A 104,082-nucleotide genomic window follows, 5' to 3' on the forward strand; every position below is an offset into this window, starting at 1 on the left:
TCTTCGCCGCGAGCACCTGCCCGGTCTCGGCGTCGGCGATCACGTACGAGGTGGCCTTGCTCTTCGGCGGCGCCTTGACTCCGTCGGGGGCGACGAGTCCACGGCTGCTCAGCGACTCGCCCCCGATCGGGGTGGCAGGAGCGGCGTGGGCGCCCCCGGTGAGAGCGACCGTCGTGAGGAGTGCCGCGGCAGGCACCAGTTTCGTCCACATGGCGGGTCTCAGAGTAGCTTCGAGTCATAGCCCATGTGGCGACACATCCCCCGAAGGTCACACCTCGATACAAGAGAGATGGTTATGTCGCGAAAGATCGCCGGATTCCTCATCGTTCTCGGCGTTTTCATGATCTTCGAGTGGATCAATCTTGGGTTTAACCTGGCAGACGGCCATGAGACCGGCTTCTATGTGGTGCACGGCATCCTGATCGTGGTCAACGTCGTGCTGGGGGTGGTGCTCGGCGTCATCGGGTGGAGGGGTCTCCGCAGAGCGCGCGGCGAGTGATCCGGTGCAGCTCGTCGGCCTCCTCGCGGGAGTCGCCGATGGAGGTGAACCCCAGCTTGCCGTGCTCGGGGATGGCTCCCAGGAGGTGGAAGACGTTGCCGGTGCGGCCGGCCGGGTCGAACCCGAGCCCGAGCCGCTCCGCCATCCGCACGACCTCGCCGGGAGTGCGTCCCCGCAGGCAGGCGGCGGCGCAGTTGTCGGTCGCGGTGTAGTACTTCGGCTGGTCGCCGACCATCAGCAGGCCGGTGTCCGGGTCGTAGGAGGCGCCGGTCGTCAGCAACGCGGCCCCGAAGGGGTGGGTGGTGCCGCCGATGCGCAGGTTGATCTCGCAGAGCAACGCGGCGTAACCCGCGTCGGTCTTCATCGCGAAGAAGTCCATCCCGAACAGCCCCACCACGCCCCGCTCCGCCAGGATCCGCGCGATCCGGTCGGCCGAGTCGCCGACCTCGGCCCGGTACTCGGGAGCCGCCGGAAACGTGCAGCCCTGGTAGACGTCGTTGTTGACGCCGCCGAGCACCTGGTCGTGCGTGGCGACCACGTCGTGGTGGCCTCCCGGCGTGATCCGGGCCAGCGCGCTCGGATAGTAGAGCGGCCGGTGCTCGATGAACTCCTCGACCACGCCGCCCCGCTCGGCGATCTTGGCGGTGAAGCTCTCCCAGGTCTCGCCCGCGGCCGAGAAGCTGGTGCCCTGCCGGTCGCTCTTGCTGACGATGGCGTTGCCCAGGCCCGAGTAGCCGTCGTTCAGCTTGACCATGACCCGGTCGCCGGGGAGCGACTCCAGGGCGTCCTCGATCGCGGCCACCGTGCGCACGTCGCCGAACCCTCTGGCCATCGGCACGCCGGCCTCCAGCCCGACCTCGCGTGAGCCGCTCTTGGAGCCGTAGTAGGCGAGCGACGTGGCCGGACCGTAGATGGGGACGTTGAGTGACGAGGCGAGCTCCTCCTCCAGGGTGCTGAGCACGAACGGCACGATCCAGGCGTCGCCGTCGATGGCCGCGCGCACCCGCTCGATCGCGTCGGGGCGGGAGAGCAGCGTTCTGGTCAGCGGCTGGGAGGTGGGGTCGTCGAGGCTGATCAACGTCAGCCGGGCGGCGGCGTCGGCCGGGTCGGGCAGGAAGCCGAAGTAGTAGTCGACGATGTCCGGATCGATGGGCGCGGAGGAGAGGTAGACCACCTTGACCCTGGGCTCGCGGAGCGTGAGCAGGAGGAAGAGGAGACGCTCCTCGTACCACCTGGCTCCGGTGATGCGGCGCAACTCGTCCTGCGGCAGAGAGAGCGAGGGCACGACCACCAGGGTCCCCTCGCTCGGCTCGAAGATGCTCAACTGTGCATACTTCTCCCCGAACGGGATTTTAGTGATCATAATGCGAGTGAAACACGCATTCTTCTCAGAAACAGCCATCGCCGCAGTGTGATGACCATGTCGGAAGGTGACAGGATTCGGAATCGTGGAGCACGTTTGGAAGTGGGCTCATCGGGTCACCTGCTAATGATCCCTTATGACTATTTCCTGATCAACTCTGTGCTCACTCAGCGTGACGGCCCATGGTTACGGGCATGCCGTCGGCTAACTTTTGGTGTAGTTGTCGGCGAAGCACCTCGCGAGAGCGATAAAGTCGAAGCATCGCCATCGGGCTCATGGCTCACCGCCAGCAGGGTCCAGGCTGCGGCGGCTCTCCCACACACTGGGGGCCGAGGCCCGCGACCCGTGTTGACGATCCCTGACACCGGATCCCAGGGATGAGGGTTCGATTTCATCGGCTGCTGCCCTGATCGGACAGCCGCCACAAGTGAGACCACCGACGGACAAAAAACGATATTTGTTGCTATGAGCCGCGTGACGGTGGGTAGAGGCCGTCGCACGGCACGTGACGGGACGGTGACTGATGCAGGGGCGTGAGCTGCGGGGGGAACTCGACGCGTTCCTGGCGGAGCACGAGCGGGAGCTGGTGGCGTTCCGGCGCGACCTGCACATGCATCCTGAGCTGGCCTTCGCCGAATATCGGACGACGCAGCGGATCGCCGAGCGGCTGACCGCCGCCGGTCTGGTGCCGTCCGTGCTGCCGAGAGGCAGTGGAGTCATCTGCGACGTGGGCAGCGGCGACGGCCCCACCATCGCGCTCCGCGCCGACATCGACGCGCTGGCCCTCGCGGACGAGAAGGACGTGTCCTACCGCTCGACCGCCCCCGGCGCCTGCCACGCGTGCGGGCACGACGTGCACACCGCCATCCTGCTCGGCACCTCGATCTTCCTCGCCCAGCAGGCCGCGGCCGGCCTGCTGCCCGGCCGGGTCCGGCTCATCTTCCAGCCCGCCGAGGAGCTGCCCGGCGGCGCGCTCGAGGTCATGGCCCACGGCGGCATCAGCGGCGTCGACCGCATCTTCGGCCTGCACTGCGACCCGCGCGTCGACGTCGGCCAGATCGGGCTCAAGGCCGGTCCCATCACCTCGGCCTGCGACAAGCTGGTCATCAGGGTGTCGGGCCCCGGCGGTCACACCGCGCGGCCGCACCTGACGGCCGACCTCGTCTTCGCCCTCGCCAAGATCCTCACCGAGCTGCCCGCCGCCCTGTCCCGCCGCGTCGACCCGCGCAGCTCGCTCAGCCTGGTCTGGGGCAAGGTCGTGGCCGGTTCGGCGGCCAACGCGATCCCCGACGACGGCGTGGCCGAGGGCACCGTCCGCTGCCTCGACGAGAACGCCTGGCACGCCGCGCCCGACCTCATCAAGGCCCTCCTCGACTCCGTCGCCGGCGCCTACGGCGTCGAGGCCACGATGGAATACACCCGGGGCGTGCCGCCGGTGGTCAACGACGAGATGAGCATCGAGATGCTGGCCGAGGCGGCCCAGCGCGCGCTGGGCACCGGGTCGGTCGTCGCCACCCAGCAGTCGCTGGGCGGCGAGGACTTCGCCTGGTACCTCGAGTCGATCCCCGGCGCCTTCGCCCGGCTCGGCACCCGGTCGCCGGGCGGGCTCACGCACGACATCCACCAGGGCACCTTCGACGTGGACGAGGACGCGATCGGCATGGGCGTCCGCCTCATGGCCGCCACCGCGCTCACCGCCCTGTGGGAGTCACGGCCGGTCACGGTCACCGAAGAGTCGGTCACCACTCCGGCCTGACGCCACCACCACTCGGGCCTGACGCCGGCACCACTCCGGGCCGGCGCCACGGCCACTCCGGGCTGAGCGCCGCCCTGGCCCGGACTCCGGGCCAGGGCGGCTCGCTGGTCAGGTCAGCTTGCCGACCGCCACGGGCAGAGTGAGTGACGAGCGCGACGGTGAGAGGGTGATCCTGGTCCCCTCCGGATAGCGCAGCGTGTAGTCGCGGTCCGTGGAGATGATCACCAGGCCCAGTTGGTGTCCCTTCTTGAACACGTAGTCCGTCGGCTGCAGGTCCCAGTCGAAGGAATACTCGCGGCCGGGGCGTACGGGCTCGGTCCGGTCCGCGCGGTTCCGGTTGCGGACGTCCAGCCAACCCCTGGTGACGATCTTGTACGGGGTCGTGGCGGTGCCCAGCCGGCGCAGCGCGGTGCAGCCCGTGTCACCCGGCACGCCCTCGCCGTAGCAGAGCGTCTCGCCGGTGGGGACGAGCGTGCCGTTCGCCCGGACGTCCGTGCCGTAGTCGACGAGCAGCGCCGTCAGGTACGGCGACGAGCCGTCCGCCATCGAGGCCCGGACCGACACCGTGGGCGTGCCCGAGATCCGGACGTCCGCCGGTAGTTCGGAGGTGACGTAGGCCAGACGGTTGGGGTCGGCGGCGGGGAAGGACTGCACCAGATCCTCGGCCGTGCGCGCCTTCTGGTCGGTGAAGGTCTCCTTGGCGCCGTGCGGACGGGGGAGCAGGCCGAGCTTCGCGCCCGCGGCCGGCCGCAGGCGGACCGGGGTGGCGCCGGGCACCGGCCAGGAACGGTACCGGCCCCACTCGCCGGGGCCGGTCTCGACGTCGGCCTGCGGCTCACGCATGATGCCGCTGTCGATCCCGTACAGCCAGTGGTCGAACCAGCCGTGCAGCTGGCGCAGCCACTCGACGGTACGGAGGCTGAAGGGGTTCATGTGGGTGCCCTGGTGCAGCCAGATCTTGCGCGGGACGTTCCGCTGGGAGATGGCGTACCACCACTGGGCGAACTGCTTGGTCTTGACGTTCCAGTCGTTGAGCCCGTGCACCAGGAAGACGCTGGCCTTCACCTTGCGCACGTCGTTGAGGTAGTTGCGGGAGTCCCAGAACGGGCTGTAGTCGCCGGTGATCCGGTCCTGGGCCGCCGTGAGGTGGTCGACGACCGGGCCGCACACCTGCTGGCCGTCGGCCCGGGTGAGCACGTACTTGGCCAGTACGTCGGCGTCCTCGCCCTGGAAGCCGCCCGGCGCGAGCACGCCGCCGTTGGCCCGGTAGTAGTCGTACCAGGAGGAGATCGCGGCGATCGGCACGATCGTCTCCAGGCCCTTGACGCCGGTCGCGGCGACCGCGTTGGGCAGGGTGCCGTTGTAGGAGACGCCGATCATCCCGACCTTGCCGGTCGACCAGGTGGCCGAGACCGGCTCGCCCTCGGGGGTGAAGCCCTTGGCGCGGCCGTTCAGCCAGTCGATGGCGGCCTTCGGGCCGGCGGTCTCGTTGCGGTCGCCGGTGGTGGGGCAGCCGGTGGCCCGGCCGCTGCCGAGGTTCTCCACCAGTGCGATCGCGTAGCCGCGCGGCACGAAGTAGTTGTCGTAGTAGCCGTCGAAGGGGCCGTCGAAGGGCTCGGCGGCGAGCTTGTCCGTGGGAGCCGAGCGCAGGTTGGGCAGCGGGTTGCCGTTCGCGTCGACGTCCACCGGGTGGTTGGCGACGTCGTTGCCGCCCGCGTAGTAGGGGCTGGCCTCCATGATCACGGGGACCTTGAGGCCCTGCTCGGTCTCCTTGGGGCGCAGGATGTCGACGGCGACCCGGTCGGGCCTGCCGTCGCTGTCGCTGTCGGTCCCCTCCACCTCGACGTAGACGGTCTGCTTGATCGCGTCGGCCCGGGAGAAGACCGGCTGGGTGGCGTTGTCCGCGACGCTGATCGACGGCGCGGCCGCTGTGGCGGGTGTCGTGGTCATGGCCAGTGCGAGGACCGCTACCAGCGGCACGGCCAGCACCTTACGAGGATGCATGAGAGCTCCAGAGGAAATTCCACCTTTGCTCGGAATCTCTGCCATGATCGACCGGACGGCAAGGGCCCCTCCAACGTCAAAGTTGGGCAAAGCTTCCGCATGTGTCGCGTGTCACGCGGCCATGGATTCAGGTCACGGACACGAGTGATGTCGATAACGGAGCGGTTTCGACCCTGTGTGCCGGTTTGGTCTGCCCTGGTCAAGCAACTATCTTCCGTGCAGGGTTGCCGTACATTTCTTCGCGCCCGCGATGAAGTTTGGCGGCGGGGAAGACGGAAGGAGTCGCCTTGCTCAGCAAGCGATTCGGCAGGATGGCCGTCGGCGCGATGGCCGGCACCATGCTCATGGCGGCCGCGGCCTGCGGCGGCAACACGGGGGCGGAGCCCACGACCAGTGCTCAGCCGAGCGGAGACGCCTCCAGCGAGGCGCCGAAGGGGGCTCTCAAGGTCGGCCTGGCCTTCGACATCGGCGGGCGCGGCGACAAGTCCTTCAACGACTCGGCCTACGCCGGCCTGGAGAAGGCCAAGACGGAGCTGGGCGCGGAGATCAAGGAGCTGAGCCCGGCGTCCGATGGCTCCAACCGCGGTGAGCTGCTCCGTCAGCTGGCCGACGCGGGCTACAACCCGATCATCGGCGTCGGCTTCGCCTACGGCGACGACATCAAGAAGACGGCCGAGGAATACCCGGAGATCCAGTTCGCGGTCGTCGACTCGGCCTCCAACGCCGCCAACGTGACCGGCCTGCTGTTCGCCGAGGAGCAGGGCTCCTACCTGGCGGGCGTCGCCGCCGCGACCAAGGCCGAGAGCGGCCACGTCGGCTTCGTCGGCGGCGTCGAGAACGACCTGATCAAGAAGTTCGAGGCGGGCTTCGTGGCCGGCGTCAAGTCGGTCAAGAGCGATGCCAAGATCGACGTGAAGTATCTCAGCCCTGACGGCGACTTCACCGGCTTCAAGGCCCCCGACAAGGGCAAGGTCGTGGCCGAGAAGATGTACCAGGACGGCGCGGAGGTCGTCTACCACGCCTCCGGCGACTCCGGCCTCGGCGTCTTCCAGGCGGCGGCCGCGGCCAAGAAGAAGGCCATCGGCGTCGACTCCGACCAGCGCCAGACCATCAAGGAGACCGACCTGCAGTCGGTCATCATGACCTCGATGCTCAAGCGCGTGGACGTCGGCGTGTTCGAGTACGTCAAGGCCTTCCAGGGCGGCGCCAAGGGCGGCAGCAACGTCATCTACGACCTCAAGGTCGACGGCGTGGGCCTGGCCACCACCGGTGGCGAGATCGACGACATCAAGGACAAGCTCGACGCAGCCAAGAAGGACATCGTCGACGGCAAGATCACGGTTCCGGCCAAGCCGTAACCAGGGCAGGACTTTCGACCGAAGGCCCGGAGACCACGGCTTCCGGGCCTTCTGTCTTATCCCGCCGGTCTAGGAGAGACCCCATGAGCTCGGACCCCCTCGCCGCGGCGCGACCCGCCGTGGAGCTGGCGGGCATCACCAAACGCTTCCCCGGCGTCGTCGCCAACCACGACGTCTGCCTCACCGTCGAACCCGGCACGGTGCACGCGATCGTCGGCGAGAACGGCGCGGGCAAGTCCACCCTGATGAAGATCCTCTACGGCATGCAGCAGCCGGACGAGGGCACCATCAAGGTCAACGGCCAGGAAGTCGCCTTCCGTACGCCGAGTGACGCCATCGCGGCCGGGATCGGCATGGTTCACCAGCACTTCATGCTGGCCGACAACTTCACCGTGCTGGAGAACATCGTCCTCGGCGCCGAGCCGTCGAAGGGCCTCGTGCTCGACTCGGGCCGGGCCCGCGAGCGTGTCAAGGAGCTGGCCGCCGGCCACGGCCTGCAGGTCGGCCCCGACCGACTGGTCGAGGACCTCGGCGTCGGCGACCGGCAGCGGGTGGAGATCCTCAAGGTCCTCTACCGCGGCGCCCGCATCCTGATCCTCGACGAGCCGACCGCGGTGCTCGTGCCGCAGGAGGTCGACGAGCTCTTCGAGACCCTCCGGGAGCTCAAGGCCGGTGGCCTCACCGTCATCTTCATCTCGCACAAGCTCGACGAGGTGCTGAGCATCGCCGACGCGATCACCGTGATCCGGCGCGGCACCACGGTCACCAGCGTCGATCCGCGCGAGGTCACCGCCCGGCAGCTGGCCGAGCTCATGGTCGGCAGCGAGCTGCCCACCCCGGAGACCCGCGAGTCGACGGTGACCGACACCGTGATGCTCAAGGTGTCCGGCCTGACCATCGAAGCCGACGGCCACCGGCCGATCCCGAAGGGCGCCTCGGTCTCCGCCTACGCCGACCGGCTCCGCGCTGAGGGCAAGCGGCTGCTGCTGGACGACGTGTCGTTCGAGATCCACCGGGGCGAGATCCTCGGCATCGCCGGGGTCGAGGGCAACGGCCAGTCCGAGCTGATCGAGGCGATCATGGGCATGCGCCCCGCCCACGGCGACATCGCGCTCGGCGGCGAGGACATCACGTCCTGGTCGACGCTGAAGCGCCGCGAGTCGGGCATCGGCTACATCCCCGAGGACCGTCACCGCCAGGGGCTGCTGCTGGAGGCGTCGCTCTGGGAGAACCGCGTGCTCGGCCACCAGACCAGGCCACCCGCGCGCAGCGGCATCTGGATCAACCGGCGCGCCTCCAAGGCCGACACCGAGCGCATCGTCAAGGACTACGACGTGCGCACACCGAGTGTCGACACCCTGGCCCTGGCCCTGTCGGGCGGCAACCAGCAGAAGCTGATCGTCGGCCGCGAGATGAGCAGCGAGCCGACGTTCCTCATCGCCGCCCACCCCACCCGGGGCGTCGACGTGGGCGCGCAGGCCGCCATCTGGGACCACCTGCGCAACGCCCGGGCCGCCGGCCTGGCCGTGCTGCTGATCTCGGCGGACCTCGACGAGCTGATCGGCCTGTCCGACACTCTGCACGTGATCTACAAGGGGCGGCTCGTCGCCCGGCTCGACCCTTCCGATGTCACGCCCGAGCGGCTTGGCGGCTACATGACCGGTGCCATCACCGGCACTGAGGAGACGTGATGCCCGCAGGGCTCTTCCGGGCGCTGCTGACCGTCGCAGGCGCCGTCGCCGCCATCGTGGTGGCCATCGCCATCTCCAGCGTGGCGATCCTGGCGGCGGGCGCCAGCCCGACGCAGGCGTTCGCCGCGTTCTTCGACTTCGGCGAGACCGAGCGCTCGGTGGTCAACGGCATCGCGACCATGCTCAATCGGTCGGTGCCGCTGTTCATCGCCGGCCTGGCGGTGGCCATCGGGTTCCGGATGAACCTCTTCAACATCGGCGTCGAGGGACAGTACAAGATCGCGGCCGTCTGCGCCGCCTACGTCGGCTCGCTGTTCGTGGCGCCCGCCCCGATCCAGATCCTGGTGATCATCGTGGTGGCCGCGGCAGTGGGCGGCCTGTACGCGCTCATCCCGGCCGTGATGAAGGTGACGCGGGGGGTGAACGAGGTCATCTCCACGATCATGCTCAACTTCATCGCGATCCAGCTGGCCGCTTTCCTCGTCCGTGGTCCCTTCACCGGCCAGCGGACCGAGGGCCAGCTCACCACCAACACGCCGCTGCTGCCCGAGTCGGCCTGGTTCCCCAACCTCAACGTGCTGTTCGAGCTGTTCGGGCTGCCCGCGCCCCGTGGCGGCGGGCTGTGGGGGTTCCTGGCGGTGGCGATCCTGCTGGGCATGGGCATCTGGGTGCTGCTGGAGCGCACCAGGTTCGGCTTCGACGTCAAGGCCAGCGGCCTCAACCCGTCGGCCGCGCTGGCCTCGGGCGTCAACCCGAAGAAGATGGTCATCTCGGCGATGGTGCTGTCCGGCGCGGTCGCGGGACTGATCGGGCTGCCCGAGATCCTCGGCGACAAGCACACCTTCGGCTCCAACTTCACTCCCGGCCTGGGCTTCCTGGGCATCGCGGTCGCGCTGCTGGGCCGCAACAAGCCCGCCGGCATCGCGGTCGCCGCCCTGCTCTTCGGCTTCCTCGACCGCGCGCAGGGGCCGCTGCAGTTCGCCAGCGTGCCCCCCTCGGTCATCATGATCATGCAAGGCGCGATCGTTCTCCTGGTGGTCATCGCCAACGAGATCACCAGCAGGATCGCGGTGCGGCACGAGGAACGGCGGGCCGCGCAGCAGCTCGGCAGGAACACTCCCGTTGAGGTGGCAGCATGACGACCGTCGCATCGACCAAGGTGCGCAAGTACCACCTGGCGCTCATCGGCGTCGCCCTGCTGATCCTGCTGATGTCGCTGGTGCGAATCGTGTCCGGGCAGAACGACATCACCTCCTCCGGCACGTTCGCCGCCGCGCTGATGCTGGCGGTGCCGATCGGCCTGGCCGGTCTCGGCGGCCTGTGGGCCGAACGGGCCGGCGTGGTCAACATCGGCCTCGAAGGCATGATGGTGCTCGGCACCTGGTTCGCCGGCTGGGCCGGCTACCAGTGGGGAGCCATGGCCGCGCTGCTGGCCGGGCTGATCGCGGGCGCGCTGGGCGGGCTGATCCACGCCGTCGCGACCGTGACGTTCGGCGTCGACCACATCATCAGCGGCGTCGCGATCAACCTGCTCGGCCCCGGCGTCACCCGTTTCCTGTCGGAGGTGTTCTACAAGGAGGGCTCCGCCGCCGGCGAGGCGGGCGCCGGCATCACCACCTCGCCCGCGCTGAAATCGGAGGCGCCGGAGGTCAGCCTGCCGCTGTTGTCCTCGGGGCCGGACTGGCTCGGCAGCCTGGAGCAAACCCACTGGTTCCTGCTCTCCGACCTCGCGGGCATCCTGCGCGGCCTCACCCACGACGTGAACATGCTGGTCATCCTGGCCGTGCTGCTGCTGCCGCTGACGTTCTTCGTGCTCTGGCACACGGCCTTCGGGCTACGGCTCCGCTCGGCCGGTGAGAACCCGTGGGCGGCCGAGTCGCTGGGCGTGAACGTTCCCCTGATCAAGTACGTCGCGGTCGTCATCTCCGGCGCCTTCGCCGGGCTGGGCGGCGTGTTCCTGGTCTTCGTCACCACGAAGTACGTCGAGGGGCAGACGGCGGGACGCGGGTTCATCGGCCTGGCAGCCATGATCTTCGGCAACTGGCGCCCTGGTGGGCTGGCGGCGGGCGCGGCGCTGTTCGGTTACGCCGACGGCCTGCAACTGCGCAGCTCGGGCGCCGTCACCTCGTTCCTGCTGTTCGGGGCGGTGCTGCTGGTGATCTACATCGGCGTCAAGCTGCGCGGAATGCTGTCCTCGGACCAGCCTGCCGAGGCCGTGACCAGGGGCGCGAGGGAATACACTCTCCTGGCCGCGGCCGCCGCCGGCTCGATCGTGCTGATCTGGCTCTGGCTGACCGTGGACAAGCTGCCGGACGAATTCGTCTACGTCACGCCACACGTGCTCACGCTGCTCGTGCTGCTGGTGGCTTCGCAGCGACTGCGGATGCCCAAGGCCGACGGCGTGCGCTATCGCAGGGGGGAACAACACTGATGAGCATCGACTGGGACGCCCTGCGGGTGGCGGCCGCCGAGGCCATGCACCACGCCTACGCCCCCTACTCCAAGTTCCCCGTCGGCGCCGCCGCCCTGGTGGACGACGGCCGGATCGTCACCGGCTGCAACGTCGAGAACGCCTCCTACGGGCTGGGCCTGTGCGCCGAGTGCGGCCTCGTCTCCGCGCTCCAGGCGTCCGGCGGCGGCCGGCTGGTGGCCTTCACCTGCGTCGACGGCCACGGCGAGCTGCTGATGCCGTGCGGGCGCTGCCGCCAGCTGCTCTTCGAGTTCGGCGGAGACGACCTGCTGGTCGAGACCGTCGACGGGCCCAGGCGGATGACCGAGATCCTGCCCTACGCGTTCGGCCCCGATGACCTGTCCAAGACCACCTGATGGACGTCATCGAGGTCATCGTCGCCAAGCGCGACGGTCACGAGCTGACGGCCGCCCAGATCGACTGGGTGATCGACGCCTACACGCGCGGCGAGGTCGCCGACGAGCAGATGTCCGCCCTGGCCATGGCGATCCTGCTCAACGGCATGAACCGGCGCGAGATTGCCGGCTGGACCCAGGCGATGATCCGCTCGGGCGAGCGCATGGACTGGTCCGCGCTCGACCGGCCCACGGCCGACAAGCACTCCACGGGCGGTGTCGGTGACAAGATCACGCTGCCGCTCGCGCCGCTGGTGGCCGCCTGCGGCGCGTACGTGCCGCAGTTGTCGGGTCGCGGCCTCGGCCACACCGGCGGCACGCTCGACAAGCTGGAGTCGATCCCCGGCTGGCGGGCCTCGCTGTCCAACGACGAGATGCTGGCGGTGCTCCGCTCGGCCGGCGCGGTCGTCTGCGCGGCCGGCTCGGGCCTCGCGCCCGCCGACAAGAAGCTGTACGCGCTGCGCGACGTGACCGGCACGGTCGAGTCGATCCCGCTGATCGCCTCGTCCATCATGTCGAAGAAGATCGCTGAGGGCACCGGCTCGCTGGTGCTCGACGTCAAGGTCGGCTCCGGGGCCTTCATGAAGACCGTGGAGCGGGCCCGCGAGCTGGCCGAGACCATGGTCGCGCTCGGCACCGACGCGGGCGTGCGCACGGTCGCGTTGCTCACCGCGATGGACCGGCCGCTCGGCCGGGCCGTGGGCAACGCCCTGGAGGTCGAGGAGTCGGTCGAGGTCCTGGCCGGCGGCGGCCCGTCCGACGTGGTCGACCTGACCGTACGGCTGGCGCGCGAGATGCTGGAGGCGGCCGGGATCTCCGGCAAGGACCCCGCCGACGCCCTCAGGGACGGCTCGGCCATGGACAGCTGGCGCCGCATGATCGGCGCCCAGGGCGGCGATCCCGACGCGGTCCTGCCCCGGGCGGCCGAGACCATGACGGTCGAGGCGCCGTCGTCCGGGGTGCTCGGCCGGCTCGACGCCTACGCCGTGGGCCTGGCGGCCTGGCGGCTGGGGGCGGGCCGTGCCCGCAAGGAGGACCCGGTCTCGTTCGGCGCGGGCATCACGTTGCACGCCAAGCCGGGTGACCTGGTGCGTGAGGGGCAGCCGCTGATGACGCTGCACGCCGACGAGACGGCCAGGTTCGAGCGTGCGCTGGCCGCGCTGGAGGGCGGCTACGAGGTCGGCCCGACCGGCCAGGAGCTCCTGCCCCTCGTCATCGACCGCGTCACCGCCTAGCCGGTCGAGAGCAAGGCACAGCTGAGGAAACAGGGCGCGGATGTCCGTCCTCCGGCTTCTGGGCTGTGCCGAGCGCCGCTTCGGGCTCTTGACGTCATCACCTGTTTGAAGTACCACTTTAGAGTGAGACTACAAAGAGTGCGGCTGATCGCCGCGCTCACCTCGTGGTGCGCTCCACGTACACCAGGAGCCCCACCTCCCCGACCTCAAGCCAAGTCTTCGAGGAGAATTTCGTGAGAGGCATCCGTAAGGCCGCGAGCGTGCTCGTGGCCGCCCTGGCGCTGGCACTTCCCGCCACTGCGACGGCCGGCGCGTCCGCACTCGAACAGAAGAGGTTCATCTGGCGTGGCCCCCTGTCGGCGGGTTACTGCACGATCGAGCCCGGCGCGACCTGGACGCTGTATTCCAACGGGACGGCGCGTCTGGACGCCACGGTCTCCAGTCTCGGCGACGAGGACGCCTGGCTGATGTGGGCGCACCTGAAGGACGGCGCCGGCGCCCTGCTGGGCGACATACGCGTGTACGGGAGCACCAGCACCAAGTTCGTCAAGAACCTGCACGATCGCCGGACCTATCGCTGGATCGCCAAGGGGCGATTCGACCCCGACTTGTTCGACCTGGTCAAGCGCATGTCGCTGAGCAAGCACTGCTGAGCCGGCCCGAACGGCTGAGCCGGCCGAACGGCGGGGCCGGAACACCGTCGCGGTCTCTAGAGGCGTGCGGGGGTGTCGCCGAACACCTCGGCGAGCACGGCGCGGTGCGTCGGCAGGGCCTCGTGGTGGCGGACGCGACCGGCGTCGGTGATGGAGACGAAGACGCCGCGCCGGTCGGAGTCGCAGACGTGGCGGACGACGAGACCGGCCTTCTCCAGCCGGGCCACCACGCGCGACAGGGCGCTCTGGCTCAGGTGCACCCCGTCGCAGAGCTCCTGCAGCCGTAGCTGCCGGTCGTGGCGGACGATGCGGTCGAGCACCTCGAACTCACTGGGGCCGAGCCCGTGCCGCTCGCCGAGCGCGCGTTCGAGCCCGCACATCGCCTTCGCATGCGTGGACAGGACGTACTGCCAGGTCCCGACCACAACCTCCTCGTCCATGGCCGGAGATTACCACCTCCCAAAAGTTCATGCAATGGCATCTAATGTGAATACATTAAATGCCGCTGCATGTAATTCCAGGTCTCGTATGGCACCGGTGAGCTCGACCGTGATCGCCGGAATGCGCGGGCCGCCGCACACCCGGAGTGGAAGCCCGCGGCACACGTTGATCTATCGCCGCTTCACCCGATCGCCCGCCGGGCATCAACCAGGCATGACTCCGACACCCGCCTCCAGGCCGGGCAGGGCGTGGCCGCTTCGCGTCGCCGTGCTGATCTGCTGCCTGACACAGGCCGCCTGCGGCGTACAGAACGGCGCTGCGCAGGTCACCGGTACGCCGGACACCGGCACGACGAGCTCGGCACCCGGCACCCCCGCGCCGCGGACGCCCGGGGAGACGGCCAGGGAGACGGCCGGACAGGTCCCCGCTCCCACGAGCACCGCGGCCGTGGAGGTCCCGCGTGACGGCCGCGAGCCCGCCCTGCTGACGGGAGTCCGCTACGGCCACCACGACACGTTCGACCGCGTCGTGATCGACTTCCGGGACGGGACCCCCGGCTACACCGCCCGCTGGGTGAACAAGGTGCTACAGGAGGGCTCGGGCGACCCCGTCGACCTCCATGGCCGCGCCTGCCTCCACCTCGTGCTGACCCCCGCCGACGCCCACACCGGGCAGGGCGTCCCCACCTGGACGGGCGGCCCGGTGCCGGCCTCCCTGACGACCATCAAGGACGTGGTCAAGACCGGTGACTTCGAGGGCCGGGTCGGCATCGCGCTGCTCGCCACCGAGCGCAGGCCGTTCCGGATCCGCGAATACACCGGCCCCGACCGCCTGGTCATCGACGTGGCACACTGACCGGGTGAGAAAGATCGAGGGGCCCACCCGGATTCCGGTGCCAGGCGGCAAGGTCATCGACGAGCACGTCGGCCGCGTCAACAGTGGCGACGAGGCGGTCTCCATCGCCCACATGGTCGCGCCGCCCGGCTGGGAGGAGCCCGCCCAGACGCCGTCGTTCACCGAATACACCGTCGTCCTGCGCGGCACGGTCATCGTCGAACACGCCGGCGGCGCCACCGAGGTCGGGGCCGGCCAGAGCCTGGTCACCGAGCCGGGCGAGAAGGTCCGTTACAGCGCGGGCCCGGAAGGCGCCGAGTACATCGCCGTCTGCCTCCCGGCCTTCACTCCCGAGACCGCCAACCGCGCGTAGCCCCGGGGCGGCGGCGGGCTCGTATCATGGCGAGATGAGCCCCACGATTGACCAGATTCGGCGGGCGCCGAAGGTGCTGCTGCACGACCACCTCGACGGCGGCCTCCGGGCCGGCACCATCGTGGACCTGGCACGGGAGACCGGCTACGGCGCGCTGCCCACCACCGACCCCGACAACCTCCGCACCTGGTTCGAGGAGGCGTCCGACTCCGGGTCGCTGGAGCGCTACCTGGAGACGTTCGAGCACACGGTCGGCGTGATGCAGACGCGGGAGAGCCTCGTGCGGGTCGCCGCCGAGTGCGCCGAGGACCTGGCCGCCGACGGCGTCGTCTACGCCGAGGTACGGTTCGCGCCCGAGCAGCACACCACGACCGGGCTCAGCCTCGACGAGGTGGTCGAGGCCGTGCTGGAGGGCTTCGCCAGGGGCTCCGAGGGGCGCGGCATCCGGGTCGGCACCCTGCTGACCGCGATGCGGCACAAGGCGCGCTCGATGGAGATCGCCGAGCTGGCCGTGCGCTACCGCGACGTCGGCGTGGTGGGCTTCGACATCGCCGGGGCCGAGGCCGGCTACCCTCCCACCCGGCACCTCGACGCGTTCGAGTACCTCCAGCGGGAGAACGCGCACTTCACGATCCACGCGGGCGAGGCGTTCGGGCTGCCGTCGATCTGGCAGGCCATCCAGTGGTGCGGGGCCGACCGGCTGGGCCACGGGGTGCGCATCATCGACGACATCTCCGTGGCCGACGACGGCTCCGCCAAGCTGGGCCGGCTGGCCGCCTACGTGCGTGACAAGCGCATCCCGCTGGAGATGTGCCCGACCTCCAACCTGCAGACCGGGGCCGCCTCCTCGATCGCCGACCACCCCATTGGGCTGCTGCGCCGCCTCTACTTCCGGGTCACGGTCAACACCGACAACCGGCTGATGAGCTCGACCGACCTGTCGCTGGAGTTCGCCAAGCTGGTCGAGGCGTTCGGCTACGGGTGGGACGACCTGCAGTGGTTCACGGTCAACGCGATGAAGTCGGCGTTCATCCCGTTCGACGAGCGGCTGGCGCTGATCAACGGGGTGATCAAGCCGGGGTTCGCGCAGATCAAGTGGCAGTCGTGAAGCAGATTTACCGGTCCCGGTTCGCCTTCGTCCTCGGCTGGGTGTGGGTGGCGTTCGTCGCGCTCAACACGGTCGACCTGATCCTCCGCTTCACCGGCAAGTCGTCGATGGTGGCGCTGGCCGTGCTCGGGGTGCTGACCACGATCGTCTACACGACCGCGCTGCGGCCCGCCACCGTGCTCGCCGAGGACGAGCTGGTCGTCCGCAACCCGCTGCGCACCACGTACGCGCCGTGGGCCTCGGTGACGGACGCGACCGTGTCGCACTCGATCAACGTGCACCTGGCCGACGACCGGACCCTGCGCCTGTGGACCCCGACCAGTTCGGCCAGAGAGCGGGCCAAGGCGCGGCGCCGGGTCGGGGCGCGGCCCCAGCGAGGCAGGTTCCCGACCGAGCCCACCCTGTCCAAGGGCGAGCAGGCCGCGGCCGAGGCGTTCGCCGGCAAGACCCACGCCGACTGGCTGGGCGAGCAGATCACCGAGCGCGCCGAGGCGGCCGGCCGGCGCGGAGAGCAGGCCACGCCGGTCCGGGAGAAATGGGCGATCGACTCGTTCGTGGTCCTCGCCGTGGCGCTCGCGCTGGTGATCGCCGCGCTCGTCGTGCCCTGACGTGCCCTGACGTGCCCTGACCTCGCGGCGGTGACCGCCGTCAGGCCGTCCGCCGGTTGATGAAGCGATCCATGCCCGCCTGGGCGATCCCGGCCTCCTCCACCTGCCTGGCCGCCTCCGTCTCGGCCGCGAAGGCCCGTTCGACCTCCTCCAGTGACGGCCGGAGCAGTTTCAGATGGACCGCGGTGGCCGTGCCGGGCAGCGTCCACCGGTGGACGAGCCCGATCGCGGTCGCCACAAGCGCGTCCGGCTCGACGATCTCGTCCAGGAGCCCGGCCGACAGCGCCTCGGCCGCGCTCAGCCGGGCCGAGTCGAGCACGAGCCGCAGTGCCCGGCCGCCCACCAGCCTGCGCAGCAGTTGGCTGGAGGCGTTGGAGACCGACAGCCCGATGTGGTTCTCCGGCAGGAAGTACTCGGCCGACGGTGTCCCGATGCGGGAGTCGAAGCAGAGCGTCCACTCGGCCGCGCCGCCCACGGCCAGGCCGTTGACCGCCCCGACGACCGGCACCTGGGTTTCGAGCACCGCCCTGGTCAGGTCGTGGAAGAGCTCGACCTCGTCGAGCAGCGACTGTCCGGCGGCCTCGTGGATGTCCTCGCCGGCCGAGAACGCCCGCCCGGTGCCGGTGACGACGATGCCCCTGGCCGCCGTGCCGTCCCCGTGGTCGCGGACGGCGGCGGCGAGCCGCCTGCGCATGTCGGCGGTGAGGGCGTTGAGTTTGTCCGGCCGCCGCAGGGTGATCACGGCCACCTCGTCGCGTACGGTCACGTCGATCATTGGGTCTCCTGTTCCACGGCGATGGCTCCGGCGCGCTGGTCGCGTACGGGATGCAGCAGGTGGCGCTTCTCGATGCGGGCCGACGGCGTCAGCGAGAACTCGTCGACGAACTCGACGTACGCCGGGATCTTGAATCTGGCCAGGCGTTCCCGGGCCAGGCGGATCACGCTCATGGCCGTGTCACGGTCGGCGGCGTGACCGGGGCGAAGCTGGATGAAGGCCTTCGGCAACTCGCCGAAGAGCTCGTCGGGGATGGGCACCAGGGCGGCGGACAGCACCGCTGGATGCTGGCCGAGCACCCGCTCCACCTCGGCGCAGGAGATGTTCTCGCCGCCCCTGCGGACCATGTCCTTGATCCGCCCCGAGTGGTGGATGTAGCCGTCGTCGTCGCGGAAGCCCAGGTCACCGGTGTGGTACCAGCCACCCTGGAAGGCCTGGGCGGTGGCCTCGGGATGGTTCCAGTAGCCCTTCATCATCGGTGTGCCCCGCACCACGATCTCGCCCTGCCGCCCGTCGGGGACCTCTTCGGGCGGGACGCTGCCCGGCCGGGCGATCATGACCTCCTTGCCGGCGGGTGGCAGGCCCATGGCGCCGGTGCCGACCGTTTCGGCGGCCTCCGGGGCGACCAGCAGGTCGGCGCCGGACTCGGTGGAGCCGTAGAGCTCGCGCCAGGGCGCGCCCCAGCGTTCCTCGAAGGTGGCGTGCAGGTCGAGGGCGATACCGGAGCAGAGCACGAGCCGCATCCGGTTGTCGCGGTCCAGGGGGTGCGGCGGCTGCTTGAACATCAGCATCGGCATCGTCCCCAGCACGTAGGTCAGGGTCGCGCCGTGCTCGCGGACCGACGGCCAGAAGCCCGAGGCGGAGAAGCGGGGGAGCACGACCTGGGGGATGCCACCGAGCAGGCAGAGGAGCATGGTCCACTGCGGGTCCATGTAGGAGTAGGCCTGGGCGATCAGCATGACGTCGTCGTCGCGGAGTCTGATCTGGTCGGCGACGATCCGGGCGGTTCTGAGCCAGTAGTCGTGGGTGAGCATGCACGCTTTGGGGAATCCCGTGGTCCCCGACGTGTACTGAAAATTCGCTACATCGTGCGGTTCGGTGGAAATTTCGGGCGGACTCCACCGGCCGGCGGCGAGGTCCCGCACGTCGTAGACCGTGCCCGGGATGTGGGCGGCGTGCTCGGAGGTGGTCAGGGTGGCCACGGCCCCTGAGTCGCGCAGCACGTGCTCCAGGTCGGCCGCGCGATAGCGGGCATTCACCGGCACCGTGACCGCTCCGGCCTTGAGGATGGCCAGCCAGCTCAGCGGCCATTCGTGGACGTTCTCCATCATGACGGCCACCCGGTCGCCCGGCCGCACGCCCCTGGCGGCCAGCGCCCCGGCCAGCCGGCCGCTCCGCTCGTCGGCCTCGGCGAAGCTCAGCGACGTGTTCGGGAAGCGGAGGAACTCGCGGTGCCCGTACGTTCTGGCGGCGTACTTGAGTAAGTCGGGGATCGTGTCAGACATTCGGCGGCTCCCACGGAAAGGCCGGCAGCAGGGAGAAGTCGCACGTAGCGACCGCCTGGGCGGGCGCGCGGACCGCGGCCAGGCCGATCGCCACGAATTCGGCGCACACCTGCTCCAGCGTGGAGTCGCCGTCGGGGCGATACCACTCGCTGGTGCCGGTGCACATGGACATCAGGGCGAGGCGGGTCAGCCTCCGGTCGGTGACGCGGAAGGCGCCCGCCGATACCCCGTCGTCGAGGGCGCGTCGCCAGTGATCCTCGTAGGCGTCGCGCAGCGCGATGATCTCGTCGTGGGCGGTCGATCCGGGGGTGAGGGAGCGGAGTTCGCCGTCCATCACCCGGGTGAGCATCGGATTCAGGGCGTGGATGGCGGTCAGTGAGCTGATCAGCAGGGCGAGCCGGTCCACCGGCCGCCGCGCGCCGTCCAGCATCCGGTCGGTCGAGTCGATCAGCCCGCGGTGCCCGGCCCGCATCAGGTCGGCGAGAAGGGCCTCCTTGCTCGACACGTGGTGGTAGATCCCGGCGTTGGTCATGTTGATGGCCCGCGCGAGGTCCCTGATGGTCGTCGCGGCATAGCCCTGGCGCGCGAACAGCAGCACGGCGGCCGTCCTGATCCGCACGCGCGCGTCGGCGTCGCGGTCAGTGAGGTAGCCCTTCAAAGCCGGACCTACCGAACGTTCGGTCGCCATGAAGGGAACATAACCCATCAAAGGAAACCTGCCTAGTGTTGACCCTGACACCGTGTGAGCCCGTACACCTGGAGAGGTCATGTTCAGCATCGGAGATTTCGCCAGGCTCGGGCTCGTGTCGGTGCGCATGCTGCGCCACTACGACGCGATCGGGCTGTTGCGACCCGCGCACGTGGACCCCGCCACGGGGTACCGCTCCTACCAGGCCGCGCAGCTGTCCCGGCTCAACCGCATCGTCGCGATCAAGAACCTCGGCTTCACGCTGGAGCAGGTCCGGACGATCCTCGACGACAAGGTGACCGCGGCAGAGCTCCACGGGATGGTACGGCTGCGCCGCGCCCAGCTGGAAGCGCAGATCAGCGCCGACCTGGCCAGGTTGCGCGTGGTCGAGGCGAGACTCCGCACCATCGAGACAGAGGGATACATGCACCACGAGGAAGTCATGGTCAAGAAGCTTGACCCGATCACGGTCGCCCAGCTCAGCGCCACCGCGGCGAGTTACGAGCCCGAGGACATCGGCCCGGTCATCAAGCCGCTCTTCGCCGAGATCTGCGCGCGGCTGGAGTCCGCCGGCGTGCCGATCACAGGACCCGGCCTCGCCTACTACGTCCCGGAGGACGACGGCGCCGTGCGCGTGCACACCGCGTTCCCCGTCTCCGCCGGCCCGCACGACGACCAGGACTTCGAGGTGGTCGTGCTGCCCGGCATCGAGACCGCGGCCACGATCATCCACCACGGCTCCATGGACGGGGTCGGGACGACGTTCCAGACGCTGGCCCACTGGATCGAGGAGAACGGCTACCGGTCGGTCGCCCTGGCCAGGGAGATCTCCCTGCACTGCCCGGACGACCTCGACGAGTGGGTGACCGAGCTCCAGATCGAGGTGGTCCCGGCCTAGTGGACGCCACCGAGCTGGAGGCGCACCGGACCGAGCTGACCGGCTACTGCTACCGGATGCTCGGCTCCGGGTTCGAGGCCGAGGACGCCGTGCAGGAGACGCTGGTCAAGGCCTGGCGCGGCGGCTACGACCCCGCCCGGGCGCCGCTGCGTCCGTGGCTGTTCCGCATCGCCACGAACGTCTGCCTCGACATGCTGCGCGGCACCCAGCGCCGGGCGCGGGCGATGGACCTCGGTCCCGCCTCGTCACCCGGCGCCGACCTCGGCGCGCCGCTGCTGGACCACAGGTGGGTCCAGCCGGTGCCCGACGGCCGGGTGCTGCCCGCCGACCCCGCCGAGCTCGCCGTCGCGAAGGAGACGGTACGGCTGGCGTTCGTCGCCGCGCTGCAGTGCCTGCCGCCTCGTCAGCGGGCCGTCCTGATCCTGCGCGACGTGCTGCGCTGGAGCGCGGCCGAGGTGGCCGGGCTGCTCGGCGGCAGCGTCGCCGCGGTCAACAGCGCGTTGCAGCGGGCCAGGGCCGCTCTGCCCGCCTCTCCGGAGCCGCGGCAGGAGGTGGACGAGCGGTTGCTGGCCCGCTACGTGGACGCGTTCGAACGCTACGACGTCGACGCGCTCGTCTCGTTGCTGCACGAGGACGCGACGATGTCGATGCCGCCGTTCGCGTGGTGGCTGCGTGGGCGCGAGGAGATCCGCAAGGCCATGCTCGGCGCCGACGCGCCCTGTGGTGGCTCCCGGCTGGTCCCGGTCCGGGCCAACGGCTCGCCCGCCTTCGGCCAGTACGTACGAGGGGAGCCGTTCGCCCTGGTGGTGCTCGAGGTCGAGCGGGGTTTCGTCACCGGGACGACGACCTACCTGGACACCCGGTTGTTCCCGTTCTTCGGCCTGCCGACGAGTTCTGGGCAGCTGCTTCGTACAGGTGAGTGAAGGAGGACGACCATGCCCACCATCGTGGAACACCCCGACCGCCCGTACGTAGGGGTGCGCAGGACCATCACCATGACGACCTTCAGCGAGGTCGCCGACCGCATCGGCGAGCTGGTCGGCTGGCTCGCCCAGCGCGGGATCGCCCCGGCCGGAGCGCCCTTTCTCCGTTACGACAGCATCGACATGACGGCCGACCGGCTGGTGGTCGAGGCCGGCGTGCCGGTCGCGGAGCCGGTGACGGGCGAGGGCGACATCTTCGCCGCCCACCTGCCCGCCGGGCGCTACGCGACCGTGACCCACCACGGCCACCCCGACCAGCTCGTCGGCGTCGTCGAGGCGCTGCTGAAGTGGGCGGCGGAGCGGGACCTGGCGTGGGACCTGTCCGAGAAGGACGGTGCCGAACACTGGGGCTGCCGCCTGGAGCTCTACCGGACCGATCCGCGGGTGGAGCCCGACCCCGGCAACTGGGACATCGACCTGGAGTTCCGCCTGGCCTAGCGCCAGACGACCAGCAAATCCTCGGGCGTCACGTGCCTGACCTCCTCCACGTCGCACCCGCTGCGCGAGACCGCGTAGAGCGGCGTGGAGGTGTCGGCCCCGGGCATCTTCGACCGGTGGACGATCAGCTCGCTCAGGTCATGGTGGTCGAACGGCCGGCTCTCCGGTTCGCGTCTAGGAGTCGGGCGCGAGGATGGCGTCGAGATCGGTGGTCAGGGCTGCGAGCTCGCGGGCGGCCAGGGCGCGGGCGTCGGCGACGTCGCCGGTCACCGGCACCACCACCTCCAGATAGCACTTGAGCTTGGGCTCGGTGCCCGAGGGCCGGATCACCACCCGGGCGTCGTCCGACAGGTGATAGCGGAGCCCGTCGGTGGCAGGCAGGCCGCCATCGCCCCTGCTCAGGTCGTCGACCGCGGTGACGGCCCGGCCGCCGAGCTCGGCCGGCGGCTCGGCGCGCAGGCGGGCCATGGCGTCGGCGATCAGTGACAGGTCGTCGACCCGGAGCGAGAGCTGCGACGTGGCGTGCAGGCCGTAGCGCCTGGCCTGGTCGTCGAGCAGGTCGGCCAGTGTGCGGCCGGCCTGCTTGGCCTCCGCCGCGATCGCGGCGACGGTGAGCGCGGCGCCGATGCCGTCCTTGTCGCGCACCGGCAGCCCGGCGTCGGAGCCGACGCTGTAGCCGATCGCCTCCTCGTAGCCGAAGACGAGGCCGGGCCCCGCCTTCATGATCCACTTGAAGCCGGTCAGGGTCTCGCCGTAGCGCACGCCGTGCGCTCGCGCGATCTTGCCGAGCAGTGTCGAGGACACGATCGTGGTGGCCACCATGCGGTCGCCGGTGGTGTGCCTGATCACGTGCTCGGCCAGCAGGCCGCCCACCTCGTCGCCGGTCAGCATGCGGAACGTGCCGTCGCCCAGCGACACCCCCACGGCGCACCGGTCGGCGTCGGGATCGTTGGCCAGCACCAGGTCGGCCTTGATCTTCGCGGCGAGCGCGATGGTCAGGTCCATCGCCCCCGGCTCCTCGGGATTGGGGAAGGCGACCGTGGGGAAGTCGGGGTCGGGATCGCGCTGCTCCTCGACCGACATCGGGCTCTCGAACCCGGCGTCCAGGAATGCGCCCGTCAGGGTGGCGCCGCCGACGCCGTGCAGCGGGGTGTAGGCGACCCGCAACTCCCGCGCCTCGCCGAGAGGCAGCGCGGTGAGGGCTTCGAGATAGTCGTCGACGATGGCGTCGCCCAGCTCGGTGAGAGTGCCGGGCCCGTCGAGCGGCAGCCGGTCGACCCGGCCCACGGCGTCGATGGCGGCGGAGATCTCGCTGTCGATCGGCGGCACGATCTGCGAGCCGTCGCCCCAGTAGACCTTGTAGCCGTTGTCCCTCGGCGGGTTGTGGCTGGCCGTGACCATCACGCCCGCGTCGGCGCCGAGCCGGTGGACGGCGAAGGCCAGCACGGGCGTCGGCAACGGACCGGGCAGCAGCGAGACGTGCAGCCCGGCGCCGGTCAGCACGACCGCCGTGTCACGGGCGAACACGTCGGACTTGTGCCGGGCGTCATAGCCCACGACCACGTGCCGCCCGGGGCCCAGGACCCGGGCCAGCCCGGCGGCGGCCCGCATGACGGTGACCTGGTTCATCCGGTTGGGGCCCGCGCCCAGCTCGCCCCGCAGGCCCGCGGTGCCGAACTCCAGCTTGGTGTGGAAACGCTCGCGCAGCGCGGCGAGGTCCTCGCGCTCGATCAGGCCGGACAGCTCGGCCCGGGTGTCGGGATCGGGGTCCTGGAGCAGCCAATGACGGGCCTGGCGGAGGAGATCGTCGCTCACAGCCGGTCCACGACCTTGGCCAGCAGGACGCCCATGCGGGCGGCGGTGGCGCGGCCGACCGCCAGGACCTCCTCGTGGTCGAGCACCTCACCGCCCAGACCGGCCGCCGGGTTGGTGACCAGCGACAGGCCGAGGACGTCGAGGCCGGCCTCGCGGGCGGCGATGGCCTCCAGCACCGTGGACATGCCGATCAGGTCGCCGCCGAACGTGCGCAGCATCCGGATCTCGGCGGGCGTCTCGTAGGTCGGGCCGCGGAAGGCGACGTAGACGCCCTCGGCGAGGCTCGGGTCGACCTCGTGCACGAGCGCGCGCAGCCGCCGGGAGTAGACCTCGGTGAGGTCGATGAACGTGGTGCCGGTGATCGGGTTGGCGCCGGTCAGGTTGATGTGGTCGCTGATCAGCACCGGGTCGCCGACCTGCTGGGTCTCGGGGCGCAGGCCGCCGGCCGCGTTGGTGAGCACGATCGTGCGGACTCCCGCGGCGGCGGCCGTGCGCACGCCGTGGACGACCGCCTCGGGGCCGTGCCCCTCGTACAGGTGGCTGCGGCCGAGGAAGACGAGCGCGTGCCGCCCGCCGTCGGTGCGCACGACCCGGATCCGGCCACCGTGCCCGGCCACGGCGGGCGCCGAGAAGCCCGGCAGGTCGGTGAAGGGGATCTCGGCGACCGTCCGCCCGAGCGCGTCGGCGGCCGGGACCCACCCGGAGCCCATGACGAGGGCGACGTCGAAGGTGTCGTGACCGGCGGCGCTCCTCAGCGCGCCGGCGGCCTCCTGGGCCAGGGAGTAGGCGTCGTTGCTCACGTCGGGGTCGCTCACGTCGAGATCGCTCACGTCGGGGGTATTCACGTCAGTAGTCTAGGAGCAGCCTGTCGAGCACCCGCACCCCGAACTGAAGCGCCTCGACCGGCACCCGCTCGTCCACGCCGTGGAACATCGAGGCGAAGTCCATGCCGGCCGGCAGCCGCAGCGGCACGAACCCGAACCCCCGCACACCCAGGTCGGCGAAGAACGTCTTGTTGTCGGTGCCGCCCGACATGCAGTAGGGGATGGCCCGCGCGGTGGGGTCCTCCGCCTTCAGTGCCGCGATCATCGACTCGACCAGGGCGCCGTCGAACGTGGTCTCCAGCGCGATGTCGTGGTGCACGAACTCGCGGCGGACCTTGGGCCCGATCAACGAGTCGACGGTCTTGAAGAAGTCGTCCTCGTGCCCGGGCAGGAAGCGCCCGTCGACCACGGCCGCGGCCTGGCCGGGGATCACGTTGGACTTGTAGCCGGCGTCGAGCTGGGTGGGGTTGGCCGTGTGGTGCAGCGTGGCGCCGACGAAGCGGACCAGCGGCCCGATCCGCTCCAGGATCGGCTCGGGAGCGTCCTCGTCGAACGGGATGCCGAAGGCGTCGGCGACCTCGGTCAGGAAACGGCGCACGGTCGGGGTGAGCGTGATCGGCCAGTCGTGGGCGCCCACGCGGGCCACCGCCCTGGCGATCTCGGTGACCGCGTTGTCGGAGTTGAGCATCGAGCCGTGCCCGGCCGTGCCGTCGGCGACGAGCCTCATCCAGGCCAGGCCCTTCTGCGCGGTCTCGATCAGGTAGAGCCGCAGCGACGGGTCGACCTCCAGGGAGTAGCCGCCGACCTCGCTGATCGCCTCGGTGACGCCCTCGAACAGCTCGGGGTGGTGCGCGGTCAGATGCTTGGCGCCGTACGTGCCGCCCGCCTCCTCGTCGGCCAGCCAGGCGAAGACCAGGTCGCGGCGCGGCCGGCGGCCCTCGCGGGTGAGCTGCCGCAGCACGGCCAGCATCATCGCGTCCATGTCCTTCATGTCCACCGCGCCCCGGCCCCAGATGTAGCCGTCGCGCACCTCGCCCGCGAACGGGTCGACCGACCAGTCGGCCGCGTTGGCCGGCACCACGTCGAGGTGGCCGTGCACCAGCAGCGCGGGCAGCGACGGGTCGGTGCCCTCGACGCGGGTGATCACGTTGCCCCGGCCGGGCGCGCTCTCGATGTAGGTGGACTCGATGCCCACCTCGGCCAGCCTGGCCATGACGACCTCGGCGGCGGCGCGCTCACCGGGGCCGCTGCCGTCGCCGTAGTTGCTGCTGTCGACGCGGATCAGCTCGACGCAGAGCTCCGCGACTTCCTTCTCGGCTGGGGTCATGGTGTCTTCTCCAGGGTGAGCATGCCGGACTTGTGTAGATGGCCGCGTTTGTAGGCACGGGTGATGAGGGTGACGTCGAGGTCGGTGACCTCGTCGAGCGGGCCGACGACATCGGACAGGAAACGGTACAGGTCGGCCTCGTGCGGCACGGCCACCTGGGCGATCATGGAGTGGGTGCCGGTCGTCGCGGCGCAGTAGCGGACGTTCGGGTGGGCCGCCAGCGTCTGGCCGACCCGGTCGAGCCCGTGGGGGCGGACCTTGAGCCAGAGCTTGGCCTCGACCGCCAGGCCGAGCAGGGCGGGCTCCGCCTCGGCCCGGAGGAGCAGCAGCCGCCGGTCGAGCAGCGAGGTCACCCGCCTGCGGGCCGTCGGCACCGAGATGTCCAGCCGCTCGGCGATCGCGGTGAAGGGGATCCTGCCGTCGGCCACCAGCAGCTCGGCGATCTCCCGCTCCATCGGCGACAGACCGTCCTGGTCGGGCAGCGGACCGGCGGGGGCCGGTCGCAGCTCGGCCGCCTCCTGCTCGGTCAGGTAGGGGGCGTGCCACTCGGCCACGGTCATGAACGTGCGCAGCACGACCTGGGTGCGGGTCCACAGCACGCCGTCGAGGTCGCCGATCTGGGTGGACAGGATGTCGTCCAAGGCCTCACGCGTGGGGGACACCAGCTCGCAGCCGACGTCGGCGGCGCCGGTCAGTGAGTAGACCGACCGTGTGTCGGGCCTCCCGGCCAGCGACTCGGCGACCTGCCCGGCCGTGCCGGGGCGGACCTGTACGTGCAGGTGGACGGGACGTCCGTGACCGGTGCGCAGGTCGTCGTAGATGGCCGTGACGCGCACCACGCCGTCGGCGATCAGCCGCTGCAGCCGGCGCGCGACGGTGCGCTCGTGCTCGCCGACCACCCTGCCGATCTCACCCCATGACGCGCGCGGGCTCACCTGGAGGGCCGCGACGAGTCGCCGGTCGAGAACGTCCACGGAACGCCGTTTCTGTGACTGATTCGAGAACCGAGCTGTGGGTATCTGACCGCTTCGGTCAGCAACTGAACAGTAAGTCACCACCGTACCTGTCAGCAAAGGAGCTCCCGTGGCGCCCCCTCCCGTCGCGCAGGCACCGATCGGCATCCCCCGCAGCCGCGTCCGTCAGCTCATGGCGGCGAGCGTCGGCAATGTCGTCGAGTGGTTCGACTGGTATGCCTACAGCTTCCTCACCGTCTACTTCGCCGAGCAGATCTTCCCGACCCAGGGCGGCGGCAGCCTGGTCCCGGTGCTGAGCGCGTTCGCCGTCTTCGCCGTGGGGTTCTTCATGCGCCCGCTGGGCGGGCTGCTGGTCGGCGCGTTCGCCGACCGCTTCGGCCGCAAGGCCGCGATGACCTTCACGATCATGCTGATGGGCGGCGGCTCGCTGCTGCTCGCCGTCACCCCCACCTACGCCGCGGCCGGGGTGCTCGCGCCGATCATCCTGACGATCGCCCGCCTGATCCAGGGGCTGTCGGTCGGCGGCGAGTTCGCCGCCGCCACCACGTTCCTCGTCGAGTCGGCGCCGCCGGGCCGCCGCGGCCTGTTCTCCAGCTTCCAGTACGTCAGCACCACCATCGGTCAGCTGCTCGCCTCCGGCCTGGCCGCCCTTCTCGCCGTGACCCTCAGCGAGGCCGACATGAACGCGTACGGCTGGCGCGTCGCGTTCGTGTTCGGCGCGGTCATCAGCCTGGTCGGCCTGTGGATCCGCCGAGGCGCCGAGGAGACCAGCACGGTGGCCACGGACATCCGGGAGGGCAGGGCCGAACGCCCCGGCCTGTTCGACTTCCTGATCCACTACCCGACCAAGGCCGCCCTGATCGTCGGCATCACGGTGGCGGGCACCGTCGCCTACTACACGTGGACCACGTTCCTGCCGACCTACGCGCAGCAGAACGTGGGCTTCGACAAGGCCGACTCGCTCACCGTCGGCACGATCTCGCTGGTCTTCTTCATGGTGCTGCAGCCGCTGCTCGGCATGCTGTCGGACCGGGTCGGGCGCCGGCCCATGCTGATCACCTTCGGGCTGGGCTTCACGCTGCTGCCGGTGCCGCTGCTCGGCCTGCTGACCGACTCCTTCGGCAGCCTGCTGCTCGTCCAGTGCGTCGGCATGGTCTTCCTCGGCTGCTTCACGTCGATCTCGGCCGCGGTCAACTCGGAGCTCTTCCCGACCCGGGTGCGGGCCGCCGGCGCGGGCTTCCCGTACTCGCTGACCGTCGCGATCTTCGGTGGCACCGCGCCGCTCATCGGCACGGCGCTGAAGGACGCCGGCGAAGCCGGGCTCTTCCCGTGGTACATGTCGGCGCTGGCGCTGATCTCCACGCTCGTCTACGTCTTCGCCCTGAAGGAGACGAAGGACCTGCCGTTGCGCTAGTCGCCGAGCGACTTGCAGGGGCGTCCCCGCAGCTCCTTGACGTAGTCGTCGGGGGCGCCCGCCCGCTCGGCCGCGTCGGCCAGGATGCCCAGGTAGCGGGCGGAGGGCAGGCCGCCCTCGTAGCCGTCGAGCACGTAGAACCAGGCCACCTGGTCGCCCTCAAGGGTCTGCACCCGCAGCCGCACCTTGTGGTGGAGGCCGCGGGCCGCGCCCTCCCACTGGTCGAGCGAGTGCTCGTCCCACTCGGGCACGTCGTAGAGGACGACGAAGACGTGCTCGTCGGGATCTTCGACGATGGTGGCCATCGCGCCTTCCCAGCCGATGTCCTCCCCGCCGAACGTCAGGCGCCAGCCCTGCAGCCAGCCGACGTCACGCATCGGAGAGTGCGGAGCGCGCATGGCCATCTGCTCCGGGTCCATGTTGCTGCCGTAGGCGGCGTAGACAGGCACAGCAGACAAGAGTAGCGCGCGGTCGGCCGCCCCGTTTCTCCAGCGGGTCGAGGCATGCGGGAGAATGGGACGCGTGACGAGGATTGTGATCATCGGCGGCGGACCAGGCGGCTACGAGGCGGCGCTGGTGGCCGCGCAGTTGGGCGCGCAGGTCACGATGGTCGAGCAGGACGGCCCTGGCGGGGCGTGCGTGCTGACCGACTGCGTGCCGTCCAAGACGCTGATCGCCACCTCGGTCCGCAAGCAGGCGCTGCTCGACGCCTCCTCGCTGGGTGTCGCGTTCTCCGGTGGAGGCGACGGCGACATCGGCGTGGCGACCGTGGATCTGCCGCTGGTCAACAAGCGGGTCAAGGAGCTGGCCCAGGCCCAGTCGGCCGACATCGCGACCAGGGTCGCCGCCGAGGGCGTCGAGATCGTCAACGCGCGCGGCCGGCTGGTCGACCCGCAGGTGGTCAGGGCGGGCGACCGGACGATCCGGGCCGACGTGGTGCTCGTGGCCACCGGCGCCACGCCGCGCGTCCTGCCGGGCGCCGAGCCCGACGGCGAACGCATCCTCAACTGGCGCCAGCTCTACGACCTCGACGAGCTGCCCGAGCACCTGATCGTGGTCGGCTCCGGCGTCACCGGCGCGGAGTTCGCCGGCGCCTACCGTTCGCTCGGGGCCGAGGTGACGCTCGTCTCCAGCCGCGACCGGATGATGCCCAACGAGGACGCCGACGGCGCGGAGGTGCTCGAAGAGGTCTACCGCCGCCGCGGCATGAACGTCATGGGCCGCTCGCGCGCCTCCTCCGTCAAGCGCACCGCCGACGGCGTCGTGGTGACGCTCGAGGACGGCCGCACGGCCGAGGGCTCCCACGCGCTGATGACGGTCGGCATGGTGCCCAACACCGGCGGCATCGGGCTGGAGGAGGCCGGGGTGCAGCTCGACCGCCAGGGCTTCGTCAAGGTCGACAAGGTCTCGCGCACCTCCGCCCCCGGCGTCTACGCCGCGGGCGACTGCACCGGCGTGCTCATGCTCGCCTCGGTCGCCGCCATGCAGGGCCGCATCGCCGTCTGGCACGCGCTCGGCGAGGCCGTCCAGCCGCTCCGGCTGGCCACGGTCGCCTCCAACATCTTCACCGACCCTGAGATCGCGGCCGTCGGTGTGGCGCAGCGGGCCATCGAGGCGGGCGAGATCGAGGCCAACGTGGTCAAGTTGCCGCTGGCGACCAACGCCCGGGCCAAGATGCAGGGCTTCAACGACGGCTTCGTCAAGCTCTTCTGCCGGCCCAACACCGGCATCGTGCTTGGCGGCGTCGTGGTGGCGCCCCGGGCGTCGGAGCTGATCCTGGCGGTCTCGGTCGCGGTCCAGCAGCGCCTGACCGTCGACCAGCTCGCCCACACGTTCGCGGTCTACCCGTCGCTCTCCGGCTCCATCACCGAGGCCGCCCGCCGCCTCATGCAGCCCGAAGCAGCCCTCTGACCTTCCCTTTCCCGTACGGCACGTCCCGCGCGCAGGCTCTTCGCCACCGTCGCCACCGTCGCCACCGTCGCCACCGTCGACAACGGTTCACAACGGTTCACAACGGCGAAGGGCGCGCTCCCCGAAGGGAACGCGCCCGATCGTCAGGGCGGGGGACTACCAGTCGCCGCCGCCGAAGTCGCCACCACCGAAGTCTCCGCCGCCGAAGTCTCCGAAGCCGCCGCCACCGAAGTCGCCGCCGCCGCTGAAGTCTCCGCCACCGTCGGAGTAGCCGCCGCCCATGCCGAAGCCGCCGCCCATCATGCCGCCCATCATGCTGCCCATCATGGTGCCGATGAACATGCCGGTCATGACGTCGCCGAAGCCGCCGTAGTAGCCGTAGGCGTAGGGCTGGTAGGCCGGGCCCGCGTCGTAGTAGGGCCGGCGCTGGCCGTCGACCATGACCTCGCGCATCTGCGGGTCGAAGCCGCGCTCCACGGCCTCGGCGTCGGAGGCGCAGGCCGGGACGTCGCGCACCGCGCCACCGGGCGGAGCCCAGCGCACGTCACGCGCGGACGGGCCGTGCTGCGGGTTGAAGAAGCAGGGGGCGCGCCGCTCGGGCACCGGCTGATTGTTGACCTTGGCCTTCACCACGGCCAGCGCGTAGCGGCCGTCCTCGAGCGTCTGGGTCACCTCGCGCACCTGGTCGGCCCGCTCCACCGCGGCGAGCTGCGTCTTGGCCTTCTCGTAGGAGTCGAGAGCCTGCTGCCACTCGCCGATGTGCTGCCCGCCCTGACCGGAGAGCGTGACGTCGGTGTCGAGCGCGGTGATCTCCTCGCCGAGCTTGGTGACGTCCTCCTCGACGGTCCCCTTGACCGCCGCCAGGTCCTTGGCGTCCTGGATGGCCTGCTTCTTCTTGCGGTTCTTCGAGTAGAGGAAGTAGCCGCCGCCGCCGACCAGCGCGAGCACGCCGAGGCCGACCAGCACGCCGCCGCCTCCGCCGCCGCCGCTCGTCGAGCCGGACTTGAGCGCGGCACCGGTCTTGCCGTCGGCCATCAGGTTGACGCGCTCGACGAAGTCCTCCATGCCGCTCACGAGGTCGTCATTGTTGCGCACGGCCAGCTTCGACAGCTGGTCGGTCATGCCGGCGCGGCCGAAGTTGGAGCCCGCGAAGAGCGTGTCGCCGTCGAGCACGGCCACGGTGATCTGGCCACCGTTCTTGGCCTTCATGACCGCCTGGCCCAGCTGGCCCACATAGGTCGTGGGATCGGTCACCGATCCGTCGGGCAACGCGGCGACGTAGACGTCGCTCTTGGAATCCTTCAGAACGTCGCGAATCTTGTCCTGCTGATCCGAACTCAGGGCCGAGCCGGACGCCACATACAGGGGATCTTTCTGGTCCTTCCAATGGGCCAGCACAGTCGCGGCGTCAGGGGGCGCGGCCGCGTGAGCGGCGGGGGACAACGCAAGGACGACGAGTAGACCGGCGATCAGAGCCGCGAACGCGGCCCCGGTTCGGCGCAGCGAATGGGTCATTGGCAGCAAGCCTCCTTCGCCCATGAGGACGAACGGGCGATCGGCAAAGTTCCTCACCCCGCACGTTACCCGTACGGGGCGCGACGGAGGCGCGGGGCCCTTGATCCCGGGACCGCCGGCCCTCAGGCGTCCTTGATCTCGCAGATCGTCGCGCCGGAGGTGACGGTCTGCCCGACGGCCGCGCTGAGCCCGGTGACCGTGCCCGACTTGTGGGCGGTCAGCGGCTGCTCCATCTTCATGGCCTCCAGCACCACGACGGTGTCACCCTCGGCCACGGTGTCGCCGTCGCCGGCGACGACCTTGACGATCGTGCCCTGCATCGGGCTCACCAGGGCGTCGCCGCCCGCGGCCGCCTGCTTCGCGCCGCCCCCGCCACGCTTGGGCTTCTTGTTCGCGGAGGGCGTAGCCCCCGAGACGCCGAGGCCGGCGGGCAGGACCACTTCCAGGCGCTTGCCGCCGACCTCGACGGTCACCGTCTCGCGCGTCGCGGGCTCGTCGGCCGCCAGGTCGCCCGTGTAGGGCTCGATCGTGTTGTCGAACTCGGTCTCGATCCACCGGGTGTGGACGGTGAACGGCTCGGCGACGAAGGCCGGGTCGGACACGACCGCGCGGTGGAAGGGCAGCACGGTCGGCATGCCGTCGATCTCGAACTCGGCCAGTGCCCGGCGGCTGCGTTCGAGTGCCTCGCGCCGGGTGCGGCCCGTCACGATCAGCTTGGCCACCAGCGAGTCGAACGTCTGCGGCACGGTCATCCCGGCCTCGTAGCCCGAGTCGAGCCGGATGCCGGGCCCCGACGGCGGGCGCAGGGCGGTCAGCGTGCCCGGCGCCGGCAGGAAGCCCCGGCCGGCGTCCTCGGCGTTGATCCGGAACTCGATCGCGTGGCCGCGCAGCACCGGGTCGTCGTAGCCGAGGGTCTCGCCGTCGGCGATGCGGAACATCTCGCGCACCAGGTCGACGCCCGCGACCTCCTCGGTCACCGGGTGCTCTACCTGCAGCCGGGTGTTGACCTCCAGGAAGGAGATCGTGCCGTCCTGGCCCACGAGGAACTCGCAGGTGCCGGCGCCGACGTAGCCGGCCTCGCGCAGGATCGCCTTGGAGCTGGAGTAGAGGACGTCGAGCTGCTCCGCGCTCAGGAACGGCGCGGGCGCCTCCTCGACCAGCTTCTGGTGGCGGCGCTGGAGCGAGCAGTCGCGGGTGCTGACCACGACCACGTTGCCCTCGTGGTCGGCCAGGCACTGGGTCTCGACGTGGCGCGGCCGGTCGAGGTAGCGCTCCACGAAGCATTCGCCACGGCCGAAGGCGGCCACGGCCTCGCGTACGGCCGACTCGTACAGCTCGGCGACCTCGCCGAGCGTGCGCGCGACCTTGATGCCGCGCCCGCCTCCGCCGTAGGCGGCCTTGATGGCGATCGGCAGCCCGTGCTCCTCGGCGAACGCCACCACCTCGTCGGCCCCGGAGACCGGGTCCTTGGTGCCGGCGACCAGCGGCGCGCCGACCTTCTGGGCGATGTGCCGGGCCTGCACCTTGTCGCCGAGCGCGGCGATGGCGGCGGGCGGCGGGCCGATCCAGATCAGGCCCGCGTCGAGGACGGCCTGGGCGAAGGCGGCGTTCTCGGCGAGGAATCCGTAGCCGGGGTGCACCGCGTCGGCGCCGGAGCGCTTGGCGATGCCGAGCAGCTTGCCGAAGTCGAGGTAGGTCTCGGCGGGCGACTGACCGCCCAGCGCGTAGGCCTCGTCGGCCACTCGCGCGTGCAGCGAGTCGAGGTCTTGGTCGGCGTAGACCGCGACGCTCCCGATCCCGGCGTCCTTACAGGCGCGGGCCACACGGACCGCGATCTCACCACGGTTGGCGATCAGAACCTTCTGCACCGACGTTCGTCCTTCCTCGGCGGGCGACTCAAGGGAGTGTAAGTGCTGGCTGTCGGCTCGCCGTCAGCGGCCCAGGTATGCGCCGCCGTTCACGTGCAGCACCTGTCCCGTGAGATGTCTCGCGCCCCGCGAGGCGACGAAGACGACAGTGTCGGCGACGTCGGCCGGAGTGCCCGGCCGGCCGTTGCGGGTGTTCGCCACACGGGCCCTGATGCCCTCCTCGGTCAGCCGACCGCGGAAGAACTCCGTGTCGACCACCAGCCCGGGCGCGACCACGTTCGCCGTGGCACCTTTGGCGCCGAGCTGGGCCGCGAGGTCGGCGGTCCACGATTCGAGCGCCGCCTTGGCCGCGCCGTACGAGCCGGAGCCGGTGCCACGGGCGGCGATAGAGCCGATCGAGACGACCCGGCCGCCCTTGCCGATGCGCGGCAGCAGCGCGGTCGTGACGAGCACGGCGGACATCAGGTTGGCGTTGAAGTTGGCCCACCAGGCCTCGGCCACGGCCATCAGGTCGTCGTCGCCGGGCTCCTGGCGGTCCAGGTTGGTGTTGCCGCCCGCGTTGTTGACGAGCACGTCGACGCGCTCGGGCAGGCTCGCCACGGCCTCCTGCACGGCGACGGGGCTGGCCGCGTTGAACGGCACGGCCGCGCAGCCGAGGCGGTCGGCCGCCTCCTTGAGCACGTGCTCGCGGCGGCCGGTGATCGTGACATGGTCGCCGAGTGAGACGAAGGCGGATGCGATGGCGTATCCGATGCCGGTGCCACCGCCGGTCACCACAACCTCGCGCATGGCCGGATGCTCCTTAGATCCGAATAATCCTCTGGACGACCATAGCCGCTCGGCATAACGCGGGCGACGGATTGGCGCCGCGCCTATGGTGAGGGCGCTATCACGACGATCCAGGAGGTATGCATGAGCCAGAGTCTGCTCGGTGGCGACCCCGGAGAAATGCAGTTGATGGCCACCCAGTTCACCCAACAGTCCGAAGCCGTGCGCACCACGATGACCGCGCTCGACCGCGAGGCGGCGAAGGTCGGCACGGCCTGGACCGGTCCGGGTGCCGTGCGCTTCCAGGGCGCCTGGCAGAACTACCGGGTCGCCTTCCAGCGGATGACGGAAGAGCTGCAGGAGGCCGCCCGGGTCATCAACACCTATCGGGGCAACATCGAGTCCGCGACGCGCTGACCCCCCGCGTGAGAGCCCCGGCGAGCGTGCCGGGGCTTTCTGGTGCCCGGGGCTGTCCGGCGTCCGGGGCTGTCCGGTGTCCCTTGAGGCCGGCGATTTCCGAGGCCGGAGCTTTCCGCCGTCCGGCCCAGATGCGAAACCGGGGCAATATATGCTTCTCGGTCATGATCGTACGGATCCTGCTGGCATGCGGGCTGGCCGTGGGGGTCGCCACCGTGCCGGTCGCCGCACACGCCGCACCCGTTCGATGTGAGCCCGAGAAGGGCTCGATGCGGGTAGGGGAGTCCTGGGCGCAGCGCCGCCTGGACGCGCGCAACGTATGGAAGCTGACCCGCGGCGAGGGGGTCACCGTCGCGGTCATCGACAGCGGCGTGGACATCAGGCATCCCTCCCTGGCCGGGCAGGTGCTGAGGCAGGTCGATCTCACCCAGACGGGCCATCGTGACTGCATGGGGCACGGCACCGCGACCGCCGGCATCATCGCGGGCCGTTATCTGCAGGGCGTCCCGTTCTACGGCGTCGCGCCGGGGGTGCGGCTGATCTCGTACAAGCAGACCAACGAGCAGAGCGGCGACGTCGGGAAGCTCGCGGACGCGATCAGCAAGGCGGCGGCGGCCGGCGTGGACGTGATCAACGTCTCGGTTCAGGCGAGTGACCAGCCCGACCTGAAGGCGGCGGTCAACGATGCGCTGTCGCGCGACATCGTGATCGTGGCGGCGGCCGGGAACATCGACAAGGACGGGGTCGCCACGCCCGCCTATCCAGCCGCCTATGAGGGGGTGCTGTCGGTGGGCGCCGCCAGCGAGGGGGGCGGGCTGTCCGACTTCTCCAACACCGGCTCCAGAGTCGGCGTCGTGGCGCCCGGCGAGAAGATCACCAGCACCTGGACCGGTCAGTCCTTCCGCAACGACCTCAAGGGCACGAGCTTCGCGGCGCCGTACGTCGCGGGAGTGGCCGCGCTGGTGCGATCGAGGTATCCGCGCCTCAACAGCGAGCAGGTGCGCCGGCGCATCGAGAAGACGGCCGACGGCGCGCTGGGCGACGGCACCGGGGCGGGCATGGTCAATCCCCTGCTCGCGGTCACCGCGGTGCTTCCGTCCGAGCAGGTGGCGGTGGCCGCGCCGCTGCCGCTCCCGCTGCCTCAGGGGGTGGTGACGAAGGCGCCGCCTGTCGATCAGCGGGCGATCGACGTGGCGACGGCTCTGGGGGCGGGTGCGCTGACCCTGGCGGGACTCGTGGTGGTCGCCCGCGTGGTGGTGCCGATGGGCAGGCGGCGCGGCTGGCGGGCCGGTACCAGCGAATGATCGATCATGTAACGATCGTGGAACATGAAAGCCTGTGATGCTGATGTGTCAGATTTGGTGCATTGTGACGGCAAACATGATTTTTCATCGGAAGGGCGCTCATGGGCTCCTTGCATCCGCGTGACCCTGAAGAGTTATGCGGCTACACCCTCATAGAGCGGATCGGCGAAAGTCCGCGGGGCGTCGTCTATCGCGGCCGCCGGGGCGAGGGCGGCGACTCCGTCGCGATCAAGCTGCTCCCGGAGACGCCGGACGCGTCCGACATCGCCCGGCGCCTCGAGTCCGCCATGCGGGTGCCGAGTTCCCAGGTCGCGCGCGTGCTCGACGCGGGAGTCTGGGAGGGGCAGCCGTACCTCGTCCGGGAGTACGTCGAAGGTCGCAGCCTCGCCGAACTCGTCGAGGCCGACGGAACTCTGGCCGGTGACGAGCTCGAGCGCGTGGCCGTGGAGGTGCTGACCGCGCTGATCTCCGTGCACGCGGCCGGTCTCTCGCACGCCGGGCTGACCCCCTACAACGTGATCGTCGGTGCTGACGGTCTCCGGCTCACCGACGCCGCGATCGATGAGCCGTCCGATGAGGCGGGATACCCCTCGCCGCAGGAGCCGTACGGCGCTCGCACGGATGTCTTCTCGTGGGCCGCGGTCGTGACGTTCGCCGCTACCGGCAGACCACCTTCGGGACAGGCCGTGCTCAACGCCGAACCTGAGCTGGGTGCCATGGCCGAGCCGCTGCGCGGCATCGTGGTGTCCGCCTTGTCGGTGGTGGCGGGGGAGCGGCCGACGACGCACGCTGCGCTTGAGGGGCTGATGGGCGCCGACACCGCTGTCCTCGGCGACGGCGAGCCCCTTCAAGGTGTGTTGCGGCCTCGGGCCCGTGCGAGCCGGCCGCCGGACGACGACGAGCCTCTGCTGGGCCTGCCGCTGGCGCCTCCCTCGTCGTGGACGCCACGGCAGCTGGACGCCTCCACGCAATGGGGACCGCCGCCACCGCCGTCGGCGACGGAGTCGCAGCAGGCCTGGTGGGAGCCCAAGACGGTGCAGGGCACCGTGAGTGGCGGTTCGAGGAGGAAGTTCCCCATCGGGCTGGTCGCCGCGATGGCCACGGTCGTCCTGGTCTCCGGGCTCGGGCTGTGGGGAGCGAGTCAGTACGTGCCCAAGCAGTCGCTGCAGCCCGCCTCCGCCTCTGGTGATCAGACGCCCGTCCCGGGCTCGGCGTCGAACGAGAAGCACTCCGCGGACATCCCCGCGACGCCGAAGCAGCGGACGCAGGAGCAGCCGGAGGAGAAGGCCCCCCGCGTCAAGACGCCCGAGCCGCAGGCCACCGACGTGCTGCCGTTCGACCTGCCGAGGGACGATCCGAGCAGCGTCGCGATGCCGGAGCTGAGCACGGTTCCCTCGCCGCTGCCGACGCAGCCGATCGCGACCCAGGCGGTCCCGCAGCCGACGGTCACGGTCACGGCGACGCACACCCCGGAGCGGACCGACCGGCGGGAGAACGGGGGCTCGCCCGAGCCTCACCCGACGCAGCCGCCGACATCGAATCCGTCACATTCCCCGCAGCCCCAGGTGACGGTGACGGTGACGGCGACGCCGACGGCTGAGCCGCCCACGCCGACGGAGCAGCCGACGGCTTCGGCCACGCCGACCCCGACACAGACGTTCACCACGAATCCGTACACCCCGGTCCAGGTCTGCGGTGACGGCTTCGTCGTCCAGCGGTCCACCGCGTTCACCAGCGGTGTCACGTACCAGCTGTACAACGACGGCACGGGGGAGCACTGCGTGGTGACGTTGAAGAACAGCGACGTCGGCAAGCCCGGTCCGGTCAGCGCCACGCTGGAGGTGCGGAGCGGGCCGCGCCAGTCCTACAACGGCGACCACGAGTTCTACGCCGGGCCGGTGAAGCTGCGGGCCGAGGGCAAGTGCGTGCGTTACGCGGGCGCGGTCGGCTCGTTCAGTACGAATTCCACCTGGGACGACTGCTAGACCCTGCAGGACAGGAGGCAAGGGTGTGCGCCACGCGGTGCACACCCTTCGCTGTGCCTGGGCGGCAGCCGGCCGGACTGACGGTTTCCTCACGGTCAATGATCAATCGAATAACGATCACTTAGGGACGTAAACCCGTGATGTTGGTGTGTCACATTTGGTTCAATGTGACTCGAAACATGATTCTTTGGAAGGGCGCTCATGGACCCGTTGCACCCGCGTGACCCTGCGGAGTTAGGGAGTTACACGCTCATCGGGCGACTCGGCGAGGGGTCACGGGGAGTCGTCTACCTTGGCCGCGAAGGCAAGGGCGGCACCCAGGTCGCGATCAAACTGTTGCCGGAGACTCCCGCCCACGCGGAGGAGGCCAAGCGCCTCAAGTCCGCCAAGCGGATCTCGAGCTCCTACGTCGCGCGCGTACTCGACGCCGGCGTATGGGAGGGACGGCCGTACGTCGTCCGGGAGTACATCGAGGGCCGCAGTCTGGCCGAGCTCGTCGAGGCCGAGGGGCCGCTGACCGGCGACGCGCTCGAACGCGTGGCCGTCTCCGTCCTGACCGCGCTGACCCCCATCCACCTGGCCGGCCTGGCGCACTGTGGGCTCACCCCGCGCAACGTGATCATCGGAGCCGACGGTCCCCGGGTCACCGACGTCGCGATCGGGCCGCCGGTCGGCGAGATCGGATACCGCTCGCCGGAGCAGCTCAACTCGGAGCCGTACGGGCCCTACACGGATGTCTTCTCCTGGGCGGCGGTCGTGACGTTCGCCGCCACCGGCAAGCCGCCCTTCGGGCACGACGCGAAGGCCGTCGCCAGCGCGAAGCCCAAGCTGGGCGCCATGGCCGAGCCGCTGCGCGGCATCGTGCTGTCCGCTCTGTCCAAGGAAGTGGAGCAGCGGCCGACGACGTACTCGGCGCTGCTGGGTCTCATGGGCGACAAGAACGCCACCGCCCCGGCCCCTGCCGCGCCGGCCGCCGGTCCGGTTGTGCCGGGCGCGAGCCCCGCTGTGCCGGTGCCGCCTCTGGTGCCGCCGCAGGCGCCGTCTTCCGGTCAGGTGAGCCTCCCTCCGGACCAGGACTCCACCATCCAGGGGCTGCCGGTGCCCCCTCCCGCGCCCGTGCCGCCGCCCGCGCATCTTCCCGCGCCGTTGGTGCCGCAGCAGGCGGACGCATCCACGCAGTGGGGACCGCCACCGTCCACGACGGAGCCGCAGCAGCCCCCGGCGCCGCCCGAGACGGTGAAGACCGTCGCCGGCGCGATTCCGGCCAGGAAGTTCCCCGTCGGGCTGGTCGCGGCGATGGCCGCCGTCGTGCTGGTCTCCGCGCTGGGACTGTGGGGAGCGAGTCAGTACGCGCCGAAGCAGACGGTGCAGCCCGCCTCGGCCTCCGGTGACCAGACGTCGGCGCCCGGCTCGGTGACGAACGAGCAGAACTCCGCGGACACCCCCGTGGCACCGCCGCAGCAGCAGCAACAGTCGTCGGGCCAGCCGGAGGTGACGGTGCCCTGGGCGAAGACGCCTGAGCCGCAGGCCACCGGTGTGTTGCCGTTCGAGATGCCCAGGGACGATCCGAGCAACATCGCGGTGCCGGAGCTGAGCACGGTTCCCTCGCCGCTGCCGACGCAGCCGATCGCGACCCAGGCGGTCCCGCAGCCGACGGCCACGGTCACGGCGACGCCCACGCCGCAGAACACCGACAGGCGAGGCAGGAAGTCGCCGACGCCCACGGTGACGGAGACGGTGCAGCCGTCGACGACTCCGTCCGCGACCCCGTCGCCCCGGGCTACGGTGACCGTCACGGCGACGCCCACCCCGACGCCGACGCCGCCCCCGACCACTGAGGCGCCGAAGCCGACCGAGGCGCCCAAGCCCACGGAGAAGCCCACGACCGCCGCGCCGACCGCGTCGGCTCACCCGGTCGCGTCGGGCAACCCGAACACCCCGACCCAGGCCTGTGGCGACGGCTTCGCGATCCAGAAGTCAACCGCGTTCGAGGGTGCCATCACCTACCTGCTGCACAACGCCAGTACGGGCGAGCACTGCGCGGCGACCATGAAGACCACGAACCTCGGCCAGAACAGCTACATCAGCGTCACCCTTGAGGTACAGAACGGCCACCGAGAGGTGCACAGTGGCGAGAAGCCGTACTTCGCCTCGGTGAAGCTTCACGCTGGAGGCAAGTGCGTCCGCTACATCGGCCAGGCCGGAGGCAACGTCACGACCTCCGACTGGAGCAGCTGCGGCTAGACCCTTCCGCATGGCCTGCCGGAACGGCTGACGCGGAGCGAGGGGCGCGCACCACGCGGTGCGCGCCCCTCGTCGTTCGCATGGGCTTGCCTAGTAGGGGCGGTAGCCGCCGCCGCTCTCCAGCGAGGCGATGCCCGGGTGGCGGCTCAGGTCGCCGTAGCGGCCGTAGGTGTAGAGCACACCGGCGATGATGTTGTCGACCGGTTCGAGGATCTTCCCGTACCCGGGCAGTTTGTGGGCGTCGAACGTGGGCGGGATCGTCTGCATGAGGCCCTGTGACGGGACACCGTTCCTGGCATTGATGTCCCAGTCGTTTCTCGCGCTGGGGTTGCCGCCCGACTCGTGGTGGATGACGGTCCAGATCCGTTCGATGTCCTTGGGGTCGTCCGGGTCGAGGTCGCTCACGTCGATCTTGCGTTTACGCAGGATGTCGGCCATCTCCGGCGACTTGATGACGCGGAGGGCTTCCTTGATCCAGTCGACGACCTCGGCCTTCGGGCGGGGCGTGTTGCCGGCTGACGAGGTGCCGGAGTGGTTGGTGTTCCCTCCGTTGTCTCCAGGCCTTCCGGTGTCGCCGGGTCCGCCCGGTCCGCCCGCGCCGTTGCCGGTGCCGCTGAGCTGGGTCTGCCGCTGCTCGGCGGGCGTCACCGCGATCCACTCGACCTTGTTGCCGGGCCCGGGGACGAAGGTCTGGTCGCCGGCGGGCGGGATGTCGGAGAAGAGGGTCTTCTCCTCACCGAAGCGCTTGCTGATGTTCTTCAGGGACGTGGAGAGCACGGTGGTGGCCGCGTCGACGTAGGTCTGCGCCGACTCGGCGGCTGTGCCGACCCTACCCGAGATGGCGGCGTCGAGGTCGGCCTGGGTCGCGTCGGGATCTCTCGCGTACGTCCTGCGCAAGGTGTTGACGTCCGTGATCAGGCTCTCGCCGATCTGGTCGACGCCCTTGCGGGCCTTGGCCAGCGCGTCGGCCGCGTCGTTCAGGGAGCCGGCACAGGACACCAGGGCGTCGTTCATGCCCTCCCCGGCCTTGCTGTAGCGGGCCATGTACGTGACGAAGGCGTCCGCGGACTCCCCCTTCCACCAGTCGTCCATCCTGCCGACCGCGCTCGCAAGGACGCCGGTGTTGCCCATGATGCCCTTGCCCGCGGTGCTCCAGCGCGTGGCGATGCGCCTGATCTCGGCAGGTTCGCCGGCCACCTTGTCCATGAGGGCGGTGAACTTCTGCCCGCCGGGCAGGGCGGCGATCTGGTCGCGCAGGCTCACGACGGATCCGGCGCGGCGGAGGCGTCATCGGCCGTCTTGATGTTGCGGCGGACCAGGTCGAGGGCGTTCTCGACGCCTTTGAGGCGATTCTCCGCGGCGTCGAGCTCGCTGCCCACCTTGGCCTCGACCGTGCCCACGGCCGACGCCAGAGCGGCGGAGTCGTCGAGAGCGCCGAAGACGGTGGACGCGGGTGTCTTCGCCGGGAACCCACCGCCTGACGCCACCGCCTTGCCACCCTTGACTTTGACCAGGTCGATGCTCCGATCGTGCACCGAATCCTGCAACCGCTCGAGCGCCTTCCGGCTCAGCTCGACACCTGCCATCGAGTGCCCCTTTCTGGTAGATCAGGATGAATGGCGACCGTCAGGCCGTCTCAGGCGGCGGCAGGAAGGCGGTCTGGGTCAGCCGGGCGCCGAAGCGCCTTTCCGCGTAGAAGGCCCGGCCGGGCGGGAGCGGTTGCGGGCGTACGTTGCCGAACACGTAGCCCTCGTCCTTGTTGCCGGACAGGACGACCGCGGGGCTGGCCAGGTCCTTGATCTTGGAGATGATCGGGTCGTACATGGCTCGCCCGATGCCGCCCATCTGGCGGGCCAGGACCAGGTGCAGTCCGATGTCGCGGGCCTGGGGCAGCAGGTCGACCAGGGGGAGCAGCGGGTTGGTGTTGCCGGCGACCAGGTCGTAGTCGTCGACCACGATGTACAGGTCGGAGCCCTCCCACCAGCTGCGACTCCGGAGCTGGTCAGGTGTCAGGTCGGCGGGAGGCAGTCGCTTGAGCAGCGCCGCCCGGGTGTTGTTGATCAACTCGGCGGCGGCCGAGCTCGACGCGGCGTAGCCGATGCGATGTTCGGTGACCGCCGTGTCGAGCAGCGTCCGGCGGTAGTCGATGACGATCAGCATCGCCTCGCGCGGCGTCTGCCTGGCCACCACGCCCTCGGCGATGAGCCGGAGCAGATTCGACTTGCCGCTCTCGGTGTCGCCCACCACGGCGATGTGGGGGTCGGCTTCGAAATCGATCAAGACCGGCGAGAGCGTGGCCTCGTCGATGCCGATCGGGATGCGCTTGGGGCCCGTCTGGTCGGGGCCGGGCAACGACGCCGCCGGCAGCACCGCCGGCAGCAGCCGCACCTCCCGCGCGGTGGGACCCCGCCAGGCGTCGCGCACCCCCTGCACCAGCGAGCGCACCCCCGCCGACATGTCCTCGGCGTCCTGCACTCCGTCGATCCTCGGCAGGGCCGACAGGAAGTGCATGCCGTCCTTGGTCAGACCGCGGCCAGGCACGCCCTCCGGCACGGCCATCGCGGCCTTGCGGTTGATCTCGGACTCGTACGCGTCGCCAAGCTTGAACTCGATACGGGTGCCGAACAGGTCCCGGATGGCGGGCCGGAACTCCGACCACTTGTTGGTCGCCGCCACCACGTGGATGCCATAGCCCAGGCCGCGCGCCGCGAAGTCGGTGATCACGCCCTCCAGAGCCTCGTGCTCCTGCCTGATGGTCAGCCAGCCGTCGATGATGAGAAAGATGTCGCCCCAGCCGTCGCCCTCGATGGTGCCGTCGGCCACCTGCCGCCGGTAGGCGGAGATCGAGTCGATCGCCTGCTCGCCGAAGATCCGCTCACGGTCGCGCAGGATGGCGGAGATCTCCGCCACCGTACGGCGCACGCGCTCGGCGTCACGCCGGGTCGCGACGCCGCCGACGTGCGGCAGCTGGTCGAGCGCGGCGAGTGAGCCGCCACCGAAGTCGAGGCAGTAGAACTGCACCTCCCGCGGCGTGTGGGTGAGCGCCAAGCTGGTGATCAGCGTGCGCAGCGCGGTGCTCTTGCCGCTCTGGGTGCCGCCCGCCACGCCGACGTGCCCGGCCGCGCCCGACAGGTCCAGCCAGAACGGGTCGCGCCGCTGCTCGAACGGCCGGTCGATGATGCCCACCACCGCGTGCAGCCCGCCGCGCCCCGGCCAGCCCGGAGTGGAGAGTCCCAGCTCCGGGGTGACCGACAGCGGCGGCAGCAGGTGGGTGAGGGTGGGCGGGTCGCTCAGTGGCGGCAGCCAGATCCGGTGCGCGGCCGGCCCGGCCCCCTCCAGCCGTTTCACCACGATGTCGAGCAGGCTGACCTGCGGGCCGCTCTTCTCCTCGCCCGCCGTGATCTCGGGCTTCGGCTCCTTCGCCTTCGGGATGGGCGCGAAGGCCGGGGTGTATTCGACCACTCTGCGGATCGCGGTGCTGCCGTCGGCGTCTCCACCTTGATGGAGATCGCCCTGGTAGGCGCCGGAGACGTACGCGGCCTTGAACCGGGTCATGCCGCTGGTGTCGAACTTCAGGAAGCCGTTGCCCGGCGCGGACGGCAGCTCGTAGGCGTCGGCCACGCCCAGCACCACGCGCGACTCCATGGCCGAGAAGGTGCGCAGGCCGATCCGGTAGGACAGGTGGGTGTCCAGGCCGCGCAGCCGCCCCTCTTCGAGGCGCTGGGAGGCCAGCAGCAGGTGGACGCCGAGTGAGCGGCCCAGCCGGCCGATCATCACGAACAGCTCGATGAACTCCGGCTTGGCCGTCAGCAGCTCGCTGAACTCGTCCAGGATCACGAACAGGGTGGGCATCGGCGCCAGGTTGGCCCCCTGCTCGCGAGCGCGCTCGTAGTCGCGCAGCGAGGCGTAGTTGCCGGCGGCGCGCAGCAGTTCCTGCCGGCGCACCATCTCGCCGTGCAGGGCGTCGTGCATGCGGTCGACCAGCGGCAGCTCGTCCTCGAGGTTGGTGATGACGGCGGAGACGTGCGACAGGGTGTCCAGGCCGAGGAACGTGGCGCCGCCCTTGAAGTCGACCAGGACGAAGTTGAGGATCTCCGAGGAGTGGGTGATGGCCAGACCGAGCACCAGCGTGCGCAGCAGCTCGCTCTTGCCGGAGCCGGTGGCGCCGATGACCAGGCCGTGCGGGCCCATGCCGCCCTGCGCCGACTCCTTGATGTCCAGCTCGACGATCCGGCCGTCGGCGCCGATCCCGATCGGCACCCGCAGCTTGTTACGGGCGGGCCGGGCACGCCACGTCTGCCCCGGATCGAGCAGGGTCGGATCGGCGACCCCCAACAGCTCGGTCAGCGTGGTGTTGGCGGCCAGCACGTCCTGCACCTCGCCGCCGCTCACGCCGCTCGACAGGCGCAGCGGCGCGAGCTGCCTGGCCAGCCCCTCCGCGCGGAGGTAGTCGAGCTTGTCCGGGTCGCCCAGCCGGGTGGCGCTCTGCTTGCCCGCGTGGTCGATCTTGACCATGAAGAAGCCGTCGGGCTGGATGTCGAGCCGCAGCGTGCTCTGCTCGTCCACGACGCCGGCGCCGTTGGACAGGTCGATCACGGTCACGCCCTGGATGGCGTCCAAGGCGAGCTGCGAGTCGTGCGGCACGTGGCCGCCGTCGATGATCAAGATGTGGTACGGCAGGGCGTCCGAGGGTGAGCCGGGCCGGAACCGGGCCCGCTCCTTGAGCTCGTCGCCGACCAGGCGGTCGAGGTCGCCCAGGTCCTCGGCCATCAGCCGCACCTGACCGGCGGCGTCCATCTCCTCAGGGTGCAGGGCGTGCGGCAGCCACTTGACCCAGTCCCACTGGGGCATCAGGTCGCCGGAGGCGCACACCATGATCCGCATGTCGTCGGGAGAGTGGAAGACGGTCATCTGCGCGATCATCGCCCGGACCAGATCGCGTACGGCGCCGGGGTCGCCGCTCAGCTTGATGCGGGCGAAGGAGCCGAGAGCCACCGCCACGGGCAGTTCGGAGACCGTGGAGTGGGCCCGGACGAACCTGCGCAGCGCTCCGGCCGACAGCGCGTCGAGGTCCTCGACCGGCTTGGAGTCCGGCGGCACGAGCTGGATGCCCAGCTTCTGCACGCCGGTGCCGAGGCGTACGGTGCTGAAGTCCTCGTCGCGTGGGCGGCGCTCCCAGAGCCGCTGGCTCATCGTGACCCACCACAGTGACTCGGGCGCCGGCCCGCTCCACTCCAGGGACTCGCGCTGCTGCTTGGCCGCCCGGCGCGAGCGTTTCCTGGCCTGGGAGAGGTAGCGGAAGTAGTCGCGGCGCAGGCCGTTGAGGCGGTGCTTGCGCTCGCCGGCCTGGCGGGCCATCTGGCCGATCGTCATGCCGACCATGGAGAAGGCGAACAACCCGCTGGCCACGTACATGAGCGGGTTGCTGTTGCCGCCCACGGTGAACATCAGCGCCATGGCGGCGCCGCCGGCCACCATCGGCAGATAGGTCAACACCGCCATCATGCCCTGGGGTTGGACCTCGGGGATCTCCGGAGGGGACTCGAGCAGGATCTCGCCGCGAGGCGGTTTGGGACTGGGCCGGCGCTCGGGGCGCCGCACGATGACGATGCTCACCCTGGGACTGCCTCCTGTGGGGGTCGGATGACTTTCTTACCAGAAGCACGCGATCACCCGTTGCCCTATATCTTCATCCTGTCATGTGACATATGGGGAAAAGGAGTACGGGTGAGGCAGCTGGCTCAAGGCCATCACGGCCCCATACCGCAGGGCGCGCCGCCTCAGGGCGCGTTGCCCCAGGTGGCCGCACCGCTGCCGCCGTTATGCCACGTGACGATCGTGGCGCCCCGCAAGCGGGCCGACCTGTCGCTGCCGGTCGACATCCCGCTACCGCACGTCCTGCCCGGACTGCTGCGGGCGGTCGGAGAGGTCGGCGGTGACTTCGCCGCGGCTCCCGGCTGGGTGCTCCAGAGGCTCGGCGGCCCGCCGCTCGACCTCGGACGGAGCCTCGCCGCGCTGGGCGTGCTGGACGGCGAGGTGCTCTACCTCCGCCCGAGCGAGCTCGCCCTGCCACCCGCCCTGTACGACGACGTGGCGGACCTGGTCGCCACGGGCGTCAAGGAGCGGGCCGGCGTCTGGGGGGAGGGGCACACGCGCAAGATGGGCCTGGGCGCCGCCGCGGCACTGCTCTGCGCGGGTCCACTGGCCCTGGTGCTCGCGGGGCCGCCATGGACGGTGACCGCCATCGTGTCGGGCGCCCTCGCCCTGTTGCTGGTCATCACCGGGGCCATCATGTCCAGGGCCGTGGGCGACTCCTCCTCGGGTGTCCCGGTCGGCTACGCGGCCCTCCCGTACGGCTTCCTGGGCGGGCTGCTCGCGCCCACCGGGGCCGTGAACGTGCTCGAACCGGGAGCACCCAGCCTCCTCGCCGCCCTGGCCTGTACGGCGCTGGTGGCCACTTTCGCGGGCACGTTGATCTCCGACGGAGTGGTGGGCTTCCTCGGGACGGCCATCGCCTCAGTCGCCGGCGCGGTGAGCGCGGCCGTGGTGATGGTCTTCGGACTGCCCGCCGCCGGGGTCGCCGCCATCACCGCCACCATCCTGCTGGCGCTCAGCCCGCTCATCCCGACCCTAGCCTTCCGCCTCGCGCGGCTGCCGCTGCCCACGATGCCCACAACGTCTGAGGAACTACGCAACGACAACCAACTGCTGGACGCCCCCACCATCAAGGAGCGCACCGTCCAGGCCAGGAAATACGGCACCGGCATGGTCGTCGGAATCTCACTGGCCACCATCGCGACGCACCTCTTCCTCGTCCTCGACGGCCACTGGATGTCCATGACCATGAGCGCCGTGCTGTCGCTGACGGTGTTCCTGCGGGCCCGGGTGTTCGCGGGGGTGGGACAACGGCTGTGGCTTCTCCTGTCGGGTGTGGCCGGGCTGTCCATGCTGGCGATCTCGCTGAGCGTGGGCAGCGGCGGCGTCATGGCCGCCGTGCTGGTGATCGCGCTGCTTTGGGCTGCGCTGATCTCGATGGGACTCGGCGTCTGGCTCCCGTCGGGCAAGCCGTCCCCGTTCTGGGGGCGCGCGGGGGACATCGTCGACCTGATGCTGATCGCCGCCCTGTTCCCCCTCGCGCTCGGCGTGCTCGAGGTCTACACCTGGGTACGCGGCCTGTCCGGCTGAGCGGCATTCGCCCCGTGAATGGCGCAGCGGAGGGCATCCGGTTACATGCTTTGTATGTCGTGTTGAAGATTCCCTGGTGACCGGGGGGAAACGTGGGACGAATCGTAGGCGGCGCTGGGGAAGGATGGTAGGAAGATCAGGTGTCGCATACTGAGCCCATGGCTGGTTTGTCCTCCGACGAGCCTTCGACCTCCCGCACTCCGACCGTCGTGCCGGCGGTGTCCGGCCCGTGCCCGCACACTCCCCCATGCCCCCCTCCGGTATGTCTGGCGCCGGGCCTGCGACCTCAGGGCACCACGGAGGCGGTCGTCCAGCCCGTCAGGCGCCCGGTGGAGCCCGACCCCGCGGCGAGCACCGGCACGGACGGCTACAGCGTCCACACGAGATCCCTGTGGAGATTCGCCGACACCATGATCTTCTCCGCCGATACTGTCGACGCCGTCAAACAGAGCACGCCTCGTTTCGATGGCTGGAACCTCATCCCTATGGGCGGCATTCCCATCAGCGGTCTGCTGTTCATCGGCCGCTTCAACGCCATCACCGACCTGTGGCGAGACTGCGCCGACACGCTTGCCAACTTGATCAAAACCGACAGCGCCAAGATAGCCACAGCGGCGCGGCGCTATCAGGCAGCCGAAGAGGCCGGCACCATCAAGACCGTCTAAGGATCTTGATGTCCATGCCCTCGAACGAACCGAGGCTGTTCGTGCCCAGCCAGCCCCAGGTGCCGACAGGTCCTGTGAAGATCTACCTCGCCAACCGCCACGGCGCCGTCACGAGTAGCCACACGATCTCGCCGCTGCGCACCGATCCGGGATTCTTCAAGAATCTGCTCGCCGCGCTTAACCCACTGCGCCAGACCAGCAGACGAGCGATGGTGATGTCCGGGGTGGGCATCGCCGTGCTGGCGCTGGATGTGGTGGCTACGCTCAACCTGGGCAACCCTGCTCTGTTCTACGGCCGCCGAGACCGGTGGAGGGAGCTGTCCGGCCTGCTGGGGGGGAACAGGACAGACATGTGGCGCTCTTACTTCGACGATATCGCGCCGCACTGGAGAGGCCACTCGGTCGAGTTGCTCCAGCAGTACATCAGGTTCAACATCCACGAGCTGTATGCCTATCTCGCCGAGTTCTCCGACGAGATGAGCCGCACTATGCAGGGCCAACTCAAGGAGGTCAGCGAGTATGACGCGTCGGTGTTCGCCCTGTACGCCACCTCGGCGCCAGTGCTCAAGACACTGGCCGCGAGTAGTGCCCATCCCGTTGGCCGAACGGCCCTGAGGGCCCAGCTCAGCGTGTTCGGGGGCGCGCTCATCGCTTTCGTCACGCAGTTCGCCGACGTCTTCAGCTCGTACCAGAGCGACCTCAACAGGTTGGAGCTGAAGATGAACGGCGTCAGGGCCGCCTTCTACCCGACTGGCAACCCGACCGAAGACCTGCGCAAGCTCGCACTCGATGACAACATCGAGAACCTGGACGGCAACTGGATCCCGGCATGAGAGAGCTCGACGGCGAGGTGCTCTACCTCCGCCCGAGCCAGCTCGCCCTGCCGCCCGCATTCGCCCTGCGGATGGCGCGGGGGAGGGCGTCCGGTTACGTACTTGTTAAGTCGTGTTGAAGATCTTCGTGTCACCTAGTGAAAACGTGGGACGAATCGTAGGCGGCGCTGGGGAACGATGGTAGGAAGATCAGGTGTCGCATACTGAGCCCATGGCTGGTTTGTCCTCCGACGAGCCTTCGACCTCCCGCACTCCGACCGTCGTGCCGGCGGTGTCCGGCCCGTGCCCGCACACTCCCCCATGCCCCCCTCCGGTATGTCTGGCGCCGGGCCTGCGACCTCAGGGCACCACGGAGGCGGTCGTCCAGCCCGTCAGGCGCCCGGTGGAGCCCGACCCCGCGGCGAGCACCGGCACGGACGGCTACAGCGTCCAGGTGGGCATCGTGAGGAAGTTCGCCGGCGACCTGGCCGGCTCCGCCGATGCCATCGACTCCATCGCACGGGCCACGCCTCGTTTCGAGGGCTGGAACCTCGTCCCCTTCGTCGGCATCCCTGCCATCGGCCTGAAGTTCGTCGGCCGCGTCAACACCGTCACCGACACCTGGGAAGAATGCGCCGACCTCCTCGCCGAGTTGCTCACAACCGACAGTAAGAAGCTGGTTGCGGCGGCGAACAACTACGAGGCGGCCGAAGAGGCCGGCACCATCAAGACCGCTTGAGGAGCGCCGTGTCAATGCCCCCGCAGGAGCCGCCTGGGCGGGTCGTGCCCCCACAGAAGCCTGGCCTTGCCAATCCTGGGCGCACCCGGATAACCGTCACGCCAACTCCGCCCACCAACCCCGGCTTCTACAAGAATCTGATCACCGCGCTGAATCCGCTGCGCCAGACCACCAGGGAAGCGATGGTGCTTTCCGCGGTCGGCGTCGGCGCGCTGGCCCTGGACGTGGCGGCCACCGCCAACCTGGGCGATCCTTTCCTGTTCTACGGCCGCCGCGAACGGTGGAAGGAACTGTCCGGGCTGGTGGAGGCAACCAGGAAGGACGTGTGGGTCTCCTACTTCGGCCCGGTCGTGGACCACTGGGAGGGCGACGCGGTCGCGATGCTCCAGCAATACGTCCGGTTCAAGATCAACAACTTGTACACCCTGCTCAGCAAGATCTCCGATGATATGAGCGGCGCCATGTATAACCAGTGCAAGGAGGTCCTCACGTACGACATGTCGGTGTTCGGTCTGTACGCCACCACGGCGCCGATCCTCAGGACGCTGATGGCCGCGAGCGCTCATCCGGTCGCCCAGCTGACCATGAGGGCGCAGATCGGTGCCTTCCTCACCGTGGCCGGCATCTTCGTCAAGCAGTTCGCCGACATCTGGAGCGCTTACGAGGGGGACCTCAACAAGCTGGAGCTGAAGCTCAACCAGCTCAGAGGATCCTTCTACGAACACGGCAACCCGGACTATGGGACGCGCTTCAAAGACCTCAAGCTCAATGACGACATCACGTACCCGGACAACTGGATCGCGAAATGAGAGAGCTCGACACCTTTGGCGCGGGTGGGGAGGGCAATCTGTCCGGCCTGCTGCGTGAAGTGGGCTCCTGGCTCGATTCGCTGACCGGCGCGCTGGACGAGATGAGCGAGGCGAGGCTGGAAGGCACCGACTCGACGGGGGCCGTGCGGGCCGAGGTGTCCGGCGTCGGACGCCTGCTCGGGCTCTCCATCGATCCTCGGGGGCTGCGCGACCTCGACCACGTCCAACTGGCCGAGGCGGTCCGCGAGGCGATCGCCGCCGCCCACGTTGCGATGGGCGAGCGGATGACAGAGGTCACAGAGGGGCTGGCGGCTCCCACGACTGCTGATGATCCGCTGGATTCCTATATCCAGCAGGTCTTGCGAGGGGATTGAACCGTGGAAGAGATCAGGGATGCGCAGGCCAGGCTGGACGAGCTGATCGCCGTCGCCGAGCGAGCCGAGGCGCGGGTGGAGGAGTGGAGCGCCCGGCAGTTCACCGGCCAGGCCGACGACGGCCGGATCACGGCCACCACCGACTTCCTGGGCGTTCTGGTGAGCCTGGAGATCAGCCCGTTGAGCAGACGGCGGCTGGACGCCACGGCCCTCGCCGACGCGATCTTCGCCGCCATCAACGCCGCGGAGGAGGCCGCGGCGGCCGCCAAGGACGAGCTGATGGATGATCTCCGTCCGCCTCAGTTCGGGAGATTGCACATGTGATCTCCAAGCGCTACTTTGCTGGGCATTTCCCCCATCAGGATGGAGTGGCCGGTGCAGGAGTTCGGGGATTTCGCCAACATCGATATCGAGAAGTTGATCAAGACCGCCGATGGGCAGTTCGCCCGCGTGGAAGAGCTCCAGAAGACCATGGCGGACCTGGTCGGCCGGGCGCAGGATGAGGACGGCCTGGTCACAGTCGAGTTCGCGACCGAGGGGCTGAAGGAGCTCGACCTCCATCCCAAGGCCATGCGCCTCAGCTCGGGCGAGCTCGCCGAGAAGGTGAAGGAGACCATTCGTGAGGCCTCCGACGATCTGCAGCGGCAGGTCAGCGAGGCGATGGGAGAGGTCTTCGGGGAAGAGGACAACCCGATGAACTTCGTCAAGGATCCCGAGGCCGCGCTGCAGCAGGTCAGGAGCGCCGAGGCGGCCTACAACCGGACTTTCGAGGACGTGATGGGCGAGCTCGACCGCATCCGCCGCCGCCTCGACCTCTGATCACCTACTTCCATGTGAGGCTCACCTGCGTGAAGTCCGGCTTCTCTTTCGTGGGCGGGTCGATCTGGCCCCGCAGGTCCAGGCCTTGCACCAAATGCCAGGTGGTGCCTCCCGCGAGGATCAAAGCCGCCGCGCTCGCCAGAACGCGCTTCTTTTTCATGATGTTGTTGAGCGGGATGAGCACCTTGTCGGCGACGCGCATCGCCGCCAGCCGGCCGGCGACCGCTCCGGCCGGTCCCGTAACGCTCGCCGCGTTGGCGGCCATCGCGGCAGTCACCATGATCGTGGCCGCGGTGGTGCAGAAGAGCAGGGATATCCAGGACGCCAAGGCGGACTGGCGTATGGTCTGGCCGGTGCCGGAGACGATGGCGCGTGACTTTTCGAGCTGGTCCTGGAGGACTTTCACCCTGCCATCGAATGCCGTTCTGTCCGCGGCCGTCCATTCGTGCGGGTATTTGGAGTCCTTGGTCTTGGTGAGCTGTTGGGACGCGTCTCCCAGTTGCTTGTAGGCGACCTCCCATTTGTCCGCCAGGGCGGCCTGCCCGGATGGGCTGCTGGCGAGGGCGGCGATGGTGACTGGAATGAGGTAGGCCGACTTGCCTCCTACGAGCTTGGCGGCGTACGTGCTTGCCGCGATCGCGGGTACGAACAAGTACCACCCGCTGTCCATACGCTTCTCACTCCTTGGCCATGTTGCGGTCTTCCGTTTTTTGCCAGTTCAGTTTGGTTTCCCTCAGCTTGTTGTTCCAGCTGTCGAGCAGGTTGCTGCCCTTCTGCAGGTAACCGGCGTGTGACTCCCTGAGGTTGTTGTGAGTGTGGTGAACGCCGGCGCCGAGGAGACCGAATGTCGAGAAGTTCGCCTGGTTGGTGTTCGCTGTCTGCTGTGCCTGTTTCAACCGAGGCGCGACTTCGTTGATGACGATGTAGGCGATGTTCTCTATGTCTCGAGGGTTGACCGTCTTTGTCTGAGGGTCATTGCTGCCGGCATTGGGCCTGGTGGATTCTGGTTGGTTCGCGGTCCTCGGATCCGTGGTCGTGGGGTTGGTGGGCGAGCCGCTGCCGGGGGTGCCTTTGCCAGGGCCGTTCTTGGGTGATGCCTCCGGAGTGCCAGGCGTGTCTTTTGGCGTATCATCCTTTGGCTTTTTATCGTCTTTGTCCGAATTGGGGATCTGGTCGGCAGGGGTGGAGCCGGGGGCGTATGGGCTTGCTGGGTTATCGTCGTCGGTTTTTTCGGCATCCGCTGGTGTTCCGAGGTTTGGGTCGGTGGGGGTTCCGGCGCTGGGGTCGGTGGGCGAGCCACTGCTTGGACCGCCGGGTGGGCCGCCACCGGGTTCGCTGGGTGAGCCACCACCGGGACCGCTTGGTGGGCCACCGCCGGGGTCGGTGGGCAGGCCCGTTTCGGGGGCGCTGGGCAGGCCCGTTTCAGGGGTGCTTGCTTCCGGGTCGGTGGGTGAGCCGGTTTCGGGGGCGCTTGTTCCGGGGTCGGTGGGTGAGCCGGTGCTGGAGTCGGGGGTGGCTGGGTCTCCGGCGTCGGCCGGTGTTTCGGAGTTGGAATCGGTGGGTTTTTCGGAGGTGGGTTCGTCTGCTGGATCTTGGCTATCGTTCTGGTCGGATTTCTGCTGATCCGCGGAGTCTTTTTGAGAGCCGTTGTCGGCTTGCTCTTGGTCGCCCTTGACCGGCTTGTCCTCAGTGACCTGAGAGGTGGAGACGTCAGACGGATCGTCACTTTTGTCCTGGTCTTTGTCCTTGTCATCCACTTTCGCCGGTTCGCTTACCGGCTGACCGGGCTCCGATTGCTGGGAAGGGTCGGCGGCCTTCGAGTCGCGGAGTGCGGCCGGGTCGAGGATCACGACCTGGTCGTGGAGTATCTCGCTGGGTGAGCCGGTGGTGGCCACCTCGGACTGGCCTGGTCCGACTGTCGTACTCCAGTTGATCAGGCTGTCGACATCTAGTCCGCTCATCGCGATCTCCTTCGCCCCATACTGATCGCAAACGTTAGCCCCCGCCTTGGGCGATCAGCGCGGTTTGGGGGCAAACCGCCAGGAATCGCTCCCCATGATCACATACGGTATGACGGGAGTCGCAGACGATCTACCTGCATGTATGTCTGAACGTCCCTATTGTGTTACCTAAACGTGACCTACCTACTTGTTAGTCATGTTGCGAGAGATGGTTACCGTGCTCTTTGATAGCATTCGTGCCGATCTTGGCCTCGGCACCCTAGACCTACGCGGAGAAGCGTAGAACCCGGGAAGAGGAATCGCTATGGCAACAGCTTTTACCGCCGGTCCACAACAGCTCCAGGCCGCTGCCACCAAGGTGGAAGACGCCGCGCAGAAAATCGAAGGCCTCCGCAAGGGGGTTGAGTCGCACGTCAACGAGCTTCTGGGCAACGGTGGGTGGTATGGGCAGGCAGCCACCAGATACCGGAAGCACATGGGCGACTGGGATAGGGCGTGCAAGATCATCCTCGCCGACCTCGAGCGGATTTACGACACGATCAGGTTGAACAGCAAGAACTACGAGAGCGCCGAAGCCGAGGCGCAGAACATCCAGCTCGGTGACGTCCCCGTCAACTCGAACGCGGTCGACCAGGCCATCAACGTGCGCGCCTAGGCTCGTCCATTTTTCAACATACACAAAAGGAGATCACCGTGGGTGACGGTCTTGCACCTGACGTTACGAAGGTCAACTTCAGTCGAATGGCTGCGCAAACGGAGGCCCTCATTGGTGTGGTGAATCAAATGGACCAGATCACCAGCCAGCTCTACAACGACATTCGGACGACGTTCGCGGGTGCCTGGGAGGACGGCGGCGACGGTCAGGGTGCGAAGTCCTTCTTCGACGCTAGTCAGGTCCGTTGGGACCAGCAGGAGAAGAACATGGAGGTGGCGCTCAAGGCCGCGGCCGAGGCAGTCCGTACGGCCAACGAAAGCTACCAGAACACAGAGAACAGAAACCGCAATATGTGGGATGTCTGAACCGTATCCACCGACTCGGTCACCGCTGGCGAGCGGTGACCGAGCTTGCGCATATGACAGGGCGAGATGGCACCCAAGGAAGAGACAGAGGACGGCGGGGACTCGCTCGTCCTGGACCCGAAGTGGCCTGGGCTCGACGGCGGCGAGCCGGTGGAGTATTCGGTCACGCAGATACGGGCGGTCGCCCGCGACCTGGCGTCCGCGAAGAATCTCGACCAGCACGTCGGGCGGCTCGGCGCGGACACCCAGCTGTCACCGGCGGAAGTGGGGCAGTGGGACGACGCGCAGGCGTTCAGCAAGTCCGTCGGCGAGACCAGCGCCGGGGCGAAGTTTCTCCAGGCCTACACCGACTTCGCCAACGCCTATGACCAACTGGTCGCGGCCATCGAGGCGAACGCCGACGCGTACGCGCAAACGAACAGCATGAACGAGGGCGGCAGTGCAGTCTGAGGAGAGTCACCGTGGGTAGCGAACGAGTTGTCCTTGTCATTCGTTCCGACGAGGGCCCTCAAGGGGAGACGGTCAAGGCTCCGAGGAAGAAGATCGAGCAGCTCCTCAGCGACACCAAGCCGGGAGACATCAGCGACGCGGGGTCCACCTATAAGGCCGCGGCCGGGGCGGTCGATCAGGCCGTACAGGCGCTGGAGCAGAGCGCCGGTCAGCTCGCCAAGGTCTGGAAGGGGCCGACGGCCGCCCAGGTGCAGAAGGCGATGCAACTGATGCACGCCAGCGGCGTCGAGCTGTCGTCCAAGATGAAGCAGATGGACGAAGCACTCGGAAGCTATGCCGAGGAGCTGCCCGTCACCCTCGCCAAGGTCGAGAGCATCCCCACCCCTGTGATGCCCCGCGGGACGACCACCGCCGCTGCCGTGTCGGCCTACGAGGAGCGGAAGGCGGCCGAGGACAGGGAAGCGCAGAAGGCGATGCGCGAGCTGAACCAGAAGATGGTCAACATCTTCAACAGTGCCGTGCCGACGACCGTTTCGTACGAACTTCCCACGGTCGCCATCCCCGGCAACGAAGGGTCGGCGAACCAGAAGCCCGTGGTCTTTTCCGAGTTGCCGGCGAACGCGGCGGAGACTGGCTCCCCGGGCTCTGGCGACCCGCTCGCACCTGGCATCGGCAACGGCCCGAGTGAGGCCGGCACGATTCCGACGGGTACGAGCCCCAGCGCTACCAGCCCGACGGGGAGCGGCATCAGCGACCCGGGCACGGGGACCTCCAACACAGCGGGTCAGAACGGCATAGAAGGCACGGGATCGGACCCGCTCAGTACGCAGCGGCAGACCGGGCTCACCGACGGCACCGTGCCTTCCGTGATCGGCGACCCTCGATCCACCGAGTCGGCCAACTTCTCTCCGCAGACGACGGCCACGGCCACCCCCTTCACCTCCACGCCGTTCACAGGTGCCCCGAACGCCACCACGCTGATGCCCCCGACGACCAGCCACGCTCCCGGTGTTCCGTCGGTTCTCGGTACTCCAGGGGCACTCGGAGGGGCGCCCGTCGGTGGTCATGCCGCCTCCGTGCGACCCATGGGCGGAATGGGCGGAATGATGCCGTTCATGCCGATGGGTATGGGTTCGGTCGGCTCCGAGCAAGGCACTGAAATCGGGACGAACCTTACGGAGGATCGTGACATCTGGAACACTTCGCACGTGGTGACCGAACCTCGCATCGGCTGACAGCGGGGCTGGTAGGGGAAAGGGGGGCTGGTGGGTAATCAACATCCATACTCGAACGGGAACCTGCCGCAAGGGCTGAACTTCGCGCCGTCGTCCGGGGTGAAGTTCAAAAAAGGCGAGATTGAGAGAACCAGCCAGACGCTTGGCTCGGACCGTACGCAGGTGGACAATGTCCTGGGCCGGACCAACGCAACCGACATCACCTTTCCCTACTATGGCGTGGCCGCTATGGATCTGTACTCCAAGCACATTGAGGCGCGTAACAGCCATGCCAAGGTGCTTACGGTTGCCAAAGAGGTTCTGGCCTCCTGGGAGACGGCGTTAAGAGAAGCGGATAAGAGGTACACCAAGGCGGACGACGATTCGCCGATCAATCAGCTCCAGGACATGCCGAACACGAACCTCCCGAACGGGAGCCTCCCGAACACGAACTTCCCGAACGCCAATCTGCCCAACACGAACCCCAACTACACGAACCCCAACTACACGAACCCCAACTTCACGAACCCCGACCTCGCGAATCCGGACCTCAAGAATCCTGATCTCGGGAACCCTGATCTGAAGAACCCGGACCTGGCGAGCCCCGATCTTGGGAACCCTGATCTCGGGAGTCCTGATCTTGGGAGTCCTGGTCTCGGGAGTCCCGATCTTGGGAGTCCTGATTTCACGAACCCTGACCTCGCGAATCCGGACCTCAAGAATCCTGATCTCGGGAACCCTGATTTCAAGAACCCGGACCTGGCGAATCCGGACCTCAAAAACCCTGATCTGGCGAATCCGAACCTTTCCGATCCCACGAAGACGGGCCTTTCCGGCTACGATCCGTCCACCACGCCGTCGATCCAGCAACCGCGCCTTCCGGAGAGCACCCCCTCGGTGGACCCGGGCCGCTTCACCACCGGTTCGCCGGGCCCCGGAACCGGCATCGGAACCGGTGTCGGTGCGCCAGGCACCGGCAATCAGGTTCCCGCTCTGGCCAAGGGTGCGGTCAACGGGCTCGGCGGGATGGGGGGCATGCCGTTCATGCCGATGGGCGGCATGGGCGGCGCGGGAGGCGAAAGAGAGAAGGATGGTTCCACGTCCGACCTGCTGCGTGGGGACGAAGAAGACTGGGGCATGGACGAGGACGTAGCACCGGCGGTTCTCCAGCACAGGGACGTGTGACGTGGGCCTCGGCAGGGAGAGTTTTCTGCTGGGCGCCGCGTTGGCGACTGCCAGTGCACCGTTCATCGGCCACCCCGCTGCTATCTCCGTCGCGGCATTGATCGGGACCCTCGTAGCGAATCCCGACTCCATGAGGGACGCGGGAAACGCGTGGTCGAATAACAGCGAGTTGGAAGCCCTTCGGAACTCGGTAACTAAACTGCAAACAGATCTGACAGAGGTCGCCGAATGGGACGGAGCGGCCGCTGAGACCGTCAACACGGCGCTCAAGAAGTTCATTGATGAGACGCAGGGACTCCACGAATACCGTAACGGCGTGGGAGGCGTCCTCAACAGTAGTGCGACCCTTTACAACATCCTTTCGGTGGCAGTGCTCGCCATCGGGGTGGTGATGGCGAAGATGGCAGTGGCCAGTGTGGCCAGCCACGCGAATCCAGGAGCCTGGGCCGCTGTCAAGCCGGCGCTCATCGCCGGCGTGAAGAGCTTGTGGGTCAGCCTCAAAGGGATGCGTTCCAAACTTTTGATGTTCGCAATGGGGGTGGGCGGCTTGTACATGATCCTCACCATGATGACCTCGCAACAGGGGATGAAGTTTCAGGACATGATGGCCGGCGCGCGCTTCCAGGGTGCCGAGCTCACCAACGATGAAAGCAGCGGAAGGCCCATGCCGGATTTCGAAACCTCCGCTCCAGATCTCGAAAACCCCCAGGTGTGACAACCGTCTTCCTCGCCGCCGCCGGTCGATGACATCCTCGACCTGAGGAAGAAGGCGGCGCCCAAGAGCGCCTGGAAACTGCCTGCCGCATTCCGCTCGAGCGTTCGGACACGCTCGACGAGCACCCTGTTGGAGCGGTGTGGTGGGCGCTGATCCCAGGTTGACCCCGCCCGTATGAACATGCCGACCGTGAGATCACGGCACCCGGTCCGGGTGGACCCGGAGCCGTTCTCACGGCTCCGGGTGTCGTGCCCCCGCTACCCGTTGATCTTCACCGGCGTGCGCGCCGCCGCCGGATCGAGCCGGGGACCTTCGGGGATCATGTGCAGGAGCTGGGCCGGCAGCGGCGCGACGGACGAGGCGTCGTACCCGAAGGTGTCAAGCTGCGCTCCTGACTGCAGGGGATAGAGCCGGTTCTGGTCGCTGATCAGGTAGTAGGTGTTGATCGCCGACAACTGCCCGTCGCCCGGCAGCAGCCCGGCCATCGCGGCCCCGCCAGGAGGCAGCAGGATCTGGTCGAAGTGCTCCTGGCTGCCGGTCGTCGCGGGGACTGGAATGGCGATCCTGCCACCGCTGGTGATCTTGGCGCGCGTCGAGCCCTTCTGTGTCTCCGCGTACACCGCGCACAGCGGAGCCTCCACCGAGGGCGTGATCACCTTCGGCATCGTCGAGGGCAGCCCTCCGCCCAGGAGTTGCAGCTTGGACGGCGCCGAGTTGGCGGTCGCGGCGTCGATCTCGATCGGCACCACCGGCCGATTCCCGTACGCCCTCTTGCTGGCCGGGTCGTTGCGGATCAGCGTGGCCTGGGTGACGGTGATCGGCGCGAGGCCGTCCTGGGCGAGTACGTACCACCGGTCCGCGCCGCCGGCGATGCCGGGGGTGGTGAAGATCTGACCGACGCGCGCCGCCTTGCCGGTCGGCCCTCGCACCACCTTGCCCCGGTTGGGGATGGATGGACCCCGGAAGTCGCGCCCGGTCGGGATGGCGTTGATCCAGGCGGCCGGCACCTTCCTGAGCCCGGTCGCGCCGAGCGCGTTGATCCCCTCTGGGCCTACCTTCATCTTCTGGTCGGACCAGATCACCCAGCCCTGCTGCTGATCGTCGGTGACGATCATCGCGCCGTTTCCGACCGGCGAGCCGCCGATGTCGATGCCACCCACGAGCGTCACGTACGTCTGGGTCGCTCCGGCCGCGTCGGCCGTCTGTCCGACACACACCGACCAGGGCCCCTTGACCAGGTTCTTCTTGTCCGGCAGGGAGTCGGGCGCCCCGGGAATGCCCACGTACGGTCCCCGGGCGAAGCCCGCCAGGGAGGCGGCGGAAACGTTGCGTACCTTGACATTGGATTCGTCGAGCAGCAGGCGCGCGGAGACGTAGTTGGCGACGGGCAGCAGCTTGTTGTCCTGCGCGCTGTAGACGTACTTCGCCCCGCTCTCCTCCTCCACGAGCAATTGCCCGGGATCAGTGAGCTTCGTCGCGTTGCCAGGTTTGACCAGCCCCCAGATGCCGAACCCCGCTGTGATCAGTGCGGCGATGATCAATCCGCAGAACATGGCCACCGTGTGCCGCCGCATGGGCGACTCGGGCACATCGGGCTCGGCCTGCAACAACGCCATGCCGAGGCGCTGCATCATCAGCCGATGAGCCTGATAGAGGTCCTTCCGGGTCTGCATGCCACTCCGTTTCGGCGGGGGAGGAGTGTGACTGACAACAGGACAGCATAGGAGTGTCCCCGAGCGTCTCCTGAATCCGCTGGGAGCTATGTCCTTTTTCTGTACGACGCGCCCTTTGGGCTACTAGGCTCTTGATCGAACTGGAGGTGTGCTATGGCGGATCCGGACGAGCGGCTTGGCTTGCCTGGGCTCAACCCCGGCAAGGACTGGCCCGGGCTCGATCCCGACAGGGATGGGATCACGTTCAGCCCTGACAAGTTGAAGAAGATCGCGAAGGACCTTGAGCAAGAGCTTGATCGGCTCAGCGGGGGGATGCCTGGCTCTCTGCGGCACCTGTCGGAGGAGACGCGGGTGCCCTACGCCGGCACAGACAACTGGGAAGCCGGGGAGACCCTGCACAAGAGCCTGAAGCAGGGCAACGAGTACTTCACGGAGATCTACAGGGGGATCGTCGACGACTATCGCAAGGCCATCGCGCTGATCTACGCCGGGGCCAACGATTACGAGGCGGTTGAAAGACTGATGAGCGATGGGGGGATTCCCGGATGACGGAGTACGAGGTCAGAGCCAACGGGGACTTCGCCGTCCACGGTGAGCAGCCCGTGGAAAAGGTCAAGAGAATCTTGGAATCGGTCAATCCGCGGGCTATCGAGAAGGCTGGTGACGCCTACCTCAACGCCTCTTCCACGCTGGAGGTGGCGAGGCGGGCGGTCGAGGACGCCGGCAAGGCGATGGCGGACGTCTGGGGCGGCAAGGCGTCGGTCAAGGCGCAGCAGGCGTTGCAGACCTTGCATGGTGCGCTCGAAGCGCTCGGTGACAATGCCAACCGAATGGGGCGCCCCCTCCAATCGCTCGGCAAGACCGTCATCCCTCCCTATCAGAACGATTTCGGTGGGTGGCACAACTGGGACGACGGGAGCAGTTGGGACGACTCGCTCCCGGACATCTTCGTCAACACCAAGGACGGGGTGAACTGGTTCGGCTCCGACAATGAAGCGGCGACCGACCACCTGAGGAAGTTCAATAACGCGCTGAACACTTGGCACAACCTGCTGCCCGAATCTCTGACCGAGGACTTGCCCAAGCTTAAGTGGCCCACCCCGGACCAGAACGATCACCCGGTTCCCAAGTACCCCACGGTCGACCTTCCTGACAGGGGTAACAGCCCGAGCTACTCTCCTGATCCCAACGGGAACCTCCCGCAGAACAACGGTCCCAAGACCGATCCTGCGAACGATAACAACCCGAGCATCACGGACCCGAACGCCACAGACCCGAACGCGACAAACCCGAACGGTACGGATCCGAACCCCACGGACCCGAACGCAACGAACCCGAACACGAACCCGAACGGTACGGATCCGAACCCCACGGACCCGAACGCGAATGGGCCAGGAAACGGCAACGTGAACGGAAACCTATCCGGCACCGATCAGCCGGGGCTCAATCCCTCCCTGAACCCTGGTGGTTTCAACGGCGCCACGAATCCCAACGGCACCGACCCACGGTCGACCGGCCTGTCCGACTACCAGCCGCCGAAGCTGGACACCCCGCCGTTCTCCACCACAGGCCCCAACGCCTCGACCTCGCCCACCACGTACCTGCCTGCGGGCAACCCCTCGGCGACGGTCCCGGGCGTGGGCACGGTCCCAGGCATAGGCCCCGGCACGAACATCGGCACGAATGTTCCTGTGAACACGAACGGAGCCAGCCTTCTCCGCGCCGGAGGTACTACGACCGGCGTGCCCGGAATGGGGATGCCCTTCATGCCCATGGGCGGCATGGGCGCGGGCGGCGGCGAGGAACGCACGAGCGAGACGTCCACCTGGCTCGTGGAGGAGGACGACGTGTGGGGCGGCCCCGCCAAAGACGTCGTCGACGACACCATTCGCTGACAGGCATTCGGGGCCGGCCCCCTCCACCGCTCACACGATGGCGGGGGCTCGCTTTCTTCAGGCGTCTGCATCTGGGAGGGCTGCCTGCACCGGCAGGGTGGCGCCCGCGGTGACAAGGAGACCGCGTCCAGGAGGCCCGCCGACGGCGCCGCGCGGGAGTCGGATGGTGAACAGGTCGCCGTCGGAAGGGCTCTGCACGGACAGCAGTAAGCCTGTCCGAGCCTTACGCGTCTCAGCCGTGAAGCCCCGGAAAGACGTGGCCAGGTCACCCGTGGTCCCCGCGACGATCAGCCCGTGCTCGCCGTCCCTGCCCGACCGGAGCACCTCGTCCAGTGCCATCCCGAGCGGTGAGTCGGGGTTGACGAGCTCGGCGTCGTCCACCAGCACCACGTAGCGCTCCAGCCCGGCGACCAGCTCCTGGAGCTGGTCGCTGTTGCCGTCCAGCACGGCGAGCGTCCCTTCCAGAGTCCTCAGCGGGCTGCGCCTGGGGGTTACGGCGATGACGGGCGTGCCGGACGAGATCAGCGACCTCGCGGCCGTGAGCAGCGTCGAGGAGCGCCCTGAGCGCGCGGGCCCGGCGATCACCGCGCCCGGCCCCTGGGCGAGCAGGTCGACCCCCTGGGGCGTCAGCGCGTCGCCTCCCGCGCCGATCAGTGCCCAAAGGGGAGAAGGCGGCTGGAAACCGGGTACGAGGTCGAACGTCTGGCTCGCGGTGATCCGCACCGGCAGGGCGTCCACCCGCAGCGGCTGCTGTCCTTCGCGCTGTCCGGTGCCGGAGGTGAGGGTGCGGGCCATGGACTGCAGGGCGGCCACCTGAGCGGGGCCTGAAGAATCATCGGAAAGCAGGGCGATCTGGTGCTCCACGATGCCGTGCTCACCCAGCGACAGGGCGCGTCCGGGCGGCATGGACGACGGAAGCCCCTTGATCGGCAGCCCGGCCAGGCCGTAATCGGACGGATCCGCCAGGCGCAGGATCAGCCGGTCGTCGAACACCGTGGACACCTGGCCCATCAGGCTCGAACGGTCGCCGGTGACGACCGCGCGCAACCCGACAGCCGGCCCCTCCCGCAGCAACTGCAGCAACGCCTCGGGCAGCCGCCCGTAGTCGTAGCCCTCGAACGCGGCGACGAACCCCTCCCAGCGGTCGAGCATGAACACCAGCCAGGGCAGGCGATGCCCGGCCTGACGGTATTCGGCCAGCGAGGCGTGGCCGGCCTCGGCCAGCAACTGCTGACGGCGGCCCACCTCGGCACTCAACCTGGAGAGGAGACGTTCGACGCGATCGAGCTGGTCGCGGGTCACGACGGCGCCGCAGTGCGGCATCGCCACGAGAGGCAGCAGCGCGCCCGAGCCGCAGTCGATCGCGTGGATGTGCACGTCGGCGGGAGAGGCCTGGGCGGCGATCGCGCCCGCGATCGTGCGGAGCGCCGTGGACCTTCCGCTGCGTGCCGCGCCGGCGATGAGGAGGTGGCCGCCGTGGCTCAGGTCCAGCGCGAGCGGGCGCCGGTCCTGCGCCCACGGCCGGTCCGTGACCCCGAACACCAGCGGCCGCACCTCGCTGAACGTTCGCTGACCGGTGGAGGCGCCGTTGCCGGACCCGTCGCCGAATCCCTTCGAGCCTCGCGCGGGCCACGCGTCCGGCCCCAGCCGGCCAGGCCCCATGAGCGCCCCGGGCCTCGCGAGCGCCCCTGGTATCGATCCGGCCTGTGCCCCGCTCTCCCCGAACAACTCGTCGAGGACGAGCCGCGTGGGAAGCGGCTCCAGCCACGGACTCGGCTGCCGTCGTACGCCGGTCAGCCGGGTGGCTTCGATGACGGCGTCGGCCAGAATCGACAGGTCAGTGACCGTTGACTCCTCCGTAGGCTCAGGCGGCGCGGGCAGCGCCCGGCCCAGCGACCGCCAGTCGACCTCGACCACCCGCACCGGCACGCTGTCCTCGGCGCCTCTCCCGATCCCGATCACGCCACCCGGCCTCCCCGCCCCGGACAGGTTGCCCGCGTCATGACCACCCTCGGCTGGATGAGGTGCGGGGAGTAGAGGTGGTGGAGCCGCATGGAGCCCGGGCCGCTGGCCAGGTGTGCCATCGCGGTAGGGAGACAGCCGTCTGGACGCGGGCAGGGGGCTGCGGCCTCCCACCCGTGCTGTCTGGACGGCCGTCGCGGCGCCCACGCCGGACTTCACGTAGCAGCGGCCGGGCGTCGACTTGGAGATATGGGCCGCGTCCGGCAGGTCGATCACGTCCGTCGACTCCATGGGCTCGGTGACCCTGAGCGCGATCCGCAGCGAAGTGTTGGCCTGGATGTCGGCCGTCACAACACCTGCCGGGCGCTGGGTGGCCAGGATGAGGTGGATGCCCAGCGAGCGACCCCGGCGGGCGATGTCGACGAGCCCGGCCACGAAGTCGGGCAACTCGGCCACCAGCGCCGCGAACTCGTCGATGATCAGCACCAGCCGCGGCAGCGGGTCACCGGTGTAGTCGTCGATGTCCTTGGCCCCGGCCGCCAGCAGCAGGCGCTCGCGGCGGCGGACCTCGGCGGCGAGGGAGTCGAGGGCCCGCTGGGTCAGGTGGCCGTCGAGGTCGCTGACCATGCCGACCGTGTGCGGCAGTCGTACGCACTCCTTGAACGCGGCGCCGCCCTTGTAGTCGATCAGCACGAACGTCAGCTGGTCGGGGCGGTTGGCCACCGCGAGCGAGCAGATCAGGGTCTGCAGCAGCTCGGACTTGCCCGCTCCGGTGGTGCCGGCGATCAGTCCGTGCGGGCCGTCGAGGCTGAGGTCGACCGAGAAGCGGCCGTCCGGGCCGACACCGATCACGGCCTTGGTCGAGCCTTGGTCGCGCCAGCGGGCGGCGATCTCCTGGCCGGAGGGGGAGCGCAGGCCCAGCAGGTCGAGCAGGCGGACCGCGCCCGGCAGGTTGCCCGAGGGATCGTCGCGGCTCACGTCGCGGATCGGCGCGAGCGCCCTCGCCAGCCGGTCGCACCACGACGGTGAGACGAGATCGCCCAGCACCGGGCCGATGACGTCGAGCCCGCCGCCTCGCAGGTGGACGAGCCCGTCGGACCCGCACGCCGCGACCGTCGCGCACTCCTCGGGCAGCAGCCGCTGGTCGTCGTCGAGCGCCAGGGTGAAGACGCCCGTGCGCGGACCCTGGCGCAGCACCTGCGGCATGCCGGGCAGTCCGCGCAGGACCTGGGCGCCGTCGAGCACGACCAGCACGTCGTAGGGGCGCTCGTCGAAGGTGGCGAAGGCGGGCGCTTCGGGACCGCCGAGGTCGTCCCACCCCGTGGGGATCTTGCCCAGCTCGGGGATCGCGGTGTTCTGGCGTTCGTCGATGAGGGACGCCAGCTCGGCGACCCGGCGCGCGGCGGACTCGGGGTCGGTGCCGACCAGGGCCACGCAGTCCTCGCCGCCGCGCGGCGCGCAGTGCGGCAGCCAGCGCACCCAGCCCCAGCGGCGCTCACCGTCGGGGTGCGCGGACAGGACCACGATGGCGAGGTCACGTGGGCTGTGCAGGGTCGCGGCCTGCCCGATCAGCCAGCCGGCCAGGCCGACGGCGGCGTCGCGCGGGCCGGTGACGCCGGCCACGCCGAGCCTGCGCATGGCCAGCGCCACGGGCACGGCGCGGCAGACCGGCGGGTCGATGGGGCCGCCGGTCTGCTCCTCGGTGAGCTCCAGACCGGCGGGCAGGTCGGCCAGACCGACTCTGAGCCGGAGCGAGTCGGGGTCGTGGATGCGCCGCTCCCACAACCGCCTGCGTGGCCCCGTGGCGGTGAGCAGCACCTGGGCGGGGTCGGGCGCGTCGGCCCTGCGCTCGAGCTCGTCCTGAGCCCTGGCCCGCTCGACGGCCGTCTCGTAGGCCTCCAGCCGCTCCTTGAACTCCTTGGCCGCCTTCCGATGCTGCTTCCTGCCATGACGGCGATCGCTCCACCACTGCCCGATCATGATCACTGGGGTCATCAGGGCGAAGAGCAGGAAATACCACTGCTTCAGAACGTAGGCGAGCGTCAGGCCCACCACCGCCGGGAGGAACGCTGCCAGCAGTTGCAGCCGCATCCCCTCGGCCCGGCGCGGCTCCTGTGGCTTCTTGAACGCCCGTTGTCCCTCGGTGCGGCGGAGCCGGGGCGGCCGGTTGTAGGCCAGGCCACCCTCGGGCCGAGGCGCGAGGTGGGCGTCCCGCGGCTCGATCGCGGTGAGGGTGAACACGGATGATCCGGAGGTCAACACCGCGTGCTCGGGCCAGTCGGCCGCCTCTGCCAGTGGCCGCGCGTCCAGCTCGGGGCTCTGCCAGGTGTCGGAGGACAGCTCGGCCGCCTCCCGCTCCGCGACCCGCGCGGTGAGCTCGGCGACCTCCTCGGCCCACCGGCCCTTCAGCCTCAGCCGCGGGGCCTGCTCAGGCGGCGTCCGCCGGGCGGCCTCCACGGTGATCGCGTCAGGGGTGACGCGGAGAGCGACGGCCTCAGGGGCCAGCATCGGATCCGCCACGGCGATCGCGCACATGGGGTCTGACCCGATGACGTGCACCCCGAGCCCCAGGCGGTGCACCGCGCCGGCGGCGGGACCGCCCACGACCCGCACCTCGGCCACCCCGCCAGGCTCCTCGATGATCGTGGACCTCGCCAGGCGGGGATCGAGCGTGACCTTGTCGCCGTCACGCAGCACCGCCGTGGCCGGCGCACGCGGGTCAAGAGGCCGCCCGTTGCGCCACAACGTCGTCGAATCCCCGGCCGCCCCGGCAGCCGAATCGCCCCATCCTGGCTCGTCACTCCGCCCGGGGACGCGTGGGTCGCGTTGTCCGGGCCGACGCGTCGACTCGCTCCAGCCTGGTCGGCGCGGGTGAGGCGCGTCCGCGCCGCCGGGCCCCCGTGGTGACCGGTCACCCCACCCGGGCCCTGGATGGCGAGGGTTGGGGATGGATGCCGGGCCGCCGGGGTCCGACATGCCGTAGGGCGCCCGCGCTCGTGGCAGCCGGACGACCTTGGCGAGCGGCTCCTGACCGCCGAGCGCCTCGCTCACCCTGGCGACCGTGGCGCCGTCGTCGCCGTCGATCACGACATCACGGTCGCCCTGCTCGCCGAGCACGGTGAGCATGATCCGCATGGGCCGTCTCCTCGGTCGGAACTCGGCGCCAAGGTAGCGCCCGAAGCGACGTTAAGCCCGCCGGTTGGCGGCAACGGCATGGAATCCGCAAGTTGTGGATAACCGGCCCGCCACCGAAAAGGCTGTGGAAAAGCTCGCGGCCGCCGGTCATCCATGCTATTTGCCGCATTCGACCGCAGGTAGACCCCTTTCGAAAGGCTTCTCCGGGTGCGTGACGCGGGTAAGTCCGGCTCGCCCCTCATGCGAGGACGAAAGCCCTCGATGAGGCGGACCGAAAAGCGGCGGGCGTGTGGCAGGATCGTCGGCGATGGCGAGTAGGGTCACCATCGCCACAGGCCAGAGGTCAGATGGTGGCGGTCGAGAAACCAAATGGCAGGGTTCGGGACAAACGATCAAAGGGCTCCTGAGCCCGTAAATCCCGAAACATCAGTGAACAGTGCTGCACATGTTAAAGATGTGACTCATAGCGGTAGAAATTATGCGCGTCAACTCGCTAGAAAAAACTGGTATGGATTTCGTCGAGTTGACACCGCCCTACCTGCGAAACGAGCATGGTTCCTCGCGTTCCAGCCCCGCCTCACCGCGCGGTTGCACATAATGGCGTGAATTCGACATTTCACAAATGGGAGCCCCCCACCCATGAGGACCAGCGAAAAGCCTGCCGTCAACCCTGCCGTCAACACGGCGGGGTTGTCCGGCCCGGCCTCGCGCAAGCTCCCCGTCCCACCCCGCGAGCGGAAGCCTGCCCTGGCGGCCCTCGCGGTGCTCCTCATCCTGGGCGGGGCGCTGGCCACGACACTGCTCGTGATGCGCAGCGGAGACCGGATCTCCGCGATCAGGATCACCGAGCAGGTCGGCGCGGGCCAGCCGTTCACCGAGCAGTCGATCGAAGAGGTGCAGATCGCCGACACCGGCATCGACTACGTCAGCTGGTCCGAGCGGCAGAAGGTGCTCGACAGCTTCGCCGCGGTCACCATCCTGCCCGGCACCCTGTTCATCGACGACATGGGCGTCACGGCCAGCCAGGAGCTGGGCCCCGGTAAGGCCAAGGTGGGTCTCGCGCTCAAGCCCGGCCAGGCGCCGGCCGGCCTCGTCAAGGGAGACCGGGTGCAGATCGTGCACGTGCCGGGCCGTTCCAGCCAGACCGAGAGCCGGGTGCTCGCCCAGAGCGCCCTCGTGGTCAGCGTCGGAGCGCCGGGCAGGACCGGCGGCAGCGGGCAGATCACCGTGATCGTCGACTCGACGGCGTCACCGGAGATCGTCAGATACGCCTCCAGCGGTGAGATCGCGGTGGCCGTGCTGCCCGGGGCTCGCTGAGGTGGCCCTGATCGTGCTGGCCGCCGACAAGGGCGCGCCAGGGGTGACCACCGCCGCGACGGCCCTGGCGGCCGTCTGGCCGAGGCCCGTGCTGCTCGCCGAGTGCGACCCCGCGGGCGGCGACCTCGCCTACCGGCTGCCCAGCGCCGACGGCGGCGTGCTCAACCCGGGCAAGGGCCTGCTCACACTGGCGGCGACGGCGCGCCGCGGGCTGGAGCCCGCGCAGATTCACGAGCACACACAGAAGATCGTGGGCGGGCTCGACGTGCTGGCCGGGCTCACCCATGGCGAGCAGGCGGCCGGGCTGACCTGGCTGTGGGGTCCGCTCGGCCGCTCGCTCGCCGCCGTGCCGCACGCCGACGTGATCGCCGACTGCGGCCGCCTCGGCGCCCACCCCCAGCTCGGCGATCTGCTGGCCGAGGCCGAAAAGGTCGTGCTGCTCACCAGGGCCACCCTCGACCACGTCGCGCACCTGCGCGAACGCCTCTCGATCACCAAGGCTCACGGCGTCGTCGTGATCGCCGACCCGCGCAACTACCGCTCCTCGATCGACGACGTACGCCGCATCGTGGGCTCGACCGTCGGATTCGTGTACGGCCTGGCCCACGATCCCAAGGGGGCCGAGCTGCTGCGCGGCCAGTGGGGCGGACGGCTCGACCGCTCGCTGCTCATCCGTACGGCACGCGATCTCGCAGGACGGCTGGTGAGCCACCCGTGATCGACCACTCCCTCGTGAAGCGTTTCCGCCAGGAGGTCGGCGACCGCCTGGCCCACCAGCGCCGGCTCGACCAGGCCAACGGCCTGGCCGCGATGACCGGCGAGGACGAGCGGCAGTTCGCCAGGGCGCTGATCTCCCAGGTGCTGGAGGAGCACGCGCGCAACGAGATCGGCCTGGGCCGCACCCCGCCCACGGTCGAGGAGGAAGAGGCGCTGGCGGCCGGCATCCACGCCGCGCTGTTCGGCGTGGGCCGTCTCCAGCCGCTGCTCGACGACCCCGACGTCGAGAACATCGACATCAACGGCTGCGACAAGGTTTTCGTCGGTTACGCCGACGGCCAGGAGCTCGCGCACGACCCGGTCGCCGAGTCCGACGAGGAGCTGATCGAGCTGATCCAGATCCTGGCGGCCTACTCGGGCCTGTCGAGCAGGCCGTTCGACACCGCCAACCCGCAGCTCGACCTGAGACTGCCCGACGGCTCGCGGCTGAGTGCCGTCATGGACGTCACGCTCAGGCCGGCCGTGTCGATCCGCCGCGCCCGCCTCGGCAAGGTGTTCCTGTCCGACCTGGTGGGCAACGGCACCCTGAGCCCGGAGATCGGCCGGTTCCTGACGGCCGCGGTCGCCGCCCGCAAAAACCTCATGATCGCGGGCTCCACCAACGCCGGCAAGACGACCCTGCTGCGAGCCCTGGCCAACGAGATCCCGGCCGGAGAGCGGCTGATCACCGTCGAACGCGCGCTTGAGCTCGGTCTCGACCAGTTCCCCGAGCTCCACCCCAACGTGGTCGCCTTCGAACAGCGGCTGCCCAACTCCGAGGGCCAGGGCGAGATCACCATGGCCGAGCTGGTCAGACGCTCCCTCCGGATGAACCCCAGCCGCGTCATCGTCGGCGAGGTGCTCGGCGACGAGATCGTCACCATGCTCAACGCCATGACGCAGGGCAACGACGGCTCCCTGTCCACCATCCACGCCAATTCCAGCATGGAGGTGTTCAACCGCATCTCCACCTACGCCCTGCAGGCCAACGAGCGCCTCCCCATCGACGCCACCCACATGCTCATCGCCGGCGCCATCGACTTCGTGGTCTTCGTCGAGAAACGCAACGACTACGACCGCGGCGGCACCCTGCGCCGCTACGTCTCCAGCATCCGCGAGGTCAACGGCTGTGACGGCCGGGTCCTGTCGAGCGAGGTGTTCGCGCCGGGCCCCGACGGCTCCGCCTTGCCCCACGCCCCCGTCTCCTGCCTGCAGGAGCTCGCCGCCCACGGCTACCACCCGGGAGGCTGGTGATGATCCCTCTCGACCCGCTGGCGCTGTTCGCCGGCGCCGCCGTCGGCGGCGGCGTCTTCCTGCTCGTCCTCTCCCTGTACGGCCTGCGCCCCAAGCCGTCGCAGCCCGAGCGCCACCTGGTCAGGATGCTGACCACGCGCGGCGCGATCGCCGCGGTCGTGGCCGTCGTCGTCCTGGCGGTCACCCGCTGGCCGGTGGTCGCCGTGGGATCGGTGCTGCTGGTGTTCGCCTGGCGCGGTCTGTCGGGCGGCGCGGCCGAGGAGCGCGCGGCGATGCGCAGGCTCGAAGGACTGGCCGCCTGGACCGAGTCGCTGCGGGACACGATCGCCGGCGCGGCCGGGCTCGAACAGGCCATCCCGTCGTCGATCAGGGCGGCCGCGCCCATGCTGAGACCCCACCTGCGGGCGATGGTCGACCGGCTGCACACCAGGATGGCGTTGCCCGACGCGCTGGCGTTGTTCGCCGACGAGCTCGACGACCCGTCGGCCGACCTGGTGGTGGCCGCGCTGATCCTCAACTCCAAGCTGCGCGGCCCGGGTCTGCGCGACGTGCTGGGCGCGCTGGCGGTGTCGGCGCGCGAGGAGCTCGACATGCGCCGCCGCGTCGAGGCCGAACGCCGCGCCACGAGGCGCAGCGTGCAGATCGTGGTGATCACCGCACTGGTCTTCGCCGGCCTGCTCGTCGTGTTCAACCCGTCCTACGTCGGCGAATACACCGGCCTGCTCGGCCAGGCGGTGCTCGCCGTCGTGGCCGGGCTGTTCGGCGCCGGATTCGCCTGGATGCGGCGGCTCGCCCGATTCGACAAGCCCACACGTCTGCTGGTCGGAGGCGGCAATGGTTGAAGGCGTACTGGCCGGCGGCGCGCTCGGGTTCGGCCTGTTCCTGCTGCTGCGCGCGATCTTCCCGGCCCAGCCGGGCCTGGTGGCGCGGTTGCTGGCGATCGAGGCGGTGCGCGAGGACGCGGGCGCGCCCCGCATCCAGCTCGTGCTGCCCGACGAGGAGGTCAGCGCCTTCCGCCGGGGTCTCGGCGTCAGACTGGCCCGCGTCTACCACGCCCGCGGCTGGGAGGCCCGCTCGGTCAAGGCCGACCTGGCCCTGGTCGGCCGGTCATTCGAGGGTTTCCTGGCCACCAAAGTGCTGCTCGCCGCGGCCGGGCTGCTGGCCTTCCCCGTGCTGCTCGGCTGGCTGGTCCTGATGGAGTGGGGCACGTCGCTCGCGATCCCGTTCTGGGCCGCCGTGCTCGCCGCCCTGTTCTTCTTCTTCCTGCCCGACGTGCAGGTCAAGCGCGACGCCGCGGCGCGGCGGCGTGACTTCAGGCACGTGGTCGGCGCGTTCCTCGACCTGGTCTCCATGAACCTCGCGGGTGGCCGGGGCGTTCCCGAGGCGCTGATGATGGCGGTCTCGGTCAGCGGCGACCAGCCCAACTGGGCGATGGCCCGCATCCGCGACGCGCTCAGCGGGGCCCGGATCGTCGGCATCACCCCGTGGCAGGCGCTCGGCCAGCTCGGCGAGGAGATCAACGTCGACGAGCTGCGCGACCTGTCGGCCGCGCTCGGCCTGGTCGCCGACGACGGCGCCAAGGTCCGGGCCTCGCTGACGGCCAGGGCGGCCACCCTGCGCCGACGCGAGCTCGCGGAGATCGAGGGCCGGGCCGGCGAACGCTCCCAGTCGATGCTCGTCGCACAGCTCCTGCTCTGCGCGGGTTTCGTGATCTTTCTCAGTTTCCCAGCCGCTATGAAGATGTTGGGGTCCTCATGAACCATCCCTGGATCATCTACCTGCGGGCCTACCTCGGTGTCCGCGTCCACCGCGCCCGCACGGCGCCCAGCCGGGGCGCCTCCGCCGTCGAATGGGTGATCATCACCGCCATCATCGCCGGCGTCGCGCTCGGCCTCGCCACGCTGATCAAGACACTCGTGGAGCAGAGGCAGAACGACATCCAGAACTCCTTCGGTGGCGGCAGCGGGGACACGTGATCTCATCCCGGCTCGTTCGCGCACGCGGGCTCCGTCGCGAACGTCGGCTCGTTGGCGGACTCGGACTTCGTCGTGAACGCGGGCTTCGTCGTGAGCGCGGTGTCACGGTCGTCGAGCTGGCCCTGCTGATGCCGGTCGTCCTCGCGGTCGTGCTCCTTATCGTGCAGGTGACACTCTGGTTCCACGGCCGCCAGGTCGCGGAGGCCGCCGCCCGCGAGGGCGCCCGGGTGGCCCGCTCGGCCCCTTTCGACTCGGGCTCCTGGGAGGGCGAGGCCCAGACCAAGGCCACGTCCATCGTGCGGACGATCGGCCCCCGGTTGCTCTCCGACGCCACGGCCACCACCTCGGTCAGGGAGCCCGACCAGCGTTTCGTCACGGTGACGGGCAGCGCCGTCCAGGTCATCCCGTTGCTGCCCGAGCTCACCTTCACGATCACGGCCACCGCGGGGGGGCCGGTGGAGTGCTTCCGCCCCGACGACGGGGGGGACGACTGCGGATGAGTTTGCGAACGAGGCGTGAGCGGGGGTCGATGGCCGTGGAGACGGTCATGCTGGCACCGGTCTTCCTGCTCTTCCTGATGTTCCTGGCCGGAGCCGGTCGGCTGGTCGAAGCCCAGGGCCAGGTCAACGGGGCCGCCAGGGACGCGGCCAGGGCCGCCTCGGTGCAGCGCACGTTGGACGACGCCGGCACGGCCGCCGAGGCGACCATCACGGCCGCGCTGCAGGGGCGGTGCGCGCAGCCCGCCGTCTCGCTGGCCGGATCCGAGTGGGAGGCGGGCGGCCAGGTGCGGGCCGAGGTGACCTGCGAGCTGGACCTGAGCTTCCTGGGATTCAACGGCACCAAACAGATGACCGGCACGGCCGTGGTGCCGCTGGAACAACTGCGGAGGATCGAGTGAGCTCCCGGGTGGCAGGGGAGCGTGGGTCCATGTCGGTGTTCACCGTGCTCTTCTCCGTGGTCGTCTTCCTGCTCGCCGGGCTGCTGGTCGACGGCGGGGCGGCGATTAACGCCCGGCTGCGGGCCGCCGACGTCGCCGAGCAGGCCGCTCGCGCGGGCGCCGACACGATCGACGTCGACCACCTGCGCGCCACCGGTCAGACCCGGCTGCTGGACGAGGGCCAGGTGTGCGCCAGGGCCGATGAGGTGATCGCGGCTCACGGCGGTGACGACGTGTCCACCGGCGCCTGCGCCGTGGAGCAGGAGCAGACCGCGGTGACGGTCACCGTCAAGGTGTCCTGGACCGCGTTCTTCCTCGGCGCCATCGGCTTCCCCGGCACTGAGATGGAGGGCACGGCGACGGCCGGACCCGAGGCCAGATGAGCCAGACCGATTCCGACCACTTGGTGGCCCGGAGATCGGTGCGGAAGGACGCTGGACGCGAGAAAGGAGAAGCGATGCCCACGCGAGAGCCGGTGCGTCCACCCGGGCGGGTGCCCGTGCGGCCGCCCGCGCGCATCCCGGCGAGGCGGTCCGCCGGCGACGTGTTCGCGGGGCTCGCGGCGCTCGTGGTGCTGGTGGCGCTCGTCGGCGGCGTCCCCTATGCCCTGCTCACGTTCGTCGGGCCGCCGCTCGGGCCGCAACTGCTCGACCTCGACCTGCTCACCAGCCGCGTCGGCCCGTCCACGATTACCGCCGTGCTGGTCCTGCTCGTCTGGCTGGCCTGGCTGCAGCTGGTCGCGTGCGTGATCGTCGAGGTGTACGCCGGGGTCCGCCGGATCGGCATGCCGGCCAGGGTGCCGTTGTCCGGCGGCACCCAGTGGCTGGCCAACCGGCTGGTCTCGGCGGTGCTGCTGCTGTTCACCGTCGGGGCGGCGGCCGTGCCCATCGCGCGGCTCGGCACACCGCCGCCCGCCCCGCCGCCCATGGCCGCGGTCGCGTTCTCGACTCCGGTCGTGGAGCAGCCGCTGGAGACCCAGCGGAGCAAGAAGGTGTACGTGGTGCAGCCGCCGCACGGCCGCCACCACGAGAGCCTGTGGGAGATCGCCGAGAAGTGCCTGGGCGACGGTCGGCGATATCCGGAGATCTTCCAGCTCAACCAGCACAAGGAACAACCCGACGGCGTCCGCCTCCGGATGGCCGACCTGATCAGGCCGGGCTGGGTGCTCGACATGCCCGACGACGCGCGCAACGTGCACGTCGTACCCGCCAGGCAGCCGCGTGCCGAGACCCTGCGCGAACACCCCGGCAGAGCCTCGACCAGCCCGGCTCGTGTCGGCGCGGAGCAGCAGCAGACGGTCGAGAGGAAGCAGGGAGAACACGAGGCCGGCGAGACGCGCGACACTCGGCGGGACACTGCCGACCAGCAGCGTCCGGCCGACCAGCAGCGTCCGGCCGAAGAACAGCGTCCGGCCGAAGAACAGCGTCCGACTGAACGGCAGGCCCCGGCGGAGCAGCGTCCGGGGCTGGAGCTCGTCGAGTATCTCGCCGGGGCGTCATTGGCCGCCGCCGGGTTGCTGGTCGTGCTCGGCAGGCGGCGCCGGGCTCAGCTGTGGCGGCGCGCGTTCGGCCACCGCATCGTGCGGCCGCGCGACGACGCCGCCGAGGCCGAGGTGGCGCTCCGGCTGGGCGCCGACGCGCCCGGCACCCGGATTCTCGACGTCGGCCTGAGACTGCTCGGCGCCGAACTGGCCGCGGCAGGCCGCACCCCGCCGACCGTCTACGCGGCCCACCTGTCACCGGGCAACCTCGACCTGTGGATCCATCCGCCCGACGGTGAAGCGCCGGCCCCCTGGACCGCCCAGGACGGTGGCCAGGTGTGGCGGCTGTCCGCCCACGAGGGGCGCCTGCTGCCCGATTCGGGGGAGAGTCCGCTGGGCGGCGCCCCCTACCCGGGGCTGGTGTCTCTCGGCACCGACGCGAGCGGACGGGTGCTGATCGACCTGGAGGCCGCACAGGGTCTGATCAACATCCGGGGCAGGCAGACCACCGCCGCCCTCGCCGCGCTGGCCGTCGAGCTGGCCACCAACCGGTGGTCCGACCGCATGCGCATCACGCTCGTCGGCTTCGGTGAGGAGCTGACCGCGATCGCCCCCGACCGCATCAGGGCCGTGGGCGGCCTGGCCGAGGTGCTGCCGGAGTTGGAGGCGACCGCGACCCCCCGCCAGGAGGTGCTGACCGGCCGGATCACCGGCCGCCCGCGCGATGCCCACTACCTGCTGTCGGCGGTGACGCCGAGCCACGACGAGGCGAGACGGCTGGCCCTGCTGGCCCGCAAGGACACGGCCGGGTACGTGGTGACCGGCGACGTGCCGCACGCCACCTGGACCCTGGAGATCACCGACGACGGCAAGGCGAAGATCGCCGAACTCGGCTTCGAGGTGACCGCGCAGCTCCTGCCCCGCCGCCACTACCAGGCCCTGGTCGCGCTGTTCCGCACGACCGAGCAGTTCGACGGCGAGGCCGTCCCCGAGGCCGAGCCGCTCGCCGACTACGGCCTGCCCGCCGTCGAGGTGCGGATGCTCGGACCCATCGAGATCGTCGGTCTCGACCCACTGGAGGAAGGCCGGATGGCGCTCGCCGCCGAGCTGCTGGTCTATCTCGCCACCCATCCCGGAGGCGTGCACCCGGTCGTCCTGGGCGGCGTGCTGTGGCCGAGGGGCGTGCAGCCCATGGTCAGAGACGCGACGATCGCCCGGGTCGCCGCCTGGCTCGGCAAGCGGCACCTGCGCGTCGACGAGGCCGGCAGGCTCAGACTGGGGCCCGAGGTCCGCACCGACTGGGCGCTGTTCCGCGAGATGGTTCGCCGGTCCCACGGCGATCCCAACGCGCGGACCGTGCTCCTGGAGCGAGCGCTCGGCCTGGTCAGAGGCCCCCTGCTGAGCGGGCGTCCGTCGGGCCGATACGCGTGGCTGGCCGCCGACGAGCTGGAGTACGACGTGACGGCCGGGGTCGCCGACGCCGCGCACCGCCTGTGCGAGATCAGGCTGGCGCACGGGGAGCCGGACGCCGCCGTCGCAGCCGTACGGGCCGGCCTGCTGCTCGCCGCCGACGACGAGGGGCTCTGGCGCGACCTGCTGCGCGCCACCCACGCCACGGGCGATCTCGTACGGCTGCGCGCGGTCATCGAGGCGTTGACCAGAAGGGCCGGTTCGCACGCGTACGGCGGCGGGCCGGCCCCCGAGACCGAGGCGCTCATCGACGAGCTGCTGCCGTCGTGGCGCCTGCACGTGGTGAGGGAGTCCACCGCATGAGACGCGTGACGGGTTCATCGGGAAGGGAGGCGCCCGAGCGTCCGGGCATGGCCGACAGCTCGTGTGCGCCGGAGGGGCCGGGCATGGCCGACAGCTCGTGTGCGACTGGGGGGCCGGGCATGGCCGACCACTCGTGCGCGACCGAACGCCTGGCCACGGGAGGGAAGGGCGTCGGCGTGATGCGGCTGGTCCTGTTGGGGGGCGTGTGGTTAGCGCTGGTGGCCGGGTGCGCCGCCCAGGCCGAGCGGCCCTACACCCCGCGCGAGGTGGCTTCCCCGGCGAAGACGGCGGCGCGGGCCTCGCCCACGGCCGGGCCGCGGACGGTCGCGGTCGGCGACGGGATGAGGGTGCGCATCGAGTGGCCGGCGAGCCCCGACCCGCTGCTGAAGGTGCTGACCAACTACTACATCGGCACCCGCAAGGCCGTGGTCACCGGCGTCGATCGTTACAGCCGCGACCTGGAGATCGACGCGGAGGTGCAGGCGACCGAGTGGATCCGGGAGTTCACGGACACCGACCAGTCGCTGCGTGGTGTCGCGCGGCTCTACGACCTGCGCGTCAGCGCCGCCCGGAGCAAGGGGGCCCAGATCGACATGTGCGTGGACGAGTCAGAGCTGCGCCTGATCTCCACGCGCACCGGTAAGGCGGTGACATCCCAGCCCGACTGGACGCGCGAGCCCTACCACCAGGCCGCGCTCGCGCACCGCGGCGACGACGGTGTGTGGCGCATCAGGGCACTCGTGTCCGACGACGAAAGGTGCAAACGATGAACCCCTTGGTCCCGGCACTGGTCGCCGGGCTGCTGGTCCTCGCCCCCACCCCCAAGCCGGGTGGCGACACGACGATCGAGGGCACCGAGCGCGGCAACGAGCGGGGCATCACGCTGTCCAACTCCAGCATCGTCCTGAAGGGCGACGTCAAGGGCGGCAAGAGCGACGGCTACCGCGTCAAGAGTCCCTGCTGGTACGAACCGGGCCTGGACGCCGACGCGATGCTGAAGTTCCAGACCGACCCCCGCACCCAGTTCGCCAGGATCAAGGCCGACGACCGGAGCTTCGACAGGTTCGTCCAGCAGTTCAAGGACAAGAAGGGCCAGCCGGGCCGGTGGTGGACACCCGCCTACGACACGAGCCACCCAGAGGGCGCGGCGTGCTGGGCCGAGCTGGAGCTGTTCCTCTTCGTGCCCCCCGGCACCACGCCGCCTTCCGGGATCACGTTCGAGCAGCTGGCGGAGATCGCGAGGGCCGCGTTGACCGTGCCCGAGCCGGTGATCAAGCTCAACCCCGACGTCAAGAGCTACGTCAACCTGCCCACCTTCGTCTGGCTCGACGACCCCGGCGACTCTCAGCGTTCGGTCACCGCGACGCTGCCGGGCATCATGAGCGCGACCGTGGTCGCCACGCGGCAGAACATCACGATCACATCGGGCACCACCGACGACCGCGCGAAGGTGGTGCAGGACGGCTGCGGCCAGGTCGGCACCCCTTACGTCAAGGGCGCCGCGTTCACCTGCGGCGTGCAGTATCTGCGGGCATCGATCGACCAGCCGCGCGAGGTCTATGAGCTGACCGTGTCGAGCACCTGGCCGGTCCAGGTGGCCGACCGGGTGGTGCCGTTCCAGTTCGCGCCGGTCGAGGTGAGCGCCACGCGCGACGTGCCGGTCGGTGAGGTGCAGAGCAACGTGCGCAACCCTTAGCCCAGGTCCGCTCAGACGCCGAAGGGCCGGTACGGGCTTGCCGTACCGGCCCTCGCCAGGCTCTGATCAGTCGAACAACTCGTCAACGCTTCGCACGCTGAGCGCTTTGAACGTCCACTCGTCGAGCAGCGCCTCGTCCGTGCATCCGGAGATGCGGGCCCGGGCCTCGTCGGTCACGGGGATGCCGCGAGCGTCGAGAAAACCGATCACGGACCGAGGCGCCGACCTGGCTCGTTCCTTGCGGAGCCATCTGATGATGAACTCGCTCTTGTGCTCGTAAGATCCGGTCACCCGGGGATGTTACCGACCGCTGTCAGATCATGACCGAAAGTTTTCCCGCTTCGTGAGCCAGCAGCCATTCCTTTACCGGAGTGCCGTAGTAGTAGCCCCCGAATCCGCCCGTACTGGGCAGGACGCGGTGGCAGGGGACGAACGGCGCGATCAGGTTCTGGGCGCAGGCCGAGCCCGCCGCGCGGGCGGCCGTCCTGGGCAGCCCGGCGCGTTCGGCGAGCTGGGCGTAGGAGACCGTGGTGCCGGGCTTCACCTCGCGCAGAGCCTGGTGCAGGCGCCGGCGGGTGGCGCTGCCCGGCTGCTCGACCGCGATGGCGTCGAGGGCCGTGAGGTCGCCGTCGAAGTAGTCGCGGACCGCCTGGCCGGCGGGGCCGAGGTCGTCGACCGCGTCCAGGCCCTCGGCTCGCAGGGCCGGCGCGAGCCGCGCGTACATCTCCTCGGGATCGGCGGTGAAGCCGCCCGCGACGAGCACGCCCTCGCGCGTCAGCAGGGACAGCGGGCCGATCGGGGTCGGCAGGACCTGTGCTTCGATCATGATGAACTCCATAGGTGCAGGGCGGCGTAGGCCCGCCAGGGGCGCCACCGTTCGATGTGGTCATCGGGAATGCCCAGGCAGGCCAGGCGCTTGGTGAGCACCAGGTCGCCGACGGGCCAGGCGTCGGGGTCGCGCAGCGCGCGCAGCGCGATGTAGCTCGCCGTCCAGGGGCCGATGCCGGGGACCTGGAGCAGCTCGGTCACGGCTTCGGCCGGATCCTGGCCGCCGTCGAGGTCGATCCGGCCGCCGCTCGTACGGGAGGCCAGCTCCTTGAGGGTGGCGATCCGGCGATTGGTCAGGCCGAGACCCTGCAGGTCGGCCTCGGCGAGCTCGGCCGGGGTGGGGAAGAGGTGGGTGAGGCCGGTGCCCTCGGTGCCCCGCCCGGCTCTGGCCACGACGCGGCCCAGCAGGGTGCGCGCTCCGGCGACCGAGATCTGCTGCCCCACCACGGCGCGTACGGCCAGCTCGAAACCGTCGAACGTGCCCGGCACCCGCAGCCCCGGACGCGCCTCGACCAGCGGGGCCAGCGACGTCTGGCCCAGCGCGGCGGCGATCGCGTGCGGATCGGCGTCGAGGTCGAGCAGGCGGCGGCAGCGGGCCACGATGCGGGCGAGCTGCCGGGTGTCGTCCACCTCGACGTCCAGGGCCAGGTGGCCGGGCTTCGGGGTGAGCGTGATCGTGCCGCCGGGGACGGCCCGGCTGTAGGAGGTGGCATCGGCCAGCTCCAGCCCCGGGATGGCCCGCGAGGCCAGGAAACCGAACACCCCCTCCACGTCGTACGGCTCCCGCCGGTGCAGGCGCAACCGGAACACCGCCGGGGCGGCGACCACCCCGTTGTCGGGGGCGGAACCGTCGCGGACGGCGCGGGCCGCCGCGGGCCCGCGGGCCGTGGCGCGCAGCTCGCTCGGCGTGAAGCCGTACGTCTCGCGCATGGCCGCGTTGAACTGCCGGACACTGCCGAAACCGGCCGCGAACGCCACCGATGTCACCGGCAGAGCGGTCTCGGTCAGCAACTGCTTGGCCAGCAGCAACCGCTTCGTCCGGGCCACCGCGAGCGGCCCCACACCCAGCTCGGCGACGAACAGCCGGTGCAGGTGGCGTTCGGTGATGTGCAGCCGCCTGGCCAGCCCGGCCACGCCGCTGTCGTCGGCGTCCCCGTCGTCGATGAGGCGCAGGGCCCGGCCGACGAGGTCGCCGCGCAGGTCCCAGCCGGGGTCGCCGGGGGAGAGCTCGGGGCGGCAGCGCTTGCAGGGGCGGAACCCGGCCGCCTCCGCCGAGGCCGCGTGGCGGTAGAAGCGCACGTTGCGCGTCGCCGGGGTGCGGGCCGGGCAGATCGGGCGACAGTAGATGCGCGTCGTCGTCACCGCCGTGTAGAAGCGCCCGTCGAACCGGGCGTCCCGCGCGGAGACCGCCCGGTAGCAGGAGTCGAAGTCGAGCTCGGTGGGTGCCATGTCTTCGACGATACGCACTGGTGGCATCGGGCGACCGGCGGAAATCGGACCTCACCGTGAAATCGCGGGTGAGCAGGTCGAAGCCGGTGAGTGGCGGAAATCGGACTCTCTGGAGAGGCTGATTCGGGTAGGGCCTCCGTCGCCACGCCGGAGGCCCTGGTCAGCTCACTTGGACGAGACCCCGACCCCCAGGTCGAACTCCCGGTAGACGCGCGCCCAGAACCCGTCGCGCAGCCAGACCCGGGCCTCGGGGAACGGGCGCAGCGAGTGGCCGAGCTCCTTCTCCGCCTCGATCAGCAGCTCGGTGTCGATGACGGTCGGCAGGATCGGCCCCGGCAGCAGGTCGCGGATGTTGTCGCGGCCCCGGGTGAGGATCCACTTCTGGGCCACGTGCTCGCCGACGTCCTCGACCCGGGGGCGGCTGGGCCCGAGCTTGGCGACCTGTCCAGGCTTGACGTGCGGCTTGACCGGAGCCCGTCCGGCGAACACCTGGGCGGGCGACGGGGCGGCGGCCGGCGGTGCGACCGGAACGGGCTGCGGAGCACGGCTGAAAAAGGGCCTCAGGAAATCAGCGGTGATCACTTCGACGGTGTCGGACTCCCAAACGAGCCGTTCGGCCTGGTTGGTGCCGTACGGCGGCTCGACGCCCCACAGGTGGATGCGAACGCCGTACGCCTGGGCCGCCTCGACGGCGGGCACCATGTCCTCATCGCCCGCCAGCAGAATGGTGTCGGTCACCGCGTGGTGTCTGGCCAGCGCCTCCAGGTCGCTCCTGATCTGCGCGTCGACACCTTTCTGCTGGCCACGGGCGTTGAGGTTGCCAAGCCGTACCTTGACCCAGGGGAGCTGGGCGATGACCCGCTGATCGACGGTGGGCACGCGGTCACGGGCTGCGTCATACCAATAGATCCGCAGGAGTTCGCCGGAAATACGTTCCAATGCATGTTTCTGGAGGCTCTGGATCAGCTCATCCGCGGCCACCCGATATTCCTTGCGTTCCTTCGCGCCAAGCAGCACTTCACCTGCTGCAGCGTAGAGATAACCGACGTCCACCAGGACGGCGTACTTAGCTGCCACAGGGTGCGGCATGAGGTCTGGGATGGCCATGTCGTCCTCCAGGCCGCGGCGTTAGTTGATCGGCCGACTATATACGTCCACTTTCTCTAGATAGTCCCAACTCCCGGAGAACTTGACACCCGTTTCCCGGGATCTATCTAGGGTAGGCCGCTCGTCCGCCAAGCCGACTTCCCTGGAGAGAGCGGCTTACGCATGGCTCTTGATGGGTTTCGCCATGTTTGTGTTCTGGGCGGGGCCGGAGGCTCCGGAGCGACCTGACGGGCCGCGAGGACGGCCACGAGAGCGGCGATCTCCTCGGCGGTCGCGTCGCCCCGGACAATCCGCAGGTGTCCGCTCATAGCGGGATGTTCCCATGCTTCTTCGGGGGCAGCGTGGCCCGCTTGTTCCGTAGCGCCCGCAGGGCCCGTACGACGTGCGCCCGCGTCTCGGACGGCTTGATCACCGAGTCGACGTAGCCGCGCTCGGCCGCGATGTACGGATTGGCCAGGGTGTCCTCGTACTCGGTCACCAGCCTGGCCCGTTCGGCGTCGGCGTCACCGGCCGCGGCCAGTTCGCGCCGGTAGAGGATGTTGACCGCGCCCTGCGCGCCCATCACCGCGATCTGCGCCGTCGGCCAGGCCAGGTTGACGTCCGCGCCGAGGTGCTTGGACCCCATGACGTCGTACGCGCCGCCGTAGGCCTTACGGGTGATGACGGTGATCAGCGGGACGGTGGCCTCGGCGTAGGCGTAGAGCAGCTTGGCGCCGCGACGGATGATTCCGTTCCATTCCTGATCGGTTCCAGGGAGGAAACCCGGAACATCAACAAAAGTGAGGATCGGGATATTGAAAGCGTCACATGTTCGAATAAATCGTGCCGCCTTCTCGGAAGCGTCGATATCCAGGCAGCCGGCGAAATGCATCGGCTGGTTGGCCACCACACCCACCGACTGGCCGTCCACGCGGCCGTAGCCCACCACCAGGTTCGGCGCGAACAGCGCGTGGACCTCCAGGAACTCCCCGTCGTCGAGCACGTGCTCGATCACCCGGTGCATGTCGTACGGCTGGTTGGCCGAGTCGGGGATCAGCGTGTCGAGCTCCGCGTCGGGCTCCAGGTCGGCGGCCGGCTCGAACACCGGGGCCTCGTCCAGGTTGTTGGACGGCAGGTAGGACAGCAGCGTCTTGACGTACTCCAGCGCGTCCTCCTCGTTGGACGCCTGATAGTGGGCCACGCCCGACTTCGTGTTGTGCGTGTGCGCCCCGCCGAGCTCCTCGAACGTGACCTCCTCGCCCGTCACGGTCTTGATCACGTCGGGTCCGGTGATGAACATCTGCGAGGTCTGGTCGACCATGACCACGAAGTCGGTCAGCGCGGGAGAGTAGACGTGCCCGCCCGCCGCGGCGCCCATGATCAGCGAGATCTGCGGGATCACGCCTGAGGCGTGCACGTTGCGCTTGAAGATCTCCGCGTAGAGGCCGAGCGCGACCACGCCCTCCTGGATACGCGCGCCGCCGCCCTCGTTGATGCCGATGACCGGGCAGCCGGTCTTCAGTGCCATGTCCAGCACCTTGACGATCTTCTCGCCGTAGACCTCGCCGAGGGAGCCGCCGAAGATCGTCACGTCCTGCGAGAAGACGCAGACCTGGCGGCCGTCCACGGTGCCGTAGCCGGTGATCACGCCGTCGCCGTACGGCCGGCGGGTCTCCAGCCCGAACATCGTGGACCGGTGCCGGGCGAACTCGTCGAACTCCACGAACGAGCCCTCGTCGAGCAGGGCCAGCACGCGCTCGCGGGCCGTCATCTTGCCTTTGGCGTGCTGCTTCTCCACGGCCGCCGCCGACCCGGCGTGCGCGGCCTGGTCGAGCCGGCGCTCGAGATCAGCAATCTTGCCAGCAGTGGTGTGAATATCCGGTATGTCCGGCATTGGGGCAACAGCGCTCATGCGCGCAAGGGTAACCCCTCCTCTTAGAGTGGATCCATGACGGACGCCGTTCGCACACAAGGCCTGTTCAAACGGTATGGCCCGCAGGTCGCGGTGGCGGGGGTCGACCTCGTCGTCCCGGCGGGCAGTTTCGCCGGTCTGGTCGGGCCCAACGGCGCGGGCAAGACCACCACGCTCAGCATGATCACCGGCCTGCTGCGTCCCGACGGCGGCCGGGCCGAGGTCGACGGGCTCGACGTCTGGCGCGACCAGGTCCAGGTCAAGGCCCGCATCGGCGTGCTGCCGGAGGGCCTGCGGCTGTTCGAGCGGCTGTCCGGCCGGGAGTTACTGCACTACAGCGGCCGGCTCCGCGGCATCCCCAAGGCCGACGTCCTGGGGCGCGCCGAGGACCTGCTGCAGGTGATGGACCTGGCCGGAGCCGCCGACAAGCTGGTCGTCGACTACTCCACCGGCATGCGCAAGAAGATCGGGCTCGCGGCGGCGCTGCTGCACAACCCCTCGGTGCTCTTCCTCGACGAGCCGTTCGAGGGCGTCGACCCGGTCAGCGCCAACACGCTCACCGAGGTGCTCCAGCGCTTCACCGCCTCGGGGTCCACCGTCATCTTCTCCAGCCATGTCATGGACCTCGTCGAGCGGCTGTGCGACTGGGTGTCGGTGATGAACGGCGGCCACATCGTGGCGCAGGGCCCCCTGGAGAAGGTGCGCGGCGACCGCAGCCTCAACGACACGTTCCTGGCGCTGGTGGGCGGCCAGCGTGACGGCGGCGACACCGGCCTGACCTGGCTCGGCGCCAAAAACCTCGGCTCCAGGAACCTCGCAGGCGGAGACCTCGGCGCCGGTGACGGGGAGCCGAAGTGAGCACGGTCGCGCTCTTCGCCCAGCTCAAGCTCCGCCTGCTGGCCGGCAACCTGCGCGGTGACCTGTCCCGCAAACTCGGGTTCGTCTTCACCCTGGTCATGGCCGTGCTGCTGGCGGCGCTGGGCTTCTTCCTGATGAGCCTGATCCGGCTGGCGCCGCACGACATCGCGACCGACATCGTGATCGTCGTCTACACGTTCTTCCTCATCGGCTGGATGATCGTGCCGCTGCTCGCGTTCGGGCTGGACGACACGATCGACCCGGCGCGGCTGTCGCTGTTCCCGCTGAGCACCGGGCGGCTCGCGCTCGGCATGTTCACCGCGTCCGCCACCGGGGTGTGGCCCGCCGCGACCCTGATCGTCACGGCAGGCGCGCTGGCCGGGCTGGCCACCGGCGTCGGCGGCCTGCTGGTCGGGCTGGTGGCGGTGCTCCTGCAGTTCGCGCTCTGCCTGGTCACCTCCCGGCTGATCACCACCGCGCTGTCCGGCGCGCTGCGCACCCGGCGCGGGCGCGACGTGCTCGCCGTGGCGGCGATCTTCGTGGTGCTGCTCGCCCAACTGCCCAACCTGCTCGTCAACAGTGACCTCGGCGACCCGCTGGCGATCCTGCGCGGCACCGCCGATGCCTTCCGGTGGGCGCCCTCCGGCCTGGCCGCCCACGCCATCTCCGACGGCGGGCTCGCCGGCCTGGCCGAGCTGGCCGTCCTGGCGCTGATCGTGCTCCTGGTCGGCTGGCTGTGGATCAAGGCGCTCAGCCGGGCGCTGGTCATGCCCGACTCCTCCACCCAGGCGGCCTCCGTACGCAAGGAGAGCGGCCTGGTCGACCGTTTCCTGCCCGACGGGCCGCTGGCGGCCGTGGTGACGAAGGAGCTCAAGTACATCCGGCGGGAGCCCCGGTTCCGGGTCGGCTGGTTCTCCGCGGTCGTGGTCACCGTCGTGCTGGCGTTCTCACTCGGCAACAGCATCGGCGATGGCAGCGGCGGCGAGGTCGGGCCGTGGCTGGCCATCCTGCTGACCTCGTCGGGCGCGCTGATGATCGCGCTGCAGTCGGGCAACGCCTACGGCATCGACGGGCCGTCGATCTGGATGAACGTCGTGGCCTGCGGCTCCGAGGAGAGCTTCCGCACCGACCTGGCCGGGCGCCACCTGGCCAACGCGGCGCTCGCCACACCCGTGCTCCTCCTGATCTCCGTCGCCGCGAGCCTGTTCAGCGGCGACCCGGGAGCGATCGTGCCCGCCCTGCTGGCCGGTTGGGGCGCCCTCGGCATCGGGCTCGGCGTCGGCTCGGTGACCAGCGTGACCATCCCCTACACGGTGCCCGAGCGGCTCAACGCCTTCAGCGGGGCCGCGCCCGGCCAGGGCGGCCAGGCCTTCGCCTCCTCCATGGGCGCGCTGCTCGGCATCATGGCCCTGTCGCTGCCGTTCGTGGTGCCGATCGCGCTCGGCTGGACCTGGGTGTGCGTGCTGGCGCCGTTCTACGGGCTGCTGGTCGAGACGCTCGGCAGGCGGCTCGGCGCCAAGATCGGGTTCGCCCGGCTCCCCGAGCTGGTGGCGGCGGTCTCGCGGCCCACCTGACCAGTGGTCTAGTCCATTTGGCGAGACCGGTCTGCACCCGTTCCGAGCGACTCGGTAATCTGCGAAGCATGATTGACCAGCGGATCGAGCGTCGCAGTGCGGCCGTCACAGAGATGCCCGACGAGCTCCGCAACGATGTGCGGTTGCTCGGCAAACTGCTCGGCCAGGTGATCGCCGAGCAGGGTGGCGAAGATCTGCTGGCCGACGTCGAACGGCTGCGCAAGGCGGTCATCGCCGCCCGCAGGGGAGAGACCTCCGCCGACGAGATCACCGCCATGGTCGCCGAGTGGGAGATCGACCGGGCGGTGCAGATCGCCCGCGCGTTCACCTGCTACTTCCACCTGGCCAACCTGGCCGAGGAGCACTACCGCATCCGCACCCTGCGCGAACGCGACACCGAGGGCGGGGTGCAGCGCGAGTCGCTGGCGCAGGCCGTGGACGAGCTGGGCGGCGAGCGCGTCGCCGAGCTGGTCGGCGACATGGAGCTGCGGCCCGTGCTCACCGCGCACCCGACGGAGGCGCGCCGGCGCGCGGTCGTCACCGCCATCCAGCGGGTCAGCGCCCAGCTCACCGACTACAACACGCCCGGCCGCGGCGCCTCCGAGCGCGCCGAGAACACGCGGCGGCTGCTGGAGGAGATCGACCTGCTGTGGCGCACCGCCCAGCTCCGCTCCACCAAACTCGACCCGCTCGACGAGGTCCGCACGGCCATGGCCGCCTTCGACGAGACGCTGTTCCGGGTGGTCCCCCAGGTCTACCGCTCGCTCGACGCCGCGCTCGGCGACGACAGCGGCACCCGGCCGCCGCTGGCCAGGCCGTTCATCCGCTATGGCAGCTGGATCGGCGGCGACCGCGACGGCAACCCCAACGTGACCGCCAAGGTCACCCGCGAGGCCGTGCAAATCCAGTCCGAGCATGTGCTGACCGCGCTGGAGACCGCCACCACGCGCATCGCCCGCACGCTCACCGCCTCCGTCCAGTTCGCCCCGCCCTCCCTCGACCTGAACGCGGCGCTGACCGCGGCCAGGGACGCCCACCCCGAGCTGGTCTCCGAGCTGGGCACCCGCTCGCCCAAAGAGCCGCACCGGCAGTGGCTGCTGTACGTGGCCGCCCGCATCGCGGCCACCCGCCGCCGTGACCTCGACCTCGCCTACCTGGCGCCCGGCGACCTGATCGCCGACCTGCGCCTCGCCCAGGGGTCGCTCGCCGGCCACGCCGTCCGCCAGGCGTACGGAGAGTTGCAGCACCTGATCTGGCAGGTCGAGACGTTCGGCTTCCACCTCGCCGAGCTGGAGGTGCGCCAGCACTCCCAGGTGCACGCGGCGGCGCTGGAGGAGCTCCATGCGGGCGGCGAGCTGTCCGAACGCACCGAGGAGGTGCTGGCCACGATCCGGGTGATCGCCTGGATCCAGGAACGGTTCGGCGTGCGGGCCTGCTCCCGCTACGTGGTCTCCTTCACCCGCGACGCGGCCGACGTCGCCGCCGTCTACGAGCTGGCCCAGCACGCGCTGGGCAGCCGGGCGCCGGTGCTGGACGTGGTGCCGTTGTTCGAGTCGGGCCAGGACCTCGCCAACTCCCCGCAGGTGCTCTCCGGCATGCTGGAGATCCCGCAGGTGCGCGACCGGCTGGCCGCCACCGGGCGCAGCCTGGAGATCATGCTCGGCTACTCCGACTCGGCCAAGGAGCTCGGCCCGGCCGCTGCCACCCTGCGTCTGTACGAGGCCCAGGAACGGCTCACCGCCTGGGCCGCCGAGCACGACGTCCATCTGCTCATGTTCCACGGCCGCGGCGGCGCTCTCGGCCGGGGCGGTGGCCCCGCCAACCGCGCCGTGCTCGCCCAGGCGCCCGGCTCGGTCGCCGGCCGCTTCAAGGTCACCGAGCAGGGCGAGGTCATCTTCGCCCGCTACGGGCACCTGGCGATCGCCCGCCGGCACATGGAGCAGGTCGCCAACGCCGTGCTGATGACCTCCTCGCCCTCGGTCGCCGCCGCCACGGCCGCCGCCGCGAGCCGTTTCCGCCCCCTCGCCGAGCAGGTCGCCACCGCCTCCGAGCAGGCCTACCGCTCGCTCACCGAGGCGGACGGCTTCCCCGAGTGGTTCGCCCTGGTCAGCCCGCTGGAGGAGATCGGCTCGCTGCGCCTCGGCTCGCGCCCGGCCCGCCGGGGTCTCGGCGCGCCGCGCTCGCTCGACGACCTGCGCGCCATCCCCTGGGTCTTCGCCTGGGCTCAGACCCGGGTCAACCTGCCCGGCTGGTACGGCCTCGGCACCGGCCTCGCCTCGATCGGCTCCATGGACGAGCTGCGGGCGGCCTACCGGGAGTGGCCGCTGTTCAACGCCCTGCTGGACAACGCCGAGATGTCGCTGGCCAAGACCGACCGCTCGATCGCCGAGCGCTACCTGGCGCTGGGGGGCCGGCCCGACTTCGCCCGGCAGGTGCTGGAGGAGTACGACCGCACCCGTTCCCTCGTCCTGGAGGTCACCGGGCACGCTCGGCTGCTGGCCAACCGCAAGGTCCTCTCACGGGCCGTCCAGCTGCGCGACCCGTACGTGGACGCCCTCTCGCACCTGCAACTACGCGCCCTGCGGGCCCTGCGCACCGGCAACCCCTCGGACCACGAGCGCGACCGGCTGTCCACGCTGCTCCTGCTGTCGGTCAACGGCGTGGCGGCGGGCCTGCAGAACACCGGCTGACGGCGTCCTGCCGGACCACGGTCCTGGACTGGTCCGGCTTTCCGCCGCACTGGCCGGTTGGCCGGACCTACGAAGGGTGGCTCACGGGCGCGATCGAGCCGTCGTTCCGGGCGGCGGACCGGCCGGCGGTCACGCCCCGCACGATCAGGAACTGCGCCGCGATATAGGTCGCCATCAGCACCGGGCTCCGGCCGGTGAAGTCCGTCCCCGTCACGCCGAGCCCCACCAGGAGGTCGGAGAACGCGAACAGCGCCCCGCCCAGCCCGGCGACGCGGTTCAGCCCGGCCCCGAACGCCGCCATCGTCACCAGCGCCAGCCCGTACAGCAGCACGGGCACCCGCAGTCCGCCCAGCGGCTCCCACAGCAGGACCCCGGCACCCAGCCAGACCACCAGGTACGCCCCCGCGATCCAGGGCCGGGCCCGCAGTCCGTCCCAGGCGCCCTCCCGCACGAAGACGGTGAGGTAGCAGACCTGCATGACGAGGAACGCCGACATACCCACCACGAAGGCGACCCGCCCGTCCACCAGCAGCGCGACGTCCCCGGCCGTGGCGAACACCAGTCCGGCGGCCAGCAGCCGATGCCGGGGCGCCTCCCGCAGCACGTACACCGCCAGCACCAGGCAGAGCAGCGGCTTGGTCGCCCACTCCAGCGCCTCGACACCCAACGTCACGGAGACCAGGTTGGCCACGGCGAGTACGCCGAACAGAATGAGCATTTCCGGACGCTCCGCCACCATCGGCCGGTGCCCAGTGGCTACCGGTTTGACCGTTTACCGGACCTCACCTTAATGCCCGGCCTTGATCGGCGGGAGGGTGCCACCGCCAGCCGATTCTCTGACTCCACGGAGAGCGGGATGCTGGGCAAGAGCAACGTGCTGGAGGTGTTCCGCTTCCTGGCCGACATCGTTCGCACTGATCTCCGCCCTGCGCTCGAGGAACGAGGCGGTTTCGACCGTCTGGTGTTCCGTGGAGGCGAGGCGCAGCCTGAGCACATCAGCGTCGGTCTGCAGGGCAACTGGTCATCACTCGCCGAAGGTCGCGCGGACGAGTACATCTTGACCATCCATGGCGAGCCGCTGGCCCGAGAAGAGGTCTTCCGATTCGGCACCCAGCGGCACCGGCTGAGGACGATCAAGATCCTCGATGAGGTGGCGACGGCCCGGGAGGTCGACGTTTCGGAAGCCGATGAGCCGTCCGACAACGTGATTCGGATGGGAGACCACGGAGGCGCCGTCGACAGCCTCTCGGTCGACAAGGAAGCGAGTTCGGTCGAGAAGATCGGTATTCAGCCGCTGAGCAGCGGACTCTCCACGCTTCCCCGCCTGTCCTCTGAGGGATTCAGCCTCGGTCCGATGCGCGTGGCCGCTCATCTCGGTACCTTCCGGGTTTTCGATGTGGACGTGGTGAGGGCGTCCCTGCCATCGCGAGCGCCGAAGAGCGGAGCCGAAGGGCTTTGGGACGATGCCGCCAACCTGGCGGGGTTCTTGCTCTGGCTCCGTAATCGGCACGGCGACGCCTGGAACCGGTTGCAAGCGGATGCCGTGGAGGTGTTGCCTCAGCTCGAAGCGCTCGACTTCGAGCATCCCTCCGGTGCGTCGCACTCTGTCGTGCTGGTGCTCAAAGAGCGAGGGCTACGCGAGTCCACACAGTTGCTGGACGCCTCATTCGGCACAATTCGGCTGCTCGGACTGCTGGCAATGCTCCACGATCCGGACCCGCCCGCGCTGACCTGCGTGGAGGAGATCGATCATGGCCTGCATCCTCAGGCGCTGGAACTGCTGGTGGAGCGAGTCCGAGAAGCCAGCGAGAGGAGCCAGTTCATCATCGCGACCCATTCACCGGCCCTGGTCGATCGCCTCAAGCCTGAGGAAATCGTGATCTGTGAGCGTGGCGACGACGGAGCCTCTCTGATTCCGGCGATCTCGACGGCCAAGGTCGAGGAGATCGTGCGGGCGAGTGAAGGGCTTCCGCTCGGCGAACTGTGGTTCTCGGGAGCACTGGGCGGTGATCTGTGAGCCGGAAAGGAGGCCCCCGTGTCCGGCCCACGAAGAGGCCGGCCGGCTCGTGGAAATCGGCGACAAGGTGCGGCTTCATCACGCCACCGGCGCCAACCTCACCGCCCGCGCTGAAGTCCTGGCAAGCAAGGTACGGGCGCGGGCCGTACGGGATAACGCCAGCGTGGCGTGCGTGTTCGTGCACGAGGACCTCGACCAGGTCGACAGCGATGATTACCCGTTCGTGCGTGAACGTGTGCAGAAGGCCCTGGAGTCCGCCCTCGGCCGGGCGCACTATGCGTTGGCCGTCTCGGAGATCGAAGCCTGGCTGCTGCTGTTCCCAGATGCCTTATCGGCCATCGCCGCGACGTGGTCCCTGCCCGCGAAGTGCAAGTGCAAGGACACCGGGCGGCTGATCGATCCCAAGAAGGTCCTGATGAACGACGTCAGCCAGGGCGGCCGCCGTTACCGCGAATCCGATGCCCCTGACGTGCTCGAACGTGCCATCGATCTCGGCCTGCTGGCCCGGCCGGTGGGGCGTAACCGATCGTTCGGCCAACTGCGCGCGGACGCGGTCCAGTGCTGCGCGGAACACCTCAAGTCGAACACCTGAATCGGTTCGATCAGGGCGGAACAGGAAGCCGATGATCGACGAGCCGATGACCCTGGCCGGGGAGCTTTTCAGAAGATGATCCGCTCCTGTCCCGCGTAGACGTTGCACCGCTGCCCGCGCAGGAACCCGACGAGCGTCATCCCGAAGTCCCTGGCCACGTCGACGGCCAGCGACGACGGAGCCGACACCGCGCACACCACGCCGACACCCGCGGCCAGCGCCTTCTGCATGATCTCGTAGCTGGCCCGGCCGCTGACCATGAGCACGTGCCGGTCCAGCGGCAGCCCCTCGTTCAGGGCCGACCAGCCGACCAGCTTGTCCAGCGCGTTGTGCCGGCCCACGTCCTCGCGGACCGCCACCAGCTCGCCTTCGGCGGTGAACAGCCCCGCCGCGTGCAGCCCGCCGGTCTTGCCGAACACCCCCTGCGCCCTGCGCAGGCTCTCCGGCAGCCCGTACAGGACGTCGGGGGTGAGCTCGACGCCGCCCCGGAGGAGCGGGTGGCAGCGGTCGCGGAGCGCGTCGAGGCTGGCCGAGCCGCAGACGCCGCAGGCGCTGGACGTCAGGAAGTGACGGTCGAGCGCCGGCAGGTCGGGGATCGGGCCGTGCAGCCGCACCGTGACCGTGTTGTAGCGGGCCTCGGGCGGCAGGTCGTCGTCCACGCAGTAGCCGATGGCCGCGATGCCGCCCGGCTCGACCAGGCCCTCGCCGTGCAGGAACCCGGCGGCCAGCTCGAAGTCGTGGCCAGGGGTCCGCATGGTGATCGCCACGGTCTTGCGGGCGCCGCCAGGGGCGGTGAGGCGGATCTCCAGCGGCTCCTCGGTGGCCAGATCGTCGCGGCGCTCGCGGGAGTCGGCGCCCGAGAGCTCCAGGACGCGGACCGGCCTCGTGGGGCCCGGGCGCTCCCTCACAGCCGCCGCACGGTCACGGAGGCGGCGTTGTAGTCGGGGATCTTCGCGTCGGGCGAGCGACGCGTCTCGTGGAGCAGCACGTTGCCCTCCGGCCAGTGGATTTGCAGGTTGCCGGGCGTCAGCGGCGCCCGCAGCACCCTGCCCTGGTAGGTGCGTTCGCCGGAGCGCAGCTCGACCTCGGCGCCGTCGGGCAGGTCGAGCCGGTCGGCGTCGTACGGGCTCATCAGGACCGCCTCGCGCGTCGCGCCGTTGAAGCCGTCGCGGCGCTCGTGGACCATGCTGTTGAACTGCTTACCCCGCCGCGTGGCCACGGTGAACGTGCCGTCAGAACGTTCCACGGCGGGCAGCCGGACGGCCGAGAACCTGCCCAGGCCGTCGGCCGTCTGGAACCGGCCGCCGGCGAGCAGGTGACGCCCGCCGTACTGCACGTTGTCGCCGAAGGAGCGCAGGCTCGCGATGCCCTCGTAGAACGGCACGGCCCGCTCGATCTCCTCCCGGATCTGGGGCGTGCCGGTGAAGCGCACGGCGGCGGCGATCTCGGGCCGGGTGCGGGCGGCCAGCTCGGTGAAGATCTTCCACTCCGGCCACGCCTCACCGACGCGCGGCCCCTCGACCTCCGGCGAGAAGATGATCCGCCGCTCGGTCGAGGTCTCGGTCACCCCGCCGACCATCTCGTAGCGGGTCTGCGCGGGCAGCAGCAGCACGTCGCCGTCGGACGGCACCAGCATCTGCGACGACAGCACGATGTCGATGTGCACGCGCAGCCCGAGCCGTGACAGCGCCTCGCGGCAGTAGCCGGGGTCGGGCATCACCTCCAGGAAGTTGCCGCCGCTGGAGACCAGCGCGTCGAGCTCGCCCGCGTGGGCCGCGTCGATCATCTCGCCGGCCGTCAGGCCGGGCGTGACGGGCACCTCGAAGCCCCACAGCTCGGCGAACGTCGCGGCGTTCTCGGCGGTGATGGGCAGCCCGCCCGGCAGGCCCGTGGCGTACGCGCCCATCTCGGCGCCGCCCTGCACCCCGCTGTGCCCGCGGATCGGCATCAGCCCGCAGTGGTCGCGCCCCACGAAGCCGCGCGCCAGCGCCAGGTTGACGATCGCCCGTACGTTGTCCTCGCCGTAGGTGTGCTGTGTGATGCCCATCGACCAGACGAGCACCGCCGACTTCGCCTCGCCCAGCAGCCGGGCCAGCCGGAACATCTCCTCGCGCGAGGCCCCGGACAGCGCCTCCAGCGCCTCCCACGACTGCTCCGACACCGTGCTCCGCAGTCGCTCGAACCCGGTGGTGTGCTCGTCGACGAACACCTTGTCCACCCAGTCGTTCTCGATCAGGTGCTTGAGCACGCCGTTGAGGAACCCGATGTCGCCGCCCACGTTGACGCCGAAGAACTCATCGGTGATCTTCGTCCCGAACACCGCCGACTCCGCGTTGGACGGCACCCAGTACTTGTCCATGCCCGGCTCGCGATAGGCGTTGACCATGGCCACCCGGGTGCCGGCCTTCTTGGCGTGGTAGAGGTACTTCATCGCCACCGGCTGGTTGTTCGACGGGTTGGACCCGATGAAGACGATCAGGTCGGAGCCGATCCAGTCGGTGTAGGAGCAGGTGGTGGCGGCCGCGCCGATCGTCTCCTTGAGCGCCACGGTCGACGGCGAGTGGCAGATGCGGGCCGCGTTGTCGACGCTGTTGGTGCCGAGCGCGCGCACCGCCTTCTGCGCCGCGTAGTAGTTCTCGTTCGGCACGCCCCGGCTGGTCAGATAGGTGCCGAAGCGCGCGTCGCGCAGGCCGTCGGCCGCCACCCGCAGCGCCTCGTCCCACGAGACGCGGGTGAAGCCCGGCTCGCCCGCGCGCCTCAACATCGGGTACGGCAGCCGCCCCAGACCACGGAGCTCGGCGCTCTTCCTGCCGGTCAGACCCGAGACGTCACGCAGCAGCGAGACGTCGAGCGCCGGCATCGTGTTCAGCGAGAGCAACCGGAGCCTGATGTTGCACAGGTGGATCTCGTCCATGGTCCAGTCACGCATGCCGCGGGTGCCCAGTGCGCAGCCGTCGCAGGTGCCCTGGTTGAGGATCCGCCACGCGTAACGCCGGTTGCCCTTGACCGACCGGAACGCCTTCGCCAGCTCCAGATAGTTGTTCGGCTTGCGCAGTCCGATGCCGAACGGCCGCCACGACGCCCAGTTGCGAGGGTCCAGACGCGCCATGAATCGCTCACCACATTCCGGTTGTTCAGGTCTTTCGCCCCCATCTTGCCCTTGACGGCGAAACGCCCCGACAGCGGCGTCGGTATAGGGCACCCGATACGTCGGCGAAGATGGAAGGGTGCCCGACTCGCGTTACTCCGACCTCGACCGCCCTCCGCTCTCGGAGGCGGCGCTCAACCGCGCCCTGGTGCGGCCAGGCAGCCTGTGGACCGGGGTGACCGTCGTCGACCGCACCGGCTCCACCAACGCCGACCTCGCCCAGGTCGCCCGCCAGGGCACGGCTGAGGGAGCGGTGCTGGTGGCCGAGACGCAGTTCGCCGGTCGCGGCCGGCTCGGCCGCGTCTGGAGCGCGCCACCGCGTTCTGGCCTGACGGTCTCCGTCCTGCTCAGGCCGGTGCCGCCGGTCGGCACACTCGGCTGGCTCCCGCTGCTGTTCGGGGTGGCCGCCGCCTCGGCCGTCCGCCGGCTGGCCGAGGTGGACGTACGCCTCAAGTGGCCCAACGACCTGCTGATCGGCGAACGCAAGCTGGCCGGGGTGCTGGCCGAGCGCTCAGGCGACGCGGTGGTCATCGGCATGGGGCTGAACGTCTCGGTCAGGGCCGACGAGCTGCCCGTCCAGACCGCCACCTCGCTGGCCCTCGAATCCGGCGGGCCCGGGATCGCGCCCTTCGTCGACCGCGACCCGCTGCTGCGGGCGGTGCTCAGAGAGGTCGAGACGCACTACCGCGACTGGACCGAGGCCGCCGGCGACGCCGACGCCTGCGGGCTGCGTGCCGCCTACCAGGCGTCGAGCGCCACCATCGGCCGCGAGATCAGGGTCGAGCTGCCCGGCGAGCGCATGCTGACCGGCACCGCGACCGGCATCGACCACGCCGGCCACCTCCAGGTGACCGCCGGCGGCGAGCGCCACACGCTGAGCGCCGGAGACGTGGTGCACGTTCGACCCTCGACGTAGCCGGGGGCGACTCCGAGGTGGCACGATTTGCGCATGACCATCCCGGACCACCATCTGACGCAGGGTGAGCGGCGCATCAGGTCCTTCCATCCGCACTGGAAGCGACTCGTCGTCCCCGCCGTCGCGCTCGTGCTGATCGCCGCGGCCTCGGGCGCGGGACTGTACTTCATCCCGGGTGACTGGGAGTACGCCTTCTTCGCCCGCGTCGCCGTGGGCGTCGTCGCGCTGATCCTGCTGACCGTCTGGACGTTCGTCCCCTATCTGCAGTGGAAGAACACCGCCTACGTCCTCACCACCCATCGGTTCACGATCAGCACGGGTGTGCTCAACAAGTCGACCGACGAGATCCCGATGGCCAAGGTCAACACGGTCAGCTCCGACCAGACGTTCGCCGAACGCCTGCTCGGCTGCGGCACCTTGTCCGTGGAGTCGGCCGGCGACAGGGGCCAGATCGTGCTCCGCGACATCCCCAAGATCCAGGATGTCCGCACCGACCTGTTCCGCCTGCTGGAGGACGCCTCCGACGGCACCATCGACGGCCGCTGACGTGACGTAGCCTCCACACCGTGGACGCGTCAGAGACCAGGGGCAGGCCGACCGCCGAGGAGATCGACGGTCTGCTCCTCGGCATGCCTGCCCGCTACACGCGCGGCGAGGTCGCCGCGGAGGCAGGCGTCCCGACCGCCCTGACCGAGCGCATCTGGCGGGCCCTCGGGTTCGCCTCGCTCGCCGACGACGCCGTCGCGTTCTCCGACGGCGACGTGGCCGCGCTGCGGCGGGTGCGGATGATGCTCGACAGCGAGCTGCTCGACGAGCAGACGGTCATCCGGATGGCCCGCGCGCTCGGCCAGACCACGGCCAGGCTGGCCCAGTGGCAGGCCGAGATCATGATCGGCGCGATGCTGCCGCCGGACGAGGAGCCGTCCGACGAGGACCTGACCCGCATCCTCGACACGGCGCGGGAGCTGCTGCCCGGCTTCGAGCAGGTGCTGGTCCACGTCTGGCGCACCCAGCTCGCCGCCGCCGGCACCCGCCTGCTCACGATGGCCGACTCCCAGGCCGAGGCGGTGCCCACCCGCCTGCTGCTGGCGGTGGGCTTCGCCGACCTCGTCTCGTTCACCCGGCGTTCCAGCGAGCTGACCGAGCGGGAGCTGGCCGAGCTGGTCGAGGGGTTCGAGGCCCGCGCCGCCGACGTGGTGGCCGCGCACGGCGCCCGGCTGGTCAAGACGCTCGGCGACGAGGTGCTCTTCACCGCGCCGACCCCGGCCCAGGCCGCGGCGATCGCGCTCGACCTGGTCGAGGCCGACGAGCTGCGCATCGGCATCGCGTACGGGCCGGTGCTGCCTCTCCTGGGCGACGTCTTCGGCACCACGGTCAATCTGGCCGCCCGGCTCACCTCGATCGCCCGGCCCGGCGCGATCGTCGTCGACACCGGCATGGCCGAGGATCTCGGCGACCGGCCCGAGTTCGAGGTGCGCCGCCTCAGGCGCCGACCGGCACGCGGCCTCGGCGTGGTGCAGCCCCACGTCTTGCGGAGATCACCCCACTGACACAAGATGGCTGCCATGCCGTACGAAGTGCAGGGCGTCATCGCCCGAGGTAAAGGCCAGGAAGTGTCAGTCGAGACGGTGATCGTGCCCGATCCCGGACCGGGCGAGGCGGTCGTCTCCGTCCAGGCCTGCGGGGTCTGTCACACCGACCTCCACTACCGCGAGGGCGGCATCAGCGACGACTTCCCGTTCCTGCTCGGGCACGAGGCGGCCGGCGTGGTCGAGGCGGTCGGCGAGGGCGTCACCGAGGTCGAGCCGGGCGACTTCGTGATCCTCAACTGGCGGGCCGTGTGCGGTCAGTGCCGCGCCTGCCTGCGCGGACGCCCCTGGTACTGCTTCAACACCCACAACGCCGCCCAGAAGATGACGCTGAGCGACGGCACCGAGCTCTCGCCGGCCCTGGGCATCGGCGCCTTCCTGGGCAAGACCCTGGTCGCCGCCGGACAGTGCACGAAGGTGTCGGCCGACGCCCCCGCCGAGGTGGCCGGGCTGCTCGGCTGCGGTGTCATGGCCGGTCTCGGCGCCGCGCTCAACACCGGCAACATCACGCGCGGCGACACGGTGGCCGTCATCGGCTGCGGCGGGGTCGGCGACGCCGCCGTGCTCGGCGCCTCCCTGGCCGGCGCGTCGAAGATCATCGCCGTCGACGTCGACGACCGCAAGCTCGAATGGGCGCGCGACTTCGGCGCCACCGACACGGTCAACTCCCGCGCCAACGACCCCGTCGAGGCCATCCGCGACCTCACCGGCGGGTTCGGCGCCGACGTGGTCATCGAGGCCGTGGGCCGTCCCGAGACCTACCGGCAGGCGTTCTACGCCCGCGACCTGGCGGGCACGGTGGTCCTGGTCGGCGTGCCGACTCCGGAGATGAAGCTGGAGCTGCCCCTGCTCGACGTGTTCGGCCGCGGCGGCTCGCTCAAGTCCTCCTGGTACGGCGACTGCCTGCCGTCCCGTGACTTCCCGATGCTGATCGACCTGTTCCTGCAGGGCCGGCTCCCGCTCGACAGGTTCGTCACCGAGACGATCGAGCTCGGCCAGGTCGAGGAGGCGTTCGCCAAGATGCACCGCGGCGACGTCCTGCGCTCGGTGGTGATCCTCTAGATGCTCGACAGGGTCATCACCTCGGGAACGTTCTCGCTCGACGGCGGCACGTGGGACGTCGACAACAACGTCTGGCTGGTCGGCGACGCCCGCGAGGTCATCGTGGTCGACGCCGCGCACGACGCGCGGGCGATCGCCGACCGCGTGGGCGAGCGCACGGTCAAGGCCATCGTCTGCACCCACGCGCACAACGACCACATCAACGCCGCCGCCGAGCTCGCCGACCTCACCGGCGCGCCGATCCTGCTGCACCCGGCCGACCAGGTGCTGTGGGAGCAGGTGTACGACGACACGGTCCCGTACCAACCGCTGAGCGACGGCGAGAAGATCGAGGTCGGCGGGATCTCGCTGGAGGTGCTGCACACCCCGGGCCACGCGCCGGGCGCCGTCTGCCTGTACGCCCCCGAGTCCGGCACGGTGTTCAGCGGCGACACGCTGTTCAAGGGCGGCCCCGGCGCGACCGGCCGGTCCCACTCCTCGTTCGAGCAGATCATCGAGTCGATCCGGGAGCGGCTGCTGGTGCTGCCCGGCGAGACCGTGGTGCACACCGGCCACGGCGACTCCACCACGATCAGGGCCGAGGCACCGCATCTTGAGGAGTGGATCGCCCGAGGTCACTGAAGTCTTCCGGGGGAGCACGACCTATGTGGCGCAGGTCACATAGGCAAGCCTTACCGAAGTGGGTTATCTTAGGCATGCCTAACCTTCGTTGGGCGCTTCCTTCGCTTGAGAGGCTCCCCCAGGATGTACGTCTGCGTGTGTCGTGCCGTGACCGAGAACGATGTGCACGACTGCATCGCGGCAGGCGCCCGGAGCGCTCGCCAGGTTCGCGACACCACGGGCGCCGGCGGGGACTGTGCCACTTGTGTCCGGAAGATCTGTGCGATCCTGAAGCGGTCTGAAGAACTGACGACCGCTTAACCGCAGGGGGCCCGTTCCATGCAGGGCGACAAGCAGATCATTGAGCTGCTCAACGAGCAGTTGACAGCTGAGCTGACCGCGATCAACCAGTACTTCCTGCACGCCAAGATGCAGGAGAACTGGGGCTACACCAAGCTGGCGAAGCACACCCGCGACGAGTCGTTCGACGAGATGCGCCACGCCGAGCGCCTCACCGACCGCATTCTCTTTCTGGAGGGGCTGCCCAACTACCAGCGACTCGGCACGCTGCACATCGGGCAGACGGTCGAGGAGCAGCTGAGGGCCGATCTCGACGTCGAGCTCGCGGTGGTGCGGCGGTTGCGGCCGGCCATCGCGTTGATGCGGGAGAAGGGCGACATCACCTCGGCCCGGATCTTCGAGGAGATCCTGGCCGACGAGGAAGAACACATCGACTACCTGGAGACCGAGCTCGGCCTCATCCAGGCGCTGGGTGAGCAGCTCTACCTCGCCCGCTACGCGGACACGTCGGCCAAGGAGTTCCTGGACGCCTAGAGCTCCAGAGCGACGCTCACGACACGCGACGCGCCTGCCGGACCGATTCCGGCGGGCGCTCGCGTTTTCCCAGCGCGAGATGTCCCGGAGCAAGCCATTCCACCGCGCGTCATTTCCCCGCGAAACGTTCCGACGCGACACGCCGAACGGCGCATGGGTTTCTTTGAACACGCCAGGGTCGAGTTTCGCCTTTCATCCCGGCAGTCACGGTAATTTAAGCCGGACTAACTGATGTTTATCATCGTTTGCCCAGGTCAATGGATAGGTCAACGACGAGTCAAACCGTGCGCTGTACCCGGGAAACGATCGCCTAAGGTCCTACGATCGCTTCATGACCTGCGTACTTCTCGCCGAGGATGACACCTCGATTTCCGAGCCGCTCGCGCGCGCACTGCGCCGTGAGGGCTATCAGGTTGAGGTGAGCCCCGACGGCCCGCAGGCCCTCGAAAGGGCTCTGTCGGGGGGCATCGACCTCATCGTTCTCGACCTCGGTCTGCCAGAAATGGACGGCTTGGAGGTCGCTCGCCGGATCCGCGCCGAAGGGCACGGCACTCCGGTTCTCATACTCACCGCCCGCGTCGACGAGGTTGACACGGTCGTCGGTCTCGACGCCGGCGCGGACGACTACGTCACCAAACCCTTCCGGCTGGCCGAGCTGCTCGCCCGCGTGCGCGCGCTGCTGCGGCGCGGCACGTCGGAGACCCCGGTCGTGCAGGGCGTCCGCATCGACGCCGACTCCCGGCGCGCCTGGATGGGGGAGAAGGAGCTGCATCTCACGACCAAGGAGTTCGACCTGCTCCGCGTGCTGGTCCGTGACGCGGGCAAGGTGGTCACCCGAGAACAGATCATGCGCGAGGTGTGGGACACCAACTGGTGGGGTTCCACCAAGACACTCGACATGCACATCTCCTGGTTGCGCCGCAAACTCGGCGACGACGCCGCGAAACCTCGCTACATCACCACGGTCCGAGGGGTCGGCTTCAGGTTCGAGCGCGAGTAGGAGATGCGCCGCCGCCTGCTCTCCTCAACCCTGGTCGTCGCGGTCATCGCGGTCCTGTTGCTGGGGGTCCCCCTGGGCATCGTGGTCAGCCGCTTGATCGTCGACGAGGCGGCCCAGGAGCTCAGGGCGGAGGCGACCCGCCTGGTGGGGGAAGTCGAGTACGCCCGCATCCAGGAGACGCCGCTGGACCCTCAGCAGCTCGAACAGAAATATCCAGGCCGCTACATCCAGATCTACGAACGCGCGAACCCTCCCAAGGCGACCATCGTCGGCACCTCGCCGCCGACCGGCCGGCAGATGGCCGAGGACGCACAGTCCGAGAACGGCATCTACGTCCGGGTCAGTCGTGACAGGGCCCAGGTCGAGCAGGACGTCCGAGCACGCCTGCTGCTGATCGTGGCCCTGGCCGGCGCGGCGCTCGCCGTCGCGGTGGGGCTGGCCATCGTGCAGTCACGCCGCCTCACGCTGCCCCTGCAGGACCTGGCGAAGATCGCCGACCGGCTCGGCTCCGGTGACGCGCGGCCGAGCCGTCACCGCTACGGCATCCCCGAGCTCGACCGGGTGGCAGAGGTCCTCGACCGGAGCGCCACCCGCATCTCCGATCTGCTCACCCGCGAACGAGAGTTCGCCACCGATGCCTCCCACCAGTTGCGCACCCCGCTGACCGGGCTGACCATGCGCCTGGAGGAGATCGTCGCGGCCGCCGAGGAGCCCGACGTCGTCCGCGAAGAGGGCGAGGCCGCCATCGTGCAGGCCGAACGGCTCACCGCGGTGATCGACGAGCTGCTCGCCGCGGCCCGCCGTCAGCGCCACGCCCAGGCCGAGCCCATCTGCATCGACGAGGTCATCGACCAGCAGATCATCGAATGGGAGCCGGTCTTCCGGGGAGTGGGCCGCCGCCTGGTGCTCCAGGGCACTCGGGAGCTGAAGGCACTGGCCACCACGGGCGGATTCGGTCAGGTCATCGCCACGCTGCTGGAAAACTCCGTCCGCCACGGCGGCGGCACGGTCACCATAACCACCACGAGTGGCGACAACTACATCGTGATCGAGGTGGCCGACGAGGGGCCCGGCATCTCCGACGACATCGCGCCCAAGGTCTTCGAGCGCAACATCAGCGGCGGCGGTGGCACCGGGCTGGGGCTGACGCTCGCCCGCGCGCTGGCCGCCGCCGACGGCGGCCGTCTCGAACTCGTCCGCCGCCGCCCCGCCACGTTCGCGATCTTCCTGCGTCCGGCCGAGCAGAACGAACGGACCCGCGTCGTCAGCGGTCCTGCCTGACATCGGCCTCGGGCAGCTCGGCCGGGATCGGCGTGGTCGCCTCCAGGAACACCCACTTCTTGTACGACCAGAAGCGGAACAACGTGCCGAGGCCGACGCCCACGAAGTTGGCGATGTTGAGGCTCAGCGGGTCGTCCAGGTGCAGGGTGTACTTGGTGAATCCGATCACCAGCAGCCCGAACAGCAGGGCGATGCCGTTGAGCAGGAAGAACAGGAAGTATTCGCGGCCCAGGCCGCTCTGCTCGCGGTGCCTGAACGTCCAGAACCTGTTGCCCAGGTAGGCGAACGTGGCCGCGATGATCGTGGCCAGCACCTTGGACGTCAGCGGGCCCAGGTCGACCACCAGCAGGAACACGTTGTACATGCCCGTGTCGACGACGAAAGCCAGGGCGCCGATGGTGCCGAACTTGGTCAGCTCACGCAGCAGGGCCGAGAACCGCTGGTAGAGGGGCCTTATGAAGTCCACGTCTCCTGGTCGGTCCTTCCTGTCCATGGTGCATATGGGGCATGACCTACCCAGCGTACTGGCCACCATCGCACCCGAGGGCAAGCCCGCTGAGATCGCCGCCCCGACCGCCCCGTCCTGTGCCGCTGAACAGGGACGCGACGGATGAGAAGCCATTTCGCCCCGGTAAGCTCACGAGCCGTGAGTTCATACAGCCCCATCGGGCCGGTCGTCGGCGTGGTCGGCGCCGGCCAACTGGCCAGGATGACGCAGCAGCCCGCCATCGCGCTCGGCGTCGAGCTGCGGGTGCTCGCCGCCGCTCCGGGAGAGAGCGCCGCCCGGGTGATCGTCGACACCCGGATCGGCGACTACCGCGACCTGGCCGACCTGCGCGCGTTCGCCCAGGGCTGCGACGCGATCACGTTCGACCACGAACACGTGCCGACCGAGCACATCCGGGCGCTGGCCGCCGACGGCGTCGCGGTGCGTCCCGGCGCCGACGCGCTGGTGCACGCCCAGGACAAGGCGGTCATGCGCGAGCGGCTGACCTCCTTCGGCGCCCCCTGCCCCGCCTGGGCCCGAGTGTCCGGCGTCGAGGACGTCACCCGTTTCGCCGCCGAACACGGCTGGCCGGTGGTGCTGAAGGCGATCCGGGGCGGCTACGACGGGCGCGGCGTATGGGTCTGCCACTCGGCCGCCGACGCCGAGGCCGCCTTCGAGTCGGGGGTGCCGCTGCTGGCCGAGGCTTTCGTGCCGTTCGAGCGGGAGCTGGCCGTGCTGGTGGCGCGCTCGCCCCACGGGCAGGGCGTCAGCTACCCGGTCGTGGAGACCGTGCAGCGTGACGGCATCTGCGTCGAGGTGCTCGCGCCCGCCCCCGGTCTCGACCCGGAGGACGCCGCGCAGGCCCAGCGCATCGCGCTGGAGATCGCCCAGGAGCTCGGCGTGACGGGGCTGCTGGCGGTGGAGATGTTCCAGACGGCCGGCGGGATGGTGGTCAACGAGCTGGCCATGCGGCCCCACAACAGCGGCCACTGGACGATCGAGGGCGCCAACACCTCGCAGTTCGAGCAGCATCTGCGGGCGGTGCTCGACCTGCCGCTCGGCTCGCCGGCGATGACCGCGCCCGTCGTCGTGATGGCCAACCTGCTCGGCGGTGACGACCCCGACCTGTTCAAGCGCTACGAACACGTGATGGCCCACGACCCGGGCGTCAAACTGCACTTCTACGGCAAGGAGGTGCGGCCGGGCCGCAAGATCGGCCACGTGACCGCCCTCGGCGACGACCTCGAGACCGTACGCGCCCGCGCCCGGCACGCCGCCGTCTACCTGACCACCGGAGAATACTCGTGACGATCCCGACCCCCGCTCCGGCGGCGAAGGAGGCGGCGTGACCATCGGCATCGTGATGGGCAGCGACTCCGACTGGCCCGTGATGAAGGCGGCGGCCGAGGCCGTGGCCGAGTTCGGCGTGCCGTTCGAGGCCGACGTGGTCTCGGCGCACCGGATGCCGCTCGAAATGATCGAGTACGGCCGGCAGGCCGCGTCCCGGGGCATCAAGGTGATCATCGCCGGGGCCGGGGGCGCGGCGCACCTGCCGGGGATGCTGGCCTCGGTGACCCCGCTGCCCGTCATCGGGGTGCCGGTGCCGCTCAAGTACCTCGACGGGATGGACTCCCTGCTGTCGATCGTGCAGATGCCGGCCGGGGTGCCGGTGGCGACCGTGGCCGTGGGCGGGGCTCGCAACGCGGGGCTGCTGGCCGTACGGATCCTGGGGGTGTCCGACGAGGGGCTGCGTGAGCGCATGGCGGACTTCCAGGAGGACCTGAAGGCCCAGGCCCACGCCAAGGGCGAGCGGCTCCGCGCGGAGGCGGCGAGCCTGGACTGACAGTGATGATGTAGATGAGCGCTTCCCGCCAGGGTCTGACCCTTGGACTGACTGACCTTCGGGTCCTCAACGG

General features: G+C 69.7%; 99 protein-coding genes (1 of these 99 running past the window's edge). 66 read left to right on the top strand and 33 right to left on the bottom strand.

Annotated features, from left to right (window positions below):
* Nucleotides 1-211: the start of a D-alanyl-D-alanine carboxypeptidase family protein gene (locus AC5L3X_RS18910; RefSeq protein WP_494858418.1), read on the bottom strand. 887 nt of this gene lie to the left of the window's left edge; only the first 211 of its 1,098 coding nucleotides appear in the window; it begins with the start codon at nt 209-211; its stop codon lies off the left edge, out of view.
* 84 nt (nt 212-295) lie between these two features.
* Here AC5L3X_RS18910 and AC5L3X_RS18915 point away from each other — a divergent pair, with 84 nt between their 5' ends.
* A complete protein-coding gene (locus AC5L3X_RS18915) occupies nt 296-499 on the top strand; it encodes an SCO4848 family membrane protein (protein WP_225264062.1) in 204 nt (67 codons plus the stop codon).
* Here the strand turns inward: AC5L3X_RS18915 and AC5L3X_RS18920 are convergent.
* Nucleotides 459-1,823 (bottom strand): peptide ligase PGM1-related protein, encoded by a 1,365-nt coding sequence (locus tag AC5L3X_RS18920; protein ID WP_225264060.1) that lies wholly within the window; start codon nt 1,821-1,823, stop codon nt 459-461. The two genes, AC5L3X_RS18915 and AC5L3X_RS18920, sit on opposite strands and share 41 nt — an antisense overlap.
* 562 nt (nt 1,824-2,385) lie before the next feature.
* Between AC5L3X_RS18920 and AC5L3X_RS18925 the strand changes: the two genes are divergently transcribed.
* The gene (locus AC5L3X_RS18925) at nt 2,386-3,618 is read left to right on the top strand and encodes an amidohydrolase (RefSeq protein ID WP_494858420.1); all 1,233 of its coding nucleotides are present in this window, start codon (nt 2,386-2,388) and stop codon (nt 3,616-3,618) included.
* Between the two features lie 108 nt (nt 3,619-3,726).
* Here the strand turns inward: AC5L3X_RS18925 and AC5L3X_RS18930 are convergent, their stop codons facing one another.
* Nucleotides 3,727-5,622 carry a Xaa-Pro dipeptidyl-peptidase gene (locus tag AC5L3X_RS18930; RefSeq protein ID WP_494858421.1) on the bottom strand — a complete coding sequence of 632 codons (1,896 nt, stop codon included), beginning with the start codon at nt 5,620-5,622 and terminating at the stop codon, nt 3,727-3,729.
* 287 nt (nt 5,623-5,909) lie between these two features.
* Between AC5L3X_RS18930 and AC5L3X_RS18935 the strand changes: the two genes are divergently transcribed.
* The 7 genes from AC5L3X_RS18935 to AC5L3X_RS18965 all read left to right on the top strand — a co-directional run bounded on the left by AC5L3X_RS18935 (nt 5,910) and on the right by AC5L3X_RS18965 (nt 13,424).
* Nucleotides 5,910-6,980, top strand: coding sequence for a BMP family lipoprotein (locus AC5L3X_RS18935; RefSeq protein WP_189128886.1), 1,071 nt, complete (start codon nt 5,910-5,912; stop codon nt 6,978-6,980).
* An 83-nt stretch (nt 6,981-7,063) separates the two neighbouring features.
* Nucleotides 7,064-8,671: an ABC transporter ATP-binding protein gene (locus AC5L3X_RS18940; protein WP_494858422.1), complete on the top strand. Its 1,608-nt coding sequence runs from the start codon at nt 7,064-7,066 to the stop codon at nt 8,669-8,671.
* On the top strand, nt 8,671-9,810 hold the full coding sequence (locus AC5L3X_RS18945) for an ABC transporter permease (RefSeq protein WP_189128888.1): 1,140 nt from the start codon (nt 8,671-8,673) through the stop codon (nt 9,808-9,810). Before AC5L3X_RS18940 ends, AC5L3X_RS18945 begins: the two co-directional genes overlap by 1 nt.
* Nucleotides 9,807-11,102 (top strand): ABC transporter permease, encoded by a 1,296-nt coding sequence (locus AC5L3X_RS18950; RefSeq protein WP_494858423.1) that lies wholly within the window; start codon nt 9,807-9,809, stop codon nt 11,100-11,102. The genes AC5L3X_RS18945 and AC5L3X_RS18950 overlap by 4 nt, the downstream gene beginning before the upstream one ends.
* The gene (locus AC5L3X_RS18955; protein ID WP_494858425.1) at nt 11,102-11,497 is read left to right on the top strand and encodes a cytidine deaminase; all 396 of its coding nucleotides are present in this window, start codon (nt 11,102-11,104) and stop codon (nt 11,495-11,497) included. Before AC5L3X_RS18950 ends, AC5L3X_RS18955 begins: the two co-directional genes overlap by 1 nt.
* A complete protein-coding gene (locus AC5L3X_RS18960) occupies nt 11,497-12,771 on the top strand; it encodes a thymidine phosphorylase (RefSeq protein ID WP_494858427.1) in 1,275 nt (424 codons plus the stop codon). Before AC5L3X_RS18955 ends, AC5L3X_RS18960 begins: the two co-directional genes overlap by 1 nt.
* Nucleotides 12,772-13,004: 233 nt before the next feature.
* A complete protein-coding gene (locus AC5L3X_RS18965) occupies nt 13,005-13,424 on the top strand; it encodes a DUF6294 family protein (RefSeq protein WP_189128892.1) in 420 nt (139 codons plus the stop codon).
* Nucleotides 13,425-13,480: 56 nt separating this feature from the next.
* Here AC5L3X_RS18965 and AC5L3X_RS18970 read toward each other — a convergent pair whose 3' ends face one another.
* Nucleotides 13,481-13,864 (bottom strand): MarR family winged helix-turn-helix transcriptional regulator, encoded by a 384-nt coding sequence (locus AC5L3X_RS18970; RefSeq protein WP_494858428.1) that lies wholly within the window; start codon nt 13,862-13,864, stop codon nt 13,481-13,483.
* A 214-nt stretch (nt 13,865-14,078) separates the two neighbouring features.
* Between AC5L3X_RS18970 and AC5L3X_RS18975 the strand changes: the two genes are divergently transcribed.
* From AC5L3X_RS18975 to AC5L3X_RS18990, 4 genes are read left to right on the top strand one after another with little or no spacing between them, the layout of a single operon-like run.
* On the top strand, nt 14,079-14,720 hold the full coding sequence (locus tag AC5L3X_RS18975) for an AMIN-like domain-containing (lipo)protein (RefSeq protein ID WP_494858430.1): 642 nt from the start codon (nt 14,079-14,081) through the stop codon (nt 14,718-14,720).
* Between the two features lie 4 nt (nt 14,721-14,724).
* Entirely contained in the window at nt 14,725-15,072 is a 348-nt protein-coding gene (locus AC5L3X_RS18980; protein WP_189128895.1) for a cupin domain-containing protein, read from the top strand.
* 34 nt (nt 15,073-15,106) lie between these two features.
* Nucleotides 15,107-16,180 carry an adenosine deaminase gene (locus AC5L3X_RS18985; RefSeq protein WP_494858432.1) on the top strand — a complete coding sequence of 358 codons (1,074 nt, stop codon included), beginning with the start codon at nt 15,107-15,109 and terminating at the stop codon, nt 16,178-16,180.
* On the top strand, nt 16,177-16,788 hold the full coding sequence (locus AC5L3X_RS18990; protein WP_494858434.1) for a hypothetical protein: 612 nt from the start codon (nt 16,177-16,179) through the stop codon (nt 16,786-16,788). Before AC5L3X_RS18985 ends, AC5L3X_RS18990 begins: the two co-directional genes overlap by 4 nt.
* 40 nt (nt 16,789-16,828) lie before the next feature.
* On the opposite strand, the gene AC5L3X_RS18995 is transcribed toward AC5L3X_RS18990, so the two are convergent.
* The 3 genes from AC5L3X_RS18995 to AC5L3X_RS19005 are packed head-to-tail and all read right to left on the bottom strand — an operon-like array spanning nt 16,829 to nt 19,756.
* Nucleotides 16,829-17,563: an enoyl-CoA hydratase/isomerase family protein gene (locus tag AC5L3X_RS18995; RefSeq protein WP_494858435.1), complete on the bottom strand. Its 735-nt coding sequence runs from the start codon at nt 17,561-17,563 to the stop codon at nt 16,829-16,831.
* Nucleotides 17,560-19,068 (bottom strand): class I adenylate-forming enzyme family protein, encoded by a 1,509-nt coding sequence (locus tag AC5L3X_RS19000; RefSeq protein ID WP_494858436.1) that lies wholly within the window; start codon nt 19,066-19,068, stop codon nt 17,560-17,562. Before AC5L3X_RS19000 ends, AC5L3X_RS18995 begins: the two co-directional genes overlap by 4 nt.
* Nucleotides 19,061-19,756, bottom strand: a complete 696-nt coding sequence (locus AC5L3X_RS19005; protein WP_494858437.1) for a TetR/AcrR family transcriptional regulator — start codon at nt 19,754-19,756, stop codon at nt 19,061-19,063. The genes AC5L3X_RS19000 and AC5L3X_RS19005 overlap by 8 nt, the downstream gene beginning before the upstream one ends.
* 79 nt (nt 19,757-19,835) lie before the next feature.
* On the opposite strand from AC5L3X_RS19005, the gene AC5L3X_RS19010 reads away from it, so the two are divergent.
* From AC5L3X_RS19010 to AC5L3X_RS19020, 3 genes are read left to right on the top strand one after another with little or no spacing between them, the layout of a single operon-like run.
* Nucleotides 19,836-20,654, top strand: a complete 819-nt coding sequence (locus AC5L3X_RS19010) for a MerR family transcriptional regulator (RefSeq protein ID WP_494858438.1) — start codon at nt 19,836-19,838, stop codon at nt 20,652-20,654.
* Entirely contained in the window at nt 20,654-21,577 is a 924-nt protein-coding gene (locus AC5L3X_RS19015) for a sigma-70 family RNA polymerase sigma factor (RefSeq protein WP_494858440.1), read from the top strand. Before AC5L3X_RS19010 ends, AC5L3X_RS19015 begins: the two co-directional genes overlap by 1 nt.
* Before the next feature lie 12 nt (nt 21,578-21,589).
* A complete protein-coding gene (locus tag AC5L3X_RS19020; protein ID WP_494858442.1) occupies nt 21,590-22,075 on the top strand; it encodes a GyrI-like domain-containing protein in 486 nt (161 codons plus the stop codon).
* A gap of 174 nt (nt 22,076-22,249) precedes the next feature.
* Here AC5L3X_RS19020 and AC5L3X_RS19025 read toward each other — a convergent pair whose 3' ends face one another.
* Genes AC5L3X_RS19025 through AC5L3X_RS19040 form a run of 4 tightly spaced genes read right to left on the bottom strand, consistent with a single transcriptional unit; the run spans nt 22,250 to nt 27,015 of the window.
* The gene (locus AC5L3X_RS19025) at nt 22,250-23,890 is read right to left on the bottom strand and encodes a phospho-sugar mutase (RefSeq protein WP_494858444.1); all 1,641 of its coding nucleotides are present in this window, start codon (nt 23,888-23,890) and stop codon (nt 22,250-22,252) included.
* The gene (locus tag AC5L3X_RS19030) at nt 23,887-24,690 is read right to left on the bottom strand and encodes a purine-nucleoside phosphorylase (protein ID WP_494858535.1); all 804 of its coding nucleotides are present in this window, start codon (nt 24,688-24,690) and stop codon (nt 23,887-23,889) included. The genes AC5L3X_RS19025 and AC5L3X_RS19030 overlap by 4 nt, the downstream gene beginning before the upstream one ends.
* A gap of 46 nt (nt 24,691-24,736) precedes the next feature.
* Nucleotides 24,737-26,041, bottom strand: coding sequence for a M20/M25/M40 family metallo-hydrolase (locus AC5L3X_RS19035; protein WP_494858446.1), 1,305 nt, complete (start codon nt 26,039-26,041; stop codon nt 24,737-24,739).
* Nucleotides 26,038-27,015: an Lrp/AsnC family transcriptional regulator gene (locus AC5L3X_RS19040; RefSeq protein ID WP_494858448.1), complete on the bottom strand. Its 978-nt coding sequence runs from the start codon at nt 27,013-27,015 to the stop codon at nt 26,038-26,040. The genes AC5L3X_RS19035 and AC5L3X_RS19040 overlap by 4 nt, the downstream gene beginning before the upstream one ends.
* Before the next feature lie 109 nt (nt 27,016-27,124).
* Between AC5L3X_RS19040 and AC5L3X_RS19045 the strand changes: the two genes are divergently transcribed.
* Complete coding sequence (locus AC5L3X_RS19045) at nt 27,125-28,429, top strand: MFS transporter (RefSeq protein ID WP_494858450.1); 1,305 nt, start codon at nt 27,125-27,127, stop codon at nt 28,427-28,429.
* Here the strand turns inward: AC5L3X_RS19045 and AC5L3X_RS19050 are convergent.
* Complete coding sequence (locus tag AC5L3X_RS19050) at nt 28,426-28,878, bottom strand: gamma-glutamylcyclotransferase family protein (protein ID WP_189129037.1); 453 nt, start codon at nt 28,876-28,878, stop codon at nt 28,426-28,428. The genes AC5L3X_RS19045 and AC5L3X_RS19050 overlap by 4 nt on opposite strands.
* Nucleotides 28,879-28,951: 73 nt before the next feature.
* Between AC5L3X_RS19050 and AC5L3X_RS19055 the strand changes: the two genes are divergently transcribed.
* Entirely contained in the window at nt 28,952-30,340 is a 1,389-nt protein-coding gene (locus tag AC5L3X_RS19055; RefSeq protein WP_189129038.1) for an NAD(P)H-quinone dehydrogenase, read from the top strand.
* A 156-nt stretch (nt 30,341-30,496) separates the two neighbouring features.
* Here AC5L3X_RS19055 and AC5L3X_RS19060 read toward each other — a convergent pair whose 3' ends face one another.
* The 3 genes from AC5L3X_RS19060 to AC5L3X_RS19070 form a co-directional block, all read right to left on the bottom strand.
* Nucleotides 30,497-31,855, bottom strand: a complete 1,359-nt coding sequence (locus AC5L3X_RS19060) for a hypothetical protein (protein WP_494858452.1) — start codon at nt 31,853-31,855, stop codon at nt 30,497-30,499.
* A gap of 122 nt (nt 31,856-31,977) precedes the next feature.
* The gene (locus tag AC5L3X_RS19065; protein ID WP_494858454.1) at nt 31,978-33,723 is read right to left on the bottom strand and encodes an acetyl/propionyl/methylcrotonyl-CoA carboxylase subunit alpha; all 1,746 of its coding nucleotides are present in this window, start codon (nt 33,721-33,723) and stop codon (nt 31,978-31,980) included.
* A gap of 63 nt (nt 33,724-33,786) precedes the next feature.
* Nucleotides 33,787-34,512, bottom strand: a complete 726-nt coding sequence (locus tag AC5L3X_RS19070; protein WP_494858456.1) for an SDR family NAD(P)-dependent oxidoreductase — start codon at nt 34,510-34,512, stop codon at nt 33,787-33,789.
* Between the two features lie 123 nt (nt 34,513-34,635).
* Between AC5L3X_RS19070 and AC5L3X_RS19075 the strand changes: the two genes are divergently transcribed.
* The 4 genes from AC5L3X_RS19075 to AC5L3X_RS19090 all read left to right on the top strand — a co-directional run bounded on the left by AC5L3X_RS19075 (nt 34,636) and on the right by AC5L3X_RS19090 (nt 40,441).
* Entirely contained in the window at nt 34,636-34,908 is a 273-nt protein-coding gene (locus AC5L3X_RS19075; protein WP_189129041.1) for a WXG100 family type VII secretion target, read from the top strand.
* 164 nt (nt 34,909-35,072) lie between these two features.
* The gene (gene mycP / locus AC5L3X_RS19080; protein WP_494858458.1) at nt 35,073-36,212 is read left to right on the top strand and encodes a type VII secretion-associated serine protease mycosin; all 1,140 of its coding nucleotides are present in this window, start codon (nt 35,073-35,075) and stop codon (nt 36,210-36,212) included.
* Between the two features lie 101 nt (nt 36,213-36,313).
* Nucleotides 36,314-38,197 carry a serine/threonine protein kinase gene (locus AC5L3X_RS19085; RefSeq protein WP_494858460.1) on the top strand — a complete coding sequence of 628 codons (1,884 nt, stop codon included), beginning with the start codon at nt 36,314-36,316 and terminating at the stop codon, nt 38,195-38,197.
* A 201-nt stretch (nt 38,198-38,398) separates the two neighbouring features.
* Complete coding sequence (locus AC5L3X_RS19090) at nt 38,399-40,441, top strand: serine/threonine-protein kinase (protein WP_494858462.1); 2,043 nt, start codon at nt 38,399-38,401, stop codon at nt 40,439-40,441.
* 90 nt (nt 40,442-40,531) lie between these two features.
* Here the strand turns inward: AC5L3X_RS19090 and AC5L3X_RS19095 are convergent, their stop codons facing one another.
* Genes AC5L3X_RS19095 through eccCa form a run of 3 tightly spaced genes read right to left on the bottom strand, consistent with a single transcriptional unit; the run spans nt 40,532 to nt 46,057 of the window.
* Entirely contained in the window at nt 40,532-41,704 is a 1,173-nt protein-coding gene (locus tag AC5L3X_RS19095; protein ID WP_494858464.1) for a WXG100 family type VII secretion target, read from the bottom strand.
* Nucleotides 41,701-42,027 carry a hypothetical protein gene (locus tag AC5L3X_RS19100; protein WP_494858466.1) on the bottom strand — a complete coding sequence of 109 codons (327 nt, stop codon included), beginning with the start codon at nt 42,025-42,027 and terminating at the stop codon, nt 41,701-41,703. Before AC5L3X_RS19100 ends, AC5L3X_RS19095 begins: the two co-directional genes overlap by 4 nt.
* 40 nt (nt 42,028-42,067) lie before the next feature.
* Entirely contained in the window at nt 42,068-46,057 is a 3,990-nt protein-coding gene (gene eccCa / locus AC5L3X_RS19105; protein WP_494858468.1) for a type VII secretion protein EccCa, read from the bottom strand.
* 111 nt (nt 46,058-46,168) lie between these two features.
* Here eccCa and eccD point away from each other — a divergent pair, with 111 nt between their 5' ends.
* The 8 genes from eccD (at nt 46,169) to AC5L3X_RS19145 (ending at nt 51,844) form a co-directional block, all read left to right on the top strand.
* The gene (eccD, locus tag AC5L3X_RS19110) at nt 46,169-47,626 is read left to right on the top strand and encodes a type VII secretion integral membrane protein EccD (RefSeq protein ID WP_494858470.1); all 1,458 of its coding nucleotides are present in this window, start codon (nt 46,169-46,171) and stop codon (nt 47,624-47,626) included.
* A 329-nt stretch (nt 47,627-47,955) separates the two neighbouring features.
* Complete coding sequence (locus AC5L3X_RS19115) at nt 47,956-48,291, top strand: hypothetical protein (protein WP_494858471.1); 336 nt, start codon at nt 47,956-47,958, stop codon at nt 48,289-48,291.
* 74 nt (nt 48,292-48,365) lie between these two features.
* Nucleotides 48,366-49,124 carry a hypothetical protein gene (locus tag AC5L3X_RS19120; protein WP_494858472.1) on the top strand — a complete coding sequence of 253 codons (759 nt, stop codon included), beginning with the start codon at nt 48,366-48,368 and terminating at the stop codon, nt 49,122-49,124.
* A gap of 382 nt (nt 49,125-49,506) precedes the next feature.
* Nucleotides 49,507-49,842: a hypothetical protein gene (locus tag AC5L3X_RS19125; RefSeq protein ID WP_494858473.1), complete on the top strand. Its 336-nt coding sequence runs from the start codon at nt 49,507-49,509 to the stop codon at nt 49,840-49,842.
* Between the two features lie 14 nt (nt 49,843-49,856).
* Nucleotides 49,857-50,651, top strand: a complete 795-nt coding sequence (locus tag AC5L3X_RS19130) for a hypothetical protein (RefSeq protein WP_494858475.1) — start codon at nt 49,857-49,859, stop codon at nt 50,649-50,651.
* Nucleotides 50,648-51,025 (top strand): YbaB/EbfC family nucleoid-associated protein, encoded by a 378-nt coding sequence (locus tag AC5L3X_RS19135; protein WP_494858477.1) that lies wholly within the window; start codon nt 50,648-50,650, stop codon nt 51,023-51,025. The genes AC5L3X_RS19130 and AC5L3X_RS19135 overlap by 4 nt, the downstream gene beginning before the upstream one ends.
* A 3-nt stretch (nt 51,026-51,028) precedes the next feature.
* A complete protein-coding gene (locus tag AC5L3X_RS19140; protein ID WP_494858479.1) occupies nt 51,029-51,349 on the top strand; it encodes a YbaB/EbfC family nucleoid-associated protein in 321 nt (106 codons plus the stop codon).
* Between the two features lie 51 nt (nt 51,350-51,400).
* Nucleotides 51,401-51,844: a YbaB/EbfC family nucleoid-associated protein gene (locus AC5L3X_RS19145; RefSeq protein ID WP_494858481.1), complete on the top strand. Its 444-nt coding sequence runs from the start codon at nt 51,401-51,403 to the stop codon at nt 51,842-51,844.
* Between the two features lie 4 nt (nt 51,845-51,848).
* Here AC5L3X_RS19145 and AC5L3X_RS19150 read toward each other — a convergent pair whose 3' ends face one another.
* Both AC5L3X_RS19150 and AC5L3X_RS19155 read right to left on the bottom strand, forming a co-directional pair.
* A complete protein-coding gene (locus tag AC5L3X_RS19150) occupies nt 51,849-52,514 on the bottom strand; it encodes a hypothetical protein (RefSeq protein ID WP_494858482.1) in 666 nt (221 codons plus the stop codon).
* 7 nt (nt 52,515-52,521) lie between these two features.
* The gene (locus tag AC5L3X_RS19155) at nt 52,522-53,805 is read right to left on the bottom strand and encodes a hypothetical protein (RefSeq protein ID WP_494858484.1); all 1,284 of its coding nucleotides are present in this window, start codon (nt 53,803-53,805) and stop codon (nt 52,522-52,524) included.
* Between the two features lie 304 nt (nt 53,806-54,109).
* Between AC5L3X_RS19155 and AC5L3X_RS19160 the strand changes: the two genes are divergently transcribed.
* The 6 genes from AC5L3X_RS19160 to AC5L3X_RS19185 all read left to right on the top strand — a co-directional run bounded on the left by AC5L3X_RS19160 (nt 54,110) and on the right by AC5L3X_RS19185 (nt 58,389).
* Nucleotides 54,110-54,460, top strand: a complete 351-nt coding sequence (locus AC5L3X_RS19160) for a WXG100 family type VII secretion target (protein WP_494858485.1) — start codon at nt 54,110-54,112, stop codon at nt 54,458-54,460.
* A 38-nt stretch (nt 54,461-54,498) separates the two neighbouring features.
* Nucleotides 54,499-54,825 carry a WXG100 family type VII secretion target gene (locus AC5L3X_RS19165; protein ID WP_494858486.1) on the top strand — a complete coding sequence of 109 codons (327 nt, stop codon included), beginning with the start codon at nt 54,499-54,501 and terminating at the stop codon, nt 54,823-54,825.
* Between the two features lie 66 nt (nt 54,826-54,891).
* The gene (locus tag AC5L3X_RS19170; protein ID WP_494858488.1) at nt 54,892-55,275 is read left to right on the top strand and encodes a hypothetical protein; all 384 of its coding nucleotides are present in this window, start codon (nt 54,892-54,894) and stop codon (nt 55,273-55,275) included.
* Between the two features lie 11 nt (nt 55,276-55,286).
* A complete protein-coding gene (locus AC5L3X_RS19175) occupies nt 55,287-56,510 on the top strand; it encodes a WXG100 family type VII secretion target (protein WP_494858489.1) in 1,224 nt (407 codons plus the stop codon).
* A 30-nt stretch (nt 56,511-56,540) separates the two neighbouring features.
* Nucleotides 56,541-57,674 carry a pentapeptide repeat-containing protein gene (locus tag AC5L3X_RS19180; RefSeq protein WP_494858490.1) on the top strand — a complete coding sequence of 378 codons (1,134 nt, stop codon included), beginning with the start codon at nt 56,541-56,543 and terminating at the stop codon, nt 57,672-57,674.
* Nucleotide 57,675: 1 nt separating this feature from the next.
* A complete protein-coding gene (locus AC5L3X_RS19185) occupies nt 57,676-58,389 on the top strand; it encodes a WXG100 family type VII secretion target (RefSeq protein ID WP_494858491.1) in 714 nt (237 codons plus the stop codon).
* Nucleotides 58,390-58,646: 257 nt separating this feature from the next.
* On the opposite strand, the gene eccB is transcribed toward AC5L3X_RS19185, so the two are convergent.
* Nucleotides 58,647-60,062 (bottom strand): type VII secretion protein EccB, encoded by a 1,416-nt coding sequence (gene eccB / locus AC5L3X_RS19190; RefSeq protein ID WP_494858493.1) that lies wholly within the window; start codon nt 60,060-60,062, stop codon nt 58,647-58,649.
* Between the two features lie 153 nt (nt 60,063-60,215).
* Between eccB and AC5L3X_RS19195 the strand changes: the two genes are divergently transcribed.
* Both AC5L3X_RS19195 and AC5L3X_RS19200 read left to right on the top strand, forming a co-directional pair.
* Nucleotides 60,216-60,611, top strand: coding sequence for a hypothetical protein (locus tag AC5L3X_RS19195; RefSeq protein ID WP_494858495.1), 396 nt, complete (start codon nt 60,216-60,218; stop codon nt 60,609-60,611).
* Nucleotides 60,608-61,957, top strand: coding sequence for a WXG100 family type VII secretion target (locus tag AC5L3X_RS19200; RefSeq protein ID WP_494858497.1), 1,350 nt, complete (start codon nt 60,608-60,610; stop codon nt 61,955-61,957). The genes AC5L3X_RS19195 and AC5L3X_RS19200 overlap by 4 nt, the downstream gene beginning before the upstream one ends.
* Nucleotides 61,958-62,014: 57 nt before the next feature.
* On the opposite strand, the gene AC5L3X_RS19205 is transcribed toward AC5L3X_RS19200, so the two are convergent.
* On the bottom strand, nt 62,015-67,054 hold the full coding sequence (locus AC5L3X_RS19205) for an FtsK/SpoIIIE domain-containing protein (protein WP_494858498.1): 5,040 nt from the start codon (nt 67,052-67,054) through the stop codon (nt 62,015-62,017).
* A 639-nt stretch (nt 67,055-67,693) separates the two neighbouring features.
* On the opposite strand from AC5L3X_RS19205, the gene AC5L3X_RS19210 reads away from it, so the two are divergent.
* From AC5L3X_RS19210 to AC5L3X_RS19235, 6 genes are read left to right on the top strand one after another with little or no spacing between them, the layout of a single operon-like run.
* Entirely contained in the window at nt 67,694-68,371 is a 678-nt protein-coding gene (locus AC5L3X_RS19210; RefSeq protein ID WP_189128485.1) for a hypothetical protein, read from the top strand.
* A complete protein-coding gene (locus tag AC5L3X_RS19215) occupies nt 68,334-69,089 on the top strand; it encodes a CpaE/TadZ family protein (protein ID WP_358465316.1) in 756 nt (251 codons plus the stop codon). Before AC5L3X_RS19210 ends, AC5L3X_RS19215 begins: the two co-directional genes overlap by 38 nt.
* On the top strand, nt 69,086-70,381 hold the full coding sequence (locus tag AC5L3X_RS19220; RefSeq protein WP_225264108.1) for a TadA family conjugal transfer-associated ATPase: 1,296 nt from the start codon (nt 69,086-69,088) through the stop codon (nt 70,379-70,381). Before AC5L3X_RS19215 ends, AC5L3X_RS19220 begins: the two co-directional genes overlap by 4 nt.
* Entirely contained in the window at nt 70,381-71,223 is an 843-nt protein-coding gene (locus tag AC5L3X_RS19225) for a type II secretion system F family protein (RefSeq protein WP_189128484.1), read from the top strand. The genes AC5L3X_RS19220 and AC5L3X_RS19225 overlap by 1 nt, the downstream gene beginning before the upstream one ends.
* Nucleotides 71,216-72,139 (top strand): type II secretion system F family protein, encoded by a 924-nt coding sequence (locus tag AC5L3X_RS19230; RefSeq protein WP_189128483.1) that lies wholly within the window; start codon nt 71,216-71,218, stop codon nt 72,137-72,139. The genes AC5L3X_RS19225 and AC5L3X_RS19230 overlap by 8 nt, the downstream gene beginning before the upstream one ends.
* Entirely contained in the window at nt 72,136-72,357 is a 222-nt protein-coding gene (locus AC5L3X_RS19235; protein ID WP_189128482.1) for a Flp family type IVb pilin, read from the top strand. Before AC5L3X_RS19230 ends, AC5L3X_RS19235 begins: the two co-directional genes overlap by 4 nt.
* Nucleotides 72,358-72,359: 2 nt before the next feature.
* On the opposite strand, the gene AC5L3X_RS19240 is transcribed toward AC5L3X_RS19235, so the two are convergent.
* Complete coding sequence (locus tag AC5L3X_RS19240) at nt 72,360-72,542, bottom strand: hypothetical protein (protein ID WP_494858538.1); 183 nt, start codon at nt 72,540-72,542, stop codon at nt 72,360-72,362.
* Between AC5L3X_RS19240 and AC5L3X_RS19245 the strand changes: the two genes are divergently transcribed.
* The 6 genes from AC5L3X_RS19245 (at nt 72,486) to AC5L3X_RS19270 (ending at nt 78,243) form a co-directional block, all read left to right on the top strand.
* Entirely contained in the window at nt 72,486-72,857 is a 372-nt protein-coding gene (locus AC5L3X_RS19245; protein ID WP_494858502.1) for a TadE/TadG family type IV pilus assembly protein, read from the top strand. The genes AC5L3X_RS19240 and AC5L3X_RS19245 overlap by 57 nt on opposite strands.
* Nucleotides 72,854-73,255 carry a TadE/TadG family type IV pilus assembly protein gene (locus tag AC5L3X_RS19250; protein WP_494858504.1) on the top strand — a complete coding sequence of 134 codons (402 nt, stop codon included), beginning with the start codon at nt 72,854-72,856 and terminating at the stop codon, nt 73,253-73,255. Before AC5L3X_RS19245 ends, AC5L3X_RS19250 begins: the two co-directional genes overlap by 4 nt.
* Before the next feature lie 29 nt (nt 73,256-73,284).
* Nucleotides 73,285-73,677 carry a pilus assembly protein TadG-related protein gene (locus AC5L3X_RS19255; protein WP_189128491.1) on the top strand — a complete coding sequence of 131 codons (393 nt, stop codon included), beginning with the start codon at nt 73,285-73,287 and terminating at the stop codon, nt 73,675-73,677.
* 74 nt (nt 73,678-73,751) lie between these two features.
* Entirely contained in the window at nt 73,752-76,547 is a 2,796-nt protein-coding gene (locus AC5L3X_RS19260) for an AfsR/SARP family transcriptional regulator (RefSeq protein WP_494858505.1), read from the top strand.
* Nucleotides 76,548-76,666: 119 nt separating this feature from the next.
* The gene (locus AC5L3X_RS19265) at nt 76,667-77,317 is read left to right on the top strand and encodes a hypothetical protein (protein ID WP_494858507.1); all 651 of its coding nucleotides are present in this window, start codon (nt 76,667-76,669) and stop codon (nt 77,315-77,317) included.
* On the top strand, nt 77,314-78,243 hold the full coding sequence (locus tag AC5L3X_RS19270) for a hypothetical protein (protein WP_494858508.1): 930 nt from the start codon (nt 77,314-77,316) through the stop codon (nt 78,241-78,243). The genes AC5L3X_RS19265 and AC5L3X_RS19270 overlap by 4 nt, the downstream gene beginning before the upstream one ends.
* Nucleotides 78,244-78,309: 66 nt before the next feature.
* Here the strand turns inward: AC5L3X_RS19270 and AC5L3X_RS19275 are convergent, their stop codons facing one another.
* The 6 genes from AC5L3X_RS19275 to AC5L3X_RS19300 all read right to left on the bottom strand — a co-directional run bounded on the left by AC5L3X_RS19275 (nt 78,310) and on the right by AC5L3X_RS19300 (nt 83,518).
* Complete coding sequence (locus AC5L3X_RS19275) at nt 78,310-78,534, bottom strand: hypothetical protein (protein WP_357684429.1); 225 nt, start codon at nt 78,532-78,534, stop codon at nt 78,310-78,312.
* A gap of 22 nt (nt 78,535-78,556) precedes the next feature.
* Nucleotides 78,557-79,069 carry a methylated-DNA--[protein]-cysteine S-methyltransferase gene (locus AC5L3X_RS19280; RefSeq protein WP_494858510.1) on the bottom strand — a complete coding sequence of 171 codons (513 nt, stop codon included), beginning with the start codon at nt 79,067-79,069 and terminating at the stop codon, nt 78,557-78,559.
* Entirely contained in the window at nt 79,066-80,520 is a 1,455-nt protein-coding gene (locus AC5L3X_RS19285; RefSeq protein ID WP_494858511.1) for an AlkA N-terminal domain-containing protein, read from the bottom strand. Before AC5L3X_RS19285 ends, AC5L3X_RS19280 begins: the two co-directional genes overlap by 4 nt.
* A gap of 165 nt (nt 80,521-80,685) precedes the next feature.
* Nucleotides 80,686-81,627 carry an NYN domain-containing protein gene (locus AC5L3X_RS19290; RefSeq protein WP_189128473.1) on the bottom strand — a complete coding sequence of 314 codons (942 nt, stop codon included), beginning with the start codon at nt 81,625-81,627 and terminating at the stop codon, nt 80,686-80,688.
* 107 nt (nt 81,628-81,734) lie between these two features.
* Nucleotides 81,735-81,935, bottom strand: a complete 201-nt coding sequence (locus tag AC5L3X_RS19295) for an acyl-CoA carboxylase subunit epsilon (protein WP_189128472.1) — start codon at nt 81,933-81,935, stop codon at nt 81,735-81,737.
* Nucleotides 81,932-83,518, bottom strand: coding sequence for an acyl-CoA carboxylase subunit beta (locus AC5L3X_RS19300; RefSeq protein ID WP_189128471.1), 1,587 nt, complete (start codon nt 83,516-83,518; stop codon nt 81,932-81,934). Before AC5L3X_RS19300 ends, AC5L3X_RS19295 begins: the two co-directional genes overlap by 4 nt.
* A 36-nt stretch (nt 83,519-83,554) precedes the next feature.
* On the opposite strand from AC5L3X_RS19300, the gene AC5L3X_RS19305 reads away from it, so the two are divergent.
* From AC5L3X_RS19305 to AC5L3X_RS19315, 3 genes are all read left to right on the top strand, one after another.
* Nucleotides 83,555-84,376, top strand: coding sequence for an ABC transporter ATP-binding protein (locus AC5L3X_RS19305; RefSeq protein WP_494858512.1), 822 nt, complete (start codon nt 83,555-83,557; stop codon nt 84,374-84,376).
* Nucleotides 84,373-85,950, top strand: coding sequence for a hypothetical protein (locus tag AC5L3X_RS19310; RefSeq protein ID WP_494858514.1), 1,578 nt, complete (start codon nt 84,373-84,375; stop codon nt 85,948-85,950). Before AC5L3X_RS19305 ends, AC5L3X_RS19310 begins: the two co-directional genes overlap by 4 nt.
* A 68-nt stretch (nt 85,951-86,018) precedes the next feature.
* The gene (locus AC5L3X_RS19315) at nt 86,019-88,640 is read left to right on the top strand and encodes a phosphoenolpyruvate carboxylase (protein ID WP_494858515.1); all 2,622 of its coding nucleotides are present in this window, start codon (nt 86,019-86,021) and stop codon (nt 88,638-88,640) included.
* A gap of 67 nt (nt 88,641-88,707) precedes the next feature.
* On the opposite strand, the gene AC5L3X_RS19320 is transcribed toward AC5L3X_RS19315, so the two are convergent.
* Complete coding sequence (locus AC5L3X_RS19320; RefSeq protein ID WP_494858517.1) at nt 88,708-89,358, bottom strand: lysoplasmalogenase; 651 nt, start codon at nt 89,356-89,358, stop codon at nt 88,708-88,710.
* 138 nt (nt 89,359-89,496) lie between these two features.
* Between AC5L3X_RS19320 and AC5L3X_RS19325 the strand changes: the two genes are divergently transcribed.
* The gene (locus AC5L3X_RS19325) at nt 89,497-90,657 is read left to right on the top strand and encodes an AAA family ATPase (RefSeq protein WP_494858519.1); all 1,161 of its coding nucleotides are present in this window, start codon (nt 89,497-89,499) and stop codon (nt 90,655-90,657) included.
* 49 nt (nt 90,658-90,706) lie between these two features.
* Nucleotides 90,707-91,249, top strand: coding sequence for a hypothetical protein (locus AC5L3X_RS19330; RefSeq protein WP_494858521.1), 543 nt, complete (start codon nt 90,707-90,709; stop codon nt 91,247-91,249).
* Between the two features lie 68 nt (nt 91,250-91,317).
* Here the strand turns inward: AC5L3X_RS19330 and fdhD are convergent, their stop codons facing one another.
* Both fdhD and AC5L3X_RS19340 read right to left on the bottom strand, forming a co-directional pair.
* On the bottom strand, nt 91,318-92,157 hold the full coding sequence (gene fdhD / locus AC5L3X_RS19335) for a formate dehydrogenase accessory sulfurtransferase FdhD (protein ID WP_494858522.1): 840 nt from the start codon (nt 92,155-92,157) through the stop codon (nt 91,318-91,320).
* Nucleotides 92,154-94,358: an FdhF/YdeP family oxidoreductase gene (locus tag AC5L3X_RS19340; protein ID WP_494858523.1), complete on the bottom strand. Its 2,205-nt coding sequence runs from the start codon at nt 94,356-94,358 to the stop codon at nt 92,154-92,156. Before AC5L3X_RS19340 ends, fdhD begins: the two co-directional genes overlap by 4 nt.
* A gap of 118 nt (nt 94,359-94,476) precedes the next feature.
* Between AC5L3X_RS19340 and AC5L3X_RS19345 the strand changes: the two genes are divergently transcribed.
* From AC5L3X_RS19345 to AC5L3X_RS19385, 9 genes are all read left to right on the top strand, one after another.
* On the top strand, nt 94,477-95,313 hold the full coding sequence (locus AC5L3X_RS19345) for a biotin--[acetyl-CoA-carboxylase] ligase (RefSeq protein WP_494858524.1): 837 nt from the start codon (nt 94,477-94,479) through the stop codon (nt 95,311-95,313).
* Nucleotides 95,314-95,346: 33 nt separating this feature from the next.
* Nucleotides 95,347-95,859, top strand: coding sequence for a PH domain-containing protein (locus AC5L3X_RS19350; protein WP_189128463.1), 513 nt, complete (start codon nt 95,347-95,349; stop codon nt 95,857-95,859).
* A 20-nt stretch (nt 95,860-95,879) separates the two neighbouring features.
* Complete coding sequence (locus AC5L3X_RS19355; RefSeq protein ID WP_308016011.1) at nt 95,880-96,863, top strand: adenylate/guanylate cyclase domain-containing protein; 984 nt, start codon at nt 95,880-95,882, stop codon at nt 96,861-96,863.
* 15 nt (nt 96,864-96,878) lie between these two features.
* The gene (locus AC5L3X_RS19360; protein ID WP_494858526.1) at nt 96,879-97,964 is read left to right on the top strand and encodes an S-(hydroxymethyl)mycothiol dehydrogenase; all 1,086 of its coding nucleotides are present in this window, start codon (nt 96,879-96,881) and stop codon (nt 97,962-97,964) included.
* Nucleotides 97,965-98,585, top strand: a complete 621-nt coding sequence (locus AC5L3X_RS19365) for an MBL fold metallo-hydrolase (RefSeq protein ID WP_494858528.1) — start codon at nt 97,965-97,967, stop codon at nt 98,583-98,585.
* 123 nt (nt 98,586-98,708) lie between these two features.
* Nucleotides 98,709-98,885 (top strand): (2Fe-2S)-binding protein, encoded by a 177-nt coding sequence (locus AC5L3X_RS19370; RefSeq protein ID WP_189128460.1) that lies wholly within the window; start codon nt 98,709-98,711, stop codon nt 98,883-98,885.
* Between the two features lie 18 nt (nt 98,886-98,903).
* On the top strand, nt 98,904-99,398 hold the full coding sequence (gene bfr, locus AC5L3X_RS19375) for a bacterioferritin (protein WP_189128459.1): 495 nt from the start codon (nt 98,904-98,906) through the stop codon (nt 99,396-99,398).
* 331 nt (nt 99,399-99,729) lie between these two features.
* Nucleotides 99,730-100,398 carry a response regulator transcription factor gene (locus tag AC5L3X_RS19380; RefSeq protein WP_043620820.1) on the top strand — a complete coding sequence of 223 codons (669 nt, stop codon included), beginning with the start codon at nt 99,730-99,732 and terminating at the stop codon, nt 100,396-100,398.
* A 3-nt stretch (nt 100,399-100,401) separates the two neighbouring features.
* On the top strand, nt 100,402-101,679 hold the full coding sequence (locus AC5L3X_RS19385) for an ATP-binding protein (protein WP_494858532.1): 1,278 nt from the start codon (nt 100,402-100,404) through the stop codon (nt 101,677-101,679).
* On the opposite strand, the gene AC5L3X_RS19390 is transcribed toward AC5L3X_RS19385, so the two are convergent.
* Entirely contained in the window at nt 101,663-102,145 is a 483-nt protein-coding gene (locus AC5L3X_RS19390; RefSeq protein ID WP_225264114.1) for a GtrA family protein, read from the bottom strand. The genes AC5L3X_RS19385 and AC5L3X_RS19390 overlap by 17 nt on opposite strands.
* A gap of 180 nt (nt 102,146-102,325) precedes the next feature.
* On the opposite strand from AC5L3X_RS19390, the gene AC5L3X_RS19395 reads away from it, so the two are divergent.
* Both AC5L3X_RS19395 and purE read left to right on the top strand, forming a co-directional pair.
* Nucleotides 102,326-103,474 carry a 5-(carboxyamino)imidazole ribonucleotide synthase gene (locus tag AC5L3X_RS19395; RefSeq protein WP_494858533.1) on the top strand — a complete coding sequence of 383 codons (1,149 nt, stop codon included), beginning with the start codon at nt 102,326-102,328 and terminating at the stop codon, nt 103,472-103,474.
* 55 nt (nt 103,475-103,529) lie between these two features.
* Complete coding sequence (gene purE / locus AC5L3X_RS19400) at nt 103,530-104,009, top strand: 5-(carboxyamino)imidazole ribonucleotide mutase (RefSeq protein WP_494858536.1); 480 nt, start codon at nt 103,530-103,532, stop codon at nt 104,007-104,009.
* The last annotated feature ends 73 nt before the right edge of the window (nt 104,010-104,082 follow it).

The sequence above is a fragment of the Nonomuraea sp. CX421 genome (genome assembly GCF_059358955.1).

Bases quoted from the DNA above. Each gene is read 5' to 3' on its own strand.
- AC5L3X_RS18915 (WP_225264062.1), top strand. From the start codon at position 296: ATGTCGCGAAAGATCGCCGGATTCCTCATCGTTCTCGGCGTTTTCATG.
- AC5L3X_RS18925 (WP_494858420.1), top strand. From the start codon at position 2,386: ATGCAGGGGCGTGAGCTGCGGGGGGAACTCGACGCGTTCCTGGCGGAG.
- AC5L3X_RS18930 (WP_494858421.1), bottom strand. From the start codon at position 5,622: ATGCATCCTCGTAAGGTGCTGGCCGTGCCGCTGGTAGCGGTCCTCGCA.
- AC5L3X_RS18940 (WP_494858422.1), top strand. From the start codon at position 7,064: ATGAGCTCGGACCCCCTCGCCGCGGCGCGACCCGCCGTGGAGCTGGCG.
- AC5L3X_RS18945 (WP_189128888.1), top strand. From the start codon at position 8,671: ATGCCCGCAGGGCTCTTCCGGGCGCTGCTGACCGTCGCAGGCGCCGTC.
- AC5L3X_RS18950 (WP_494858423.1), top strand. From the start codon at position 9,807: ATGACGACCGTCGCATCGACCAAGGTGCGCAAGTACCACCTGGCGCTC.
- AC5L3X_RS18955 (WP_494858425.1), top strand. From the start codon at position 11,102: ATGAGCATCGACTGGGACGCCCTGCGGGTGGCGGCCGCCGAGGCCATG.
- AC5L3X_RS18960 (WP_494858427.1), top strand. From the start codon at position 11,497: ATGGACGTCATCGAGGTCATCGTCGCCAAGCGCGACGGTCACGAGCTG.
- AC5L3X_RS18970 (WP_494858428.1), bottom strand. From the start codon at position 13,864: ATGGACGAGGAGGTTGTGGTCGGGACCTGGCAGTACGTCCTGTCCACG.
- AC5L3X_RS18975 (WP_494858430.1), top strand. From the start codon at position 14,079: ATGACTCCGACACCCGCCTCCAGGCCGGGCAGGGCGTGGCCGCTTCGC.
- AC5L3X_RS18985 (WP_494858432.1), top strand. From the start codon at position 15,107: ATGAGCCCCACGATTGACCAGATTCGGCGGGCGCCGAAGGTGCTGCTG.
- AC5L3X_RS18995 (WP_494858435.1), bottom strand. From the start codon at position 17,563: ATGATCGACGTGACCGTACGCGACGAGGTGGCCGTGATCACCCTGCGG.
- AC5L3X_RS19000 (WP_494858436.1), bottom strand. From the start codon at position 19,068: ATGTCTGACACGATCCCCGACTTACTCAAGTACGCCGCCAGAACGTAC.
- AC5L3X_RS19005 (WP_494858437.1), bottom strand. From the start codon at position 19,756: ATGGCGACCGAACGTTCGGTAGGTCCGGCTTTGAAGGGCTACCTCACT.
- AC5L3X_RS19010 (WP_494858438.1), top strand. From the start codon at position 19,836: ATGTTCAGCATCGGAGATTTCGCCAGGCTCGGGCTCGTGTCGGTGCGC.
- AC5L3X_RS19020 (WP_494858442.1), top strand. From the start codon at position 21,590: ATGCCCACCATCGTGGAACACCCCGACCGCCCGTACGTAGGGGTGCGC.
- AC5L3X_RS19035 (WP_494858446.1), bottom strand. From the start codon at position 26,041: ATGACCCCAGCCGAGAAGGAAGTCGCGGAGCTCTGCGTCGAGCTGATC.
- AC5L3X_RS19060 (WP_494858452.1), bottom strand. From the start codon at position 31,855: ATGACCCATTCGCTGCGCCGAACCGGGGCCGCGTTCGCGGCTCTGATC.
- AC5L3X_RS19070 (WP_494858456.1), bottom strand. From the start codon at position 34,512: ATGCGCGAGGTTGTGGTGACCGGCGGTGGCACCGGCATCGGATACGCC.
- AC5L3X_RS19075 (WP_189129041.1), top strand. From the start codon at position 34,636: ATGAGCCAGAGTCTGCTCGGTGGCGACCCCGGAGAAATGCAGTTGATG.
- mycP (WP_494858458.1), top strand. From the start codon at position 35,073: ATGATCGTACGGATCCTGCTGGCATGCGGGCTGGCCGTGGGGGTCGCC.
- AC5L3X_RS19085 (WP_494858460.1), top strand. From the start codon at position 36,314: ATGGGCTCCTTGCATCCGCGTGACCCTGAAGAGTTATGCGGCTACACC.
- AC5L3X_RS19090 (WP_494858462.1), top strand. From the start codon at position 38,399: ATGGACCCGTTGCACCCGCGTGACCCTGCGGAGTTAGGGAGTTACACG.
- AC5L3X_RS19100 (WP_494858466.1), bottom strand. From the start codon at position 42,027: ATGGCAGGTGTCGAGCTGAGCCGGAAGGCGCTCGAGCGGTTGCAGGAT.
- AC5L3X_RS19130 (WP_494858475.1), top strand. From the start codon at position 49,857: ATGCCCCCGCAGGAGCCGCCTGGGCGGGTCGTGCCCCCACAGAAGCCT.
- AC5L3X_RS19135 (WP_494858477.1), top strand. From the start codon at position 50,648: ATGAGAGAGCTCGACACCTTTGGCGCGGGTGGGGAGGGCAATCTGTCC.
- AC5L3X_RS19150 (WP_494858482.1), bottom strand. From the start codon at position 52,514: ATGGACAGCGGGTGGTACTTGTTCGTACCCGCGATCGCGGCAAGCACG.
- AC5L3X_RS19155 (WP_494858484.1), bottom strand. From the start codon at position 53,805: ATGAGCGGACTAGATGTCGACAGCCTGATCAACTGGAGTACGACAGTC.
- AC5L3X_RS19160 (WP_494858485.1), top strand. From the start codon at position 54,110: ATGGCAACAGCTTTTACCGCCGGTCCACAACAGCTCCAGGCCGCTGCC.
- AC5L3X_RS19170 (WP_494858488.1), top strand. From the start codon at position 54,892: ATGGCACCCAAGGAAGAGACAGAGGACGGCGGGGACTCGCTCGTCCTG.
- eccB (WP_494858493.1), bottom strand. From the start codon at position 60,062: ATGCAGACCCGGAAGGACCTCTATCAGGCTCATCGGCTGATGATGCAG.
- AC5L3X_RS19195 (WP_494858495.1), top strand. From the start codon at position 60,216: ATGGCGGATCCGGACGAGCGGCTTGGCTTGCCTGGGCTCAACCCCGGC.
- AC5L3X_RS19200 (WP_494858497.1), top strand. From the start codon at position 60,608: ATGACGGAGTACGAGGTCAGAGCCAACGGGGACTTCGCCGTCCACGGT.
- AC5L3X_RS19205 (WP_494858498.1), bottom strand. From the start codon at position 67,054: ATGCGGATCATGCTCACCGTGCTCGGCGAGCAGGGCGACCGTGATGTC.
- AC5L3X_RS19210 (WP_189128485.1), top strand. From the start codon at position 67,694: ATGAGGACCAGCGAAAAGCCTGCCGTCAACCCTGCCGTCAACACGGCG.
- AC5L3X_RS19225 (WP_189128484.1), top strand. From the start codon at position 70,381: ATGATCCCTCTCGACCCGCTGGCGCTGTTCGCCGGCGCCGCCGTCGGC.
- AC5L3X_RS19230 (WP_189128483.1), top strand. From the start codon at position 71,216: ATGGTTGAAGGCGTACTGGCCGGCGGCGCGCTCGGGTTCGGCCTGTTC.
- AC5L3X_RS19235 (WP_189128482.1), top strand. From the start codon at position 72,136: ATGAACCATCCCTGGATCATCTACCTGCGGGCCTACCTCGGTGTCCGC.
- AC5L3X_RS19245 (WP_494858502.1), top strand. From the start codon at position 72,486: ATGCCGGTCGTCCTCGCGGTCGTGCTCCTTATCGTGCAGGTGACACTC.
- AC5L3X_RS19250 (WP_494858504.1), top strand. From the start codon at position 72,854: ATGAGTTTGCGAACGAGGCGTGAGCGGGGGTCGATGGCCGTGGAGACG.
- AC5L3X_RS19255 (WP_189128491.1), top strand. From the start codon at position 73,285: ATGTCGGTGTTCACCGTGCTCTTCTCCGTGGTCGTCTTCCTGCTCGCC.
- AC5L3X_RS19260 (WP_494858505.1), top strand. From the start codon at position 73,752: ATGCCCACGCGAGAGCCGGTGCGTCCACCCGGGCGGGTGCCCGTGCGG.
- AC5L3X_RS19265 (WP_494858507.1), top strand. From the start codon at position 76,667: ATGGCCGACCACTCGTGCGCGACCGAACGCCTGGCCACGGGAGGGAAG.
- AC5L3X_RS19270 (WP_494858508.1), top strand. From the start codon at position 77,314: ATGAACCCCTTGGTCCCGGCACTGGTCGCCGGGCTGCTGGTCCTCGCC.
- AC5L3X_RS19280 (WP_494858510.1), bottom strand. From the start codon at position 79,069: ATGATCGAAGCACAGGTCCTGCCGACCCCGATCGGCCCGCTGTCCCTG.
- AC5L3X_RS19285 (WP_494858511.1), bottom strand. From the start codon at position 80,520: ATGGCACCCACCGAGCTCGACTTCGACTCCTGCTACCGGGCGGTCTCC.
- AC5L3X_RS19290 (WP_189128473.1), bottom strand. From the start codon at position 81,627: ATGGCCATCCCAGACCTCATGCCGCACCCTGTGGCAGCTAAGTACGCC.
- AC5L3X_RS19295 (WP_189128472.1), bottom strand. From the start codon at position 81,935: ATGAGCGGACACCTGCGGATTGTCCGGGGCGACGCGACCGCCGAGGAG.
- AC5L3X_RS19300 (WP_189128471.1), bottom strand. From the start codon at position 83,518: ATGAGCGCTGTTGCCCCAATGCCGGACATACCGGATATTCACACCACT.
- AC5L3X_RS19305 (WP_494858512.1), top strand. From the start codon at position 83,555: ATGACGGACGCCGTTCGCACACAAGGCCTGTTCAAACGGTATGGCCCG.
- AC5L3X_RS19315 (WP_494858515.1), top strand. From the start codon at position 86,019: ATGATTGACCAGCGGATCGAGCGTCGCAGTGCGGCCGTCACAGAGATG.
- AC5L3X_RS19320 (WP_494858517.1), bottom strand. From the start codon at position 89,358: ATGCTCATTCTGTTCGGCGTACTCGCCGTGGCCAACCTGGTCTCCGTG.
- AC5L3X_RS19325 (WP_494858519.1), top strand. From the start codon at position 89,497: ATGCTGGGCAAGAGCAACGTGCTGGAGGTGTTCCGCTTCCTGGCCGAC.
- AC5L3X_RS19340 (WP_494858523.1), bottom strand. From the start codon at position 94,358: ATGGCGCGTCTGGACCCTCGCAACTGGGCGTCGTGGCGGCCGTTCGGC.
- AC5L3X_RS19350 (WP_189128463.1), top strand. From the start codon at position 95,347: ATGACCATCCCGGACCACCATCTGACGCAGGGTGAGCGGCGCATCAGG.
- AC5L3X_RS19360 (WP_494858526.1), top strand. From the start codon at position 96,879: ATGCCGTACGAAGTGCAGGGCGTCATCGCCCGAGGTAAAGGCCAGGAA.
- AC5L3X_RS19365 (WP_494858528.1), top strand. From the start codon at position 97,965: ATGCTCGACAGGGTCATCACCTCGGGAACGTTCTCGCTCGACGGCGGC.
- AC5L3X_RS19370 (WP_189128460.1), top strand. From the start codon at position 98,709: ATGTACGTCTGCGTGTGTCGTGCCGTGACCGAGAACGATGTGCACGAC.
- bfr (WP_189128459.1), top strand. From the start codon at position 98,904: ATGCAGGGCGACAAGCAGATCATTGAGCTGCTCAACGAGCAGTTGACA.
- AC5L3X_RS19380 (WP_043620820.1), top strand. From the start codon at position 99,730: ATGACCTGCGTACTTCTCGCCGAGGATGACACCTCGATTTCCGAGCCG.
- AC5L3X_RS19385 (WP_494858532.1), top strand. From the start codon at position 100,402: ATGCGCCGCCGCCTGCTCTCCTCAACCCTGGTCGTCGCGGTCATCGCG.
- purE (WP_494858536.1), top strand. From the start codon at position 103,530: ATGGGCAGCGACTCCGACTGGCCCGTGATGAAGGCGGCGGCCGAGGCC.